Genomic DNA, 115,343 nt, shown 5'->3' with positions numbered 1-115,343 from the left:
CATATGTTAGGAAAGTAGAAGTCGAGGATGATGGACTTAAAGTTGAAAGAGCTCTTGAAGATGGATATGAAGAAATAAAAGTAAATACACCTGTTCTTCTAACTGCTATAAAAGAACTTAATGTACCAAGATATCCATCTATTAAAGGTATATTCAATGCATACGGAAAAAAAGAAGTTAAGACGATAACGGCAGATGACCTCGATGTTGATAAAAATGAGCTTGGTCTAAAGGGCTCACCAACAAAGGTTGTAGCTACATCAACGCCAAACACTGAGAGGACTGGAGAAATATTTACTGGAAATGTTAAAGAAGCAGTTCAAAACCTTGTTGATAGATTAAATAAGAGACATGTAATATAGGAGGCGCGGCAAATGAGTGATTATAAAGATATATGGGTTTTCGCCGAACAAAGAGACGGCATGATTATGAATGTTGCTCTCGAGATTCTCGGTGAAGCGAGAAAGCTCGCAGATAAGAAAGGTGTGAATGTTGGAGCTGTTCTCTTAGGATACAATATAGGAAGCCTTGCAAAAGAGCTTATCAGCTACGGTGCAGACTTAGTATATGTTGTAGACAATCCACTTCTTTTGAATTATACGACAGAAGGATATGCTAAAGTTATCGCTGACCTTGCAAATGAATATAAACCTGAAGTAATACTCTACGGTGCAACATATATAGGTCGTGACCTTGCACCTAGAATTGCGTCAAAACTTATGACAGGACTTACGGCAGATTGTACTGGACTTGACATTGATGAAAATGGATTATTACTACAGACAAGGCCGGCGTTTGGTGGCAACCTAATGGCAACAATTAAATGTCCTGATAGAAGGCCACAGATGTCAACAGTAAGGCCTGGAGTCATGAAGAAATCTGTAAAAGATGAATCAAGAAAAGGTCAAGTCATAAATTATGAGACGGACATTAAAGAAACTGATATAAGGACTAAAATACTAAATATCGTAAAAGAAGCTAAGAGCAAAGTAAATCTTGAGGAAGCGGACATTATAGTTTCTGGAGGACGTGGTGTTGGAAATGCTGAAGGTTTTAAACTTATAAAAGAGCTTGCAGATGTACTTGGAGGTGTTGTTGGGGCATCTCGTGCAACGGTCGATGCCGGATGGATTTCATCAGACCACCAGGTTGGACAGACAGGAAAAACAGTAAGACCAAAATTATACATTGCCTGTGGTATCAGCGGTGCAATACAGCATCTAGCAGGTATGAGCAATTCAGGTACTATTGTTGCAATAAATAAAAATCCCGACGCGCCGATTTTCAAAGTTGCTGATTACGGTATAGTTGGAGATTTATTTAAGGTAATACCAGCTTTGATTGAAGAACTTAAAAAAGTATCTGCGTAGGCACTTGATCATTTGACAGGTGACCATAAAATTTTATTTAAAAAGGAGTGTTATTATGCAAAAAATCTGTGTAATAGGTGCTGGTACAATGGGCTCGGGTATCGCTCAGACTTTTGCACAAAACGGTTTTGAGGTTATATTAAGAGACATCGACATGAAATTTGTTGAAAGAGGCCTTGGAATAATTAACAAAAATCTTCAAAGAAGTGTCGAAAAAGGAAAAATGACTGAAGACACGAAAAATGAAGTTTTGAGCAAAATTCATGGAACTGTCAACTTAGAGGATGCAAAAGATGCAGACTTAGTTGTTGAAGCAGCAATTGAAGATATGGAAATAAAAAAACAGGTATTTAAGGAACTTGATGGACTTTGCAAGGCAGAAACTATTCTCGCTTCTAATACATCATCGCTTTCTATAACGGAAATAGCAAGTGTAACTGGAAGACCTGAAAAAGTTATCGGTATGCATTTCTTTAATCCTGTCCCAGTAATGAAACTTGTTGAAGTTATAAGAGGACTAAAAACATCAGACCAGACTTTTAATATTGTAAGAGAATTAGCATTAAAAGTTGGGAAAACACCCGTACAAGTAAATGAAGCTCCTGGATTTGTTGTAAATAGGATATTAATACCAATGATTAATGAGGCCATAGGTGTACTTGCAGATGGTGTTGCAACTGCTGAAGATATAGATGAAGCCATGAAACTCGGTGCAAATCATCCAATCGGACCACTTGCATTATCAGACCTTATAGGAAATGATGTAGTACTTGCTATAATGAATGTGCTCTATACAGAATATGGTGATTCAAAATACAGACCACATCCACTTCTAAAAAAGATGGTAAGAGGCGGTTTGCTTGGTAGAAAATCTGGGAAAGGATTCTTTGAATATAAATAAACCAATATAAAGGAGGATATATATGAAAGAAGTAGTTATTGCAAGTGCAGTAAGAACAGCTATAGGAAAATTTGGTGGTACTCTTTTAACCGTGCCAGCTGTAGATTTAGGCGCCATTGTTATAAAAGAAGCATTAAAAAGAGCGAACATAAAGCCTGAAGAAGTAAATGAAGTAATAATGGGAAATGTTTTGCAAGCAGGTCTTGGGCAAAATCCTGCAAGACAAGCTGAATTAAAAGCAGGTATTCCAGTAGATGTACCGGCAATGACTATAAATATGGTATGTGGATCAGGACTTAGGGCTGTAACATTAGCAGCGCAATCTATCATGACAGGTGACGCAGATATAGTTGTTGCAGGTGGTATGGAAAGTATGTCAAGAGCACCATATGTATTAAATGATGCACGCTTTGGTTACAGGATGAATAATGGGCAGCTTGTCGATGAAATGGTGTATGATGGATTAACAGATGTATTTAATCAATATCATATGGGTATTACAGCTGAAAATGTCGCTGAGAAGTTTGGCATTACAAGGGAAGAGCAGGATGAATTAGCCTTAAGAAGTCAGAAACTTGCAGCAGAAGCTATATCTTCAGGAAGATTTGAAGATGAAATTGTACCTGTTATGATACCTCAGAAAAAGGGAGATCCAATAGAATTTAAGGTTGATGAGCATGTAAGGCCCAATACAACAATGGAAGCACTTGCAAAATTAAAACCAGCGTTTAAAAAAGATGGCACAGTAACAGCAGGTAATGCGTCTGGTATCAATGATGCTGCGGCAGCAGTTGTTGTGATGTCGAAAGAGAAGGCTTTAGAACTAGGAATAAAACCTCTTGCGACTATTAAATCATATGGTTATGCAGGTGTTGATCCAAGTGTTATGGGGTTAGGTCCTATATACGCCACAAGAAAAGCCTTGGAGAAGGTTGATTTAACGGTTGATGACTTAGATCTAATTGAAGCAAATGAGGCTTTTGCTGCACAAGCTGTAGCGGTTTGCAAAGAGCTAAAATTCAATATGGATAAAGTAAATGTAAATGGCGGAGCTATTGCACTTGGACATCCAATTGGCGCCAGCGGATGCAGGATTTTAGTAACACTCCTTTATGAAATGCAAAAGAGAAACTCCCACATAGGACTTGCAACATTATGCATAGGCGGCGGTATGGGTATAGCTATGGTTGTTGAGAGGTAAATCTTTCTACTCTGTAACAAAAAGACACAAAGCACCTATAAAAAATACCTTCATTATTAAGTTTATAATTGATGTGTGTAACAATATGAACCACATATGTAACATAATGATACATATGTGGCTTTTTTTATGCCACAAAATCCTTCATTGGCACCGGGGATGTTGATAAAATAATAGCACCAATAGTTGATAAAGATCTGGTAGTTCCGATGTCCATGGCAGAAAGTATAAAAAATGGTATAGGTGATAACGGTGGCTCATTTACGTAAAGAGTACAATTTAGAATGAACCTTACATCAAGGAAATATTTTTTTTGATGTTAGGTTTTTATTTTAATTCATTAAAAATATTTAATATTAGTGAATATCTATGTATTGTTAGCGCAACAGTAGGCTAAAATTGGGAAAATTATTAAAAATATTAAAAATTTTTAGAAGAAGACTGTAATGTGGCACCAGTCATAAATTTTATGAAATATGTTGGACCAGGTATTTTAGTTAGTGTTGGATTTATTGTTCCAGGAAATTTGGCAACAAATGTATCAGCGGGTTCACTATACGGATATAAACTTTTATGGGTTATAACGCTGTCTACTATAATGTTAATTATCCTGCAGCAAAATGCGGCACGCCTTGGCATTGCAACAGGATACTGTTTGTCTGAAGCAACAGCGATATATATAAAACCATTTGCTAGCGAAGTCCATATTGATATCTGCAGTCCTTACTGCAATTTCGACTGCTACAGCCGAATTACTTGGTACAGCAATAGCATTAAATATGCTGTTTAGAATTCCTTTAAACTATAATGATTTTATCTAAGTTACAATATTTAAATGATTTATTATAATATATTTTCTGTTGAATTCTTTATTGAAACTTCTCAAAAATACCGTATAATTAATAATATAGGTATTTATTTATTAAATCTCTTGGAGGGTACTAATTGAAGGTATATTCTTTTGTAGGTGAAAGCGGCAGTGGCAAAAGTTATCATGCGTCATATGTGGCGGGTAAATATGGTATAAAGTACATCATCGATGATGGACTTTTAATATGTGAAAACAGGATTGTTTCTGGCTTTTCTGCAAAAAGGGAAAGGACTAAATTATCTGCTATAAGAAGAGCTATTTTTATGGACCCAGAACACGTTAAAGAAGTAAGAAAATCCATTGAAGAGCTTAAGCCTGATAAGATAATGATTATTGGAACATCAGATAAAATGACAGATAAGATAGCTGAGAGGCTCTCTTTACCGCCTGTGTCTGAGAGACTATATATAAGTGATATAGTATCACCTGAAGAAATCGAAACAGCTAGAAAAAAGAGGTATGAGGAAGGAAAACATGTTATACCTGTCCCGACATTTGAAGTAAAAAAACAATTTTCGGGTTATTTTATTGATCCACTAAGATTATTTAGACGTAAAGAAATTGAGTTTGAGAAAACTGTCGTAAGGCCATATTTTAGCTATCTTGGTAAATACACTATATCGGAGAATGTTATAAATTGCATTGTGCTAAATGAAGCTAAAAAATTTGTAAGCATTCACAAAATTAATAAGGTTATAACTGAAAATTATGATGAAGGAATTTTGATTAAAATTGATCTTACAATGAATTATGGTGTTTCGATTAATCATGTACTTGCCGAAGTAATAAAATCAATAAAAGATGTTGTAGAATATATGACATCACTCAATGTCTTAAATATAAAAATATATGTCAGGTCGCTTTATGTAAATATTTATGAAAAGGGTGTTCTAAATGTATAAAATAGTGAATAAAAAAGTTTTAAATCCTGCTGTTAAATTAATGGATATTGAAGCACCAAGGGTTGCAAAAAGTGCTATCCCTGGGCAGTTTGTTATTATTAAAGTAAACGAAAGAGGCGAGAGGGTTCCACTTACTATAGCTGATTTTGACCGAGAGAGAGGGACAGTTACGATTGTCTTTCAGGAAGTAGGCAAATCGACTAAACTTTTAGGTTCTATGAATGTAGGGGACTATATAGAAGATTTTGCTGGACCCCTTGGAAAGGGTATGGATGTTGGTTCGGGTGTTAAAAAAGTACTAGGAGTTGGTGGAGGTGTAGGCATACCTGCGTTATACCCAAAGCTTAAAATGCTCCATAATGAAGGATATAGAGTTGAAGCTATACTCGGTGGGAAAAGTGAAGAATATATAGTTTTCAAGGATAGAATGGAAAAAGTTTGCGATAAAGTTTATTACGCTACAGATGACGGAAGCCTTGGTAAGAAAGGTTTTGTAACAGACGTACTTAAAGAAAGGCTTGAGGTTGATAAGGATATCGATGTTGTTATAACCGTTGGACCTATGATAATGATGAAAAATGTGTCTTTAATGACAAATGAATACAATATACACACTCTTGTCAGCATGAATCCTTTGATGGTAGATGGAACTGGTATGTGCGGAGCATGCAGAATAGTTGTCGGCGGTGAAACAAAATTTGTATGTATTGATGGACCAGTTTTTGATGGGCATAAGGTAGATTTTGATATTGCTATGAAGAGACTTAATATGTACAAATCGAAGGAAAAACAGGCTGAATTTCGTAGAACACACGGAGGTGGGTGCTGTGCCGATTAAGGAAAGAGTACCAATGAGGGAACAAGACCCAAAGGAGAGAATAAAAAATTTCAATGAGGTTGCACTCGGATATAATGATGAAGAAGCCAATGCAGAAGCATCGAGATGTCTACAGTGCAAAAAACCTACTTGTATGGATGGATGTCCTGTTCATGTTAGGATACCTCAATTTATAAAAGAAATAAAAAATAGAAATATCGAAAATGCATATTTTGTTATAAAGGCAACGAATAGCCTACCTGCTGTTTGTGGAAGAGTATGCCCACAGGAAAACCAATGTGAGAAAAATTGCGTTTTGAATAAAACAGGAAAACCTATAGCAATAGGTAGACTAGAAAGGTATGTGGCAGATTATGCTATCAAACATGAGATTAAAGAAAATTACAATATTGTGAATAAGAACAAAAAGGTTGCTGTAATTGGTTCAGGCCCTGCTGGTCTAACATGTGCTGGTGATCTTAAAAGGATGGGATATGATGTTACTATATTTGAAGCACTTCATAAAGCTGGTGGTGTTTTGACTTATGGTATACCAGAATTTAGGCTTCCTAAAAGCATCGTGGAAAGAGAAATAGAGAATATTAAAAAACTTGGTGTAAAGTTTGAAGACAATGTGATTGTTGGCAAAACTACAACAGTTGATGATTTAATGAAGGATGAAGGCTTTGATGCTGTATTCATAGGTACAGGTGCTGGCCTTCCAAAGTTTATGGATATACCTGGCATGAATCTTAATGGTGTTTACTCTGCTAATGAATTTTTAACAAGGATAAACCTTATGAAAGCATATAAATTTCCGGAGTATGATACACCAATAGTATTAAGCGATAGAGTTGCTGTGATAGGTGGCGGAAATGTTGCTATGGATGCAGCGCGTTCAGCTATTAGAATGGGTGCAAAGGAAGTAACAGTGGTGTACAGGCGTTCAAAGGATGAGATGCCGGCAAGGCGTGAAGAAATAGAGCACGCATATGCAGAAGGAATTAAATTCTTATTTTTAGCAAACCCGGTTAAAATTATAGGCACTGATGACGGTTGGGTCAGAGAGATGGAACTTATTAAAATGGAACTTACAGAACCAGATGAATCTGGAAGAAGAAAACCCAAGGAAATACCTGGATCTGAATTTACTATCGATGTAGGGACTGTGATAATGGCCTTAGGTCAGAGTCCAAACAATATCTTGACATCTACTACAGAAGATATAGAAACGAAGAAAAACAATCTTATTGTTGCAGATGAATTAGGAAGAACTTCAAAGAAAGGTGTTTTTGCAGGTGGAGATGTCGTAACAGGTGCTGCAACAGTTATACTTGCAATGGGTGCAGGAAAGCAAGCTGCAAAGGCAATTGATGAATATTTAAGTAGCATTAGTTAAAATTGTAATAATTATATTATTTTTAAAGGCGTAAAGCCTTTTTTTTATCTCTAAAAAATTATATAATAATTATAAAGGAAGATAAATATGATGTATTAAACACAATATAAACCTATTAATGTGGGTGAGGAGAATGAGATATTTAGTTGAGATGTTTGGCACTAAAGTTATAGTACATGGAATTAAGGATTTTAATCTCAAAGAGACACTTGAATGTGGACAATGTTTTAGGTGGAACGAGGAAGATGATGGAAGCTATACAGGTGTTGCATTTGATAGAGTAATAAATGTAAAATTAAATGGTGACATATTGACAATAGATAATACGACATTGTCTGATTTTAATGATATATGGTACGATTATTTTGATTTAGGTAGGGACTATGGAAGAATAAAAGATGTTCTCTCACAAGACGAGGTTTTAAAGGAAGCAATTAAATACGGTGAGGGAATACGCATATTAAGGCAGGATACATGGGAGACACTTATTTCATTTATAATATCTCAAAACAATAGGATACCGCAGATAAAAAAAGTTATAGAAAATTTAAGTAAATCGTTAGGGCATCCGATAAAATATAAAAATAAGACATACTACACATTTCCAAAAATACAAGATATAATTATGGCAGATATGGAAACATTGAATAAGAGCAAATGTGGCTTTAGGGCAAAGTATATCATTGATGCTGCATCAAAGATATTTAATGATGAAATAAATCTTTTTGAGATACAGTTATATGATACAGATGATGTAAGGAATTTATTAATGAATATAAAGGGTGTAGGGCCGAAAGTTGCTGACTGTGTTATACTTTATTCTATGGGAAGGTATGAAGCATTTCCGGCAGATATTTGGATAAAGCGTGTTGTGGAATTTTTGTATCTTAAAAGAAAGATTAATAATTATGATGTACAGCATTTTGCAAAGGAGAAATTTGGTGATTTATCTGGCTTTGCACAGCAATACCTTTTTAATTATGCTAAAGACCACGTATCGAAAGAAATGTTTAGAGAAAGGGAAAATTAAATGCTAGGAACACTTGTAAACTCGGCATCAATCTTTGTAGGCGGTATTACTGGTACATTTTTAAGAATAGGAATTCCTGAAAGATTTAAAGCAACTGTTATGCAGGCTATATCATTAAGTGTACTTATAATCGGATTTGATAGTGCACTTAAATTTAAAAATTTAATGCTTGTAATAATAAGCCTTGTTATTGGCGGTATTATTGGGGAAGCTATAGATATTGAAAATATTCTCAACGATTTTGGGAATATGATAGAAAGAAAATTTGCAAAATCAGGCAATAATAGAATTAGTGAGGGATTTGTGACAACAAGCCTTATATTTTGTGTAGGCGCAATGGCTATCGTAGGTGCATTAAAAGATGGGCTTCAAGGTGACCACAGCATACTTTTTGCGAAGTCAATGCTCGATGGTATCTCATCTATAATATTTGCTTCTACGCTGGGGATTGGTGTATTATTGTCATCGATGAGCGTCTTAGTTTACCAAGGACTAATAACGCTTGGTGCATCATTGCTACAGAATTTATTAACTAATAATGTAATAGCAGATATGTCAGCGATAGGTGGCATATTAATAGTAGGGATATCGATTAATATGCTTAATATCACAAAAATTAAGGTAGGAAATTTACTTCCCGCAATTTTTATCCCTGTAATATATCAACTTATATTAAAGATGATTTAATACTAATCAAAAAGGAGGAATGGCCCGGACAGAATGTCCGGGTTTGTGAAGTTTTATGAAGGAAATAAAAAGCATTGATGTTGCAAGAGTGGCCGTTAGAATGGCTATGTCGAGGAGAGAAGATGAAGTAATATTAAAAGAAAGATTTGCTAAAGAAGGCATAAAGGTTGCTGCCGTCGATTATGGCGGCGAATATATTAATTCTATTTCAAAGATAATAGAAAGAGCGGTTGTCGCTGCTAAAAGAGAAGGAGTAATAGAAGATAACCATGTAGGTGAAGGTGCCGTTGCTGGTGCTACACATGAAGCGATAATGCAGATTAAAGATAAAGCGATGGGATTAAATATAGGTGGTAAGATTGGTATAGCATTTTATGGTGAGCACCTTTGCGTCTGTGTGTTTTTTGCTGTTGGTATGTTAAATTTAAATGAAGTTGCAATGGGATTAGGACACAGATCTCTTAAATATTAAAACATTATTTCTGATTTAACTGTAAGAGCTTAATTTTTTGAAATCAAAGAATATGAAAGGGCTTGATAAGTCAAGCCCTTATAAAAATTAAGCTTATATAGATCAACCGCCAAGATATGATTTTTTAACTCTTTCATCATTTTTTAAAACAGATGCTTTTCCTTCAAGTGATATATTTCCAGTTTCTAACACATAAGCCCTATCGGCAATAGATAATGCCATTTTTGCATTTTGTTCAACTAAGAGAACTGTTGTACCGTCTTCATTAATGTTTTTTATAGTTTTAAATATGTCTTGTACTACGATTGGTGCGAGTCCCATTGACGGTTCATCCAACAGAAGTACTTTTGGTTTTGCCATCAATGCTCTTCCAATGGCCAGCATTTGCTGTTCACCGCCGCTTAGAGTTCCCGCAATCTGTTTACGGCGTTCTTTAAGTCTCGGAAAGAGATGAAATACCTTTTCCATATCGCTTTTAATCATTTTGTCTTTTCTAAGATATGCACCCATTTCGAGGTTTTCTTGTACTGTCATATTTGAAAAAACACGTCTTCCTTCCGGCACCTGACAGATACCCATATCAACTATATTTTGAGCACGTTTCTTAGTGAGATCCACATCGTTAAACATTATGGTACCTTTTTTTGGTTTTAATATTCCTGAAATAGTCATTAAAGTTGTACTTTTACCGGCGCCATTTGCACCTATAATTGTTACAATCTCACCATCATTTACTTTTAAGTCAATGCCTTTTACTGCATTGACCATTCCGTATGACACACTAAGACCCTTTATTTCCAGCATTATACGGCACCTCCTTCAATGGATATAATTTCATTTTCATTTACATTTTCTTCACCGAGATATGCTGAAATTACCTCAGGATCTCTCTTAATTTCATCTGGTGTACCATGGGCGATTATTTTGCCGTAATTCATGACATATATATCTTCACATAAATCCATTACCAATGACATGTCATGCTCAATCAGGAGTATTGTTATATCGAATTTTTTCCTTATAAATCTTATAGTGTCTGTTAGCTCTTTTGTCTCTTGTGGATTCATTCCTGCTGCAGGTTCATCAAGGAGTAAAAGCTTTGGCTCTGTTGCTAAAGCTCTTGCTATCTCAAGCCTTCTTTGTTCGCCATATGGTAAATTCTTAGCAAGATTATTTGCATGTTTATCAAGATTGAATATCTTTAGCAATTCTAATGCCTCGGAATCTTGAGATTTTTCGCCTTTTAGATATTTTTTAAATTGCAAGAAAGAACTCAAAAGGCTATATTGTACGTGAATGTGTTCAGCTATCTTAACATTATCAAGAACAGTTAGATTTTTAAAAAGCCTTATATTTTGAAATGTCCTTGCTATTCCAAGTTTTGTATTATTATACGGCTTTGTGGATATATTAGTTCCATTAAATATAACTGTTCCTGTTGTTGGTGGGTATATACCAGTAATAATATTGAATACTGTTGATTTACCTGCACCATTAGGACCTATGAGACCTGTCAGTGATCGCTTTTCAAGCTCCATATTTACATCTGTAAGTGCTTTAATACCACCAAAATTGATTGAAAGGTTTTTAATCGACAGTAAGCTCACTCTTTGTCGCTCCTTTCTTAAATAATTTCTTAAAAGAGAACTCTTTCGTACCCATTAAGCCCTCTGGCCTAAATAACATTACTATGATCAAAAGCAATGAATAGATGACCATCCTCAATGCTGCGTAGTCTTGCAATGCGGCGTACACAAAAGTTAGGAAAATAGATGATAATATAGAACCTGTTATACTGCCAAGACCGCCAAGAACGACCATAGTAAGAATATCAAAAGATTTCATAAAGCCGAAGGTTTCTGGCTGAATAATGTAAAAGTTATGTGCATATAGCGCACCACCTACTCCTGCAAAGAATGCACCTATGGTAAATGCTAATGTCTTATAAAATGTGGTGTTTATTCCCATTGACTCCGCTGCTGTTTCATCTTCTCTTATAGCTATACAACATCTACCATAACTTGAGTTTATAAAATTTCTTATTAAAATTACGGTAATAACAGCTATCCAAAATGTCCATGTCCAATTCGTGTATTTTGGTATACCAGACATTCCACTGGCACCACCTACATATTCTGTGTTTAAAAATATTACCCTTATTATTTCACCAAAACCAAGTGTTGTTATTGCAAGATAATCACCTTTTAACCTTAATGATGGTATACCGATCAAAATGCCGATAATGCCTGCTGAAATACCGCCGACTAATATAGCAAGTGGAAAGGGAAGCCCTAATTTATAAGTGATGATGGCTGATGTATAAGCGCCAATTGACATAAAACCTGCATGGCCTATCGAAAATTGTCCTGTGAAACCATTTATAAGATTAAGGCTTACAACGAGAATAATATTTATACCCATAAGAATTATATTTATAACATAATAATCATTTAGAAAATTAAATGATATTAATGCTTGTATCAAGGCATAAAATACAAATAATCCAACAAGAATGATGAGTCTATTTTTCAATACTTGTTTCAATTAAATCACCTACACTTTCTCTCTAATATTTTTACCGAAAAGACCTGTTGGCTTTATTAATAGGATTAAAATCAATATTGCAAATGAAACACCATCTCTATATAATGAACTACCATATCCTGATACCATTGCCTCTATTACACCCATCATAAGTCCGCCTACCATAGCACCTGGTATTATTCCAATACCGCCAAGAACAGCAGCAATGAATGCTTTAAGGCCAGGCATAATACCCATTAACGGATCTATTGAATTATAGTAGATGCCGACAAGAACACCTGCAACAGCCGCAAGTGCAGAGCCTACAGCAAAAGTAAATGATACAGTCATATCAACATTTACACCCATAAGTTTTGCTGCATCAGCGTCAGTGGACACAGCTCTCATAGCTTTTCCAATCTTTGTTTTATATATTATAAGTTGTAGGCCTAACATCATGATAATAGAAACTACAAAGATGATAATTTGCTGGTTTGATATTGTGACGATACCATTAAAAAATGAGTACATATGCTGCTGAAATATCTGCGGATATGTCCTAGTCCTCGGTGATAAAAGAATTATTCCTCCATTTTCGAGTAGCAATGAGACACCTATTGCGGTAATTAGAATTGAAATTTTTGATTTATCTCTTAATGGCCTATATGCCACACGTTCAACAGTAACACCAAGAATAATGCTTACCAACATAGCTAATATTAGTGATGGTATAAAATCTAAGTGTAAATATGTTGAAGCAAAAAATCCTGTAAAAGCACCTACCATATAAATATCACCATGAGCGAAATTAATTAGCTTCATAATTCCATATACCATAGTATATCCAAGTGCAATAAGTGCATAAATGCTTCCTAGGGATAATCCGTTTATTAACTGTTCGATAAATGTCTTCATATAACCACCTCTTATAAATTTTTAATATTTCTATATAGAATATAAGCGGCCACTAAAAGGTGACCGCGTTGCCATCATAATTAAGGATTAACTTTTGCTTTAAATACTTGATTACCATCTTTAAATTCAACAATAACAGCACTCTTAATTGGATTGTGGTTATTATCAAATTTTATGGCTCCAGTTACGCCAGTAAAATTCTTTAAATTTTCGAGAGCTTTTACGATATCATCTGACTTTGTTGAATTAGCCTGCTTTATGGCAGCAAACAAAATATTTGTGGCATCATATGCAAGTACCGCTTTAGCATCTGGCAACGAACCATATTTATCTTTATATTTCTTTACAAAGTTTTGTACATTTGGGTCGTTGTCACTTGGTATAAAATGATTTGACATATATGCATTATTCATATTAGATGGGCCCGCAATTTTTACTAGGTCAGGTGAATCCCAACCATCACCACCTAGTATTGGAGTATTGATACCCATTTCTCTTGCTTGCTTTATTATCTTGCCGACTTCAGCATAATGTCCTGGTAGAAATATGACATCTGGATTAAATCCTTTTAATCTTGTGAGTGTTGCTTTAAAATCATTATCACCTTGGACATACGCTTCTTTATCAAGAACTTTTCCACCGAGTTTTACAAAATTCTCTTCAAAAACTTTTGCCAATCCCTTTGAGAAATCACTCTTGTCATCAATATAAATCACAGCGTTCTTCGCTTTTAATGTATTGTAAGCAAAATCAGCATTAGCTTTTCCTTGGAAAGGATCTATAAAACAAGCTCTAAAGACATATTTTCTTACCTTATTTGTCTTTGGGTCCACAGTTACACTAGGATTTGTGGCGGTGGTAGCAATCATCGGTATTTTTGCATCTGTTACGACTGGGACCATGCCTAGGCTCGTTGTACTTGCTGATGTACCTATGATTCCAACAACTTTATTCTGATTAACAAGTTTTGTTGTTGCATTTGTTGCTTCACCTGCATCAGATTTATTGTCGGCTTTTATAATTTGTATTTTCTTGCCGAGGATACCTCCATTGTTATTTGCCTCTTCAACCGCAAGATTTACTCCATTCATTGATGATGTTCCATATGCTGCTTGATTGCCTGTAAGTTCAAAATTTACCCCAATATTTATTGTATTGCTAGATGATTTGTTACAACCAGTGAAAATTAATGAAAGTGAAAGAAGCCCAACTAAAGTTGCAATATAGATTTTTTTCATGAATTTCCCCCTCTATTGATTATATTCATTCAAAAGATTTATTCAAAAATATTTATAAACATTATATTAAAAATTTTCAATAGAGTCAAGAATAAAATTTGAATTAATTATTTCTAAATTGCAACTTTATGACTCCTATTCTGCACTTATCTTCTTTTTGAGCGTTTGTTTTCCGTCTTTAAGCTCTACAATTACAGTTTGCTTTATTGGATTATGCTGATCATCTATTGAGATTGTTCCTGTTACGCCCTTAAAGTTTTTAAGTTTTGATAATGCATCTGTTATTTTTGCAGGATCTTCTGAATTTGCATTTTTTATTGCTTGGATGAGCATTCCCGCAGAATCATATGCAAGTGCAGCAAAAGCATCTGGTTCTGTTCCATAGGCATCTTTATATCTCTTAATAAAATTTTGTACAGTGCTATCTGGATCTGATGATATAAAATGGTTGCTATAATAAACATTGTTTAATGCAGCTGGACCAGCTATTTTTAGAAGATCTGGCGAATCCCAACCATCTCCGCCAAGTAGTGGTGTATTTATATTCATTTCCCTTGCTTGCCTTGCAATTTTGGCTGTATCTTGATAGTATCCAGGAACGAATATTACATCTGCATTCAGACCTTTGATTTTTGTTAGGGTCGATTTGAAGTCTTGGTCATTTGCTACATAAGCTTCTTGGTCAATTACTTTACCACCAAGTTTTTCAAATTGCTCTTTAAAGCTCTTTGCAAGACCTTTGCTATAATCACTTTTATCATCAATATATATTACAGCAGTTTTTGCATTTAAATCTTTTGCTGCGAATTCTCCCATAACTTTTCCTTGATATGGGTCTGTATAGCACGTTCTAAAAATCTCACCTTTTACTTTGTTTGTATTAGAATCGACAGTAACGTCAAAGGATGTCCCAGATGGTGTTATAAGAGGAATTTTTTTATCTAAGGCTATAGATGATGCCGCTTTTGTATTACCCGTTGTGGCAGGTCCTAAAATTGCCACTACTTTGTCCTGCACGGTAAGCTTTGTAGCTTGATTTATTGATTCATCTGATGCAGATTTGTTATCCGCCCTTATTAAATTTATTTGTTTTCCAAGAACACCACCACTTTTATTAACATCATCAATATAAAGTTTTATGGCATTGTACTCAGATGTGCCATATGAGGCGACTTGTCCGGTCAATTCAAATATAGCTCCTATATTTATTTGTTTACTATTACTTGATGATGCCGTAGTATTTTTAGTACAACCTGAAAATAATGAAACGAGCATAATACCACTCAATGCTAAAGAAAATAATTTAAATGATTTTTTCATAAAAATCCTCCAATTGAATAAAATATTTAATATTACTTTTTTTTTCTACCGGTAGGTAAGTCATAAATAATAGTATAAACGCGTTTTCTAAATTTACTATAATTATATTTTAAGACAAACTTTCATTCAAGATTAATTATTTTAAACTATATTCAAATTTTCTAATAAATATTGCAAAAAAATTTTATTGACTTGTTAAAATTTTTGTCATACTATTAATAAATAAAAGAAAAAAATATAGCATGGTAGCACGGTAGATTTTGTTTTGTTGCCATGTAAAACAGGAGGAATTATTTTATGAAAAAAGTTTTATGTGTGATGGCAGCTTTTTTTATTTTTTCAACTACCCTTACTGGTTGTGTAAACAGGGCAGCGTCCAACGGTAGTACGGAAAAAATGATAACTATTGGTATAACACAAATTGTGGAACATCCTGCACTTGATAGTGCGAGAGAAGGGTTTATCAAAGCGCTTAAAGATGGCGGTTATGAAGATGGGAAGAATGTGACATTCCTTAAAGAAAATGCACAAGGTGATATGGCTACCGCACAGACAATAGCAAAGAAATTTGTAGATAAAAATGTAAATTTGATATTTTCTATAGCAACACCTACTACACAAGCGGTTAAAAAAGCAACATCTACTATACCTATCGTTTTTACAGCCGTTACGGATCCTGTTGCAGCTGGACTTGTGAAATCCTTAGATAAGCCAGGTACAAATGTAACAGGAACGTCTGATATGGAACCAATAAAAGATCAACTTAAACTTATAAAAGATCTAGTACCACAAGCTAAAAAGATTGGAATAATATATAATGCTGGTGAAGTTAATTCAACAGTGCAAGTCAAAATTGCAAAAGAGGCTGCTTCATCACTTGGGTTTAGCATTATAGAAGCTACTGTTTCAAACAGCAATGAAGTAAATCAAGCGGCACAATCGCTTGTAGGAAAAGTAGATGCAATGTGGTTACCAACAGATAATACAGTAGCATCATCTGTCGCTGCAATAATTAAAGTGGCAAATAACGAAAAGATTCCGGTAATAGCTGCTGAAAGAGGAATGGTTGAAGGCGGTTCCCTTGCAACAATTGGAATAAGCTATAGTGATCTTGGTTATCAAGCTGGTAAAATGGCTATTAAGATATTAAAAGGTGAGAAGCCTGAAAACATCAAGGTAGAAACGGCTCAAAATTTACAGCTTATAATAAATCAGAAAGAAGCAGATGCTATTGGACTTAAGATTCCTGATTCTGTAATGAAGAAAGCACAGGATGTCATTAAATAGAAATTAAATGGAGGTTATTATATGTCTTTTGCCATTTCAACATTAGAACAAGGGCTTGTCTACGGAATAATGGCACTTGGTGTCTATATATCATTTAAAGTAATTAATTTTGCAGATTTAACAGTTGAAGGTAGTTTTCCATTAGGAGCTGCTGTCACAGCAAAACTCATTACAAGTGGTGTAAATCCGATTATAGCTATTTTTGTTGCTTTAATTGCTGGTGGTATTGCTGGTTTTATTACAGGTTTTTTAAATACTAAGTTAAAAATAACAGAGCTTTTGGCAGGTATTCTAACAATGACTGCCCTTTATTCTATAAATTTAAGAATAATGGGTAAGTCAAATATTTCACTTCTTAGTGATAAAACAGTTTTTGATTATGTAGGATTTGCAAATAATTATAAGTATATAATATTTTTTGGTCTTCTTATAATTTTATTAATAATATTAACAAATTATTTTCTACAAACAGGTGTAGGCTTTGCACTTAGAGCTACTGGAAACAATCAGCAGATGATAAGGAGTATGGGAATAAATACTAATACGACAATTACCTTAGGACTTATAATATCAAATGCATTTGTTGCATTATCGGGCTCACTTGTTTCACAAAGCCAAGGATTTGCAGATGCAGGTATGGGTATCGGAACCATTGTAGCAGGGCTTGCATCAGTTATAATTGGTGATGCGTTATTCAGAGAAAGAAATATATTGTGGGCTATAATCTCTGCAGTAGTAGGTTCAATAATTTATAGAGGTGCTATTGCTGTAGCGCTTTCAATTGGATTTGATCCAACTGACTTAAAATTATTAACTGCTATACTTGTTGTTATAGCTCTATCACTACCAGGGCTTAAAAAAACCGTATTAAGCTCAAATTAATAAGGAGTTGATAACATGTTGAAGCTTAATAATGTATGTAAGGCATTTTATAAAAATACTCCAAATGAAAATCAAATATTCAAAAATCTCAATTTAGAGGTTAATAATGGGGACTTTATAACAATAGTGGGCAGCAATGGAGCAGGAAAGTCTACGCTTCTAAATTTGATTGCCGGAGTATTTCCAGTTGATAGTGGAACTATAACATTAGATAATTTAGATGTGACATCATATCCGGAATTTAAAAGATCAAATTTTATTGGACGTGTCTTTCAAAACCCATTGCTAGGAACTGCACCATCTATGACAATTGAGGAAAATTTATCTATTGCATATTCAAAATGTTACGGCTTGAGTCTAAAAATGGGACTTAATAAGAGAAACAGGGATTTATTTAGAGATAAATTAGCACAACTTGGATTAGGACTTGAAAATAGGCTTAAAACAAAAGTTGGGCTTTTATCAGGTGGTCAAAGACAAGCACTTACACTTTTGATGGCGACATTAGCAAAACCGAAACTTTTACTTCTCGATGAACATACGGCGGCCCTCGACCCAAGAACAGCTAATATAATAAATGACCTTACAAATAAAATTATTGAGGAAAATAAGCTTACAACATTAATGGTTACACATAACTTAGAACATGCTTTAGAATTCGGAAATAGGCTAATAATGATGCATCAAGGGAAAATTGTACTTGATTTAAAGGAAGAAAAGAAAAATATGACTGTGCAAAAACTTCTGAGAATGTTTAATGAAGTGAACGGTAGTGAATTTGTAGATGACAGGGCAATGCTGGCATAAAGTATATTCTCACACACATTTCCTGAATTGAATATAATGATTTAAGGTTACTTTTATCAGGGAATGAGGTGTTTTAATTGGCTGATATAAAAGGTTATAAAGGAGAAATAGATATTGAGAGGCTTATTGAAGCATTTGCAACATTGTTAAGAGAAACTGACGGTGATATACAGCCAATATTTATAGCGAAGTTTATTTTATTTCTGTTTCTTATAATACTTGTGAATGATACTAAAGTATCAGCCGTAGCACTTAATGCACTTGTAGCGGCATCTGATGTTGTTTCATTTTTCCCTGCTATATATGGAATTTATTCTGCTAAATCTATAACACTGTCAGAGCCACAGGAGAATATTCCTCATATGATATTCCCACCACCGCAAGGTATTTCTAAAGAAGCCTTTTTTGGTCTTGCAATATTTGCTATATTGACATTGCTTGGTTTTTCTAATCTACAATATCTATACGCTATATATGCAGCACTCACATATACTTTTATACCTGCTGCAACAGCAAATTTAATAAAGGGGCTTCCGGTACCGAATATTTTGGATGTAGATGTAAAAGAGCCAGAACCTGATAATATTTAATTAAATAATGATGTACATCAAAAAGTAAATGAGGGCTTTTAAGCCCTCAAACTTTTTTTAAGGCTTCTTCTATATTTATCATACCATATCCTTGTGAATAATAACTGTAGTGATCTACATTAATAGATGTTGATTTAAGAATATTTTTTATCTGATAATTTGTGAGGTTTGGATTTTTCTCAAGAAGAAGTGCAGCTGCACCAGCGACAATAGGGGTTGCCATTGATGTACCAGATGCAGTTCTGTATGCGCTGTTCAGCAAGATCTTGTCATCCGCACCAACTGGTACGTTGCCTGATGCTGTTGAAACTATTTTCACACCAGGTGCTACGACATCGGGTTTATATAAAAAAGCTGATCCTCTTCCAGAAAAATTTGCTATCGCATCATCACTGACATCGATGGTTCGCTTATCATCAACGGCACCTACTGTTATAACATTTCTACTTGTACCTGGCGATGTTATTGAATTTATAGCTGGACCTGAATTACCTGCTGCGACAGTAACGACAAGACAATGTTTCCACAGTTTCTCAACACCTTTTACAAGTGGATCTAGAAAAGGAGGAAGTGTTGGAGTTTCACCGATTGATAACGAAACTATTCTTATATTATATTTTTCCTTATTATCCAAAATCCACTGCATTCCTGTTAAAATATCCGAAGATGAACCGCTTCCTTTTGAATCTAATACTTTAACAGAGACTATATTTGCTTCGGGTGCAACGCCTTTATATTTACCACCTGATGTATATCCATTTCCGGCCGCATCACCTGCAACATGTGTGCCATGACCATTATCATCATAAGGATTCTTTTTACCATTTACGATATCATGAAAGGCTATTATTCTGTCATTTGGTTTTCTAAAATCTGGATGGGGATATATTCCCGTATCAAGAAAAGCGATTGTAATACCCTTTCCAGTATAACCTTGGCTGTTCACTTCATGGGATTTTATCTCTTGTGTTGCAATATTTAATTGCATTTTAACTGTTGAGTCTTCTGCAATAAATTTGATACCGCGGTTTAAAGCGATATTATTGAGTTTATTACAAGGTATGTTTACAGCCCAGCCATTTATGATGGGTAACTCATATTTTATAGATCCTCCTATGTTTTCCAAACTTTTCTTAAGTAATTCGTATGGCATTTTTGAGTAAATAATTGCACTTATACATTCACTTCTATAAATAGTTGCTTTTTTTAATAATCGAGTATCTATTTTTCCTTTTGAGTAGAGATTTTTAAGTGCACCTGAAAATAATAACGCAGTAAAAATATCCATGAGTTAAAACCTCCTTTCTTATATCAGAATATGTATAATATAATTTTTTGTTAGTTTTTAAAATAATAAAGTGTCACAAATATTATTGACTTCATATTATGTATTAGGTCAAAAAAGACCTGACATAAAATTATGCGAAAGGGGGATATTAATATGCCCACAGAAAAAGGTGCAGCATGGTGTGGCAGTTGGATTTGGATCATTATAATAATACTAATAATCTTCTTATTTGTACCAGGTTTTATAGTTGAAGAGCCAAAGGCTTGAAATCTTTAAATAATAAAAAGGAGGATCATTATGGCAGGTACAAGTTCAGTATTTGGTGAAAGCAATTTGCTGTTCTTCTTCTTAATACTCGTTGTATTAATGGGCAGCGGTTGTTTTGGCGGCAACTGGTCAATGGAAACATTGCTATTCTTCTTCGTATTACTTGTAATAGTCATGGATGGCGGAATGGGATTATTCCTAAATCAGGTCAAATAAATAAAATGGTCCTATCTTTTGGTAGGACCATTTTATTATTCAATAAAAATAGTCATAACTATATATTAAAAATAATCAAATATCAATACATTAAGCTCATGAATATACTGAATTAAAATAAAATATTGGAGCTGATTTTATGACTATTACAGGTAATTCCCTGATGTTTTTCTTTGTCATCCTTACGGTCATAATGGATGTTAAATTTGAGTTCGAAGATTTGCTGTTTTTCTTCGTACTATTAGTCGCTTTACAACAAGATAAACCACGTAAAAAAGCAAGAAGATTTTTATGGTCTTTAGTAACGATGAATTTTGAGTAACACAATTAATTAAAATACGTATAATGTATTAGGTCGATGAGGCCAAATAATAAAGGAGGGTTTTAATATGCCAGAAGGAAAAGGTGGAGCTTGGTGTGGCGGATCCTGGATATGGATTATAATAATAATAATCATCATTTTCCTGTTTATACCGGGAATATTTGTAGTAGACAAATAATATAACCTTTCTTTAATAAACGCGACCAGAACTGTATAGGGTATTAGCAAAATTTATGGGGGCAGGTGATAATAAACCTGTCCCATACATATATTAAAATGAAGTTAATTTTAAAAGCAGGGGGTTTTATTTTGAATAAGGAAAAGCTTATAAAGATACTGATAATCGAACTTTTCATAATCTTTTTTGTAAGATTCCAGTTATTTGATGAACTAAGCATAGAAAATAAAAAATTACTTGATAAAGGAAAAGAAGATGATGAAAACTATGGCAAGAATCAAAACGAAGAGAAAAAAGGTGAGGGAACTTCAGATAAAGGAGAAAATGACGAAAACGAGAATAAGTTTGACATTTTTCAGATAATCGAAAAAGGAAAAAATTTTATGGGAAGTGTTAAACCATATGTAAACAGAAAGGAACAGTACTACATAGATATATTTACAAAAATAGCAGAGATCGTAGAATGTCATAGGCAATTAGTCGAATTTCAAAACCAAGATGCAGATACCCAAGAGGACGACAATTTTGACCAAATTGGAATCTTAAAAGCCGTAAAACCATATATGAAGGAAGATAAACAGGTAATAATAGATAAATTTATAAAACTCCATGAAGGAATACAAAATCTAAATGAAAAAATGAAAAAATATGATAACGAAAATAATAAGAATAATATGATAGATAAAATTCTGGATATATTTGAAGCAGTGAAACCCATAATACCAGATGATAAACAGGACATGGCAGAGAAGATAATAAAGAACATAAAGCTTGTTGAGGCATTGAACAAAGCAGAAAACATAATGAACTCTAAGAATAATAAAGATAAAAATGAACAACAGAATATAAACAAAGAAACAGATAAAAATAACATGGCAACATTGACATCAAAAAAAGAATTAATTAAAGGAAAAGACAATTTAGAGCGTATAAACACACCGTCAAATACTGCAGATGATGAAAACAAAAAAGGAACTAATAAAGATGATGAAAAAGAAATAGGGATAAATAATAAAGATAATACAATAGATAATAGCCAAAATAATGACGTTGAAGCCAATAACATTCCTTTAGGTTTATCACCACAACAATCTGCTGTTGTGGATAACCTAAAATCAATGCTTACAAAAGAGCAACAGCAGTTTATGTATAATATGATAAATTATTTAAAGCAACAAGGAACAAATAATAATGTAGATAAAGAAAAAAATGACGAGAAGACAATTAAAAATGATGATTTAGATGCAGGAAATTAAAACCTGCATTTTTTTACGTAAATCATAAATTAACGGTATAATTAAAAGATATATGGATAAAATCTTAAATAATTGCTCAAAATAAGTAAAAATGAAGCAAAATAAGATTTGCTATGTTCTTACAATTAAACTAATATAAAAGTGTAATAATTAGCACTCACAATTAACGAGTGCTAACAACAATTGAGGAGGGATATTATGAGATTAAAACCACTTGGTGACAGAGTTGTCGTAAAAGCTACAGAGGCTGAAGAAGTTACAAAAGGCGGAATTGTATTACCAGGTACCGCAAAGGAGAAGCCTCAACAAGGAGAAGTTCTTGCAGTCGGCTCGGGAGAATACATAGATGGTAAAAAGGTCGAGCTGGAAGTAAAAGTTGGAGATAAGGTTATATTCTCTAAGTATGCTGGTACAGAGGTTAAATTAGATGGACAGGAATATTTGCTCTTGAGGCAGAGCGATATATTAGCAATAGTAGAATAAGGAGGTAGAAAAAGATGGCAAAACAGATAAAATACGGTGAAGAAGCAAGAAGGGCCCTTGAAAGAGGTGTCAATGCAGTTGCGAATACAGTCAAAGTGACATTAGGACCAAGAGGTCGTAATGTAGTTCTTGATAAAAAATATGGTTCACCTACGATTACAAATGATGGTGTAACAATTGCAAGAGAAGTGGAATTAGAAGATCCATTTGAAAATCAAGGTGCACAACTTTTAAAAGAAGTTGCTACAAAGACAAATGATGTTGCTGGTGATGGTACTACAACAGCTACAGTATTAGCACAAGCTATGGTTTTAGAAGGATTAAGGAACCTAGCTGCTGGTGCAAATCCAATGCTTCTAAGACGCGGCATGGCAAAGGCTGTTGATGCGGCTGTTGAAGGCCTAAAAAGGATATCTAAACAAGTTGAAGGAAAAGATTCAATAGCACATGTTGCTTCAATTTCTGCTGCTGATGAAGAAATAGGCAATTTGATTGCTGAAGCAATGGAGAAAGTAGGAAAAGACGGAGTTATAACAGTAGAAGAGTCAAAGACAATGGGAACAACCCTTGATGTTGTTGAAGGTATGCAGTTCGACAGAGGTTATGTATCACCATATATGGTAACAGATACAGAAAAAATGGAAGCAGTTCTTGATGATCCAGTAATACTTATTACAGATAAAAAATTATCAAATATCCAAGATTTACTGCCATTGCTTGAACAAGTTGTACAACAAGGTAAAAAACTTCTTATTATAGCAGATGATGTCGAAGGTGAAGCACTTGCAACGCTTGTTGTGAATAAATTAAGAGGTACATTTACATGTGTTGCAGTAAAAGCACCTGGCTTTGGCGACAGACGTAAAGAGATGTTACAAGATATAGCTATTCTTACAGGTGGACAGGTAATCTCAGAAGAACTCGGATTTGACCTTAAAGAAACAAAGATTGAGATGCTTGGACGTGCAAGACAGGTTAAAGTTACAAAAGAAAATACAACTATTGTCGACGGTGCTGGTAATTCCGCTGACATTAAGAATAGAGTAAATCAGATTAAAGTTCAAATAGAAGAGACGACATCTGATTATGATAGAGAAAAATTACAAGAAAGACTTGCAAAGCTTTCAGGTGGCGTTGCGGTAATTCAAGCTGGTGCTGCAACAGAAACGGAGTTAAAAGAAAAGAAACATAGAATAGAAGATGCACTTTCAGCAACAAGAGCAGCTGTTGAAGAAGGTATTGTACCGGGTGGCGGTACTGCATTACTCGACGTCATACCTGATGTTCAAAAAGTTGTTGATTCATTAGAAGGCGATTTTAAGACAGGTGCTCAAATAGTATTAAGAGCTCTTGAAGAACCAGTAAGACAGATTGCTTCAAATGCTGGTGTTGAAGGTTCTGTGATTATTGAAAAAATAAAAGCTTCAAATGATGTAACATTTGGCTATGATGCATACAAAGAAGAATTTGTAGATATGTTTAAAGCAGGAATTGTTGACCCAACAAAGGTTACAAGGTCAGCATTACAAAATGCAGCATCTGTTGCATCAATGATTCTTACAACAGAAGCAGTTGTTGCAGATATACCTGAAAAGAATCCACCTGCACCAGCAGCACCTGGCGCTGGAATGGATATGATGTAAAAAAATAACCGGGATTATCCCGGTTATTTTTTTACATCAGCACTTTTGAACAAATGATAAAAATATTCATCTGTTTTTCAGTGTGAAGCATCTTATGGTTGACATAGACATATAAATCTGTTATATTGATTTATAATTTAATAGATAAATGATACCGCATATAATCCGGTGAATTGGCACTGGAGTATCTACAAAGAGCCATAACTCTTTACTATGGGGAATTATTGTCGTACTCTTTTTTGCCTGAACAATAATTCTTTATGTTCAGGTTTTATTATTTATTATGTATTTAAAGGAAATAATATTATAATAATGAAAGGAGATAAATATGGGAGATAAATTTGCAAAAGAAGGATTAACATTTGATGACGTGCTTTTAATACCAGCAAAGTCTGATGTATTGCCAAAGGAGGTAGACGTAAAAACACGTCTTACAAAAAAAATAAAATTAAATATACCATTAATTAGTGCCGGAATGGACACGGTTACAGAATCAAAGCTTGCAATAGCGATAGCTCGCGAAGGCGGCATAGGCATAATTCATAAAAATATGTCAATTGAAAAACAGGCTTTAGAAGTTGATAGGGTGAAAAGATCTGAACATGGTGTTATAACAAACCCTTTTCATCTAACACCGGAACACAAAATACAAGATGCTGTCGAGCTGATGGAAAGGTACAGAATCTCTGGTGTACCTATAACTAAAAATAATAAACTCGTAGGAATAATTACAAACAGGGATATTAGATTTGAAAATAATTTGGAAAGACCTATAAAAGAGGTAATGACAAAGGACAATCTTGTGACAGCACCTGTAGGTACTACCCTTGATGAAGCATTAGAAATACTCAAAAAGCATAAGATTGAAAAACTTCCGCTTGTTGATAAAGACAATAATTTAATGGGATTAATCACAATAAAAGATATCGAAAAAGCTGTAGAATATCCTAACTCGGCAAAAGACGAAAGAGGAAGACTTTTAGTGGGTGCGGCTGTCGGTGTCTCATCAGATATGATAGAAAGAGTTAAAGCACTTGTCGATGTAAATGTCGATGTTATAGTAGTTGATACAGCACACGGTCATTCTGTTGGTGTTTTAAATGCCGTAGAAAAAATAAAAGAGGCGTATCCAGATGTACAACTAATAGCAGGTAATGTCGCAACGGCTGATGCAACTAGAGATCTGATTGAAAGAGGTGCAGACTGTGTTAAAGTCGGAATAGGTCCTGGTTCTATTTGCACGACTAGAGTTGTAGCCGGAATTGGTGTTCCACAGATTACAGCAATTTATGATTGTGCAGAAGAAGCCGATAAACATGGTATACCGGTAATAGCCGATGGTGGAATAAAATACTCTGGCGATATTGTTAAAGCACTTGCAGCAGGTGCGTCATCTGTAATGATAGGAAGCCTCTTTGCAGGTACTGAAGAAAGTCCTGGTGAAGTAGAGATATACCAGGGAAGAAGCTACAAGGTATATAGAGGCATGGGTTCTATTGGTGCCATGAAAAGCGGAAGCTCTGACCGTTATTTCCAGGAAGGGCTTAAAAAGCTTGTTCCGGAGGGTGTTGAAGGTAGGGTGCCATTTAAAGGCCCACTTAAAGACACAGTATATCAAATGATTGGCGGTTTAAGAGCCGGTATGGGTTATTGTGGTGTCCACAATATAGAAGAACTTAGAACAAAAACAAAATTTATAAAAATAACCAATGCTGGATTAACTGAAAGCCATCCACATGATATAATAATTACAAAGGAAGCTCCCAATTATAGTATAAAATAAAGGAGGATATTGATGGGGATTAGTAGAGAAGTTATATTAATTCTGGATTTTGGTGGGCAATATACTCAGCTAATAGCAAGGCGCATAAGAGAAGCAAATGTTTTTTGTGAAATCGTACCATATAACATAAAACCTGAAGAAATTATTAAAAGAGAACCAAAGGGAATTGTGCTATCAGGCGGTCCTGCTAGCGTTTATGCACCGAATGCTCCAGTATGCGACGAGGGAATTTTTAGATTAGATTATCCTATACTTGGTATATGTTATGGTGCACAGCTTATGACTATGGCACTTGGCGGTAAAGTAATTGCAGCATCTGTAAGAGAGTATGGCAAAACTGAAGTAGTATTAAATAATAACATACCGCTATTCAAAGGGATTGAAAAAGAGACAAGCTGTTGGATGAGTCATACAGATCAGATAGAATTACCACCAAAAAATTTCAAAGTTGTGGCATCAACAGCAAACTGCCCAATTGCGGCAATAGCTAATGTAGAAAAAAAACAATATTCTGTACAATTTCATCCAGAAGTAATACACACACCAAAAGGAACTGAAATCATAAGAAACTTTCTCTTTGAGATTTGTGACTGCTCGGCAGATTGGACGATGGACTCACTCATTGAACAGACAGTAAAGGAGATTCGAAAGAAAGTAGACGGCCATAAAGTTGTATGTGCTTTAAGTGGTGGTGTTGATTCATCTGTTGCAGCTGTACTTGTCAATAGAGCCATACATGATCAGCTTATATGTATTTTTGTTGATAACGGTCTATTGAGAAAAAATGAAGGTGATACAGTTGTTGAAACATTTAAGAGAAATTTTGATATGAAGATAATCAAAGTCGATGCGAAGGAAAGATTTTTAGAGAAATTAAAAGGCGTTACAGATCCCGAGATGAAGAGAAAAATAATAGGTAGCGAATTTATAGAAGTTTTTCAGGAAGAAGCTAAAAAGATTGGTGGTGTGAAATACCTCGTACAAGGTACCCTTTACCCAGATGTAATAGAAAGCGGAAGCCATGTTGCATCAACAATAAAAAGCCATCACAATGTAGGTGGTCTTCCTGAAAATGTTGGATTCGAACTTATCGAACCTTTAAGGATGCTATTCAAAGATGAAGTAAGACAAGTTGGAAGAGAACTAGGAATGCCTGATGAGGTATTAAATAGACAGCCATTTCCAGGTCCTGGCCTTGCTGTAAGGATTCTTGGTGAGATTACAGAAAAGAAATTAGATATCTTAAGGGAAGCAGATAGTATAGTACTAAGAGAGATGAAGAAAAACGGCTGGTATAATAAAGTTTGGCAGTCATTCGCTGTACTACCGGACATTAAAAGCGTAGGAATAATGGGTGATGAAAGGACATATGCATATCCTATCATTTTAAGAATTGTTGAAAGCAATGATGGAATGACTGCAGATTGGGTAAAGATTCCTTATGATATTCTTGAAGATATATCTACAAGCATAATAAATGAAGTATACGGTGTAAACAGAGTCTTATATGATATTACATCAAAACCACCTGCAACAATCGAATGGGAATAATTAAGATAAACCCTATAAGCCTTGATATTAAAAGGTTTATAGGGTTCATGTTTTATAAAACGTACTATTTTATTTTTATGTGTTATTTTGTGGTTCTGAATTAAGATTTTTTTCATTAAGTTTTTCTAATTTTTCAGCAACTTCACTATGCTTGTTAGGATATAGATGGGAATATGTCTGAAGGGTTGTTTCAATATTTTCATGACCAAGTTTTTCAGAAATAAGCAGTGGTGAAAAAACCATTTCAATCAATAATGATGCGTGGGAATGTCGCAAGTCATGAATTCTGATTTTTTTAACACCTGATTTTTTACATCCTCTGTCCATTTCATGGTGAAGGTAATATTTTGTTACCTGGAACAACTTTCATCAGGTTCATAATCATAAAGCTTGGAAGCATAATCTTGAACAAGGTCACATAAAAAAGGTGGTAATGTTATAACCGTTTTGCTTTTGGGTGTCTTGGGTTCAAGTATTAAATCCTGGTCACCCATTCTTGCATAGTTCTTATTGATGCTTACTGTTTGGGCTTCAAAGTCAAAATCATTCAATGTTAAAGCAAGTAATTCCCCTGACCTCATTCCAGTCCAAAACAGCAATTCAAATGCAACCTTTGATGTTGGTTTATCTTCCACAGCAGCAATGAATTTCTTGAATTCTTCAACAGTCCAAAACTGCATTGAATCAGCATTTTTCTTTCCCATGCTTCCACATATCCTTGCAGGATTGGAAGGAAGCTTATAATATTTCATTGCAAAATTGAAGATAGCTGAAAGCTGATTATTTACTGTTTTCAAATACGTTTGACTGTAATTCTTTTCACTGGAAATCAATTCATTTTGCCATTTCCTAACCGTTGTCGGGGTTATAGTATTAATTGGCATATCCTTGAAATATGGCAATATTTTTAAATCAATTACATATTTCTTATTTTCTAATGTATTGGCTTCAATCTGCTTTGGCAATCTTCCATATACAGTTCAACCAGGCTTCCAAAAGTCATATCACAGGAAGCGTGTGCTTTATTAAGAAATTCCCTTTCAAAAGCTTTGGCTTCCTTTTGAGTTTTAAATCCTTCCTTCTTCTTTTTCTTCCTGTTCCCCATCCAATCAGTGTAATAAAAGGATGCATACCAAGTACCACGTTTTTCATCTTTGTAAACAGGCATTATATCATTCCTTTCTTTAAAAAAGGGTATAAAAAATAGACCCTTTATATCTCCAAAGGTCTATGATATAATATAATTGGTTATATTAGGTACTATATCAAACCTTTGGGTTTATAAAGTATCAACTAAAATCGTTTGGTGTTACAGCACCAGGCGATTTTTTTTATTTATTTTGGTTGGCTTTATAAATCTCAAATTCAACTGATTTTTCAATAGTTTTTCTAAATTCTTCAAATTCTGATTCAGTAAATATTGTTGTAGTTTTATCTTTTATTATTTTTACAGTATATATTTCTTTATCTACAACTTGTGTTCTACCAATAACTTTTCCATTCTCAATAACATCTTCATAATGCCATTCAAGAACTTCAGGTTGAATTTCAACAGTATAGCCAATAGATTCGAGATACTTAATAAAGTATTCAAAATTTTTAGTTTTAACTTTTATTGAATCGTTAAGATTATTTTCAGTTCTTTCCATTGGAACATCATAACCCATTAACCAGGCTTCATTTACATCTAATACTTTTGAAAGCTTATGTATTATTTTTTGCTTTGGTTGGCGTTGATTTTTTTCATATCTCATTATAGCTACACCTGAAACACCAACAAGTTTTCCTAATTGGTCTTGCGTAAGTCCTTTTCTCATTCGTGCAATTTTTATTCTATTTTCTTCCACTGTATCACCTACCCTTCTAATAAGATAATAATTTAAAATAACCATAATGTCAATTTATTTTATAAAACTTATTGACAAAAAACCAAAACGGTAGTATTATAAATACAACAACCAAATCGGTTAATTTATAAAAGGGGGATTGACAATATGGTATCTAAATTGAAACTTAAAAGAATCGAATTAGGAATTAAACAAAAAAATTTAGCTCAGCAAGTAGGTATAACACCACAATACCTAATGAAATTGGAACAAGGAAAAGCTAAAAATCCAAGTGTTGATTTAATGAAAAGGCTTGCTGATTCTTTAAATTGCACAGTTCAGGAATTATTTTTTAATGAAGATTAGAAAGGTGGTGTAACAGCATGAAAACAACATATAAGAAAACTACAAACTTCTTGACAGCAGAAGAAGTTGCAGTAATTTTAGGTGTAAGTTTATCAACTGCCTACCGAATTATCAAGAGATTGAATGAAGAACTTAAAGCACAAGGTTTTATTACTGTTGCCGGAAAAATCTCAAAGCGATACTTTGAACAAAAAGTAGCCTTATAACAATGAATCAGCTATGGAAAGTCGGTGATGAAATGAACATATATGAAGAACTATTCCAAGGATTTATTATAACAAAGAATAAAAAGTCCATAGAAAAAATCAAAGGTAGAAGTGACTTTAAAACCTTTGACCAAATTAAAGATGAACCCGAATTTGATGGAATTCTAAAGGAAAGCATCATTATGGTTGACATTGATGATACTGAAATGAGTGATTTACTTTTTAAAATAGTTCAGGACAAAAAAATTAATTGTGTTGTTATAAAAACAGGACGTGGCAAGCATTTCTTGTTTAAAAATAATAGTATTACTGCTAATAAAACCAAGTGTAAGCTGGCTATTGGTCTTGAAGCGGATATAAAACTTGGAAGTAAGAATTCATATGAAGTATTAAAAATGGATGGGACTTCAAGAGAAATATTGCTAAATCTAGATGAACTTGATGAAATCCTAAAATGGCTGACACCTATTTCAGCTAATATTGAATTTATCAATATGGAAGCTGGGGATGGTAGAAATCAAAGCTTATTCAACTATATTCTAACTTTGCAATCTGCGGATTTTACAGTTGAAGAAGCAAGGGAATGTATAAGAATCATCAATCAATATGTGCTGAAGGAATCTTTATCTGAAAAAGAACTTGAAACAATACTTCGGGATGATGCTTTCAAAAAGCCAATATTCTTCAAAGGAACAACCTTTTTATTTGATAAGTTTGCTAATTACTTAAAAAACAATGAGCATATCATTAGGATAAGTAACCAACTTCATATATACAAAGATGGGATATATATTTCAAATGAAAAATTTATCTATAATGCTATGCTGAAACATATACCACAGTTGAGCAGAGCAAAGAGAAATGAAGTCAAGGCATACTTGGAGGATTTAATAATTGAAAACACACCAGCTTCAAGTGCAAATTTAATTGCTTTCAAGAATGGGGTGTATAACCTGGTTGATGATTCCTTCATTGATTTTTCACCAAACCACATAATAACAAGTAAAATTGATTGGTGTTATAATCCTGATGCTTATTCAGAACTGGTTAATAACACTTTGAACAAAATTGCTTGCCATGATAAAGAAATCAGAATGCTTCTTGAAGAAATTGTAGGGGCTTGCATATATAGGTCAAATACCCTTGCAGGTGGAAAAGCTTTCATCTTGATTGGTGAAAAAAATAATGGTAAATCAACTTTTCTGGATATGGTCAAAACCTTGTTGGGTGACAACAATATTTCATCACTGGACTTAAAAGAACTTGGTGACAGATTTAAAACTGCTGAATTGTTTGGGAAGCTTGCAAACATAGGTGATGATATAGGTGATGAATTTATTGCTAATAGTTCATTTTTAAAAAGCTTGTAACTGGAGATAGAGTTAATGTTGAACGGAAAGGGCAAGATCCATTTGAATTTGAAAACTATGCAAAGATGCTGTTTTCAGCCAATAACATTCCCAGGATAGGAAAAGGAAGGGATACTGGTGCAATTATAAGAAAGCTTGTAATTATTCCATTCAATGCAAGATTTAGTGATGCTGACCCTGATTATAAACCTGGCATTAAATATGAATTAAGAGAACAAGAATGTATGGAATATCTTATACAACTTGGAATTCAAGGATTGAAAAGGGTACTTAGAAATAAGGCTTTTACAAAATCTCAAAAAGTTGAAAAGGAACTTGAAGAATATGCTGAAAGAAATAATCCTATTATATCCTTTCTTCAATATTGTGAAGATGAAGATATTCAGATTGAAAATGAACCTGTAAGTGTAATATATGAAGAATATCAAAGATACTGTGATAAAAATGGTTATACTGCACTTGCAAATAATGAGTTTTCAAAGCAGCTTCAAAGACAAACAGAACTTACTACAACAAGAAAAACAATTAATAACAGGAAATATACAATTTTTATTAAACCTGAAAGTGGACATGCTGGACAAGCACGGGACAAGCATAAATAATAACCCTGTCCACTTGAAAAGGCTTGTAATATCAAGGCTTTATAAGAGAGTGGACAGGCTGGACAAGCTTAATATATTTATTTAATAAAATATATACTTACTTAATATATGATAATAAAAATATATATAATATAAATTTATTATATAAGCATGTCCAGTATGTCCATATAAAATCCTTAAAATCCTGTAAAATCAAGGTTTCCAAGACTCTTTGGGGATGGACAGGCATAAAAAATAACCTTGTCCATCTGATAAATAATTATAGAAAGGATGAATGTATCATGAAAAATGGTTTAGAGAAACTGATTGAACAAGCTGATGAAGTATTTATTAACCCTGGTGACATCCTGGTTATAGAAAAAGGATACATTGATAAACGGACAAGATTTGACCAGGAAAGAAACATCCACATTGTAAAACCAATAACTTATCAAAACGGCAACTATTGGTATGTATGTCCTGATTGCGGTGAACTACATTTCAGTAATATTCTTGGTAAAATCCAAACTGGATGCTGCCTGGATATTGATTGTAAAAGACACCAGTATTTTAAAGGGAATCATTACTTAATCAAAAGAAAAGCAATCATTTTAGATGATGGTTTAGAAGATAGGTGGTGATTTGATGTATAAATACAAACCAATGATTATTGGTGTGGTGTATCGGTATTAAAAGCAAAAAAGGAAAGGATGTGATTACCATAGACCATGTACTTGATGCAATCAAACCACATTATGAAGCCTTACTGGATTGCTTCTTGGAAGAACAAAGAACTGGTAAGTATAAGAAGTTTTCGGACAATCCTTATTATGATGAACTAAAAGCCTTAATTGATGCAATGAACATTTTAAGGAAATACCTTGGCTGGGAAACTATAACACTGAAGAAGGACGTTGAATTTTACTTATAAGATGAAGGGGGAATGAAAAATGTTTATTATTTTCAATCATGAAAAACTTGAAGAAAGAATCAATGCCATGTATGGCAACAAGGAAGCCTTTGGGAAGCTTATGGGCATGACCAAGCAAAGAATCAATTCCAGGTTAAAAAGTGCAACAGACTTTACACAATCTGAAATAGAAAAGGCTGCTGAACTTTTGAATATTCAACCTGAAGAAATACCGGCATACTTCTTTGAAGTTGAAGTATGTAGACCATAAAGAAAGCCATTGCATAATACCTGGATAAGCATTACACAATGGCTTCAAGAGATAAATATTAGATTCTCACCCTGATTTTATCACCTTGAAGCCATTATTTTCAAGATATTTCATAGAATTTCATAGTATTTCACACATTATTTGTGCTATTATTAAAATGTCACAAACCATGTCACATTGATACTCTGGTAATGCATTATAATTAGTGATATGCTTGTAGTATGGCTTTTAGTAATTAAAAAGAGAACATTCAAGCTTGCTTCTGGCTTGGGTGTTCTCTTTTATTTTTCTTAAAAGGCAGGTGATGGAATTGGCAAATTTAACAGTAAAACAAAGAAGGTTCTGTGAAGAATACTTGGTTGACTTAAACGCAACACAAGCTGCTATTCGTGCAGGGTATTCTCCTAAAACAGCAAATGAACAAGGTGCAAGGTTGTTAGTAAATGTTAGTATTCAAAAGAGAATTCAAAAACTTATGGATGAAAGAGCAAAGAGAACAAATATCACACAGGATATGGTAATTCAAGAACTTGCAAAGATTGCTTTTTCTAATATTGGTGATTACTTGAAGATTGAAACCTGCAAGGATGGAAACTTTGAATATAAACGGTTAGTTATTTTTGATACTGATTCCATCTCTGCTGATAAAAAATCAGCTATTCAGGAAATAAAACAAAACAATAATGGTGGAATATCATTTAAGCTTCATGATAAGCTTAAAGCACTTGAACTTCTTGGAAGGCATTTAGGAATGTTTAATGACAAAATTGAACTATCAACTGATAATCCATTTGATGAATTATCAGTTGAAGAATTAAAAGCTTTGGCAAGACAATGTGAAGAAGACTTATAAAAAATTTATCAAAAATACAAAAATTGAAAGGATGGTTAAAAATGAAAATTGAACTTAAAAACAGAGTGTAAAAACTTATTGAAAATTATAAAAAGGTTAAAAATGCTTTTCTGGAAGAAATAAGGAAATGGGAAAGCAATTCCTATTACACCAGTGATGCCAAACAGGATGAAATCAGGAAGGTAAAAGCACAAATGTTAAATAATGATGCAGACTTTAACAAACAGCTTTTAAACATCATCACAGAAGAAAAGGAAGCCATTTTGAATTCTACTATAAAAAAACCTGCTGATTATCAGGTTTTAATCTCAAATGCAATTGGATTCATTAACTTACTTGGCAATAAGCTTACAGATGAAGAAGCTTTTGAATTGGTAAAGCCATTCTTTGGCGATTATCAGACTATGAAACGTTTTTATGCAGTTCTTTCTGAAATAAATGGATTGAATGTTACTACTTATAGCCTTGGATTATTTGATAAAGCTATAAATAATCTTGAAATCCTTAAAAACAATTTTGCTAAGTTCTTTGATTCTGGAACATATACAACTAATGGCTTGGCTTATACTTTGAAAGAAACTGCACTTTTAAGTGATATTGAAGATATTGAAAGGATTATTCAAAAGCTTGATAGTATTATTCCTGCTTCATATAAAGAAGTAGAAGCTGAATTAAAAAATGAAATGGTGGTGTAATGTGATATGAAATACCAGGATAATTTATAAAAAGGAATAGTAAATGGTAAAGCTGTTGGAATTAAAACTGGTTCAACAACACAGGATGCAGTTAACCCAACAGATGATGGTTATGACCATTTAAGAGCAATAGAGCATGTTGGAACTGTTCTTCATGACGGCATTGGAGATAATCCTGCACCTAAAGAAGAATAATTTTTCATTAAGCTGCATTGGTGTAAAGTATTTTTTATATCAATGCAGCTTTTTTTATATTTGGGGGGTGGTTAATATACTGGATGAAGCAGTAATCAAAGAAATTCTTAAATCAATGATTATAGAACAATTAAAAAACGGTGGTTTGGCTTTGGAATTGACTAAAAGAGATATTGAGAAGTTTAAGTATTGTTTGGCTGGAATAAAAGATGCTTCTATTCCAGCCAATGAAAAACATGAAGCTGCAATATTTATAAAAGGCATGAATGATGCTTTAAAAAGATTACATGAAATAACTGGCGAAAGGGAATTTGCTATTTTTTACAACTATTGTATTGAAGGTAAGACAAGAAATGAAATAGCAGATGCTTTAAATGTTGATATTTCAACAGTTGGAAGGAATAAAGAAAAAGCCTTAAAGAAATTATCAATTATTTTATATCCAGAAATTAATATTACCGACATGATGTAAAGGTTAGGGAAGGGGTGATTGCTTGTCTAATGAAGAACTTATAAAAGAATATCAAGAAGGCAATCATTCTGCTTTGGATGAATTGATTATACAAAATGAAAAAATTGTTAAATTTTTTGCCAATAAATATTATGGTATTGCAAGCAGGGCATTAGTGGATTTTGACGACCTTGTTCAAGAAGGCTGGATTGCTTTTATAAAAGCGATTGAAAAGTACAGGTTTGATGATGAAGAACCAATTAAGTTTTCTTCATATGCAAGTGAAGTAATCAAATATAGAATGATTACTTTCATAAACAGAAATATTTGCAGGATAAAGAAAAGCGATTCAAACAGTGAACAAATAAAAATATGTAGTATTTCAGAAACCATTTCAGGAACAGATGATGTGACTATTGAAGAATCTATTGCAGATGAACAATCAGAAGAACCATTTATATTAATTGAAGATGAAATTGATAATGAGATTTTAAGAGAAGATTTATTTAACGTAATTTATACTGTCCTTGGAAAAGGTGCTGGACTTGTAAGAAATGTATTGATTATGCATTATGGTTTAAAAGGTCAACCGCAAACATTTGAACAAATAGCTAAAAAATTTAAAGTTACACGTCAATCTGTCCAGGAAGCAGAATTTAAAGCAATTAAAAAAATAAGGAATAGTGAAGCTGGCAAGGCATTAATGAAAAAATATCAGTGGATGGTGTTTAATTCTTTGGAACATGAAAAAGACCAAATAAATCAATTTGCTTCACCTGATATTGTGCTGGAAATGCTGGAAACATTGGATAATTTGTTATATGGAATACTTAACCAGTGTTGTTAAAAAAGGTAGGTGAAAATACTATGAATAAAAATATTGAAATTATTAATGAAAATCTATGGGCGGTAAATTTTCATCATTTACGGTATATTAAAGACCTTCCTTATACCTGTAATGACCCTGATTCATTAGATAAGGTTGCTTCACTTACTGATAATGGAATAATAGTGTTGAATAAAAGTCATGAAATATATCCAACATTGAAACAGCTATTTCCAAGACTAATGCAAAATACTGATAAAGAATTGCTTATGAAAATTGATTATATGCAAGATAAAAACAGGGATGGATATGATAGAGTTTATAAATACTGTTTAAATGCTGTATTAAAAAGAAGGATGGTTAAAAAGCAGTTTAATGAACAATCAAAAGAAAAACCAATATTTAAGCAAATACTTAATTTTATTGGATTTAATTCCAAAGAAAGGGGTGGAAAGTAAATGGTAACAATTAGAAGTGCAATTCAATTATATGATGGAATGACACCAGGATTAAGAAGTATAACCAATGCATTAAATATTACTATTTCAAGCTTTGAAGCTATGCAGAGGGCTTCCAGCAATGCAATTGATACATCGAGTATTCAGGCAGCAAGGGCAGAATTAAACAGGGCTGAAATTGCATTTAATGAGATTGAACAACAAATTAGGGAAGCAGACCAGGCACAGCAAGAATTTAATAATGATATTAGGAATAGTCATGGCTTAATGGACAAATTAAAAAGTATGGCAATATCCTTGGGTGCTGCTTTTAGTGCTAAAAAGATTATTGAACTTGCTGATAATATGACACAAACAAATGCAAGGCTTGATTTAATCAATGATGGCTTTACAAACCACAGCAGAACTTCAGGATAAAATATTTGCTTTAGCACAAAGGGCAAGGACTTCTTATCAGGCAACAGCAGATGTTATTTCAAAATTAGGTTTATTGGCTGGTGATGCCTTCAAAAGTAATGATGAAATGATTGCTTTTTCTGAATTAATGCAGAAAGCCTTTACTGTAAGTGGTGCAAGCATTCAAGAACAAACAGCAGCAATGTATCAGTTAACCCAAGCAATGGCAGCAGGAAGACTTCAAGGTGATGAATTCAGGTCAATTATGGAAAATGCACCAATGTTGGTACAAGCAATTGAAGATTATATGCATAATGTCATGGGTGTTGAAGGAACATTAAAAGACATGAGTGCAGAAGGTTTAATTACTGCTGATGTAATTAAAAATGCTATGTTTAGTGCTGCTGATGATATTGAAAATAAGTTTAAAGAAATGCCAATGACCTTTGGTCAAATTGGAACAATTGTTGGAAATACATTGCTTCAGACCTTTGAACCAGTAATCCAAGGAATTGGTAAAGGGGCACAATGGATATATGACAACTGGTCAACCCTTGAACCTATATTTAAAGAAGCTAATACTGGTTTTTCATTTGATTATGATAATATGATGAATAATATTGCTGATATAGCTGGGAATACTGCAAAAGTGGCTGATTCAATGGAAATAAGTGAAGAAAGCCTGGAATACATGCGTGACCTGGCAGAGCAACAAGCAATAAACAGATTTACCACAGCGGAAATTAATATTGAAATGAACAATGAAAATCATATTAATTCAGAACTTGACCTTGATGGTATAGTTGCTCATTTAGAAGATAAAGTTTATGAAACAATGGTAATAGCTGCGGAAGGGGTGCATGAATAATAATTAACCCAAGGGATAGCCAATAAGGTTATTCCTTGGCTTTTTTTCGTTTATAGGATAAAATCAAATATGCTATAATATTTTTGAAAGTTAATTTTCAAAAAATAGGTGATGAAGCATGTCAAAGATAATTGCAAAAGGTAAATATCTTGGAGTTGAACGACAGGTTGAATGTTTCTTGGAAGATGGTTTTCCAATTATTGAACTTGATGGGGAATATGATGAACAAGTTCAAAACAGATTTAATGAATTACTTAAAGAAGTACCTGCATTAGGTGGAACATATTATCCACCTGAAAATAGTTTATTAGCAGCTTATAGTGTATTTGAAAATACATTCTTTGATGATTCACCAATAGAAATTAAAACTGAAGGTGATATTGGTAAAATTCCAACTTATGATGTTGATGATATTGTTTATTAGATACTAAAACCTTCTAAAATCGTTTTTAAGGCATTTTAATATAAAAGGGCATATAAATGTATTACCTTGATGATTTAAAACGGATGCAAGGCGATCCTGAAGGCAGGATAAGGGAAAATAGAAAGGAATCTGAAGCCAATGAAAATAGAAATTGATGAAAAACAAATTGCTGAATCAATTATTAATGATTTGAAAAGGCATAACCTTTTAGGTAATACTCAAAATGTTACTGTCATTTATAATGCTGAATCACAGGATATTCTTTATACTATTGCTGAAACTGCGGAACTTATAAAAACAAATACGAAATATGTTTATGACCTTATAAAAGCTGGTTTGCTTCCAGCATTAAAACTTGGTTCAATGAAGGTTACACGTTTAGCCTTACTTGAATTCCTGGAAAAATATAAGGGGTATGACCTTACTGACCCATTTAATATAAAGCCATTAGAACAACTTAATGAGGAAAAATGACTTTTACAGCTTTATTGATGTTTTAGCATAATTATGATAAAATTATGCTAAACTAATAAAGGGGTGATAATTGTATGCCACATATTAGACCAGTATCGGATTTGAGAAATAATTTTGCTGATATATCAAGGATTGTTCATGAAACTCAAGAACCTGTATTTTTGACCAAGAATGGTTATGGGGATATGGTTGTAATGAGCATGGAAGCTTACGAACGGAAACTGTTTGAAAGTGAAATTTACTTTAAGCTGAAGGAAGCGGAACTGGAAGCCAAAACAACTGATAAGAGATATTCCCATAAAGAAGTTTTCGATGAATTAAGGGCAAAACTTTCTGACAGGATGGAATCTGATGAAGTATGAAATTAGATACCTGCCTTTGGCAAGTAAAGATTTATCAAATATTGTGTCTTATATTTCAGATGAGTTAAAAGCACCAAAGGCAGCAATGGATTTAATTAATGAATTGGATACTTCTATATCAAGGCTTGCACAGTTTCCGTATTCATGCAGGGTGTATCAACCTGAAAAATCTCTTGAATATGAATACAGGATATTACCTGTAAAAAACTATTTAGTGTTTTATGTAGTTAAAGAACAGGTTGTTGAGATTCACAGGGTTATATATGCTAAAATGGATTTAAGCAAAATTATAAAATGACATAATAGACACTATAAAAAATATAAGCAAAGAGAAAAAATGACCGTACTAAAAACGTACTAAAATTTTTTGAAGCCATAATTTTTTAATGAAAATAAAAATAATAATGGCGTGAAATGCAGTAAAATCAAGGGTAGAAAATACAGAAAAAGACCTAAACACAGAGTGGGAATAAATACGAACATTTTTTTAAAATAATAAAAAAACATTCGCAAAACCGTTGACTTATTACAAAAAAATTGTTAATATAATCATGTAAGACAAGTGAAAATAACTCATATAATTCCGGGAATATGGTCTGGAAGTTTCTACCGGACAACCGTAAATTGTCTGACTATGAGTGAAAGTGTACCTGAGGGTTCCAGCCAAATGTGACGCATATCACGCTTTTATGGCGTTTGGACCGAGCGGTACAGGCATACATAAGCCACACCTGTGGGATAAAAGCCCTGGAGGATAGGTTTCACTCTTTTAATGAAAATCTATCTTCCCGGGCATATTTATTTCAAAGGAAAGCTTTTATTACAATACATAAGGAGGATTATAATGGTAGATGGTAATGGCAAGAAGGGTTTTCTCGATAGTTATTTTAAGCTTAAAGAGAATGGTACAACAGTCAAGACTGAAGTAATAGCAGGTATAACGACATTTATTACAATGGCATATATCATTTTTGTAAACCCGGCAATACTTATGCAGGCAGGAATGAATGCTAAAGGCCTTTTAGGATCTGCAGCAACAAAAGCTGGATTATCTGTTGCAAATGATCCGGTTATCGGTGCCGTATTTGTGGCAACAATATTATCATCTGTTGTAGCAACATTAGTCATGGGTCTATTCGCAAATGTGCCATTTGCATTGTCAGCAGGCATGGGAATGAATGCCTTCTTTACATTTTATGTTGTATTGACATTACATTATTCATGGCAGGCAGCACTTGCACTTGCATTAATAAGCGGAGTTATTAATATCATTATAACAGCAACTAAGATAAGAATATTGATAATAAAAGCAATACCTCAATCACTTAGAAGTGCTATTGGAGCAGGTATTGGACTTTTTATAGCAATTATAGGTATGGAAAACGGCGGAATCATAACGCAAAGTAAAGACACATTGGTTACACTCGGAAATTTTAAAAATCCTGAAGTAATTCTCACTGTTATAGGAATAGCAATAATTGCCATATTAATGACTAAAAAAATAAAGGGTTCAATACTAATAGGTATTATTGCTACAACTATAATAGGCATTCCAATGGGGATTACACACATATCAAATTTAAAAACTATTGCTCAAATTCCACCAAGTTTAGCTCCAACTTTTATGAAATTGGATTTTGCAGGCTTACTTAAACCTGGTACAACAGGAAGTCTAATATCAATATTGACAGGTTTAATAACTGTTATACTGGCTTTCAGTATGGCAGATATGTTTGATGCAATTGGAACATTGATTGGTACTGGAACAAAGACACATATTTTCAACGAAGAAGATTTTGAGAAATCAAAAGGCGGATTTAAGACAAAGTTTGAGAGAGCTTTATTTGCAGACGCTATCGGTACTACTATTGGTTCATTTTTAGGTACGAGCACAATAACAACATACGTTGAAAGTGCCTCAGGTATTAGCGAGGGCGGTAAAACGGGATTGACCTCTGTTGTTGTCGCCATATTATTTCTTGTTTCACTGTTTTTTGCTCCAATCATTGGTATTGTTCCTGCACAGGCAACTGCACCCGCTCTTATAATAGTTGGTGCACTGATGATAAGTTCTGTTACAAAAGTTAACTTTGAAGATTTCAGTGAAGCATTTCCTGCATTTATGACTATTGCATTTATGCCTTTCACATATAGTATTTCAAATGGTATTGCAGTTGGCTTTATTTTCTATCCGATATGTAAGATGGTAGTTGGAAAAGCAAAAGAAGTACATCCGCTCATGTATATCATTGGATTACTTTTCTTACTGAGATTTGCATTTTTTATGGGTTAGGTTGAATATGATACCGATAGAAATATCGGACTCTAATACTAATTATATAATTAAGGAGGTTAAAAATGCCAAAAGTAGCAGTTATAATGGGAAGCGACTCAGATTTTCCTTTGATGAAAAAATGCATAGCAGTTTTAAAAGAATTTGATATCGCATATGATGTTAGAATTATTTCGGCACATAGAACACCTGAAATCGCACATGATTTTTCTAAAAATGCCACTAAAGAGGGATATGAAGCAATAATAGCCGCCGCAGGTAAGGCGGCACATCTGGCTGGTGTTATAGCATCAATGACAGTAATACCTGTTATAGGTGTACCTGTTAAATCATCGACAATGGATGGTTTGGATTCATTACTATCAACAGTTCAAATGCCAAAGGGGATACCTGTTGCGACTGTTGCAATTGACGGCGCTGAAAATGCCGCTTTACTTGCTGTACAAATTCTTGGTATAAAATATCCTGATTTGATGCAGAAGATGTTAGATTATAAAAAGAGATTGGCAGAAGAAGTAATTGAAAAAGATAAAAAAATACAGGAAGAGGTGCTGTAAATGGAAAAACGTGAGATGTTATATGAAGGAAAGGCCAAGAAAGTATTTAAAACAGACAATGAAGATTTATATATTATTGAATATAAGGATGATGCAACAGCATTTAACGGTCTTAAAAAAGGTACTATTGACAATAAAGGCATATTGAATAATGAAATATCTACTATATTATTTGAATTGCTTGAAAAAGAAGGAATTCCGACACATTTTGTCAAGAAATTAAATGACAGAGAAATGGTTGTTAAAAAAGTAAACATAATGCCAATTGAAGTGCTTATAAGAAATTATGCAGCAGGAAGCCTTTCAAAGAGGCTCGGGATTAAAGAAGGTACAAAGCTTAAAAGAACAGTTCTTGAATTTTGCTACAAAAATGACGAACTCGGCGATCCGTTTATAAATGAATACCATATAGAAGCAATGGGACTTGCAACAAAAGAAGAAGTAGAAACAATAAAAGAATACTCATTTAAAATCAATGACGTCCTTTCAAATTATTTCCTATCTAAAAATATCATCCTCGCCGATTTTAAACTTGAATTTGGTGAATCAAAAGACGGAGTAATACTTGCTGATGAGATATCACCAGATACATGCAGATTCTGGGATAGCAGGACAATGGAAAAACTCGACAAAGATAGATTCAGAAGAGACCTCGGCAATGTGGAAGGAGCTTATGTAGAAATCTTAAATAGACTTGAAAACAACTGATGTGAGGTAAAATTATGTACAATAGTGTAAAATTGAAAGAAGAATGTGGCGTATTTGGAGCATTTAGCCTCAATACGCCAATACATGACCATATTTATTACGGACTTCAAGCACTACAACATCGTGGTCAAGAGAGCGCAGGAATTGCCGTTCTTCAAGGGACATATGTAAATTGCATAAAAGATAAGGGACTCGTGACAGATGTATTTTCAAAAGAAAATTTAAATAACCTTATAGGGAATGTCGGCATTGGACATGTGAGATATTCTACAACAGGTAATAATGAAGCATGTAATGCACAGCCATTTGTCGCAAATTTCAGAGATGGATACATGGCACTGGCGCATAACGGAAATCTTATAAATGCTGTTGAATTAAGGCAAGAGCTTGAAAATGAGGGCAGAATATTGCAAACTACATCAGATAGTGAAATAATACTTCATCTAATTGCAAAATATTATAAACTCGGATTAGTTGAATCACTTAAAAAAACTATGAATATGATAAAAGGCTCATATGCACTTGCTATTTTAATGGAAGATAAACTCATCGGTATAAGAGATATAAATGGAATAAGGCCGCTTTGTATAGGCAAAAAAGATGATATTTATTATATATCATCTGAATCCTGTGCACTTGATGTAATAGGGGCGGAACTCATAAGAGATGTAGAGCCAGGTGAGATTGTAATTATCGATAAAGAAGGTTTAAGATCTTTTAAAATAGAAACAAAAGCGGCAAAGATGCCCTGTGTGTTTGAGTACATTTATTTTGCAAGACCAGATAGTGTTTTAGAAGGCATGAGTGTATATAAAGCAAGATATGAAATGGGTAAAAGGCTTGCTTTAGAAAGCCACGTTGATGCAGACCTTGTAGTGCCTGTTCCTGATTCAGGTGTACCTGCATCGAGAGGATATTCATACCAATCATGCATTCCAATTGGGGAAGGATTAATTAAAAACAAGTATATAGGAAGAACATTTATATGTCCTGAACAGAAAGACAGAGAAATAGGCGTTAGAATAAAACTTAATGTATTAAAAGAACTTGTCAAAGATAAAAGGATTGTTCTTATTGACGATTCAATTGTGAGAGGTACTACTATGAAACGGCTTGTGGCACAACTTAAAAAAGGTGGAGCAAAAGAAGTACATGTAAGGATAAGTTCACCACCTGTCAAATATTCATGTTATTTTGGTATTGATACGCCTACAAAAAAGGAACTAGTTGGTGCGACAATGACGGTACAGGAAATATGTGATTATATAGGTGCAGATAGCCTAAATTTTTTAAGTGTAGAAGGCTTAAGGAAAAGTGTTGGTAAAAAAAATATATGTGCTGCGTGCTTTGATGGAGTATATCCTATGGAAGTACCAAAGGAAGGTAATAAATATCTATTTGAGAAAAAGTAAATTTTTAAGGAGGGCATTATGAATTATAAAGATGCCGGTGTAAATATTGATGAAGGCAATAAATTTGTTGATATGATAAAGCCTATAGCAAAAAAAACCATGATCGATGGTGTTTTACATGGAATCGGCGGTTTTGGAGCACTATTTGAGATTAAAAATTACAAAAATCCAGTTCTTGTATCAGGAACGGACGGCGTTGGAACAAAACTTAAGATTGCTTTTATGATGAAAAAGTATGATACAATAGGTATTGACTTAGTTGCAATGTGTGTTAATGACATAATTGTTAGCGGAGCTAAGCCACTTTTTTTTCTTGATTATTTTGCAATAGGGAAATTAGAAAGTGATGTTGGCGTAAAAGTAATCGAAGGTATAGCAGAGGGATGTTGCCAAGCTGGTTGTGCCCTTATAGGCGGTGAAACTGCCGAACTTCCTGGAATGTATAATGACGGAGAATTTGACCTTGCAGGATTTGCAGTTGGTGTTGTTGAAAAAGATGAAATAATAGATGGAAAAGATATTAAGGCTGGTGATGTTATAATAGGGTTAAAATCATCCGGCATACATTCAAATGGTTATTCATTAGTTAGAAAAGTTTTATTTGATGAAAACAACATGAATATAAATGATTATATAAAAGAATATGATTCGACACTCGGAGATGTCATTTTAAGACCTACAAAAATCTATGTAAATGCGATAAATCAATTAAAGGGTATTAATATCAAAGGAATAGCACATATAACTGGTGGTGGATTTATAGACAATATTCCAAGGATATTAAAAGATAAAACATCAGCTAAAATAATAAAAGGTTCATGGGATGTCCCATATATATTTACACTTCTAAAAGAAAAAGGCAATATAGATGAATATGAAATGTACAGAACATTTAATATGGGAATTGGAATGGTTATTATTATTTCACAAGAGGATTGTGATGAAGCTATAAATCGTCTTAAAAAAGCAGGAGAAATACCTTATATTATAGGCGAAATAGTAAAAGGTGAAAAAGAGGTTTTACTATGAGACTTTTAGTTATGGCATCAGGAAATGGAACAGATTTCCAATCAATTATAGATGCAGTAGAAAGCGGATATATAAATGCCGAAATTGTCGCTTTAATAAGCGACAAAGAAGGAGCATATGCTCTTAAACGGGCTGAAGATCACAATATACCCGCATATTGTGTTCCAAAGAAAAAATTAAAGAACAATTTTTATACTGAACTTATGAAATTAGTTGATGAAATCAATCCGGATGGCATAATACTTGCCGGATTTATTACAATACTTAACGAAGAACTCGTAAATAAGTATCACAATCGGATAATAAATATCCATCCATCATTAATACCTTCTTTTTGCGGAAAAGGGTATTACGGCGGAAATGTCCATAAGGCTGTCATAGATTATGGTGTCAAATATACAGGATGTACAGTACATTTTGTTGATACAGGCGCTGATACAGGGCCAATTATTCTTCAGGAAGTTGTAAAAGTTGATGATAATGATACGCCAGAAACTATATCAAACAAGGTTTTAGAAGTAGAGCATAGGCTTTTACCATATGCTGTTAAACTTTTTACTGAAGGTCGTATAAAAATAGAGGGAAGAAAGGTAAAAATACTTTGATAAAATAGTTAAGGAGGTAATAAGATGCCAAAGAGAGCATTAATTAGTGTATCAAAAAAAGACGGAATTTTAGATTTTGCAAAAGAACTCAATGAACTTGGATATGAAATACTTTCAACAGGTGGGACATATAAACTTTTAAAAGACAATGGGATAAATGTAATAAAAGTTTCTGATGTGACCGGGTTTCCTGAAATACTTGATGGAAGAGTAAAAACGCTTCATCCCAAAATACATGGCGGGCTACTTGCAATTAGAGACAATGAAGAACATATAAATGCATTAAAAGAACATGGCATTGAACCTATCGATATAGTCGTTGTAAATCTATATCCATTTAAAGAAACAATTCTTAGAGATAATGTCACACTTGACGAGGCCATTGAAAATATAGATATAGGTGGCCCATCTATGATTAGAGCGGCTGCTAAAAATAATAAATATGTAACTGTTATAGTAGATCCAAAAGATTATGAAATAGTAATAAATGAAATAAAAGAATACGGTGATACAAAAGAAGAGACGAGATTTTACCTTGCAATGAAAGCTTTTGGACACACAGCTTTATATGATTCATTGATATATAATTACCTTTTGGAGAAAAATAATGAGGAATTTCCGGATGTTATAACGTTCTCTTATGAAAAAGCACAGGATATGAGATATGGAGAAAATCCACATCAAAAGGCGACATTCTATAGAAATGCGTTAAAATCATATGGTATATCAGAATGTGAACAGTTACATGGCAAAGAACTTTCTTTCAATAATATTAATGATGCTAATGCTACAATAGAGTTATTAAAAGAATTTAATGAGCCTGCTGCCGTCGCAGTAAAACACACAAATCCATGTGGTGTTGCTGTTGCTGATAGTGTATATGATGCTTTTAAAAAGGCATACGAGTGTGATCCGGTATCCATATTCGGAGGTATAGTTGCGTTTAACAGAAAGCTTGATGCTAAAACTGCTGAAGAACTTTCAAAGATATTTTTAGAGATTATCATTGCACCTGATTTTGAAGAAGATGCACTTAATATCTTAAAGAAAAAGAAAAACGTAAGGATACTTAAATTAAAAGATGGTTATGTAAAAGAATATGACCTTAAAAAAGTTGAAGGCGGACTTCTGGTACAAGAAAAAGATGAAATAGATTTATATGATGACAAATTAAATGTTGTTACAGAAAAGGCACCATCAGAAAAGGAACTTAGAGACTTAAAATTTGCATGGAAGGTTGTTAAACATGTAAAATCAAATGCCATCGTGCTCGCTAAGGATGGTGCAACGGTTGGAATAGGTGCCGGACAAGTTAACCGTATATGGCCGACAGAGCAATCGATAAAACAAGCAGGAGAAAAGGCAAAAGGAAGTGTTCTTGCGTCAGATGCGTTTTTCCCATTTCCTGATGTTGTAGAAGCAGCAGAAAAAGCTGGGGTAACTTCTATAATTCAGCCTGGCGGTTCCATAAATGATAAAGCATCGATCGATGAAGCAAACAAAGCCGGCATTTCGATGATATTTACAGGCATAAGACATTTTAAGCATTAGGAAATTATAATAAAGTATATATGTTATTCTGAACGTAGTGAAGAATCTCAGACCCTTATGGAATACCAAAAAGTATTACAATGGAGGGAGTTTAAATGAAAATATTAGTTATAGGTGGCGGTGGTAGAGAACATGCCATCATTCATAAGATATCCCTAAGCAGTAAAGTAGATAAGATATACTGTGCGCCAGGCAATGCCGGAATATCTGAAATAGCTGAGTGTATTAATATAAACGTTGCGGATATTAATATGCTTAAAAAATTTGCCAAAGAAAAAGAAATAGATTTAACTGTTGTAGGCCCTGAAGTGCCATTAATGCAAGGGGTAGTAGATGAATTTGAAAAAGATGGTTTAAAAATATTTGGCCCAAAAAGAGATGCGGCAGCTATTGAAGGAAGTAAATATTTCACGAAGCTATTGCTTCAGAAATACAATATCCCGACGGCCCGTTTTAAGGCATTTGATAGATATGATAGTGCACTAAACTATTTAAAAGAGATATGGTATCCTGTCGTAATTAAAGCGGATGGACTTGCACAAGGGAAGGGTGTTTTTCTCGTTGAAAGCTATACGGATGCTAAAAATGCCCTTGATATAATAATGAAAGAAAAGAGATTCGGAACATCTGGTGATACGGTTATAATAGAAGAGATGCTCTTCGGAAAAGAGATATCAGTACTTGCTTTTACAGATGGGGATACAATCGTCCCAATGATTTCGGCAATGGATTACAAAAAAATATATGACGATGATAAAGGACCGAATACAGGTGGTATGGGAAACATCGCACCGAATCCATATTATAGTAATGCATTGCAAAAAGAAGTTGTTGAAACCATATTAAAACCGGTTATTAATTCATTAAGAAAAGAAGGTATTGTATATAAGGGAGTTCTTTATGCCGGACTCATTCTAACAAAAGAAGGCCCAAAAGTACTTGAATTCAATGCAAGATTTGGAGATCCGGAAACACAGGTGGTGCTGCCACTTTTGAAGACTGACCTTGTAGATATCATGAAGCTACCATTGATGGTAGACTCGATAGTATAGATATTGAATGGGATGACAAAAAAGCTGTATGTGTAGTTGCATCATCAAAAGGATATCCAGGAAATTATGAAACTGGATTTGAGATAAAAGGACTCGATGATATCAATGGTGTATTTTTATATCATGCAGGCACATCAAAATCAGGCAATAAAATTATAACATCTGGTGGCAGGGTTTTAGCAGTTACTGCAGTTGGAAATTCGTATGATGATGCAAGGGAAAAAGCCTATAATGAACTTAAAAAGATTTACTTCGAAGGCATGTATTACAGAAATGATATAGGAATAGTATAATTATCTCAACTCTAAATGTAATAAATAGGGCTTTAACGTATAAAAATTAGCTTGAATCTTCCTTAATTAATTGAAGAGATGAATATTGCATCATAAAATAGCATTTATTTGAAGTAGGTGATGGTCAGAAATATCTTATGAAATTTCTGACCATCACCATGATTTATTACAAAAATGGATTTATCACTTTTATCTATTAAGATACTGTCCGATCTAAATCAACGTTATTTTCTAATATGTCAATATGGTGTAAATTTGCTTTTTCATATAAGATTTCTTTATTAACCATTTCCTCAACATGTTTGTCTATCATGTACAGATACAACCGAAGAAATTGAGAGAGACAGTATGCAATGACGATCAAATGCTTAAAAATCCATAACCTATTAAATATTATATAGATGATTTAAACAGAAGTAGATTTGCATTTTATGATATTATTATACAGGAAGAGCATAAATATTTAGGACAGATTTTACCTGAAAATGTCATAGTATCAAAAGCTATTTCGTCGTCTTTAATAACATTTCAAGAAAAAGGAAAGGGATTGGATAATTTTAATACAACATTTAAAAATTTTATAAATAATAATCCTGAATAAAAATCACTATTGCGAAGTATATTTACTTTTATTAAAAATATAATAAATAATATCTTAAATATGTTGAAATAAGGATAACATAGAGGCTTGGATCCCCTTATTGTGCCTATTAAAAAGCGTATGGCAAAAATATATAAAATATGATAGAATATTAAAGTAACTTTAGGCAGAGTAGGTGTCCCGCGTAAAGTGACGGAGGATGGGACGTTGCTTCCGTACGAAAAGTCTAGTGTAAAACCTAGGCTTGCGGTGGGCCACCGCGTCCGCTGTCACTCCAGGAGCCTTTTCCCACTGGTGTGGCAGTTCTGCCATATCCAATATAATAATGGAAGGAGGCTCTATTTTAATGAAAAAAATTCATACACGAGAACTGGTTTTTTTAGCTTTACTGGTGAGCCTTAACATAGTTTTAACCAGGATAGCTAGCATTAAAATAGCTATTGGCGGTATTGAAAGTATAAGAATTGGCTTTGGCGGATTTCCGGTGATTCTTGCAGGAATAATGTTTGGGCCTATAGCAGGAGGAATAGTAGGCGCTGTGGGTGACATAATTGGATATTATATTAATCCACTGGGACCATACATGCCGCATTTTACACTGACAGCAGCTCTCACGGGCATTATTCCTGCTTTGATTTTAAAACCAATAAAGGCTTCAAAACCTTCTCTATGGCAATTAATGATAGCAATTGGGGTAGGCCAATTCATTTCATCAGTAATACTCGTGCCATATTTTCTTCAGTTGTTATTTAAAATACCTATGATAGCTACTTTACCGCCAAAAGTCGTAGGAGAAGTTATCCACGTGCCAGTGTATGCTTTATTTACACAAATACTGCTCAAAAGAACAAATACGGCTATACATTTTAAGACACACTAAGAAAATTTATTGGTGATAGCTATGCTATCACCTTTTTCATAGTAGTACTACTTTCGAAAATTGAACCCAAGTATACTTCTTTTAGTACAGTATTTTCTCTTGGAAATACTAACAAGCTTACATTAATGGCACTTCTATAGCATATAAAATGACATAAAGTTTTTTAATTATGTAAACAGATTATTATATTAATAAGTTAAGAGTTATAAACTTTTAAAGAAGATTATAAAAAATTGATTATAACATAAATACCTGGGGGGTAAGAAGTTTTTATAATAATAACCTATAATTGGCGCATATGAATAGATTAGCATGTTGTGCCATTTTTATTTTAATGTTATCATTCAACACTTTTTGTGATAATATATAATAGATATTAAAAATAGGATGTGATGTAATGGACATAAGACCAATTGGCGTATTTGATTCAGGTGTAGGAGGCTTAACTGTATTAAAAAGATTAAAAGAAATTTTACCAAACGAAGATTATATATATTTTGGAGATACAAAGAGGGTTCCATATGGTGATAAATCACAAGATGAAATAAAAAAATACGCAAGGCAGATAATAAATTTTATGAAGGAGAAAAATGTTAAGGTAATAGTAATAGCTTGTAATACTACATGTGCATCAATAGATAAAAATGATTATGATGAAATACTTTTTGATGTTCTTGAAGCGGGCTCAAAGAGTGCATCAGCTGTGACAAGGAATAAAAAAATAGGGGTTATAGCAACTACTAGAACCATTGAAAGTAAAAGCTATGAAAAAAATATTAAATCAATAAATAAAAATATAGTTGTTTATGGCAGAGCCTGTCCCGAATTCGTACCACTTGTAGAATCAGGATTGGCAGAAAGTGCAGATGCTTTTGATAAAGCTAAAGAATATCTGAAAGATTTAAATATGAAGGGAATTGATACACTAATACTTGGATGCACGCATTATCCAATACTATTAAAAGCTATTGAAAGTGCAGTAAATAAAGACACTGAAATAATAGACCCAGCTATAAGATTATCTATTGAGGTTAAAAATTACTTAGAAAATAATGATATGCTAAGTACAAGTACAATTGGACATACAGAATATTTTGTAAGCAGTAATAAAGAGAATTTTATCAAAACTGCGAAAATGCTTTTAAATGAAGATATTAATATTGTTAATAGAATAGATATTGAAAAATATTAGGATACAAACGGGGGAGAAACATGAATGAAATTTTAAAAGAGGCTAAATTAATAGAAGATGAAATTATTCAAATTAGGAGAAAAATTCATAGAGAACCTGAACTTGGGTTTGAAGAAACAAAGACATCTGATTTGATAAGTAAATATTTAAATAGTTTATGTATAGAGACTAAGATTTTGGCGACGACAGGCGTAATGGGATTATTAAAAGGTAATGGGAGCAAAACTATTGCGATAAGAGCTGACATGGATGCATTACCTATACAGGAGGAAAATGATGTACCATATAGTTCGGTTGTTCCTGGAAAAATGCATGCCTGCGGGCATGATGTACATACTGCAATAGCACTTGGAGCAGCCAAATTATTATCAAAAATGAAAGATAAAATAAATGGCAATGTTAAATTTATCTTTCAACCTGCAGAGGAAACTACGGGTGGTGCTAAACCTATGATAGAAGAAGGTGTCCTTGAAAATCCCAACGTTGATGCGATTATAGGATTACATGTTGATCCAGATTTAAATACAGGTGAAATTGGATTTACTAATGGTAAGGCATATGCATCATCAGATATGTTTGATATATCTGTTACGGGCAAAAGCAGTCATGGAGCCGAACCACATAAATCAGTAGATCCTATTGTTATATCGGCAAATATAATTAATGCATTGCAGACTGTAGTAAGTAGGAATGCCGATCCATTAGAACCACTCGTGATTACAATAGGCAGCATAGAAGGCGGTTATGCGAGAAATATTATAGCCAATAAAGTACACATGTCAGGCATAATACGTATGCTTAATGAAGAAAAAAGAGATGAAACTGTTGCAAAAGTCGAAGATATAGCAAGGTGCATAGCAAAATCTATGGGTGGAAAAGCGGAGTTTTCCCGAATCGCCGGATATCCATGCCTTATTAATGATGAAAAGATTCTGAAAATATTAAAATCGAGTGCAGCAAATATTGTCGGTGAGGAAAATATTAAGAATGTACTGCCTACACTTGGTGTGGAAGATTTCGCATATTTTCTTAAAGAAGTCCCAGGGTGTTTTTATAAGCTTGGTTGTGGAAATAAGGCAAAGGGAATTGATAAACCAATTCACAACAACATGTTCAATGTCGATGAAGAATGCATAGCATATGGGATTGCGGTACATGTTAATACAGTTATTAACTTTTTAAATAATGATTTGCGAAAAGATTTAAGGTATAAAAAAATATTAAAGAATATGATTAATTATAGCGATTCATTATAACAAGTAAAATTAAAATAACTTATTAAACCCGAAAAGCTATAATATGAAATCTTGCCCTTACAATTTATATGAATTTTATGGTTGTAGGGGTTTAATTTTTAAATCATGATTATACGTTATAATTCACTTTATGGTTTGGAGTAGGAATATAAAAATAGAATTGAAGTAAACATAACCCTAATATACATATTTATGCATTGAAAACATGGAGTAAACAAGATAATTCGTATATATTATATGGGTGAATTTATAAATTTGCAAAATTACAGGAAATCTTGCATAATTTAATATTATGAAGTAAATCTTGACAAATTTGAATTTATGGTGCATAATATGTATTGAAGGGTGGGTGATGAAAGATGTTATTCATAATAACATTAATGGCATTAATATTGATATTAGTACCCGCAGTTTTGGAAAGGGACAACAGTGGCTATACAGAATTTATGAAAAGTGAATTTGGCTACAAAGATGTAGATGATTCGGCAACTAATAATAATGAGTTTAATGAATTTGCATTTAGCTACAAATTAAGATAAATTAGATTCCTTGCTTTACGATAAATCCGGCTATGGCCGGATATTTTTATTAATCAGATTTTTATATAAGAGATTCGGCGGATAAATATCCGCCGAATCATAACAATATTTATATGCATATATAGTTTTATATGTGATGCCCTCTGTAACAGTATGCGATTATCCTTCTTTAGCAATTTTAGATAAATCTTTTTCAAGAGAATATATACTATTTTTTGGGATAATGCATGTTACATCTCTATTTTTATAATTTATCCTTATGAAATCACTGCCAACTTCTGAAACCAATCCTTCTACTACATTTGAAGGTGTAAATACTTTAGCATATTGATTCAGAAGTTGATAGTACTCATCCTCAAGGCTCCGATGATAACGATATTTACTTCTATGCCAATTATCTTCTATAATGAAAATTGTTATTGCTAAAAGGAATTGAGATATAAAATCTTCTATCTTGTCCACGTATATCAACTCCCGATTTTTTTCTTTTATATATAATATATTAATCTGTATATGATAATGTAACTGGCTATTGATTAAGAAAAGTGATAAAATATATTATGTAAAAATGAAAAATGAGGTGACATTTATGGATATAAAAGTAGAAAGCTTTAAATTAGATCACAGGACTGTTAAAGCACCATATGTTAGAAAAGCAGGCATATTGACAGGGCCTAAAGGTGATATCGTAACAAAATACGACGTAAGATTGACACAACCGAATGTTGACTCTATTCCAACAGGGGGAGTCCATACACTCGAGCATTTATTTGCAACATATTTTAGAGAATATATGGATGATATAATAGACATATCGCCAATGGGATGCAGGACTGGATTTTATCTTACGAAATTTGGTGATACACCGGTCGAAGATATAATAGATGTATTAAAAAAGGTATTAAAAAAAGTTTTAGATACCAAAGAAGAGGACGTACCGGCAACAAATGAAATACAATGTGGAAACTACAGGGACCATTCATTATTTACAGCAAAGGAGTATGCAAAAGGAGTTTTAGAGAAGTTATAATATAGGCTTTTGGAAATTTTTCCATATAATGTTTGGAACAATTTTATAATACAATACAGAATGTCATATATATTATAAACCGCGAATAAACTATTGTGAGGTGTCATATATGCGCAATAGGTCTTTTGTTCGCGGTGCTTTTATATTAACAATTGCAAATGTCGTTGATAGGGGAATAGGGTTTGTATTTAGGATAATCCTATCAAATCTTCTTGGATCAGAAGGCATAGGAATATACCAGATAGCACTTCCCATATATTTTGTATCAATCACATTTATAACATCAGGAATTACTGCCGTTACATCAAGATTTATATCAGAAGAAAGGGCTAAGGGAAATAAGAAGAATATATTTAGCATAATGGAGGTTTCATTTTTTATAGTCATCGTGATGGGTCTTTTAATATCAGGTCTTATATTTTTCAATGCTAAGTATATAGCAAATAATTTGCTACACGAGCCAAGAGCATATATATCAATACTTATTTTTTCACCAGTATTAATTATAGTATCATCATCGTCAATATTTAAAGGCTTTTTCCAAGGACTTATCAATATGGTTCCAGCTTCAATATCTGAGATAGTTGAACAAATTGTAAGAGTATCCTTGACATTATACCTCTTTAGTTTATTTACGGGGATAAGATTAGAGTATGCTGTTGCAATTGCAGTATTTGGTATTGCGATTGGTGAAGTCACAAGTTTTTTAATGTACATATTTTTTTACAGGTATGAAATACATTATTTAGATAGAGAGATTCCTGATAATGGCAATAGGTGGAACAAGCTAAGTATTGCAAATACAATTTTTAGGGCATCTTTTCCTATTACATTTTCCAGGATGATTGTAAATATCTTGGATTTATTTGAATCACTTATAATACCGTCAAGATTAATTATATCAGGATTAACACATAAACAAGCTATATCAGAGTATGGGAAACTATCTGGAATGGCGTATCCGCTCGCATATATGCCAGCTGTAATAACTATGAGCCTTTCTGTTACTGTTTTACCGGCTGTATCAGAAGCAGCTTCATTAAATAAATGGGATGCTGTTAGACTTCGTATTAATCAAGCAATAGGATATACAACGATGGTTGCATTTCCTGCTATCATCTTATTTCTTACAATTCCTGATCAAATTGCCTCACTTTTGTATCCTGGTAGTCCGGGAGTTGGTGCACTTGTAAAAGTGATCGCGGGGGGAAGTATTTTTGCATATTTAGAATCGATTGTAACGAGCATATTAAATGGGCTTGGAAAGCAAAATATAGTATTAAAAAATTCAATTATTTGGACAGTTATTTCAATTATTGCCATGTATGTTTTGATTCCTTTATCTGGGCTAAGGCTTTTTGGATATGTATATGGATTTATATTTGCAGATACTTTTGTATTTATTTTAAACATGAGGGAACTCATAAAGATTACAGGACTTACGATAGACTATATTAATTGGCTTATAAAGCCGTTGATCTCAGCAGTAACCATGGGCATAGTTGTAATGATTATGTACTTTAATCTTTCAGCTGTGGGATTAAATCAATGGATATCAATGCTTTTTACAGTCTTCATAGGATTAGTACTATATTTAGCAATTAATTATATAATAAAATTGCCTTATGTAGAAGAACTGAAAAAAATGATATTGTTGAAGAATTAACAAATATAATGTATAATAAAAATAAATCTAAGTCTGAGGATATTATCTGAGGACAAGGAAAGGAGAAATGTGAATGGAAAGACAAATTGCTGATTTTATTGATGACGTAAAGATACAATCTGCATTAGAATATGGTGAAAATGCAACGAAGGAAGATGCTTTAAGGATTATTGAAAAAGCAAAAAATCTAAAGGGTATTACACCCGAAGAAGCCGCTGTACTTTTAAATCTAGAGGATGAAGCTATACTCGAAGAGATGTATAAGGTGGCAAGATATATTAAAGAAGAGATATATGGGAATAGGATTGTTTTATTCGCACCACTTTACATAAGCAATTACTGTGTAAATAACTGCAGATATTGCGGCTATAAGCATTCAAATGAGCAAGAACGCAAAAAACTTACGATGGATGAAGTAAGGCGTGAAGTTGAAATACTTGAAGAGATGGGGCATAAAAGGCTTGCACTTGAAGCCGGTGAAGATCCTGTAAATTGCCCTATTGATTATGTGCTTGATGTTATAAAGACTATTTATAATACTAAGCTTAAAAATGGAAGTATTAGAAGAGTAAATGTAAATATCGCTGCTACGACTGTAGAAAATTATAGAAAGTTAAAGGAAGTAGGAATCGGAACTTATGTTTTGTTTCAAGAAACTTACCATAGACCAACATATAATAAAATGCATCCACAAGGTCCAAAGCACGATTATGATTATCATACGACAGCTATGGATAGGGCAATGGAGGGCGGTATAGATGATGTCGGAATTGGCGTTTTGTACGGTCTTTACGATTATAAATATGAGACAATTGCGATGCTATACCATGTAAAACATTTGGACGAAAAATTTGGAGTAGGACCACATACAATATCTGTTCCAAGGCTTAGACCTGCACTAAATACACCATTAAGCGAATTTCCTTACATTGTAGATGACAAAGATTTTAAAAAGCTTGTCGCAGTATTGCGTCTGGCAGTGCCATATACTGGTATGATTTTATCGACGAGAGAAGTACCAAAATTTAGAGAAGAAGTTATAGCTGTTGGTATATCACAGATAAGCGCAGGCTCGTGCACTGGTGTTGGTGGATATCATGAGGAAATATCAAATAACGGCGCATCAAAACCACAGTTTGATGTTGGTGACCATAGGACACCAAATGAAATATTAAGGACTCTGTGTAAGCAGCATTATTTACCAAGTTACTGTACAGCATGCTATAGAATGGGACGTACAGGCGACAGGTTTATGAGCTTTGCAAAATCTGGTCAGATACACAATTTCTGTTTACCTAATGCGATTCTTACATTTAAAGAATTTTTAATTGATTATGGTGATGAGACTACAAAAGCAATAGGTGAAGAAACAATTGCAGCTAATATAGAAAAGATACCAAATGAAATGGTCAAGGAAGAAACTAAGAGACGTCTTAAAAGACTTGAAAATGGTGAAAGAGATTTATATTTTTAAATAATCATAAAAAAACCCCGGATATCCGGGGTTTTAATTATCTGCCGGTTAGCAGAGGGAGAAAAACGGTATAACTTTTTTAATTTAAATCAAACATTAGTCATTAAAATGCTGGGATTATAGCACCCTTATACTTATCTTCTATGAATTTTTTAACTTCTGGTGAATTTAGTGCTTTTGCTAATTTCTTTATAGCAGGATCATTTTGATTATCTGGTCTTACCGTTAGCACATTTGCATATGGTGAGTCCTTGTCTTCCATGAATATTGAATCTTTTAGTGGATTAAGTTTTCCTTCTAGTGCAAAATTTGTATTTATTATTGCAAAATCTACATCTTGTAATGTTCTTGGCAATTGAGGCGCTTCAAGCTCGCTAAATTTAAGATGCTTTGGGTTATCGACAATATCCCTTGGCGTTTGTGTAAGTCCCTTAGGATCTTTGAGCTTAATCAATCCTTGTTTTTGTAAAAGCAATAATGCTCTTCCTTCATTTGTAGCATCATTTGGAATTGCAACAGTTGCGCCATCTTTTATTTCATCTTTTGATTTTATTTTCTTTGAATATGCACCCATTGGTTCTACATGTACTTTTACTAATGCTATTAATTTCATATTATTCTTCTTTTCAAAGTCTTCCATGTATGGTACGTGTTGAAAGAAATTTGCATCGATTTGCTTATCATTTAGTGCCGTATTTGGTGTTACATAATCGGTAAATTCCTTTATTTGTAGATCAATGCCTTCCTTTGCTAAAACCGGTTTAACAACATTAAGTATTTCTGCGTGCGGGGTAGGTGATGCGCCGACAACAAGTTTTGTAGTTTTTACTGCATTTGAGTTATTATTTGTGATAGCCTCTTTGCTATTAGTGTTTTTTGAGCACCCTACGAATATTAATGATAACGTTAAAATTAATGAAAACAATAAAATAATTTTTTTCATTAAAAACCATCCCTTCATCTTTTATCAACTTTTTTAGCGAGAAAATTTCCTATTCTTTGTATAATCTCTACCATAATAATAAGTACTATAATAGTTGCTATGAGGACATCTGTCTCAAACCTCTGATATCCATACCTTATCGCAAGATCTCCAAGACCACCTCCTCCAATAGCACCTGCCATAGCAGAATACCCGAGGATATTTATTATTGTCAAAGTTACACCAAGTATCAATGATGATAGTGACTCTGGTATCATAACCCTAAAAATAATCTGTGGAATTGTTGCACCTACCGCAATAGATGCTTCAATGACACCCCAGTCAACTTCTTTTAATGATGATTCTATTACCCTTGCAACAAATGGTGCCGCTGCTACAGATAATGGAACAATGGCTGCTGTTGATCCAATTGTTGTTCCAACTATAAGCCTCGACAGTGGGAATATTGCAATTATCAATATGATAAATGGTACAGATCTCATGATATTTATGATTGTGCCTAATATCCTATTAAGCTTTATATTTTCAGATATATGACCTTTATCTGTAATTACTAATATGATGCCTAGAGGGAGCCCTATCACTATAGAGAAAAGTGTAGAAAAAAACACCATATAGATTGTTTCCCATAAAGGCTGTACCATAAGCTGCCATAAATTTAATAAATACTGCAATATATTAGACAATACCATTTTTAAGCACCTCTATTCTTAAGCCGTTTTCTTCTAAATAGTTTATTGCAGACTTTATCGAATTAGGTTCACCTTTAAGCTTTATCAAAAGATTTCCTATTTGAGAGTCTTGGATTCTCTCGATATTGCCTGATATTATATTTGCGTCAACGTCAAATTTTTTTATCATATGTGATATGACAGGCTCTCTGCTGCTTTTTCCAAAAAATGACAACCTTAGTATTTCTTCATTTGGGTTTTCATCATCAATAAGTATATCAGGTGGAAGTTCGGCAATCATATCCTTTAAAAACCTTTTTGATGTTTCTGTAGATGGATTTGAAAATATGTCTATGACATTGCCTTCTTCAATAATTACTCCATTTTCCAAAACCGCTACTCTATCACATATGTTTCTAATGACAGACATCTCATGTGTAATTACTACTATTGTTATACCATACTGCTTGTTTATGCTTTTTAATAAATTTAATATTGCTTCGGTCGTAGTTGGATCTAATGCTGATGTTGCCTCATCAGAAAGTATTATGTCAGGCCTATTTGCTAGTGCTCTTGCTATTCCGACTCTTTGTTTTTGACCACCTGATAACTGTGACGGATACGCATTTTTTTTATCCTCAAGCTCGACGACTTCAAGGAGCTCATTAACTCGCTTTTCTATATCACTTTCTTTAACCTTTGATATTTTAAGAGGAAAAGCAATATTTTCATATACTGTGGAATTCATCAAAAGATTAAAATGTTGAAATATCATGCCTATTTTTTTTCTCATATTTCTTAAGTCCTTAGGCTTTAATTTTGTCATCTCAACATTATTTATCATGATACTTCCTGATGTAGGCTTTTCTAACATATTTATACATCTTATTAAAGATGATTTACCAGCACCGCTTAAACCCATAATACCATATATTTCACCGTCATTGATGTCTAAATTTATGTCCTTTAATGCAACAACTTTTTTGCCATTGGAATTGTAAACTTTGCTTAGATTTTTAACAGATATCAAAATTTTTCCCCTCTTTTTGAAAAAATAAAATAAAAAAAACCTCTTTATGAAAGAGGTTTAATCCTCTCTCATCTCTCAGCATATGCCGCAGGAATTGGCACCATTGCACTTTTGTGCCGGTTGCCGGGCTTCATCGGGCCAGTCCCTCCACCTCTCTGGATAAGAGAATAAATTTCGTATCAAATTGTTAAAATGATTATATAAGATTCAAAATGAAAAGTCAAGCATTTTGTCATGGGTGTTTGAATTATTAAATGTATGTCATTACTACATTGACATAGTACTTACATCTTAATGTTGAAAATTGCGAGCATTAGTTTATAATATAATTGTAAGGTAAGTTAACTTATTAAATAATTGTCACAAATGAAAGGACAGTATTTTATGAGAGAGTTAAGCGCGCGCCAGTTGGATATTTTGAAAAAAGTTATGTCAAAAGAGCCAATAAGTATTGACGATATCGTTAGCAAATACAAATTAAGCAAAAGAACTGCATATAGGGAACTAAACGCTATAAATGATTATATTAAAGGCTATGGTTTAAGATTAAAAAATATGCCTGAGGCTTTAGTTGTTGAAGGCAGTGATAGCGATATAGAAAGATTTAACTTTGATGTTATCGGTTATAGGCCTAATATAGGAGCAAACCAGAGGAGAAAATTGATTCTTTCAGAACTTCTACAAATGAAAGAACCTGTTAAATTGGAGTATTTTGCAAAAGAATATAATGTGACAACCGCAACAATAAGCTATGACATAAAAGAAATAGAAAAATGGTTATATAAACAAGGCGTGACAATTATTACAAAACCTGGTGTCGGTGTATACTTAATTGGCGAAGAAAGTAACATTAGAAAAGCTATAATTAATTTTCTATATGAAAATGTCGAGACAAAGGACTTAATGGAATTTTTAAATAAAGGGTACAATAATTTAAATAGACTTGATAAAGATATAAATGACAGACTTTTAAGACTTATTGATTATGACACAGTATTAAAAATTGAAAAAGCTATTCAGAGATTAGAAAGGTCTCTTGAATATGAGTTGGCAGAAAGCTCTTATATGGGACTAACGGTACACTTGGCACTTGCTTTAAAAAGAATAAAAGACGGAGAAAAGATAAAAATAGGTGATGAGAGCCTTTTAGAGCTTAAGAAGTCGGATGAATACAAATTTGCTAAAATGCTTGCAAGATACCTTGAAGAAGAGCTCGATATTGCAATTCCAGATGACGAGATAGGCTATATAACAATACATCTCCAAGGTGCAAGATATAGGGCAAATACAGATGAAATAAATGATGACTTTATAAATGAAATTGCATATGAAATGATTAAAATAGCTGAAGATGTGTTTAAAACCGATTTAGAATATGACTCGATTCTAAAAAGCGGGTTAAAAACTCACCTAAGACCGACTATATTTCGATTGAAAATGGGGCTTGCAATTAGAAATCCTCTTATTAATGATATAAAGGAAAGATATGGTCTACTCTTTGATAAATGTAAGGTTATCTCAAATGTATTGAAAAATAAACTAAATGTGGAGATACCTGACGACGAGGTTGGATATATTGCTATGCATTTTGGAGCTGCTCTTGTCAGGAAGCAGGATAAGGCTAAAAAGCATAATATTTTGGTGGTTTGTGCAAGTGGTATTGGGACTTCAAGAATGCTTTTATCAAAATTGCAGATGTTCCCACAACTAAATATTGTTGATACGGTATCAAGTTTAAGACTAAAGGATTTTAAAAATCGAGATGATATAGACCTGATAGTGTCTACAATACCACTTGACAATAATGATAAGGAGACAATTGTAGTAAATCCATTACTTCTTGATGAGGATGTGGAAAAATTAAAAAAAGCATTAAATACCGATTTTATAATGAGCTTTTCAAAGAAGAAAGTAGTTAATGATAAATACAATGAATTAGTCCATATAGCCGAATATGGAAAACACATAATCGAAATATGTAATGACTTTGCGTTAAAGAATGTCGATGGAGTAAATTCAAAAGAAATAATCGACAGCCTTTTAAAAGATTTTTTAGAAATTGGATATATTGATGCAAAAGAAATTGACGCTATAAAGACAAAGCTCATTGGACGAGAAAGCCTGGGCAAGATTATCCTTCCAGGCAAAGGTTTTGTTATTTACCACTGTACATCAGCTAATCTAAAAAAACCGCTTGTAATTTGTGGTAAGTTAACTAATGATGTCAGAATGAAGAATTTAATAAATGAATATGAGAAGATAAATACTGCATTTTTGATGGTTGCACCTGAAAATGACAAAATAGGTATAGAAATACTCGGTGATTTAAGTGTTTCATTTATAGAAAGCAAAGACCTCGTTGAAGTGCTTAATAATACTAATAAAATAGATGAAGCAAAAGAAAAAGTACGAAAAGCATTAATGCAAAAATATTACGATGAGATTAAAAGAAATCTTTTTGTAGGTGATTGATATGTTTAGTATTTCAATAAAACAGCGAAAAATATTTTATTTAATGTTATCAATAGTATGGTTAATCGCTGCTATAAATTCAATGGTAAAACAGAGCTTTATACAAGGTTTAATTGTTTTAGTATTTGGGGTATTATTCATATTATCAATAGCACTTGTGCAGTCATTTTCCATAAGGATGATAAAACTTTATGATAAAAATTTAAAGAAAAGCAAAAGCTCAAATAGGAACAATAAAAAGAGCAACAGTTAAAATTGAAAGGAGGTGTATTGAATGCCAATACATGGTGTTATACTTTGCAGCTGGGGGGCAACATCAAGTTCATTAGCAAAAAAAGTTACAGATGAGGCAAAAAAACAAGGTATTGATGTAACAGTTGATGCTGGTGGTACAGGAGAATTTAAGAAGAAAGCAGAAGAGTATGATGTTGCATTACTTGAACCACAGGTAAGGCATCTGAAAAAGGAAGTTGAGACAATTGCATCAAAATACAATATACCTGTTGATATAGTTGATATGCAGGCATTTGCATTGATGGATGCAAAAAAGATATTAAATCAGATATTAGATCTAGCTAAAAAATCTGGAAAAGAAGTATAGGAGGATAAATAAATGGATGATAGATTAACAAATAACTGGTTTATGAAGTGGATGGAAAATTCACTCATGCCTGTTCTTGCAAGAATAGCACAAAATGTCGTACTCCAGTCAATAAGGGATGCATTCTCAAGCTTTGCATTACCGGTTATTTTAACCGGTTCCCTGTTTTTGATAATCGCAAATCCTCCGGTAACGGAAGGAGCTAATTGGGGCCCTATTGTTGCATGGGCAAATGCAATTAAACCTATAGCAGGTCAGTTAATGATTCCATTTAATCTATCTTTTGGTATTATGGCACTTATGGTAGCTTTTGGTACAGCATATAGTTTAGCAACAAGATGGGACCTTGATGAGGCAATGACAGGTATTATATCTATGTTGGCATTTTTGATTACTTGCTTCCCTGCAGCAGATGTAACAAAAGTTAGTTTTGGAGATGTTTTAAATTATCTCGGTGGACAAGGACTATTTGTTGCAATAATAATAGGTATAATTACTGCTGTGGTTGTGAGGTTCTTTAAAAAAAGAGACTTAGTAATAAAGATGCCTGAGGCTGTACCGCCATATGTTGTAAGGAGCTTTATGGCATTAGTACCAATGTTTGTAATGGTAGTTTCAGCGTGGATTGTTGAATGGATTGTATGGGCTAATTTTAAAGTAACATTACCACAATTAGTACTTGAAGCATTTAAACCACTTGTTGCCGTATCAAACAGTTATTGGGCAGCACTGGCAGAAATAATATTGATGATGCTACTGTGGTCACTTGGAATACATGGTATGAATGTTGTATCCTCAATAGCATATCCTTTCTGGATGAGCCAACTTGCAGCAAATGTGGCGGCATTAAAAGCACATCAAGCAATGCCAGGTATTGTAACAGAACCATTCTTTCACATGTTTACACATATTGGCGGTTCAGGTATAACATGGCCACTTGTTATAATGTTCTTATTTTCAGCATCAACACAGTTAAAAACCATTGGTAAAGCTGAGCTTATACCGGCAATATTCAATATTAATGAACCATTAATATTTGGTGCACCAATAGTCTTGAACCCGATACTGATGATTCCATTTATAATTGCACCGGCAGTTGTTGTTACTATTAATTATATAGCTTTCCACTTCCAAATAGTAACTGGACCTTTATACCAGCTGCCATTTACTGTACCAGTTTTCTTTGGAGGATTTATATCAAGTGGGCTTGACTGGAAAGGACCTATTTTACAACTGATAAATCTAATTGTAGCAGCTATTATTTACTATCCATTCTTTAAGATGTACGAAGCACAACTTGTAAAAAATGAAAAAGAAGCTTCAGAAGAAAATAAATAATGAATTAAGGAGGAACCCTCTTATGGATTTAGAGCAAATTATATACAATTTAGTCTTGCATGGTGGTAACGCCAGAGGTGAAGCATACGAAGCATTGGACGCAGCAGAAAAAGGGGATTTCGAAGCTGCTGAAAAACACCTTGAAAAGGCTGATGAAGAATTTTATGCAGGTCATGATTATCAGAATGCATTAGTGCAAGGTGAGCAAAGCGAAGCGCCAAATTTTCTCGTCGTTCATGCACAGGATCAACTTATGACTGCACTTGCAGAAAAAAACCTTATTAGAAGAATGATAGAATTGTACAAAAGGCTTGACTCAATAGAGAAGAAAATAAAATAAAACAAGAATTATATATTATCTACTTGACGGTTTTTATGCCGTCTTTTTTTACTGGTCAATAGCCTTACCTCCTTTCATACGTTAAATAAACTATTTTATTTTTTTGCTTTAAAGTATTGAATAATTAATGTAAATTCTGTACAATGTAAATGGTTATATAATATATGTAAAGAGAGGGATAAAAATGTACGAATCTAAAATTAAAGATGAACACGTGGACAAGCTCTTTGAAGCAATTTTAATGTTAAAAGATATAGAAGAATGTTATCGTTTTTTTGAAGATATAGCAACAATAAATGAAGTTAAATCATTAGCACAGAGACTTCAAGTCGCGAAAATGCTTAGAGACAAGAAAACGTATATTGAAATTGCTGAAGTAACAGGCGCAAGTACGGCAACAATAAGCAGAGTAAACAGAGCTCTAAATTATGGCGCGAACGGATATAATTTAATTCTTGATAGGTTGAAAGAAAAATCCCGGTAAATATCCGGGATTTTTTTAATATCGGTCTTAATAAATTAATCCCATACATTGGCAAGAATAAAGCATCTTCATGACTTATAAAGGGCTTGATCACCAAGCTTTTTAAAACAGTTGATAAATTCATAAGTTATATATACAATATAATCATAGAGTTCTTGTTATAAAAAATAATTGGAGTGAACTAAATGAATATTCTTGATAAACTTAATGACAGACAAAAAGAAGCCGTACTTATGACAGAGGGACCTCTTTTAATTCTTGCAGGTGCAGGAAGCGGTAAGACGAGGGTTCTTACACATAGAATAGCATATCTAATAAAGGAGAAAAAAGTTTCACCTGCAAATATAATTGCAATAACTTTTACAAATAAAGCCGCAAAGGAAATGAAAGACAGAGTTGAAAGCATACTAGGATATGCAGGTGACCTATGGGTTTCAACATTTCATTCTGCCTGTGTCAGAATTTTAAGAAGAGATATAGAAAAAATCGGTTATGACAAAAATTTCGTTATATACGATTCACAAGACCAAAAGTCATTGATCACGGATTGCATAAAAGAATTAAATCTCAATGAAAAACAGTATACGCCAAAAGGAATGTTAAATGCTATATCAAATGCAAAGGATAAGATGGTAGGACCTGATGAATACTTACTTGAATTTGGCAATGATTTTAGAAGCAAAAAAGTAGCCGATGTCTATAAATTGTATCAAGATAAACTGAAAAAAGATAATGCACTTGATTTTGATGATATTATAATTAAAACAATAGAATTATTTAAGAATGATGAGGATATTCTAAAATACTATCAAAACAAATTTAGATATATCATGGTTGATGAGTATCAGGATACAAATAAGCCACAGTATGAATTTATAAATTTACTTGCATCAAAATATAGGAATTTATGTGTTGTAGGTGATGATGATCAGAGCATATACGGTTGGCGCGGTGCAGATATCAAAAATATACTTGATTTTGAAAAAGATTATCCTGACGCAACTGTTATAAAGCTTGAGCAAAATTATCGTTCAACACAGATAATCCTTGATGCTGCAAATAATGTTATAGATAACAATGTTAAAAGGAAGAAGAAAAAGCTTTGGACAGATAATAAAGATGGAGAAAAGATTGTAGTTAGTGAAGTACAAAATGAAAGAGAAGAAGCTAATTTCATAGTTAATAGGATAAGGGAATTAATAGAAAAGGGAAGAAAGTATTCTGATTTTGCTGTCCTATACAGGACAAATGCACAATCTCGTATATTAGAAGAGGCTTTTATGATGAACGATATTCCATATAAACTTGTTGGCGCATTAAGGTTTTATGATCGTAAAGAAATTAAGGATATTATTGCATATTTGAGAATCCTTGTTAATCCATATGACGATATCTCATTAAAACGCATAATAAACGTTCCCAAAAGAGGAATAGGTGAAAGCACTTTAAATGCCTTAGAGGAATATGCGCGAAATAATAATACGAGCATGTATTTTGCTATTCCAAATGTTGATTTGTCAGGTAGAGCGAAAAAAGCTCTGGAAGGCTTTAAAAATTTTATAGATGACCTAATTAATGAACTTGATTATATGACGATAGTAGAAGTTATAGAATATATACTTGATAAAACAGGATATCTTGATGAATTAAATGCTGATAATACAAAGGAATCAGAGAGCCGCATTGAAAATATCAATGAGTTTATAAGAGCAGCAAATGAATTTATGGAAACATCTGAGGACAAATCCTTAGAAAACTTTTTATCCGGTATTACATTAGTGTCTGACATAGATACTGCAGGTGAAATTGGCGATAGTATAGTATTAATGACATTGCATTCTGCAAAGGGCCTTGAGTTTCCTGTTGTATTTATGACGGGAATGGAGGAAGGGGTTTTTCCAAGCTCACGCTCTTTTATTGATGAACATGAACTCGAAGAAGAAAGAAGATTATGTTATGTTGGTATAACCCGTGCAAAAGAAAAGCTGTTTATGACATATGCCAGGACAAGGAATCTTTATGGAAAACCGCAGTACAATACCGTATCAAGGTTTATCAATGAAATACCTGAGGATTTAGTGACGGAATATGATGATGGAATGATAAAAAAACAAGATTACAAGACGGTATCATCGTACATTAATACATTTGCAAGAAAAGCATATAATAAAGAAAAATATAATCCGGGTGATAGAATTGAACATAAATTGTGGGGCGTTGGAACGGTAGTAAATGTGAATGGCAGTGGTGATAATCAAGAGTTAACAGTAGCATTTCCAAATGTCGGTGTAAAAATACTGTCTGTCAAATATGCCCCAATAAGAGCAATTTCATAAGGCGGTGAAATCTAATGACACCTGAAGAAAGGGTTAAAGAATTAAAAGAAAAGATAAACTACCATAGTTATAGGTATTATGTTCTCGATAATCCAGAAATATCAGATTATGAATATGACATGATGATGAAAGAGTTGATCAAGCTTGAAGAGGAGTACCCTGAACTTAAAACGTCTGATTCACCTACACAAAGGATTGGCGGTGAACCGGTAAAGGAATTTGAACCTTTTACACATGTAGTAGTGATGCAAAGCCTTGCAAATGCATTTTCAGAAGGTGAGCTTAGGGATTTTGATAGAAGGGTAAAATCCGTTGTGGGTGATACAGAGTACGTCGTAGAATTAAAAATTGACGGTTTATCTGTTGAGCTTATATATGAAAATGGATTATTTGTGGTAGGTTCTACAAGAGGCGATGGATTTGTTGGTGAAAATGTAACAGCAAATCTTAAAACGATAAAATCTATACCATTGAGGCTTAAGGATAATCTGAATCTTATTGTAAGAGGCGAAGTATTTATGCCAAGAGCATCTTTCGAAAAGCTAAATGATGAAAGAGAATTAAGTGGTGAGAGCCTATTTGCGAATCCGAGAAACGCTGCTGCAGGTTCCTTAAGGCAATTGAACCCAAAAGTAACTGCCAAAAGAGACCTTGATATATTTGTTTTCAACTTACAGAGGATTGAAGGAGTAGAAATAAAAACACATATTGAATCATTGGAATTTTTAAAAGAACAAGGCTTTAAAGTGAGTCCCCATCTTAAAAAATGTAAAGACATAGATGAAGTTATAGAAGATATAAAGTACATAAATTTAATAAGGGACAAACTTCCATTTGATATAGATGGCGCAGTTATAAAGGTAAATGACATTAAAAAAAGGGAGGTCTTAGGATCTACCGTAAAAGATCCAAGGTGGGCGATAGCATTTAAATATCCTGCTGAAAGACAAAAAACAAAAGTTAAGGGTATAATAGTGCAGGTTGGTAGGACTGGCGCATTGACGCCGACGGCTATTTTAGAACCTGTTAAGATAGCTGGTTCTGTCGTCTCCCGTGCGACACTTCACAATGAAGATTATATAAGGGATAAAGATATAAAAATAGGCGATACAGTGATTATTCAAAAGGCTGGTGAAGTAATACCTGAAGTTGTTGAAGTAGTAAAAGAAGATAGAACAGGTGATGAAAGAAATTTTGTAATGCCGAGCAAATGTCCTGAATGCGGTGCTATAGCGATCAGGCTTCCAGGTGAAGCGGTTACAAGGTGTACTGGTTTAAATTGTCCAGCACAACTAAGGCGTGGGATAATACATTTTGCATCAAAAGATGCTATGGACATAGATGGACTTGGACCAGCTGTGATAAGCCAGCTTCTAGATAATCATCTTATACATAATATAGCGGACCTTTATTATCTTAAATATGAGGACCTTATAAAATTGGAGCGTATGGGTGATAAATCTGTCAAGAATCTACTAAATGCAATTGAGGTAAGCAAGAGCAGGGATCTAGATAGAGTGATATTTGGACTTGGCATTGAATTAATTGGAAGTAAAGCCGCATTTATACTTGCAGATCATTTTAAGACGATGGAATCATTACAGAATGCTACATTTGAAGAACTGACAAGTATACCGGAAGTAGGTCCTAAAATGGCCGATAGTATTTTAGCCTTTTTTAAAGAAATACAAAATAGAGATATTATTAAAAGGCTAAAAGCTGTCGGTGTTAACATGGTAAAAAAAGAGACAGTTAAATTGAGCAATATATTCGAAGGAATGACTTTTGTCTTAACAGGCACACTTGAAAAATATAAAAGAGATGATGCTAAAAAACTCATAGAGGATAGAGGTGGCAAAGTGACAGGCTCTGTCAGTAAGAAAACAAATTATGTTTTGGCAGGACGTGACCCTGGTTCGAAACTTACAAAAGCACAGGAACTTGGTATCAAAATTATTGATGAAAAAGAGTTTGAAAACATGCTAAATCAGTGATAAAATTAATTAAATAGAAATTCATTTTGACAATCTAAAATTAAAATGAAATTATTAAGAATTTTAGAAAGGATGTGTAGATATGGCTATTACAAAAGACGAGGTTAAGCATGTAGCAAATCTCGCAAGACTTAAATTTACTGATGAAGAACTTGAAAAATTTTCTTATCAACTAGACAGTATTATAGAATATGTTAATAAATTAAATGAATTGTCAACAGACGACGTCCAACCGACAGCACACATAGTACCAATAAGCAATGTTTTTAGAGATGATGAAGTAAAGCCGTCGATGGAGAGGGAAAAAGTTCTAATGAATGCACCAGAAAAAGAAAACGGATGCTTTAAAGTACCGAAGGTAATAGAGTGAGGTGTGAGATAAATGGAACTACATAAACTTAAAATACATGAATTACATGACCTTCTTAAAAAGAAAGAGGTAAGCGCGGTAGATGTTACTAAAGCATTTTTAGAAAGAGTAAAAGATGTAGAACCAAAAGTAGATGCACTAATCTGTACTACAGAGGACTATGCACTAAAAAAAGCAGCTGAAGCAGATAAAATGATTTCTGAAGGAAAAATTAATGATTTAACAGGAATACCCGTAATCATAAAAGATAATATGTGTACAGATGGTATAAAAACAACATGTGCTTCAAAGATGCTCGAAAATTTTGTACCACCTTATAATGCAACAGTAGTAGAAAAGCTTAATGATGAAGGGGCTGTAATGATTGGGAAAGCAAATTTAGATGAATTTGCTATGGGTTCATCAACTGAGAATTCAGCATTTAAGATAACGAAAAATCCATGGGATTTAACCCGTGTTCCAGGCGGTTCATCAGGTGGATCTGCAGCATCAATTGCAGCCGACGAAGGCGCATTTTCTCTTGGTTCTGATACAGGTGGATCTATTAGACAGCCTGCATCACTGTGTGGTGTCGTTGGATTAAAGCCTACATATGGTCTTGTATCAAGATACGGACTTGTTGCATTTGCATCATCACTTGATCAAATTGGTCCGTTGACAAAAGACGTAACAGATTGCGCTATAGTATTAAATGCTATTGCTGGATATGATCCAAAGGATTCTACATCCGTAGACAATGTGAGAAAAAATGATTACAAAGAATTCTTAAAAGATGATATTAAAGGCATGAGAATAGGCTATGCAAAGGAATTTTTTGGACAAGGCTTAGATGAAGGTGTAAAGGAAGCGATAGAATCATCATTAAAAGTCTTTGAGAGTCTTGGAGCGGAGGTTAAAGAGATATCACTTCCATATCTTGACTACGCACTTGCTGCATATTATATAGTATCTTCTGCGGAAGCCAGTTCAAACTTAGCAAGATATGATGGTATCAGATATGGACACGAAGCATCACAATATGAGGACTTAATTGATATGTACAAGGTATCAAGAAGTGAAGGCTTTGGGAAAGAAGTAAAAAGAAGGATTATGCTCGGTACATATGCATTAAGTTCAGGATATTATGATGCATATTACAATAAGGCATTAAAAATAAGAACATTGATCAAAAAAGATTATGAGAAGGCTTTTGAAAATGTCGATTTGATTGTGGGTCCTACATCGCCAACTGTTGCATTTAAGATAGGTGAAAAAACTGAAGACCCTTTGACGATGTATCTTGCAGATGTATATACTGTACCTGTTAATATCGCTGGGCTTCCGGGCATGTCGATTCCTTGCGGTTTATCAGATGGAATGCCGGTCGGCTTACAGATTGTAGGCAGGCATTTTGATGAAGGTGTCATGTTGAATGCTGCATATGCTTTTGAAAAAGCACGGAACTTCAACGAAAAACCAAGTTTTAAAGGTGGTGCTATATAATGAATTACGAAGCTGTTATAGGTCTTGAAGTACATGCAGAATTGCTTACAAAAACGAAAATATTCTGTAGTTGTTCAACAGAATTTGGTGGTGAACCAAATACACATGTATGTCCTGTTTGTCTTGGACTTCCAGGAACACTTCCTGTCTTAAATAAGAAAGTAGTAGAATTTGCTGTAAAAGCTGGGCTTGCGTTAAATTGCGAGATACCTAATTTTAGCAAGATGGATAGGAAAAATTATTTCTATCCTGACTTACCGAAGGCATACCAGATATCACAGTATGATCTACCACTTTGTAAAAACGGTTATGTAGAAATTGAAACATCTGATGGTTATAAAAAGAAGATAGGTTTGACGAGGATACACATTGAAGAAGATGCTGGCAAATTAATGCATGAAAATGTCGATGGCTCACTTATTGACTATAACAGAACAGGGGTACCCCTTATTGAAATAGTTTCAGAGCCTGATATAAGGACACCAGAAGAGGCATATCTTTATCTCACAAAGCTTAAAAGTGTGCTTGAATACTCAGAGGTATCTGACTGCAAGATGCAAGAAGGCTCATTAAGAGTTGATACTAATATATCAGTTAGGCCTGAAGGTACAAAAGAATTTGGCACAAAGATTGAGCTTAAAAACCTTAATTCTTTCAAAGCTGTTCAAAAAGCGTTGGAATATGAGATAAAAAGGCAGGTAAAAGTGCTTGAAGACGGCGGAAAAGTTATTCAAGAAACAAGAAGATGGAACGAACAAAAAGGGATTACCGAAACGATGCGGTCAAAAGAAGAAGCACATGATTATAGATATTTTCCTGATCCAGACCTTGTGCCGATTATTATTACAAAAGAATGGAAGGATGAGATTAAAAAATCACTTCCTGAAATGCCAGAACATAAAAAGGAAAGGTTTATATCCCAGTATGGGATACCGGAATATGATGCATCTATTATAACATCATCAAAGGCCATGGCTGATTTCTTTGAAAAATGTGTTACAGAATATTCATCAGCAAAGACCATAAGCAATTGGATAATGGGAGAAATGATGAGACTTCTCAAAGAAACTGGAAAGGATATTGATGAAGTTCCGATAAAACCACATCAGATGGCATCACTTCTTGGACTTATTGATAACGCAACAATAACTGGGTCAATTGCAAAGACAGTATTTGAAGAGATGTTTATGACAGGAAAAGATCCTGAAACAATTGTTGAAGAAAAAGGCTTAAAACAGATGAGCAATGAAGATGAATTAAGGGAGATAGCGGCAAAAGTTATTAAAGATAACCCTAAATCTGTCGAAGACTATAGAAAAGGGAAGGATAAAGCTATAGGTTATTTAGTAGGGCAGATAATGAAAGCAACAAAAGGCAAAGCAAATCCACAATTGGCAAATAAACTATTAAAAGAAGAACTTTCAAAATAATATTACTATATTTAAATATTTGGGCATACAATAGCATAGATGTTGTATGCCTTTTAGATTTAATATATTATCAGAATTTACTGTTAAGTACAAGTTTGTTTTAGTGCATAAACAATTTTTACTGAATATTCATTTTATACTTGTATAGATAAACATATGGTGATATAATTATAAGAAATTGATACAAATGATATGAAATTAAAAGAACATTAATAACATTAATAATAATATATTTCATACTACGTCATTATTGTTAAATTATAATTAAAATCAATGGGGATTTTAAGAATATATAGTGGGACTATTATATATATAGTTATCTAATTTACCAATATCTGCATTTTATAAATTCTATTTATCTAATATTTGCAATATAAATTTTTCTCTAAAGAGTTTAGCTTAAATGTTTTATTATATTAATAGCTGGGGGTGAGAGATGAATACTCATAGGGGGGAACTTAAATTTTATAAAACATATTATAGTAAAGGGAGGATATTTTGATGAAAAGAAGAAATTGGTTAGCATTATTATTAACAGCAGTTTTAGTTCTTTCCGCGCTATTAGCGGGATGCTCAGCAAAAAAACAAGAAGCACAGAATAATAGCAGTGATACAAATAAACCAGCATCAAAGGATGAACAGGTTTTAAATCTGCCATTTGGAGATGAACCACCAAATCTAGATCCGCAGAAGGCAACTGACGTTTTGTCATTTGATATACTTAATGAAGTTCTTGATGGTTTGACAAGATATGACCAAAGTAACCAGATTAAGCCGGGTTCAGGTCTTGCAAAGAGTTGGGATGTATCAAGTGATGGTCTCACGTACACATTCCATTTAAAGGACAATATAAAGTGGAGCGATGGCAATCCAATAACAGCACAGGATTTTGAATACGCATGGAAAAGAGCACTGGATCCTAAAACAGCTTCACAATATGCATATCAGCTATATTATATTAAAGGTGGAGAAGAATACAATTCTGGAAAGGGGACAGCTGATCAAGTTGGTGTAAAAGCGCTTGATGACAAGACATTGCAAGTTACATTAAAAGCACCTACACCACAATTTTTGGGTCTTACATCATTTCCAACATATTGTCCGCTTGAAAAATCAGTTTACGAAAAATATGGTGACAAAGTAGGATCTGATCCAGATAAGATGGTATATAGTGGCCCATTTATATTAAAGACATGGAATCATCAGCAAAATCTTGTACTCGAAAAGAATCCTAATTATTGGGACAAAGATAATGTAAAATTACAGACAATAAATTTAACAATAGTAAAAGATGATAATACACTTGTACAAAGCTATGAAAGCGGTGCAATCGATGAGATGGGTGTTCCTTCATCATATATGGATAAGTATAAGAGCACACCGGAATTCCATACAAAGGCACTTGCAACGAACTGGTATTTACAGTTTAATAATAAGAGCCCAATATTTAAGAATGCTAATATAAGGAAAGCTTTTACATTAGCAATTGATAGAAAATCTTTTGTAGAAAATGTTCTTAAAAATGGTTCAATAGCAGCAGAGTCTGTAGTACCGCCAGGAATTCCTGGATATAATGGTGAGGACTTCAGGAAACAAGCAGGTGAAGGATATTTCAAGGATAATGATGTACAGGCAGCAAAGGATTATTTACAAAAAGGCTTGCAAGAGCTTGGACTATCTAAGCTTCCTACCATTAAATTCCTTGGTGATGATACATCAAGAGCAAAACAGCAAGATCAGGCGATACAGGAGATGTGGAAAAATAATCTCGGAGTTAATGTTGAGCTTGATAATGTCGCATTTAAGGTAAGACTTGACATGATGGATAAAGGTAATTTTGATATAGTATTTGCAGGATGGGGTGCTGACTACAATGATCCTATGACATTCCTTGATATGTGGCAGACAGGTAACGGCAACAACACAGCATTCTACAGCAACCCAGAATATGATAAGTTAATTGACCAAGCAAAAGTAAATGGCGATTTGAAACAAAGAAATGATCAGCTAATTCAAGCTGAAAAGATATTGATGAATGATATGCCAATTGGACCTATATTCTTCCAAGCAAGAGCTTATGTTTTAAGGCCATATGTAAAGAACTATTTGGTACCTACATTTGGACCTGACTTTGAATTGAAATGGACATATATAGAAGGCAAAAACAAATAATAAATTGGTATTAACCCACAGCCGGGATTTTGTCCCGGCTTAAATCATGTTTATAAATATTCAAACAATTACATAATGATTTTAAATTATACAAAAAAATTGCCGAAATACATTGATATGTTGAGAAAAATTCAGCATGGTGGTATACTTATTAAGTATTTAGTTTAAATATAGCAATATTTTAGAAAAAACAAATTAATTATACACCTTGATATGAGGAAATTATATTATATTTTTAACAAATGATAAATAATTCGATAAATTAGTGTATTGAATTAAAATAGTTAATTATTATAATATTACTTAATTTAGTGTATAATTTTGTTATTGATTATTGTCCCTAAATAGTATAAAATTTATATATCTTTAAAATTCAATTATCATATAAATCAAAAAATACTTTTTATAGGAGGTGTATTTGAAGTATAGTTAGCTGAGGGGGGACAAAAGTTTAATAAATTAATATTTTTTAGATTAAATAGGAGGAGAAATTAATGAAGAGACATAAAATGATTGTCATAATAGGATTAGTTATGTTAATGGCACTGAGTGCGGTACTTGCAGGATGTGGGGGGAGTACTTCAAACAGTGCATCAAATGGTAGTAGTGATAAGCAAGTATTAAATCTAAACCTTACGCAGGAACCACCAACACTTGATCCGCAAAAAGCTACAGATGTAGTATCTATAGATATATTAAATGAAGTATTAGACGGCCTAACAAGGTATAATAAAGATGGTAAAATATTGCCTGGTTCAGGCCTTGCAAAGAGCTGGGATATCTCAAAAGATGGATTGACATATACTTTTCATCTAAGAGATGCTAAATGGAGTGATGGTAATCCAATAACAGCCCAAGATTTTGAATATGCATGGAAAAGAGCATTAGATCCAAAAACGGCTTCACAATATGCATACCAATTATTTTATATAAAAGGTGCAGAAGAATATAACTCGGGTAAGGGAACAGCTGAACAAGTTGGTGTTAAGGCACTTGATGATAAGACACTTCAAGTAACATTAAAAGCACCTACACCACAATTTTTAGGTCTTACATCATTTGTGACATATCTTCCAATAGAAAAATCAGCATATGAAAAATTTGGTGACAAAGTCGGTGCTGATCCAGATAAACTTGTATACAGTGGACCATTTGTTATAAGTAAATGGGATCACCAACAAAGCATAACACTCGAGAAGAATAAAGATTATTGGGATAGCAGTAATGTTAAATTGCAGACAGTTAATTTTTCAATGATTAAAGATAACAACACGCTAATACAGAATTATGACAGTAATACGCTTGATTCAATCTTTGTACCTGGTGATTATATTGATAAATACAAGAATTCTCAGGAATACAGCAATAAAGCGTTAGCAATCAACTGGTATGTTCAATTTAACACAAAGAGCCCAATATTTAAGAATGCAAATATAAGGAAGGCATTTACACTTGCAATTGATAGGAAATCATTCGTTGAGCAGGTGACAAAAGATGGTTCAATAGCTGCAGAAGCAGTAGTTCCACCAGGAGTACCTGGATTCAATGATGATTTTAGGAAACAGGCTGGGGAAACTTATTTTAAGGATAATGATGTAAAACAGGCAAAAGACTTGTTAAATAAAGGAATGCAGGAACTTGGATTAAGTAAACTTCCGACTGTAAGATTACTTGGTGATGATACAGATAATGCAAAGAAATATGATCAAGCATTACAACAGATGTGGAAACAAAACCTTGGAGTAGATGTCCAGATTCAAAATGTTGCATTTAAAGTAAGACTTGACATGATGGACAAAGGAAATTTTGATGTCGTATTTGCCGGCTGGGGTGCCGATTACAATGATCCATTGACATTCCTCGATATGTGGGAAACAAATAATGGAAATAATACAGCATTTTACAGCAATCCACAGTATGACAAGCTTATAGAAGAAGCGAAAGTAAATGGAAATTTAAAAGCTAGGAATGAAGAGTTAATTCAAGCTGAAAAAATTCTTATGAATGATATGCCTATAGGGCCTGTATACTTTCAGGCAAGGTCATTTGTTGTAAAACCATATGTAAAAAATCTTTGTTTCCCTACATTCGGATCTGATTGGGAATTCAAATGGGCATATATTCAAAATAAATAGGTTGTAATAATAAAAAAGCAATGAAAATGAATATGGTATATATGGTTATAATCCCATATATACCATAAATTAAATATCAAATAGGGGGTGTTCATATTGCTTAATTATTCATTAAAGAGAATGGTGTATATGATAATTACACTATGGCTAATTGTAACACTGACGTTTTTCTTAATGCATATGATTCCAGGTGACCCTTTTACAAGTGCTAAAAAGGTACCGGAACAAATTAGGCAAAATATGCTTGCTAAATATCATCTCGATAAACCTTTGATAGTTCAATATGGTTATTATCTAAATAATTTAATTCATGGTGACCTCGGTATTTCACTAAAATATTTAAATAGGACAGTTAACGATATTATTAGAAAATCTGCTCCCGCTTCATTCCAACTTGGTATACAATCAATACTTCTAGGTGTTGTTTTTGGCTTGTTATTTGGAATTGTTGCGGCTTTAAAGCGCGGTGGAACATGGGATTATGTATCAATGTTTTTAGCAATCATTGGTATTTCTGTTCCAAACTTCATTATAGCGACATTATTACAGTTATTGTTTGCGTCAAAATTGCGCTGGTTGCCAGTTTCTGGATGGGGCTCATTTAAGTTTACAATACTTCCATCAGTAGCTCTTTCATTTGCGACACTATCAATTATTTCACGTATGATGAGGACAAGTATGTTGGATGTTATAGGACAGGATTATATAAAGACAGCTAAGGCTAAAGGTCTTTCATCAATGCAAATAATATGGAAGCATATGGTAAGGAATGCAATAATGCCTGTTGTGACTGTGCTTGGCCCGTTGATTGCAGGTATAGTTACTGGTACATTTGTTATAGAGCAGATATTTGGCATACCTGGTCTTGGAAAGTTTTTTGTGCAGAGTATTTACGATGAAGATTATTCAATGATTCTTGGTACTACTATATTTTACAGCGTAATATTAGTTGTGATGATGTTCTTAGTAGATATAGCATATGGATTTATCGATCCGAGAGTAAGACTGGCAAAAGGAGGAAAGTAATATGGTAGAGGTAAGTAAAGATAAATTTGAAATAGTTGGTGCTAATGCTGAAGAAAGCCAGTCTATCGTACGACCAAGTATAAATTACTGGCAGGATGCATGGCGCAGATTGAAGATGAATAAAATTGCTATGGCTTCTTTAGTATTTCTAGGATTGCTCGTTTTAATGGCAATATTTGGACCATACATGAGGCCTTTTAATTATTCACATCAGGACTTATTGAATACAAATAAACCATTTTCAAATGTCCACTGGTTTGGGACAGATTATCTTGGTAGGGATTTATTTGTTAGAGTATGGATGGGTGCAAGAGTATCACTTTTTATAGGTGTTATAATAGCTATACTTGATGCTGTAATAGGTGTTGCATATGGTGGTATAGCAGGTTATCTTGGCGGACAGGTTGATAATATTATGATGCGTATTGTTGATATACTATATGGAATACCATATTTAATACTCGTTATACTTTTAATGGTTGTTATGGGACAAGGACTTTGGACAATAATTACCGCTATGGTTATGACAGGATGGGTTGGTATGGCAAGAATAGTTAGAGGTCAGGTACTGCAGATAAAAGAACAGGAGTTTGTTCTTGCGGCAAAGACACTTGGAGCGAGCCCAGGAAGAATAATATTAAGACATCTTATACCAAATACACTTGGACCAATAATAGTTTCAATGACATTTGATGTACCGAATGCGATATTTGCAGAGGCATTTTTAAGTTATATAGGACTTGGCATAAGAGCACCACTTGCAAGTTGGGGAACACTTGCAAATGATGCTACACAAGTTTTATTAATGTACCCAATGCAACTATTTATACCGGGATTTTTTATCAGTATAACAATGCTTGCATTTAATATGCTTGGTGACGGTTTGAGAGATGCTCTCGATCCGAGACTTCGCCGCTAAAGGGGGTAAGAGATTTGGAAGATAGGGAAATTTTATTGGATGTACAAAATCTAGAATATTCATTTGACACATATGCCGGCGAAGTAAAGGCAGTTAGAGATGTTAGCTTTCAAGTTATGAAAGGTGAATCTTTAGCTATTGTTGGCGAATCTGGTTGTGGAAAATCTGTTACAATGCAAGCTGTAATGAGACTTAACCCAGAGCCACCAGGGAGGTTTAAAGCAGGTAAGATAATATTTGACGGTAAAGAGATATCTAAATATAGTGAAAGACAGATGCAAACAGTTAGAGGTTCTGAAATAGGTATGATATTCCAGGATCCTATGACATCATTAAATCCAACTATGACAATTGGAAAGCAGATTGCGGAAGTAATTTTAAAGCATCAGAAGGTATCAAAATCAGAAGCCATGAAAATGGCTAAAGAAATGCTAGATGTTGTTGGAATACCGAATGCAGATAGAAGGATAAATCAGTATCCACATGAATTTTCCGGCGGAATGAGGCAGAGAGCGATGATTGCTATAGCACTCGCATGTAAGCCGAAACTTTTAATCGCTGACGAACCGACAACGGCATTGGATGTTACGATACAAGCACAGATTTTAGATTTAATGAAAGATTTACAAAAGGAATTTAATACTTCGATAATAATGATAACGCATGACTTAGGCGTTGTAGCGGATATTGCTGAGAGAATAATCGTAATGTATGCAGGAAAGATTATTGAAACAGGTACAGCAGAAGAAATATTTAAACATCCTCAACATCCGTATACATGGGGACTATTAAAATCAGTTCCAAGACTTGATGCACAAAACAAGGAAAGGCTTGTACCAATAATAGGAACACCTCCTGACTTGTTTGCACCGCCTGTTGGATGTCCTTTCGCTGCAAGATGTGATTATGCTATGAAAATATGCCATGAAGCACCACCTGAATATTCAGAGGAAAGCGTATCACATAAAGTTGCATGCTGGCTTAAACATCCATATGCGCCAAAGGTAAACAATCCTATAGAGAAGGAGGCGTATGCAAGTGAAGGATAACGTGATATTAGAAGTTAAAAATTTGAAAAAATACTTCCATGTCAGCGGCGGTGTTTTAAAAGCCGTTGATGATGTGAGTTTTAATATAAAAAAGGGCGAAACATTAGGCCTTGTTGGTGAATCAGGCTGTGGCAAATCTACAACCGGAAGAACCATAATTGGGCTTTATGAAGCGACAGGTGGATCGGTAGTATTCGATGATATTCCCATCCATAATATGAATGATGAAACAAGAAGAAAATTTGCAAGAAAAGCCCAGATGATTTTCCAAGATCCATATGCATCATTGAATCCACGTATGACAGTTGGAGATATTATTGGTGAAGGAATAGATATACATGGGCTATATAGTGGTAAAGAAAGAAGAGAAAGAATATACAATCTTCTAGAACTTGTCGGATTAAATCGTGAACATGCTAATAGGTTTCCGCATGAATTTTCTGGTGGACAGAGGCAGAGAATCGGCATTGCAAGGGCCATGGCAATTGAACCGCAATTTATCGTGTGTGATGAACCTATATCAGCACTAGATGTATCGATTCAGGCACAAATTGTAAATTTATTAATGAACCTACAGCAGGAAAAAGGACTTACGTATCTTTTTATTGCCCATGATTTAAGTATGGTAAGGCATATAAGCGATAGAGTAGCTGTTATGTATCTTGGTGTGATAGTTGAATTAACCCAGAGTGGAGAGCTATACAAAAATCCACTTCATCCATATACACAGGCATTACTGTCGGCTGTACCAATTCCAGATCCCGAAGTTGAGAAGAATAGAGAGCGTATTATTCTGGAAGGTGATGTGCCAAGCCCGATAAATCCACCATCTGGTTGCAGATTTAGAACAAGATGTAAATATGCGATGGATATTTGTAGCGAAGTTATACCACCATTAAAAGAAGTTGGCAGTGGACATCATGTAGCATGTCATCTCTTTGATAAATAAGGCACTCGAAGGAGTGCCTTTTTAGTCTATAATTTTCAGACTGTAAAATAATGATACGTTTTGATATTTCATATTTAGGAGAATGGAGTGTGAATAATATCGAAAATGAAGAGATTTATTTCTATAATAATAATAGTTATGATTGCTGTATCATTAATAATTTTTCATTATAATGAATACCTTTTATCAGTGTCACAAACACCATCAATGGACTGGAGTAGGGATTTTAAATATGGATCGAAAAAATATAATAAATCGACATATATATTTACATATAATGGTAAAATATTAACTGTATTGCCGGAAGATAACAGAATAAAATTAATTAATATTAAAGATCCAAGAGAAATAGAAACTAAATACATTAATGTGGATGGCTTAAAGGAAGCAGATATTAACAATATTAAATTTTACAATGGAAGGCTATATTTTCTGAAAAAAAATTCATTATGGTCTGTAAATATAGATGGCGGAAATTTAATAAATTATGAAATAAATTTGAACGGTTATACTATAATAAACAATGAAATAATTGCTTTTAATGACAGTGGAGTTTATTTATACAAATTTGAAAATGATAGACTAACTCAGACAGGAAACCTACAGCAAATTAAGAATATTAGGGAAATAGATGTTAAGGAGATTAATAATAAAATCTATGTTGCTTTATTGACCGGAATTAATTATGATAGATTCATATATTTATTGACATATGACGGAAGTAAATGGGACAATTTGAATCCATTACATAAACTATCAATATCATCATTTACAGATATAGAAAACCTAAGAATAGCATACGATGGTGGAATATACCTATTTTATAATTTAACATCTAAAAGTGATTATAAACTTAATTATTTTTATTTTAAAAATGGAGTTTTAGATAACTCGGGGGACAAAAGTGTTGTATTAAATATTAATAGGATTGGAAATGTACAAAATATAAGTAGCTATGATGTTTTAGATGATAATAGAAATGTTTATCTAGCAGCATCTGGCAATGTCGTATTAAGTAATTTCGGAAATCAACCAAACGAATCTACAGAAATAATATATTCAAAATGGAAAGATGGAAAGCCTATAATGTCTGAACTTGCGACTAGAACCGGTACTTGGGCATCTATGCCGACGTTGCTAAAAATACAAAATGATGAATATCTTACATGGATTGAAGCTGGAGGATTTGAAAGATATGATGTATATGCTGCATCTACAAATAAAGTATATAAAGAAATTTTAAATAATATAAGGTTAGTAGATAAGCAATATGCTGTAAGCACATCAATTCAAAGAAATGCTGCTTCACTGCTTCTTGGACTCATATTCATAATTGCAGGTTCATTACCTGCCTACGGATGGTTTGTTGTAATACTGTTATTCGAGCCTAAAAAATTTAGAAACGAAGCTATTTTGTCATTTTATATAGGCTCAATAATATATAGTATATCAAAATATATTTTTTATCCACCGCAATCTATAAAAATAAACATACATGGTTTTGCATTTCCGTATAATTTTATACTAATGCCACTTGTATTTACAGTAATATCATTTATTTTAACAAAGATTTATTTTGGTGGGAAAAAGTTCAATTCAAATTTTGCAGCGTTTACATTTATGCTGATAATAGACGCCATTTTAACTAATTTATTTTATGCGCCATTTGTTATAAGATAAAATAAGGAAATATCCTTCCTTATTTTATCTCTTTTTTTAATAATAATGATTTAATAATGATTAATTTTTTAATGAGTAAATAATTTTAATGTTTTTATTTATTTTTTTCTGTAATATGAGCAATCTGAAATATTATCTTTTCTATTCTGTGATAAGGCAAATCCGCTATTGTTACCAGAGGATATCATATTATCAGCTATTTTTGAAAGGAAGCATTTGCCATTAGCTTGATAAACACAATTTGTACTGCAATTTATATATGACATATAACTCACCTCATGAATAATATTCCCTCGATTTGCGAAAATATTAATTTACATAGTAAAATATAATTATGCCCTTAATTTTTACAAATAATAAAATTTATTTACCAAAATAGTATAGTTTATCATAAAGTTAATAAATTTGTAATGTGTTTGTAATCTTTCTGTAATATAAATATAATATGATAAAAGTATGTTCCAAAACACATCAAATAACATACGCAAAGGGGGGAAAATGTTGAAAAAAGTCATAACATTTTTTGCGCTTCTAATGTTACTATCTACACTTTACATAACTGCCTATGCATATAAAGGATATATACCTATTGATAATAAGATGATAAATTATAACGCACCGGATGTTACTATTACTGTCGATGGTAAGCCATTTAATACAAGTACAAATCCACCACTCATATTAGATGGAAATACTATTGTCCCAGCAAGGTCAATAGCAGAGGGGTTAGGAGCTAAAGTTGATTGGGATATTGCGACACAAACAGTAACTATTACAAAGGACAAAGTTTTTAAATTTTTTATAGGCAGGGATTATGCAATAGTAGATGGCAATAAAGTTTCTCTACCAGCACCAGCAAGAATTGTTAACTGGGGAGTATCATATGTTCCTATGCGCTTTTTATTTGAAAACCTCGGCTATGATGTAAAATGGATAGGCGATAAATATTTAATACAAGCAACAAAAAAAGCTGTTTCATCACTACCAACCGTTAATAATATTAATATAACTGACTTTACATCTACATTCTCAAATGGTGTATATACTATAACTGTTAAAGCGGATGGACCTATATCATATAAACAAGGCACTGTTAATGATGATACAAGTGTAAGAGTTTATTTTGATTTTAGTAATGCTATTAATGCTTCTGCAAGTAAGCAGATATCTATTAATAAAAATGGACTCAACTTAGCTTACATTGGACAAAATCAATTAGAACCAACGGCAATAACAAGGCTTGTAGTGAATATGGATTATCAAATGCCATTTTCTATTACACAATCACAGGATAAGAAGGAATTCAATATATCTTTTAAAATCGGAAAAAATACGGTAACAAATATAAGCGCAACAAAGGTAGATAATGGTGATCAACTTGTAATAAGAACAGACGCAAATCATTTTAATCCATTGAGAAATGGTGACAATAAGATTATCATTGATATACCAGAGACGTCATTAAATATGCCCGATGGTAAACTTGCAGGATCTATTCCATTCAGCGGTAATATTATAACAGATATACGGTATTCACAACTTGATGAAAATACTGTAAGGGTCGTTGCAGATACAAATATAAAAGCAGATTTTAATGTTCAACTTATGGGGCAAGGAATAGTGATGGTTGTAATTAAACCAGATCCAAACAAAAAACAACTCGTTTATATTGATCCTGGACATGGAGGTTCAGATCCGGGTGCAATAGGTGTTGGTGGAATCCGTGAAGCGGATATTAATTTGGCCATAGGATTAAAACTAAAAACACTCCTTGAAAAAGGTGGTTACCGGACTATGATTTCAAGGGAGTCTGATGTCGATGTTGGACTTTACGATAGACCATATCAGGCGAATAATGCAGGCGCAGATGTCTTTGTAAGCATACATTCTGATTCTTTTGATTCTCCATCCGCAAATGGAACGACTATTTTATATTTTCCAAATGGAGATAGAGGGGATACTAGAGATAATAGGACATTTGCACAAATTATACATGACAATTTAATGAAACAAATTAGTACAACAGATAGAGGACTATCAGAAAGACCGAATTTAGTTGTTCTGAATCAGACAAAAATGCCGGCAGTTTTGGTTGAAACAGGATTTGTTACTAATCCATCTGATGCGAAACTTTTACAAGATGACAATTTTCAATGGAAGGTTGCACAGGGAATATACAATGGAATAGTCGAGTACTTTGATAAGGTTAAAAATGGCAGTGTTCAAACTACTGTATCTGGTTCAGTTTATATGAATAATTAAAACAGGCATTAATTAAGCCTGTTTTTTTCATTTGTTTTCTTGTAAAATATCTTAAAAGGTTTTAAAATAATATTGTATTTAATGTGATGGATAATAAAAATAAAACAAGGCTAAAATGATATTATAAAATATGAAAGGGCTGAAGACATGAAAAGAATAGATGGAAGAGACGCAAAAGATTTAAGACCTATTAAGATAACTAGAAATTTTAATAGATATGCTGAAGGATCTGTATTAATAGAAGTCGGAAATACAAAGGTAATATGTACTGCATCAATAGAAGATAAAGTTCCACCATTTCAAAAGGGTACGGGAAAAGGCTGGATTACCAGTGAATATTCCATGATACCGAGGGCAACTGAAACAAGAACGCAAAGAGAGGCAACTAAAGGGAAACAATCAGGGCGCACAATGGAAATCCAAAGACTTATAGGTAGAGCTCTAAGGGCTGTCGTCGATTTAGATGTACTTGGTGAAAAGACTGTATGGATTGATTGTGATGTTATACAAGCAGATGGTGGTACAAGGACAGCCTCTATAACAGGTTCATTTATAGCCCTTGTTGATGCTATGTATAAACTTTTGCAAAAAGGGACTATTAATGAATTTCCGATAAAAAGTTTTGTTGCTGCTGTCAGCGTAGGAATGGTAGGCAATAATAAGCTTCTCGATTTATGTTATCTAGAAGACTGCAATGCACATGTAGATATGAATATTGTTATGACAGACAAAGGAGAATTTGTAGAAGTACAGGGTACTGGTGAGGGAGGACCATTTTCTAAAAGTGATTTAACAGAATTAATGGAACTTGCGGAAAATGGACTCAAAAAAATAATAGAAATACAAAAAGATGTACTCGGTGAACTATCATTAAAAATTGGAGCTGAACATAATGAAGCTAATAGTAGCAACCCACAATGAACATAAAGTAGAGGAAATAAGAAACTTTTTCAAGAAAGATAATATCGAAGTATTATCAATGGGAGACATCGGGATTTATAATGAGGTTGAAGAAACTGGTAGCACAATCGAAGAAAATGCACTTATTAAGGCAAGGTCACTTAAAAATTATAAAGATGATATAATAATAGCAGATGATACAGGCTTATTTGTTGATTACTTAGATGGTAAACCTGGCGTGTATACTGCGAGATTTGCCGGAGAAAATGCAACATATGATGATAACAATAAAAAACTACTAAAAATGTTAGAAGGTGTCCCGGCAAATAAGAGGAGAGCTACTTTTAAAACTGTAATAGCTTTGATTTATAAAGAAAAAGAGGTTATAATAGAGGGTAAAGTAGAAGGTAGAATATTAGAAAACCCTCGAGGCGAAAATGGTTTTGGTTATGATCCGGTTTTTTATGTCGATAAGCTTGGTAAAACCTTAGCTGAGCTTTCAGTCGAAGAAAAAAATGAAGTAAGCCATAGGGCAATGGCACTTATAAAGTTAAGAAATTATCTTGAAAAAAATTTGGAGGATTTTAAATGAGGTTATTCGTAACAAGCGACACACATGGAATGATACAATCGGTAAGAAATATTCTAAAGAATATCAAAAACATTGATTATATAGTACACCTTGGCGATTATTATAGGGATGCAATAAGTTTAAGTAAAGAATTTGGTGTTCCTACGGAATATGTATATGGAAATTGCGATTTCGGTGATGGGGATAAATATGAAAAGATAATAGAGTTAGACGGAAAAAAGATATTATTGACACATGGTCATAGGTATTATGTAAAATTTGATAATAATATTATATTAGAAAAAGCGAGGGAGCTTGGTGTTGATGCGGTGTTTTTTGGGCATACACATGTGCCTGTAGTCCAAAATCATCACGATGTACTTGTTTTAAATCCTGGAAGCCCATCAATGCCGAGAGAGGGCTCTTTTAGGACCATATCAATAGTAAATATTGAAAATGGCATTATAGTACCGCAGATTTTAAACATAGATGAAATGGGATTTTCTATTGAAAAGAAAAGAAGCGGCGCAAAAAATTAAATATTAGGTGTTGACAAAGATAAATATTCCTGATATAATTTAAAACTGTCAGAGCAATGAGGCAGAAAGCGTGTGACAACTGCATATGCGGGTGTAGCTCAATGGTAGAGTTCTAGCCTTCCAAGCTAGCTACGTGGGTTCGATTCCCATCACCCGCTCCAATATGCGCCTGTAGCTCAGCTGGATAGAGCAACGGACTTCTAATCCGTGTGTCGGGAGTTCGAATCTCTTCAGGCGCACCATTTTTTCTGATTTATTATGGTGGGTATAGTTCAGTTGGCTAGAGCGCCAGATTGTGGCTCTGGAGGTCGTGGGTTCGAATCCCACTACCCACCCCATTGATGGGATGTAGCCAAGTGGTAAGGCACCAGACTTTGACTCTGGCAGTTCGTAGGTTCGAATCCTGCCATCCCAGCCATTATTATGACCCATTAGCTCAGTCGGCAGAGCACCTGCCTTTTAAGCAGGGTGTCCCGCGTTCGAATCGCGGATGGGTCACCATATAAAATAATAATATTGTAATGTTAAGTTTTGATGGTGAAGAATCTGGCGTAAATGCGGGAGTGGCGGAATTGGCAGACGCGCTAGATTCAGGTTCTAGTGCCCAAAAGGCATATGGGTTCAAGTCCCTTCTCCCGCACCATTTACTATGCGGACATAGCTCAGTTGGTAGAGCATCACCTTGCCAAGGTGAGGGTCGCGAGTTCGAGTCTCGTTGTCCGCTCCAAAAAACGTGCGCCATTAGCTCAGTTGGTAGAGCAGCTGACTCTTAATCAGCGGGCCCCGGGTTCGAGTCCCTGATGGCGCACCAGTATTTAAGCCAATTAAAGGGTATCGATATTTTATCGATACCCTTTTTGTATGCGAAATGTATGCGAAATTAAAACAACATTTTTTCAAGCTTATCTGTTGCCTGTTTCTGCATGTCTGGTAGTACATGAGAATAAGTGTCAAGCGTTAATGTAATACTGGCATGTCCTAATCTTTCACTAACTACTTTTGGATTTTAACTACTTTTGGATTTTCACCTGCTGCCAATAAGAGAGTGGCACATGTATGCCTTAAGTCGTACAATCTTATATCAGGCAAATTTTCTTTTTTGAGAAGTTCTTTAAAATATCGTGATACATTTCTTTCTTCTAGTGGACTACCGTTCTGTGAGGCAAATACAAATCCGTAATCTACATATATTTTTGGATCATTTAATTTTTCTTTCAATTCTTCTGACGTAAATTTTTCCTTATCTTTATCGTAATTTAAAGTTTCTTTTGCTTTAAGTTTTTCTTCAGCCTGATTTTTCTTATGTTCTTTGAGACTTTTTATTACTTCTTTTGGAAGAGGTATGGTTCTTCTACTTTTTGATGTTTTTGGTTCTTCAAGATTCCATCCTTCTTTTGTCCTTGTTAAGACTCTTTTAACGTGGATACGATTATTTTTGAAATCTACATCTTCCCATTTAAGACCAAGTGCTTCTTCTGGTCTCATACCTGATGTTAAAAGTAGTTCAAACAATACACCCCATCTGTTATAAGCACAAGCTTCTAAAAACTTTTTGGCTTGCTCTGGCGTTAACACTTTCATTTCTCATCGTGCTTGCTTTGGTAGATCGACATTGTCACATGGATTAGTTTTCATTATCTGCCATTTAATAGCCTGATTTAATGCATTTTTTAAAACTGTATGTGTAGATCTGACAGTTCTTGGTGAAAGACCTTTGGTTATCATAGCTGTGTACATATTTTGTATTAGTAGAGAGTTTATATCTTTAATTTTAAAATTTTCCAAATGAGGCTTAATATAAAGTTCTATAAGCTGTTTATAGCTTTTATATGTTTTTGGCCTTACACGTGCTTTTAAAGTATTTTCTTCCCATTCGTCAAGGTATTCTCTTAATGTCATATTTACAGGTTTGATAAAAGCGCCATTGTCTATCTCGTTCAATTTTTGTGTTAAATATTTTTGCGCCTCTTTCTTGTTGCTGCAATGTATTGTTTCATAATAATATTTGCGTTTTCCATTAGTATCAATACCTAGATATATTGCTATGCGAAATCTTCCTTCACACATTTCTCTAATACTTCCACGTTGCCTCATATACAAAACCTCCTTAGAAATTTATCTGTAATTTTTCTATAGTATTTTTAATCTTTTAAATATCCAAATTATTTTTATGGTTTTATCATAAATTACAAATTTTTTTGTTAATGAATTTATATCATCTATAAATTTTATTTTTCATTTCTATTACCTCCAATACTATAATATTATTTGATATTATATAATGGTATTTAATATTATTTATCATTATTTAATATAATACGATTTATTTATGAAGTCAATATATTTTTTTGAAAATTTTTTAATTTCTATTGATACCTACTATTATTTATGCTAATATACTATTACAGAGGTGATACTATGGATAATTACTATACGCCGCAGGAGATAGCGGAAAAATTTAAAGTAAAAATAAATACCGTTTACAAGTGGATACGTGAAGGTAAACTTAAAGCTATCAAAGTAGGTGATTTATGGCGCATATCTGAAACAGAATTAAAAAGATTTGTTGAAAGTAATAATTAACATCTTTAAATTGCATGGTGCTTTTAATTATGTACGTGAGTGAAATTATAAGTAAAAATGAACCTTTTGTTATCTGAACGGAATGAAAGGGATGAAAATTATTGATGAGAAAAATGATTTTGGTAAAAAATTATTGTACATTTAGTTTTTGAATTCATATTATCAATTATTGTTATTCCTGTAATACTATTCAAAAAAACACAGATTCAAATCCTGTCGGGTGCATCAGTAAGAAAGCATATTTGAAGGTATATGCTCTATGGCATATACCATTTTTGATTACGGTTTTAAATTGGATCATATTATTATCAACTTGTTTGCAATATTTTTTTTTGTAACCTTTTTATTTTGTACTGTCGCCTATTCTTGCTGTTCAAGTAAGTCTGTTTTGGTGTATAGGTATGTTTTTCAATTATTTCTTTAACTTTGCCACCTTTTTTCGGCTATTTGAATTTCTTGAAGAACGGTTCTTGGTATTATGCCTAATTTATTTGCAGTATCTTCCACAAAAGAAGTTTAACATGTGGAAATTATTTTACCATGTCCGACTGTTTTCATACGTTTACTACTTTTATATTTTGTTTTGTACAACTATTTGAATTCTGCATTAGCATATAATTAACAAATCATTAGCAATCTTCATAGCAGTCTTTTACAGTGTTTTATCCCAAAAATCTATCATTAGTTTTATATCAATAATCAAATTTAGTTTAACAAGATGATTTTATTTTGCATAATCTGGCAATTTATCTATATACGATAAAGATTTATTTTTAAAAAAGGAATATGCAACAATAAACAATGTAATTCCAGATAGAATAAATACCAATCGATAATTCAACGCACTTACACCTAATAGATTCTTAATAACAATAATGAATCTGTTGTCTACAGTAAGAAGGTTTTTGAAGCCAACATCTGTAATAGGACCTACAATAAGATATGCCACAGGCATAATACAACGAATAATCATGGATCTTGCTGTATAAACACGTCCTTGCAGTTCCTTAGGCGTTTTTAACTGCCAAAGTGTCCCCGCAGCCACATTTGAAATCGGAATAAATAGCAAAAATAGCATCCTGCAAAGCGATACGGCAATAAACGATGCCCGAATTCCTATTAAAAGTAAGAAAACTGACGCACTAAGAATACAGCTCTTTATCGTTTTTGTGTAGGAAGCATCACTTTTATGTAATGTGGCAATGAAACTACCAATAAACATGCCAATTCCGCCAAATGTCTGAACAATACCTAATTGAGTGCTGTTTCCAATTGAAAGCATTAAAGGAATAATGTGTACAACAGCAAGATTATTCAGGAAATTAGCAATTGCAAAGAGAAATACCAATAATGTAAGTCCTTTTCTTGCAAAAATAAATTTAAAACCATCATTCAAATTATTAATAAATTGATTCCAATTCCATTTGCCTTCCCTCGCCTTTTCACTCTCAAATTCCTTATTAAATATTTTTGCAGGGAAAATGAGCCAGATAGCCATTGAGATGACATATGTCACCAGATCAATTATAATGGTTCCCTGTAATCCTATAAATGTATATAAAATACCTGCAATTACAGGTGTCAATAAATTATTTAAGGAATCACTTACTTGATTCATACCATTAGCTGTTTTCGGATTTTCTTTGTCTACAATGTACACAATTGACGATTGCACGGCAGCACTCTCAAACAGATTAAATGCTGCAATCAACAAAATAATTATGTAAGTAACAAATAAGTTAAAATAGTTATTTCTTAAAAGAAAAATAAAAGCGAAAGACACAATAGCAGCTCCTGTATTAAAGAATATAACTACCCTTTTTGTATTAAACTTATCAGCAACAAAACCTGCAATCTGCGAAAGAAATATTGCAGGCAATACTGAAAAAAGAATAGAAATAGCCAATGGTGTAGCTTTGCCTGTTTTCTCATATATCCATACACTTAGTCCAAAGTCTGTTAAACCACATCCAAGAATAGATGTTAATTCAGCAAACCAAACAAAGACAAATTGCTTATTTATTTTATCATCTTATTTCACATCCTTAAAATATTATTTTTCTCTTCACAATCAATCCCCCAATTCTCTCTGCGCAGCGATGATATCACAAAGTCAACGATGCTTTATAAAAATATCCGATTGATAGAAGATTAATAGAAAAAGATTGCACATTGCAAAAAATATTCATTTCTTTCTCCTTTAATATTTATAAGTATTTTCGGCAACTTCTGTTGCCTGATATAACTGAATTTCAGGAGACATATTTTAAATTTATCCCCTCAAAATATTTGTACATATTACGGTCTCACTGATTCTACAATTTTATCAGCCTTACTCAAATGATTTTTACACTTGTCTACATTATCATCTTCTAAATACAATATGGATAGCTTTATATGAATTTTTAGCAATTCTTTTATGCTGTTTATATTTTTGGCGACTTCCAATATTTTATTGTATGTGTTTATTGCTTTTTCTCTATCGTTTAATTGCTTATAAATATCAGCCAATCTGTAATTTCCTATTATAATGTATTTTATGTCATTGTTTTTATTAGCTGTCGAAATGCCTTCTTCCATGAGTCTTATAGATTCTTTGATATTTCCTATTTTAAACAACACATTGGCTTTTTCAATAAGTGTATGGGACAATGATTTTTCATCTTTGCTGCGCCTTATTTTCTCTGCTTTATGAAGATACTCTAAAGACTTTTCATAATCATTTAGATCTCCATAAATTTCGCCAATATTGCTGTAAATAAATCCTGCTATTGAATCTTCATCATTAACATCGTTTAGTAAATTTTTATATACGTCTAAAGATTTTTCAAGAAACCCCATCGCCCTAAAGCAATTAGCTTTTATAGAACTTGCATAAATATAGTTAATAAGTTCATGGGATTTATTACAATCTTTAAGAAATTTCTCAACATATTCTATTGCAACATCATATTTGCCAATGTGTTTATAACATAATGAAATATTATAAATCGCTTTATTTCTTATACTTTTATCGTTTATTTCATCAGCAAAACTCATGGCTTTATCAAAGTAAAATATTGCTTCTGCATAATCGGTTATATTCATCTTGCAAACGCCTAACATGTTATAAACGTATGGTATTTGTTCCTTGAATCCATACATCATCAATAGTTCAAGAGCTTTGTTGTAGTTTAGTATTGCATCTATATATTTATTTGCATTATACATTATGTCGCCAATTTTAATGCTTATCAGTGCGTTTACTCGCTTTCTTCCGTATTTTTCTGCAATTTCAAGTAATCCATTTACTTTGCTTAAATCCTCTTCATTGTTAATCTCTTTTAATTTTTGGATACAATAGTATTCGGCTTCTTCAGCAGGTGTCATTAAAAGGTATTTACCATCTATATTTAGATTTATGCCAATTTCTTTGGCTCTTTTATTAAGTTTCTTTGCAATGGCAGAAGCTGTTTCTTTGCTCATGGTGCTTCTACCACTTTCAATCATGCTTATAAAACCTCTGGTAATGTTTTTATCCTGTAGTTCTCTTTGTTTCATCTTAAGCATTTTCCTAATTTTCTTTAGCCTTTCACCTTGAGTTGAAAATTCCATATAGATTTCCCACTTTCTTTTTTATATACTATCTTAAGTCTTAAATTAATATCTATTATACAATAAATGACTTCTAAAGACTATTATTATAAAAAATAAAACATTTAATGAACTTATATTTTTTATTTCATTAGATCATATAGATAGTCTTTTGTTTTTTTAAGATGTTAATTCTAAATGTATTTTATTTCGTGCAACAAATCCGCTAATTAATACTATAAAACCGCCTATTAACAGTACTGCCCTCACGCCAAAAAATTCTGCTGAAATACCCCCAAATGCTAATGAAATAATCGATGTTATATTTGTTAACATTGTATTCATGCTAAATGTCCTCCCAAGGTATTGTTTATCACAGTTTTCTTGTATGATCGTAGTCCTTGAAATGGAATATAATGCATTAAACATTCCATTAAAAAATTGTATCAAAATTGCTAAAATGAATAACGTATTTAGTGGAAATACAGTAGTAGAAATTCCTAACCCTATTAATCCTAATTTAAAAATAGCATCCATCGACACATTTTTTAGATATTTATATAAAACAAGTGAAGTCAGAATCATTGCTAACCCTTTGAAAGTAAGAATTGACCCATATCCTTGCGAATCTGTTTTTAAAAATTTATAAACGTACATGATTAGTAATCCATTCAACATGCCAGCGGCTAATCCAACTATCGTATTTATTGCTAATGTATTGAAAATTATACGATTGCCATTTATATACTTTAATCCTTCGATAAATGAAATCTTTTCTGTTCGATACAATTCCACATCTTTTTTGAATTCATATTTATACAACTTTATCAAAAAGATCATTATCATAGATAATAGAAATGTCAAGGAATCAATATAAAAGCAATATTTAATATCAAATTTTGAAATAATAAAGCCACTAATTGAGGGTCCTAATACCATCATTAATGAGCTATATGAACTGCTTAAACTATTGACTTGTCTTAATCTATCTTTTTTAACTAGTTCCGGCAATATGCTACTTTTAGCTGTATCATAGAATATAGAAATAGTAGATACAATAAAAATTATAATAAAAACATATTCTTTAAAAAAAGGTATCAAAAAAACTAAAATAGATCTTAAAAAATCTCCTAAAATTAAAATTTTCTTCTTATTATGAATATCAACTATTTTCCCGGCAAATACCCCAAATATTAATGAGGGCAATAACATCATAATAGACAAAAACGACATATCTACAGATGAGTTATTAATGTTGTACACTAATGTTAAAACAGCAATTCTATCTATCCAATCCCCTATATCAGAAATTACCTGTGATGATATGAAAAGAAAGATATTTCTACTCATATTTTTCCACCTTTATAATTATTTCTTTATCAATAAGTTCATCAATAAAATTTTTAATTGTATCTTTTGCAGAATCTATATCGTCTCCTGTAACTTTACAAACATTATAAATGATTTCGTCTAAATTTTCATATTTTAATGCAAACTCGAAAATAATATATCCAATATCATTCATTAACAACGTCTCATTTTTTTTTGAATTATATAATAAATACTCTTCATCATTTTCTTTTCTAATAAAAACATAATTATTCTTTTTATACCTCAATTAATTCTCCTCCTCAATATTCCAACACCTATTATCAAATCCATTTAAAAAGCCTGTAGTATAATATGCATATGCTCTGCAGCCGCCCATACACGTACTAAAAATTTTACATTTGTTACATTTACCTTGAATGGATTCTAATTTCCTAAATTGGTTCATCGTATTTGAGTTTATCCAAATATCTGTAAAATCTTGGCATAGAATATTTCCGCATATAAAGCTTTTCTCTCTAAAATAAACACAAGGGGTAACATCGCCATTAGATTTTATATGAGCAATCACGTTTCCAGCTTCACATATTACTTTATTTTCATGGTTAATATATTGTAATAAGCTAATTTTATTGTTTTCTTTATCATTTTTTAATAAAACTGAAAGTAGCTTTTGTGGTTTTATAATCATTAAATTACCATTTTTACTTTCGTAATCTAATATAAGTTCGTAAGCTTTTTTTAGCTGTTGTGAAGTAGGGCAAAAAGATCTATTACCTCTACCAACAGGGCATCAACATTTAGTGATTTTGCTAAGTTTAACAAATCTAAAATATAATCAATATTCTCTCTCATTAACACCATAGCAATCGATATTTTAATATTATACTTTTTTAAGTTATTAATCCCATTTAAAGCCTTTGTAAAAGCTTCTCTTGATCTCCTTATTCCTGAATAAACTATTTTATTTGGTCCATCTAAACTAATTTGCACTAATCCAATATTATATTTGGACAACTCTTTGGCAATATTATCAGTAATCAACGTAGCATTTGTTGTTATGCGAGGGATATAACCTTTTTTATTTAAATATGATAAAATTTGAAAAATATCATTTCTGACAAAAGGTTCACCACCTTCGATACTAATTTTAAACACACCAGCTTCAAATAATTTATCAATAATTAATTTGCATTTTTCTAAAGTTAAATCAGAAATGTTATCAGTTCCTAAAGAATTAGAACAATGTTTGCATTTTAAGTTGCATTTACTTGTTATTTCCCAAGTTACCATTTCAGGAGCTTTTAAAATTCTATTCATTAAAACACCTCTATCTAAAATAATTATAATCTGTTAATCTGTTTAAATTTTTTATATATATAACAAGCCTCAATTACAGATATTGTTTGAGGCTTGTTATATAACTCAAAAAATTTTAATGGACATTGTCACAGCCAACAACCATTTGCCTAATAATAGGTGATTTTTTCATAAAATTTCCTCCTTCCATTGGGTTTAATCGCGCGATTTTATATAAATATACCATTAATGGTAAATATTATTTCAAAAATTAATTAAATTTAGAATATAACCCGAAAATCAAATGAACTATTAGTTAGTACTGCAACTATAATAGTATTGCCAAATCGTTACACCATTATCATATTAAACGACATTGCAAACACTCGAACTATTCAAAGTTAAAGCAGGTGGATCTTCAAGTGGAATTATGCTAATTACAAGTGTCAAAACCGCAAACATTAATGTAAATAAAATTAATATTTTTATTTTTTTATTCATTTAAGTTTTTCCCCCTTAAACTTAAACCAAATTTTTCATATTATTAATTTTATTATATCATATCATATCAAAAATTGAATGCAATATATTTTTTTATATTTATTGCATTATTTTAAAAAGTAATTTCCACCACTATCATGTTGAACAGTAGAAATTAGATTTATAAAATACGGTACGGATTTTTCATTTTCGCTCTGCTCAAATCAAAAATCCGAATTTATAACGCACCTCTGCTCATTCTTCGCAGACGTGCTATTTTTTTGGAAGCTTGAAGTAAAGAAAATATATTTGATAAAATAGTAAAAATATTTATAAAATTCTATTGACATTTTATTTGTTATGTGGCATAATATAATCAAAGGTGGAAATAAAAAGTTTTTTAAAGGTGAATTAGTTTTAAATTGCAAAAAGATGGATGTTAGTAACAAAAAAATGTGGGTATATTTCCACTAAAGAAATAAAGGTGGCGTGATCAACCACCTTTATTTCTTTATGACAAATAATGTGATACTGTTACATTTTCACGGTTATGACCTAAATTTCTGCTTACTTCTCTTACTGCTTCTCTATCTCTTTTATCTCTTGTATGTTTTTTATATTGCCTTCCTCTGATTTCTATAAACCTGTCTTGAGCGTATTCACGTCTCATGCTGTGTATATCAAGATGTTCTGGAATTCTTGTAAATAGTCTTTCATTTCCTCTATCCTTAGCTTTTTCTAATATGCTTTCTATTTTAGGCTGATATTTTTTCAGTACAGGAACTTCTCTTGTCTTACCGCCTTTACCGTTTTTGACATGAACATATAGTCTATCATCTTTTTTATAAATATCATTTGCAGTGATAGCTGATACTTCACGCCTTCTTAAGCCAGATGATTTACAGAAATCTATTAAATCTTTGTAGTTGTCCAAGTTAATTTTTTTATCATCAGGTCTTTCAAGTCTTGATCTCGTTATATCTTTTAATTTTCTTTCAGGTATTTTAATGTCATCAGCGAGGCTATTATCTTTGTATGCTTTTCTAAGAGCTGCTCTTGCAACCTTTATAGACCATGCTGATTGACCCAGTGATATTTTTTCACTTAAATAGTCTGATACCATGTCCTTTGTTTTATCAAAATCTTTATTTTTTACACCTTTGGATTTGCACCAATCAGCAAATTTTTTAACTTCATTACGATAAGTTGCATAAGTCTGTACAGAGAAGATACCTGCATTAAAAACTGCATCATTCATAGCATTAAATACATCCTGACCATGAAGTCCGTTCTTTATCGCTTCTTCTCTAGCCTTTTTCTTAACAGCATATTTACTTTTTCCAAATGATTGCTGTTCTTTTAAATTGTTAAGCAGCCTATAAAAAATGCTTCCTTGTCTGCCCATTAAAATCACTCCTCTATTTGGGAAAATTTCGGAAATGGAAAGTTGCAAAAGTTGCAACTTTCCAAATACAGATAATGGAAGATATGAACATTTCCATTCTTCTTTTAAGATTTTCAGCACGTTCTAAAACTGTCAATTCTGCTTTTATTTATAGGTAAAATACGAAATAATCCATAATCTACATATCCATTTTAAATTGCAGAAAATATTTGTATTGATAACAGTGATGAAAGCACATATAACAGTACTTAAATAGAATTATTGTGTAAAAAATGTTAACATATTTCATGTTTAAAGTAGAGGTCAGTTATCATTTTAAGCGAGTATGTTTCCTTTAAAGGCATAATATCAATAAAAGCCGGTGTTATCAATGCAGTATATTTCTAACATAATTGATAAAGTCATTTCAAATGTTTCTGCAAAATTGCCACAGTTTCTTATTGTTCTTGGCGCATATTCTACAGTTTTAGATATTTTTTCTGCTGTTTTTTGATTTCCATTATTTGTATTTGTCAAGGAGCAAAAGTTGCCACTTGAAATTTCCGAAAATTTTCCAGTATGAGCTTTCTATTTTCTGTATTTGGAAAGTGGTCAAAGTGACCACCTTCCATTTCTGAATAATACTAAAAGATGTGCTTAACTGAGGAATATAACCAGCTTCGCCGTTTATATTCCCTTATTATCGCTGCGTGAGTAAGTTTTATATCTATAAAGTAAACTTAGCCTTTGTTAAAACATCATTACCAGTCAAGATTATGTCGTAGATAAAGCCGGTAAGCCGCTTTATCTTCTCTAAATGCATTATCCGCATAGCATGATAGAAATTACTTCTGCAGTGATTTTTGCGATATAGCTTATGAGATTGCTGTGGTGTATTTTATCATGTCGGATAACTGATGCTTTAAAATTCCGTCTGCTCATATCCAAGCCCGTGAGCCATAGGGCTTTGCCGCTGGTGTAAATACATGAGGTCATTTATGCTTATATAAGCAGTTTCAAGAAAATCAAGCAACCTTCCATTACATTCTCTTTTATGAAATATCCGGATAGATGCAAAGGAATCAACTTTAGCGGCAGAAAGTTAATCCTCTGATACTCGCTAAAATGCTTTCTGAAGGTCCGGATATTTCAACCGTAGAGGAAAGAGAATGATGCATAGCGCATTTTATTTTTATGCTTGTTTTCTTTTTATCCAACATTATTATATAACAAATATTCAGAAAATTCAATATAAATATTTAAATACCTTATGCGGTTTAAAGCATAGGGTATGGTTAGCAGTAACTAAAGATTTTATTTATTTTCCTTTTGCGTTATTTCTTCTTCTTTTTGAATTTTTACAAGTAATTCTAAAATGGCGTCGACTAATTTGTTTATATTTTCTTCTTCAATACCAATTATCTCATATATATAAGAGTCGATTATGTCGATGATTTTTTTATAATATTTGGCATCTTGGTTATTATCAATAATTTTCATTAAAGCACGATTTTTTTGTATTAAAAGTCCGGCTAATGAATCAAAATCATCACGAGTCATTTCTTCGTTGTTGCAATTCATATATTAACTTCACCTCCTTCAGCGATACGATTTATCGTATTTAGTTGTGAAAATACTAATATTTTTTAAATTTATATATGGTCTTATTGTAAAAGTGGACTTAGTGGACTTACTGTACTTAAATGCCTGATATTGTTGATTTTTAAGCTGTTTTTTAAGTCCACTTTTGTCTTAATGTGGTCACATAACTGGTCTTAATTGTATAAGTCCAGTTATATGACCGGTTTATATAATTTCTGGACTTGATGGAAGTCGCTATTTAACTGGGTCTAGACCACTAAGTCCAGTTATAAAATATAACTTATCTAGAGGAATTTTTTTGACTCTTTTTTGCTTGCCGTTTATATATTCTCTTACTGTATTTCTGCCTTCTTCGGTTATCAGCATTCCTCGCTGCTGCATTCTCTTCCATAAAGTCCTTTGTGATACAGGCAGTGTAGTATTTTGCTTTTTGGCCATTTCTTCCACAATCATGTATGCAATATCACCTTCTAACAAAAGATAATCTTTTGAGATCCAACCTATTAAAGTGCCTTTTTCCTTCCAAACGCCTTTTTCATCTTTAATCCAGCCCCATTGCTCTGGATTTTCTGGTATTCCATCATCTTCAGCTTTGCTTACATGTGCCTTTCCTGCTGTTATAGCTGCAATTAACAGAGAATAAAAGCTATCGATTAAGTCTTCTGATTTTAGAAACTGCGATTGTTGCTCACCAATTTTCAGTAAAGCATTGAATCCATTTCCGTAAATGTCTTTTGCCTCATCTTCCGATACTACTCCTTTTTCTTTAGCAAATATGAGGAATACCTCTAAACCTATCAAAAGGTGTGAAATATTGTCTGGTGTTCTGTCGTGGCATACAATATCTTTTGCGTATTGAGTCTCTTAATGCGTTTTTCTTTTTTGGCAATGTTTTTTTGTACAAGTCAATTCTTGTGCTTAACCACTTGATATAACCACCCATCGCCTTCGCAAATACGCCATTTCTTGCATATTCCTGTAAGATGCTTAGTTTTTCAAGATCGATATCACCATGGTTAATCTCTATAACAACAAGTCTTGCAACTAGACTCTGTCCAGTTGGTACATCTTCACCGCTGGAAATTAATAATGTCTTTGATTTGTATGAAGGTCTTAAAGATATATCACTGTTCATTCGACCTTTACCTGAGCCATTGCCTTGATTTCGGAAAATAAAATCTGCCTTTTTGTTTAATTTTTGAATGTCTCCAATACTTCCATGCGGTGCAAAATCATCTATAGTAAGCACCGCATCTTTTGCTAGGAATGATAATTTTTCAAGGAAGTTTTCTGTGCTTTCCCAACTGGTAGGTAAATTCTTGCCGTTAAAATTTCGACCATAATGTGACTGCGCTAAGGCAGTTATTTCGCTTTTTTGACTACCAGTTGGACCTGCTATAAATAGACTCATATCGATGTTTAACATTTCTCCTAATGGTGCTAAATATATTCCAGCTAAAAACGGGAAAGTTATTTCCGGCTTAGCTAAATTTAAAAATTCCAATGATTTCGAAATACAATCTTTTAATTCATCGTCATCTTTTGGCAATTCAAGTCTGTAATCTTTAAGGCAGCTTTCCAGTTCTACTTCTATATTGTTTTCTTCTCCATATTGACTTATTGCACCACCATTGTATAGATAGACCCATTTATTATTTATTTTTCTCCAGCCTAAATGCGTATATATCGTTCTTCTTTTCACACTATCGCCACTTAAGATTTGTATTGCAGTTCTTAAATGATCTTTTATGCTGCTTCCTGCGTATATTATGGCTCGATTTCCCCAGTTTGCAGTTACCCAGTTTAAGCCTGCGAATTTATCTGATTGTACAATTATCTCTTTTAAAGGAGTGCCATTTTTTGTTGTACCTTTAATTCTAAAGTATGTCTTTGTTTCTAAGCCGTCGTCTTTAATGATTTCTTCAGCGATATGTGCTTCAAAATTGCACAGTGGCATGTATGCAACTCCATCTTTCGTTATCTTTACGTGGTAAATCATGTTTTTGCTTATTTCATATGGAGAAAAATGTTCTTGTTCGCTTTCTTCATTGAATAAAGGCTCAGCATGTGCCTCTTTTATTGCTTTAATTATTTCATCTTTGCTTTCCAATCTAACACCTCCTTTATTACGTGTATTTTGTCTTCGGTGCTGCCTTCAAGGAGTAAATCTATCCAGTACTGTATTAAGTCCTGCATATGACATGCTTCAATAAATTCAGGTGTATTTATGTCTTCAGGATTTTCAACAACTTGCTTTATTTTTGTGTATAACTGATTAAGCTTACATAAGTAGTCATATACTTCATTGTATTTGCGAATGTATTCTTTATATAGCTTGTCGTCATTTCGCATTTTAAGAGCTTGTCTTTTGAATTTCTTTTTTTGCTTTTCATTGGGTAGATTTATGCCGAAATCCTGTGCAAGCTTTTCTAATGCCTCTGGCTGTGTTAAGTTAAAATATCTTGAAACAAAGTCTATAACATCGCCATGGGCTTGGCACCCAAAGCAATGATAGACATCTTCATAGATTGCTAAGGAAGGATTCTTATCTGCATGAAATGGACAAAGTATAAAATAATGAGAACCTTTTTTTACAGGCATAAAACCGTAAAGTTCTATAGCCTGTAATAGGGAAATATTAGATTTGACATATTTAAACACATTACTTATAGTATATTTAGTACTCAATTTATTTTTTTATTTGCCATAGATTTTTCTATGGTATTTTTGTCCATTGCAGATCCCTTCCTTAATTTAGTATAAAGCCTGTTTTAACTTGATTTTTTCCAGCCGCCATTATATGCTTTTCCACCATTGTTAATCCATTCTTGTAATTTATCGGGATCTACTCGTAGCTGGCGGCCTACATGAACCACAGGCAAAATGCCTTCTCTTGCCAAAGCATATACTCTGTCTTCCTTTAAATCTAATATTTCTGCCACTTCAGGAAGTCTTAATAATTTTTTATCCATAAAATAAACACCTCCTTAGATTTACTAATTAAATAATAAACCTAAAAAGGTGCTGAGTCTGGAATTACAAATTTTTTATCTAATTCTTACATTTTTTAACAATTTGCCTCTTGGATTTAATCCAACTATTTCAGCTGTATTTTTTAAAGCATCTTTTACAGCATCTAGTCCTATAACAATATTACCTTTTGGATCTTCGTTAGTAATCATTTGTGTTATTTGTTCAGGTTCATTGTATTTAACTTGGTACAATACAAGCCATTTAAAATGCTCATCCTTGCGCTTTTCTTTGCCTTTGACAAAATTATTTTGTCTTAAAAATTCTTCTGTTCTTTTCTTATAAAGCTCCTTATAACGGTTAAATAAAGCATCAATTTTTTTATTAAAATCTTCCCATGTTTCTAAGGTAGGATCCCAATATAAATTGCTTGTTTCATGCCAAGGCATTAATTCAAATTTTTCATCCCAGGGTAATGCTTCAACATCTGCTATTGAGAGTTTAGAAAATTTAGATATATTTTTTTTCAATTCTTTATTTTTTATATATTTTTTATCTAAGTTTAATGCACAATAATCTTTGTCTGCATAATTTAAAATGGAAGCTTTGGCATAATCATTAAAGAGCAGCATTTCAAATTCTTCAGCATTTTCGTAATCTAAGTTATCCTCATGATTGCCAAAATGAAGTTTATAGGGATTATACGGACAAAATGGTGTAAATGCGAAAATAAAATATGGCTTTGTTTTATCTTTTTTTACATTTCGAATAAGATCGGAATCAATATCAAGAAAAAGTGATAAACTTATATAATTTTTATCTTTTCTTTTTTCTTTTATCTCGACCGGTGCATCTTCTATTTCAGGGATATCTATACGGCCGGCCATAGGTAACATATAAATTAATTCATCAGTTTTTTTCTCATAAAAGAATCCATTTTCATAATATAAACTATCATTAAGCATATATTTTGCAGTTATTACTATTGCAATTAATGCCAATCCTTCGTAAAAACCATTTTCATTGTTTAAATTATATTTGTCTCTCCATGTTTCTAAAGCATATTCAAATTTTTTAATTTTTTCTATATCTTGTTGCTTTACTTTTTTCGAGTTTATATTACTTATGTTTTTTTTGAAAGTTTTCCAAAAATCTTCAAGTTTTGGGTACTCATATCTGTTAGTTGTTCTAAAATCATGAATTTCAGGAATAACTAAATCAAGTGTTTTACTATCTTTTTTGTAGATATCTAATATTAATTGCAGATCATTTATTACTTCAGGTGCAAAGGTTTCAATAGCATATAAAAATTTTAATATTAAATTGTATTGATAAAAAGAATAATAGCTATTGGCTTTATTTGTTGTATATAGTGATTTTACCATTCTAAATCACCTCATTTTTACTTTATTTTTTATATACAATCATACATATATTATACCATATAATGATATCTAAATTTTCATAAATACAATATATAGATTTTTATAAATGGATGTATATAAGCTAAAAATATTTGTAAAATCAAACATGAGGAAATTCCAATTAGGAAAGAAGGATAAATAAGAATATGCAAGTGAAAATAATCTGTTTTTTTATGTTCATATGATATAATAAAGGTGAGATGAAGAGAAATGGAAGGAAGAAAAATGGCACAAAAATACGATATATCGATGAAAAATATTTTTTCTGATATGGCTGATGACATAATGAGTTATTTTCTTGGATTGCAATATACAAAAATTGATGAACTTAATATAGAATTTGCAAGAGTTGAGAGAAGGGACAGCGATATGATATTCAAATGCACTACAGATAAAGGAAATGTCGCTGTGCACATAGAATTTCAATCAGAAAATGACGGAAAAATGTCTTATAGGATGCTAAGATATTCGCTTGAGATAATGGAAAAGCATAATCTCTTACCATATCAGATAGTTGTTTATATAGGAAAAGACAATGTGAAAATGGCAAATAGCTTAAGCTACGACTTTGGAGAACAAAACACATTAAACTATAGATACAGGATAATAAACGTTGGTGACATAAAATATACTGATGTTGTAGAGACAGATTATTATGATTTATATTTGCTTCTTCCATTGATGGACAAAAATAGAAGGAAAGAAGAGAGAGAAAAATATTTGGAAAGATGTGTTGAAGCTATAAAAAATATTCCTGTAGACATAAACAAAAAGAAAGACATAGCATTTAAGGCTGAAATATTATCAGGTATAGTTTATAAAAGAGAAGTTATCGAAAAAGCTTTTATGGAGGTGGTAAAAATGTTTAGGATTGAAGATTCAGAAACATACAAAATGATAATTGAAAAAGGTATAGAAAAAGGTATCAAAAAAGGTATTGAAGAAGGTGAGAAAGGAAAAAGCATAAAGATTGCAAAAAAACTATTAGAAGAAGGTATGGACATCGATAAAATAGCGAAGATTACAGAATTATCGAAAGAGGAGATAAAAAAATTGATGAATTAGGACAAATTGATTTTTGAAATGAATATCTTTTTTATGTATGCGAAATGTATGCGAACTAAAAAAATTCTAAGTTATTTTAAGCAATTTCAATTTTTTAACAAAGTACTTAAAAGCCTTATATATCAAGTCTCAAAGAAACTTTTGCTATTTTAAAAAATATAGGATAAAATATCGTTGGAGGGATTCTTAATCAGCGGGCCCCGAGTTCGAGTCCCTGATGGCGCACCATTTTTAAAGATTGAATATAAAAAAAGTGCTTGAAAAGTGCTTAAAAAATAAAAAGTGTAATTAGTTAATGTGAAAATGAAGGGGTATCCGTTAAATGGCGAATACCTTTTTTTATTTTTAAAAAGTATTAGATTTAATAATTATGCAAGAAGTAAATTGTATTGGTTAATTGTAACTATGTGTACAAAAATCCACAGAGCATATTGAAGTTAGTAAAACTTAAGGTTTTAAGCTATATATAGTATATTTAATGTCCTAATATGTATTGATATATTTTAAGATAAAAATGTCTAATCTAATAATAAAAAATAGTTGTAGAAACATTTAAAATGATATATAATTATCTCAAAGAATAAAAATTAATATAATGTATTAAGAGCCAGAGCCCCATTATCTTAATAGGGTAATATAGAGAGCCAGAGCCTTAGTGCTAGGGCCAATAAAAAAAATATCTTTTTGTATTACTAATGTAATACAAAAGATATGATTATTGGTCTAGCTTAAGGACTCTGGCTTTTTATATACTCAAAAAAATATCAAGAATACAAAAAGGAGGTAAATTCAAATGGTTAAAAACTATTAAGACTGCCGGAGGTTGCAAGAATACTTGACTTAAAGGAGGATCGGGTTTACGCATTGGCAATGGAAGGCATTATTCCAATAGTCCGTATAGGACGTCAATTGAGAGTAGATCCTGATAAATTGCAAGAATGGATTGATAATGGTGGTAAAGCATTTGATGGCGGTTGGAAAAAGGAGGCTTAAAAATGTTAATTGAAGGAGTGAATGGAAAAATGGAAACAAAAAAAGAAATGACAGAAGATGAGATCCTAACACTATTAAGGGATATTAAGGATTGAAAACCACGCATTAAAAAGACTGCTAATATGTCATCAATAATTTCTTAAATATCGGCATTTCCTTCTATTTTCCCTTTATTTATCAAGTCCCTTCTCTTTTCTTCATATTTTTTAATATATTTTCTAATAACTTTTCTATCAATACCAGTTTCTCTAGATATCTGTCTTTGAGATTTACCATCTCTAATATATGATAATATAATTTCTTGTTTGTTTAACAATTGATTAAACTCCACCACTCCCTCATGTATTTTATTACATGAGAGAAATTCTATCTTAATGTGGGGGATTTTTCAACTGAAATACTGGGGTGATTTTAGTGTAACATAGACATAAAATACACATTTATAGCACAATGGGAAAATATTTAACAGCATTTATAGTTTTATATTGACTTTAGAGTCTTTTGATAATATAATGTGTATAGGACGGATGTCTGAACTAATTTAAAAAAGAATGTTTTTAGTTTTAATAATTTCCATATTAGCTCAGGGCTTCTTTAATATTAACTAATATAGAAAGAGGAATTTGTATGGAGGATAAATTAAATCAACCACAAAAAATATTAAATGCTGCATATAAATGTATTTCAAAAAAAGGATATGCCAATGTTTCATTGAGGGATATTGCAAATGAGGCAGGTGTTGTATTAAGCCAATTAAATTATTATTTTGGAAATAAAGAAGGTCTTTTTGCTGAAGTAATAAAAATGATGATAAATAAGTATTTACATGAAATAAATGAAGCTTTGGATATAGGAGGAACAGCCCGTGACAAAATGTCATCTCTTATTAAATTTTTTAAAGAAATGCTAAATAATAATCCTGAATTATTCAGATTATTATACGACTTAACCGGACTGGCTATATGGTCATCTTCTTTTAATACCTTATTGAGAAATTTGTTTAATGAATTATCAAATATGATAGAAGAAAAAATTTTAAATAAAAGCAATTTGAAAGACAATTTAATAAATTATTCTTCAAAATCGGTGGCGAGGATGATACTTGGAGCAATGTTCGGTACGGCAATACAAGTAATTTTGGACTCCGATGAAGGGGATATATCAGATGCACTTAATGCTGTTCAGATTATTTTTGAGTAGAAAAATATACTGGAGGAAATATGAAGGGCTTTAATTTTTACAATTTAGTAAGAAGCACATTGCGTGTATTATTTAGATATGTATGGAAGATGCAAATAATAGGGATTGAAAATATTCCAGCTAATGGACCGCTTATCATTGTTGCTAATCATTCCAGTCTGTTGGATGGACTGGTTATAGTTGCAGCTTTTAATTTTAGACTGACATTTTTTTCAGCAGCATATTTATTTGACGTTTTAGGTGTAGGATTTGTGTTAAAAAAAATAAAAGCTATCCCCGTAAGTACATATAGAAAGACAGTTAGCTCAAGAAAAACTGTAAAGGACGCATTGGATGTGTTAAAAAATAACGGTATTCTAATGATTTTTCCTGAAGGTGGTTTGTACAAAACAGATGAAATTGTAAATATAAAGTCTGGAGCATCATTTTTCTCTGTAAAAGCAAAAGTACCGGTATTACCTGTTGCTATAATTGGAACTAAAAATATTTTACCTAAAGGAAGTTTTATTCCACGTATAGGGAAAATTATAATAAATGTTGGTTGCATTATATACCCCGTGGATGATATTGAAAGCATGACATGTTCAATTGTAGATAGTTTAAATAAATTGGTAAAAGGTGATGTGAAATGAGACCAAAAGTCGGGTTAATATTAGGTGGAGGGGCTGCAAGAGGATATGCACATCTTGGTGTGTTGAAAAAACTTGAGGAAGAAAATATTTCGATTGATTTTATAATAGGCACAAGTATTGGAGCTCTGATTGGTGCAATATATGCTTCAGGAAATGATTTGGAAAAGATAATTAAAGATGTGAGAGATATTAATTTTTTAAAGCTTATTAAAATGTTAGATTTAAATATTCCGCAAAAAGGATTTATAAAAGGTGACAAAATAGAAAAATTTTTATCTAGTTATATGAAAAATGATTTTGATGAACTCAAAATACCTCTTTATGCGATAGCAACAGACATTAAACAAGGTAGAGAAATAATATTTTCAAAAGGTTCAGTAATAAAGGCAGTAAGAGCAAGCATATCTATTCCTGTTGTATTTGAACCTGTAGAATTTCAAAATACTAAATTAGTTGATGGTTCAATTATTAATTTTGATGCAATAGATTTGGCTCTCAAATTAGGAGCAGATATAATTATAATTTCAGACGTAAGCTCAAATATTGATATTAGAATATTTAACAGGTCATTTTATAATTTCGTTAATAACATTAAAAGAATTCTACAAAGCAATAATAGAACAATATATTTTGAAAGATACTTTAATTCAAAAAAGATACTACCGGAAATTATAACTATTACGGCAACAACTATGAAATTATTAAACGACGATTTATATGAAGATAACAAAGAAAAAAATTTTGAGAAGAAAGTTTATGTAATAAAACCAAAGGTAAATGATATCCGATGGTACAGATTTGATCATGCGGAAAAATGCATAAACTTGGGCTTAAAAGCCGCAGAACCTGTTATCCAGGAAGTATACGAAGATTTACGCAAGTCGGAAATGTTTTATAGAGAGAAGTAATAAAGAACTAAAGCAGATAATAAGACCTGTACATGTGGTGAAAATGGCATTTGTGATGATTAATCATTGACATATAAGAATTTTATATTAATATTGTTTAAGACGAACGTCCGATTTAAATTTAAACCATAAAAATAAGTTTTATAAAAGATCTTATAACTTTTAAAATTATCAAAATACAAAGAAGAAACTTTTATGTTATCTTTTGTAGACAGATATTGTGCTATTGTGTAATCCAATAAAGTAAATAATTGAGAGTTAATTAAAAATATATTAAGTCAGTTATAATCCATTTAAGATCAAAATATGCCATTATGATATTTAAGAAAGGAGAAAATAATGTTAGATTTTATTGCAGTTCCAATAGGTTATCTTTTGAAATTTATATATGAAGTTTTAGCATTTAAAAATTATGGATTAGCTATCATTTTTTTAACTATTATTGTAAGGACATTGTTGTTGCCTTTATACATTAAGCAGTATAAAGCTATGTCAAAAATAAATGAAATTCAACCACAAATACAGAAAATACAGAAAAAATATAAAAATGATAATGAGAAACTAAATCAAGAAATAATGAAGTTGTATTATGAAAATAAAATTAATCCTGCAAGTGGATTTTTACCATTACTAATACAAATGCCCATTTTATTTTCGCTATATTATGTAATATCACAGCCATTAAAATATATGTTTAGAAAAGCACCTGATGTTATTCAAAAGTTGTTTGAAAGCATTCCGCTGGGGCCAGATAAGATAGCAAATATGCCTGATTTAAGTATAATAAATTACTATAGTAAACATCTCGACAAGTTGCCAAATGTGAGCCAGATGCTGAATAGAGATGATCTACTGAATACGAATTTTTTCGGAATAAATTTAGGATTAGTGCCAATTTCAAATCTTCATCAAATGAGTGTCGAAAATACGGCTTTATTATTAATACCGGTATTATCTGCCATTACTACTTATATATCTATAAAATATTCAACGCAGAAATCTCAAGAAACAAGTGAAAATCAAATGCAATATTCTATGCAAATGAGTATGAATTTATTTGCTCCAATTATGACGGGAATTATCTCTTTTACTGTACCTGCTGGTTTAGGATTGTATTGGATAGTAGGTAATATATATCAAACATTACAACAATTGTTCATGGATAAATTTATTATTAAAAATAGTTCAAAGATAGAAAAAGATAAAGAAGAGAAAAGATTACAAAAAATAACAGGATAGGCATAAGAGCGTAAAATTTTAAAAATGCATGATAAAGTAATATCATAATTGAATAGATTTAAGTTTATTTACTTCATAAGCAATTAAATATCAGAAAATACATCATTGTTATTTAGCTGTTTAAATTTGATTTTCATAAGGATGCCTTTACTTATATTAGGATTTAATATTTTTCTATGTTATATAATTTTGAAAAGGTAAAGGAAATCCTTTGAAAATATATCTGAAGCCTCAATATCTTAAAGCTTTTTGGGGTTTCGCAATAATAATAAAAATATGGAGGGTGAATCATTATGAACATTGTTGATCCAATTGTAAGTACTATCATTGATTATGTAGATAAGAACCCAGAAAAAAATTTAGACACATTAGCAAATCTTATGAAAAAAGTCGCAATAATGCCAAGACATAAGCAGCAAATAGAAAGTGTAAGAGAATTTTTAAATAACAAAGATAGCAACTGGTATAAATTTACTTTAAAGGGATTGAAAAATATTGACAAAAATATTTTAAAGACATTTGTAATCGACTTTTTCGTCAATGCTAATTTAAAAGGGATTCCAAAGCAAGAAGAATGGGAAGAAAAGTTGGAAGTGTCCGTACCATGGGCAATTTTGATGGATCCAACTGAAGCTTGTAATCTGAGGTGCGTTGGATGCTGGGCTGGTCAGTACAAACCACATAATCTTTCTTTTGAAGTGATGGACAGAGTGTGTACAGAAGCTGAAGAGTTAGGTATATATTTTATAGTTTTATCTGGCGGAGAGCCTACTGTTAGAATGAAAGATATTGTAAAGCTTGCTGAAAGACATAAAAATCAAGTATTCCTTTTATTTACGAACGGTACTCTCATTGATGAAGAGATGGTAAAAGAAGTTAAAAGAGTTGGTAATATTACTTTTGCAATAAGTATAAATGGATTTAAAGATAATAATGATGCTATTCGTGGAGAAGGAACTTTTGAAAAAATAATGAAAGCTATGGATTTAATGAGAGAAAACGGAGTTTTATTTGGTTATTCGGCTACATATACCAGGACAAATGTAGAAGAAATTTCTAGCGATGAATTTATAGATATGATGATAGATAAGGGTGCATATTTTGCTTGGTACTTTACGTATATTCCTATTGGTAGAGATCCCGACGTAAAATTTATGGTTACACCAGAGCAAAGAAAGTACATGTATGAAAGGATAAATTATATAAGAGCTACAAAAGAGCTTTTTGCCATAGATTTCTGGAATGATGGCGAATACAGTGGAGGATGTATTGCAGGAGGAAGAAGGTATCTACACATAAATGCAGCAGGAGAAGTTGAGCCTTGTGCTTTTATCCATTATTCCAATGTTAATATAAATGAAGTAAGTCTGCTTGAAGCATTGCAGTCTCCTATTATGAAGGCATATAGAAAGAGACAACCTTTTAATCAAAACATGTTAAGGCCCTGTCCTCTAATTGACAATCCAGAAAAGCTTTTAGAGATTGTTGAGGAGTCAGGTGCTAAACATACAGAAGCTAGTGAGGCCTCCCACATTAAGAACCTTTATAATGATTTAAGAGTAGTAGCAGATAATTGGGGTAAAGTAGCGGACGAAATTCGGGAGAAAAAAGTGAATCTGTCCATCCATCATTCTGATGAAGCACAGGGAATGAAATAAGCAAAAGGTTTAAAATTTCTAGTTGAGGTTTACAACCTTAACTAGAAATTTTATATACAATTATATTATACGAGGAGGAATTTATTATAAATCGAAAGAAAAATACTGCTCACGAGATGGGAAAAAAATTAGATATGAACAATATTCCAAAACACGTAGCAATTATCATGGATGGCAATGGCAGATGGGCAAAAAAAAAAGAGGATTTATAAGGACTCTTGGTCATAGAGCTGGAATGGAAGCTGTAAAAAGGGTTGTTAAAGCATCATCTGAAATTGGCATTAAATATTTGACCTTATATGCTTTTTCAACAGAAAATTGGAAGAGACCTGCAGAAGAGGTAAATGGATTAATGAATCTATTAATAGAATATCTGGAGCGTGAAATAGATGAATTAAATGAAAATGATGTAAAATTAAATTTTATTGGTGACCTGTCAAAAATACCTGAGAAATGTAGAATTAAAATAAAAGAATCAGAAAATATAACTAAGAATAATACTGGTCTTGTTTTAAATATAGCTCTAAACTACGGTGGAAGAAATGAAATAGTCAATGCTGTTAAAAAAATAGGCAAATCTTTATTAGACGGCAAAATAAAATTAATTGATTTTATACCTTGTTTTTACAATAATGATGAGCTAAGCCCTTCATCAGATGATTTATCAAGATTTTTAATTAAAATTTTTGATTTATGGTATAGCATTAATTTCTCGTGTATTAACATAATTACACTAAGTGATATAATTGATAAGACAATAAATTGGTATTATAATATTGAACAACCAGATTTGAATATCCCGCCAGAAGTTCAATTGTTCCGCTTTTGGTTGACAAAGACCATCTTTTAGAGGCAAATAGCTTTAGAAGCAGTTTATCAAGTATAAATATGATAGTGGGGTATTCTATAGGTGGTATAATTGTTTCGATATTTGGTAATGATATATCTTTTTTAATAGATAGTCTTACATTTATCATAATTGCGATTTTAATTGCCTTTATTAGAATAAATTACTCTTATTGCATTTTCAAACAGCAAAATATTTTTATTATCATCAATACTTTTTACTTTCTTAGGCGTAATATTTGTAGTATTTGAAACACTTACAGATACAATAAATACAAGAAAATACTAATGACGATAATAGAGGCAAGGTTTATGGATTTTTAGGTTCATTAGTCGATCCTTTATCGATAATATCCTTAGGAATAGGTGGCGCTTTAACAGGTGTATTTAGCGCAAAGGCAATTTTTATACTATGTGGAATTGCAGAGGTTACTGTAGCACTGATATATAAAACATATAATAAGGTTAAATCAATTAATTAATTTTATATAAATTTTATTGGTGTTAGTATATAAGTGTAGAAACGAAAAGTTTAACACGATAGGATAATTTAAGGAAATGTGAGTGTTAAACAGTGTCCAAAAACGGTATTCGATATTCGGAAGAATTTAAGCAGGTAGAAGCAGATAAGTTGAAAGCTGAAATAAAAAGATTTACTGAAAGCAGATGTCGTTATGGTGCTCCTAAAATCCAAAAAGTTTTAAAAGACCGTGGAAAACATATTTCTCTTAAAAGAATACAGCGTTATTAAAAAAGGAAGTGGTTAATCATCACAAATACTATGATTTTAATGATGCTCGAAGAGCAGTCTTTGAACATATAGAATCTTGGTACAACCGAAGAAGGATTCATAGTGCTATTAATTACAGAACCCCACGAGAGGTATATAAAACTGCTCTTCTAATGGCGTAAAAAATTAAACTTTTTGTGGCTACTCTATTGACACAAGTTCATATTTGTTAAATAATGAGTATTATAGATAAGTTTCATGAGCAATTTGTACGTTTAAGACATTTTTCTTAAAAAATATATTTAAAATTGAAAGTTAGGGTATGTATATTTTGAATTTAGGACATATGTCCTTTGTATTTGTATTTAAAATGTTCTATTATATTAATGGAGTTAGATAATGATGACAATACATAATATCATTGATATTATTGAAAATAACGCTGAAATTTTTAAAATTTTAAAAGACTGTCCATATGAAATATTAAAACAGTGGGAAATAAAGGATTATGCAAAGGGAACTGTAATATGCAATCAAGGTGAAGTGTATGATTATTTTTATATAATCGTAAGTGGCTCAGTAGATGTATATATAGTCGCAGAAAATGGTAAAAAGTATTCGCAGGCAGTTTATACCCGAGGGTATTATATAGGAGAGTTAGAGATATTTGATAAAAAACCTTATATCTGTTCTGTTCAAGCTTTAAGCCCAGTAAGAATTCTACGCTTAAAACGAGAATATTTTTTGAAATGGATTGAGATAGATAAAAATATCAATAATTATGTAATGCACACGTTGTGTAAACAATTTTATAATCTATCAAAAAAAGCTGGTGAGGATACATTATATTCATTAAAGAATAGAGTATGTAATTATCTAATAAGCGTTGGATATAAAAATCCAAATTATAAGAAAAATATCATAGTCAATATAGAAAAGAAACAATTAAGCGAGAAATTTGCAGTTACCCAAAGAAGCATAAATCGCATATTGCAGTTTCTCAAAGAAAAGAATATCATAGATGTAAATAATACATGCATAATAATAAAAGATATGGATGAACTAATAAGAGAAGAAAAGAAAAGTAGGTTTGAATGATTAAGATGTAGCAAATTATACTGAGGGAGAGGAAGATAAATTATGGTATATGAAATTCAACCGCATATAAGGTTTGGTATAGATGAAAGCGCAGATTATGCGATACTTCCAGGTGATCCAAAGAGAGTAGAAAGGGTTAAGGAGTTCCTTGAAAATACTAAGGATGTGGCATATAACAGGGAATTTAAAACGGTTTCGGGTTTTTATAAAGGTGTGAAGATTCTTGTAACTTCCACAGGTATAGGAGGGCCATCGCTTGGTATAGCTGTTGAAGAGTTGAAAAATCTAGGAGTAAAAGCTATGATACGTATAGGAAGCTGCGGTGCACTTCAGCCTAATATTAAATTAGGAGATTTAGTTATGGCTTTAGGAGCTGTAAGAGATGAAGGAACCTCTGCCACATATATTGAAAAAAGTTATCCTGCTGTACCTGATAATTATTTGCTGGAGAATATTATAGAAAGCGCAAAAAGCCTTGGAGCTACTTATCACTGTGGGATAATAAGAAGCCATGACAGTTTTTATACTGATAAGGAGGATGAAATAGATAGGTTTTGGTCGACTAAAGGTGTTTTAGCTGCTGATATGGAAAGCGCACCATTGTTTGTAATCGGCAGGCTTAGAGGGATTAAGACTGCATCAATACTTAATGTTGTCGTCGCTTATGAGGGTAATCTTGAAGAAGGCATCAACGAATATGTAGATGGAAAAGATGCGATGGCTTTAGGCGAAGAAAGAGAAATACTTACTGCCCTTGAAGCGATTGTG

General features: G+C 32.6%; 121 protein-coding genes, 8 tRNA genes, 4 pseudogenes and 4 riboswitches (2 of these 137 only partly in view). Of the genes and pseudogenes, 100 read left to right on the top strand and 33 right to left on the bottom strand.

The window, feature by feature from the left end:
- From CPG45_RS02800 to CPG45_RS02750, 11 genes are all read left to right on the top strand, one after another.
- Positions 1-362, top strand: partial view of an electron transfer flavoprotein subunit beta/FixA family protein gene (locus CPG45_RS02800; protein ID WP_096230526.1) — the final stretch only. 421 nt of this gene lie to the left of the window's left edge; 362 of the gene's 783 nt are visible here — the last part of the coding sequence; its start codon lies off the left edge, out of view; the stop codon is at positions 360-362.
- A 12-nt stretch (positions 363-374) separates the two neighbouring features.
- Positions 375-1,370, top strand: a complete 996-nt coding sequence (locus CPG45_RS02795) for an electron transfer flavoprotein subunit alpha/FixB family protein (protein WP_096230525.1) — start codon at positions 375-377, stop codon at positions 1,368-1,370.
- Between the two features lie 55 nt (positions 1,371-1,425).
- Complete coding sequence (locus CPG45_RS02790; RefSeq protein WP_096230524.1) at positions 1,426-2,271, top strand: 3-hydroxybutyryl-CoA dehydrogenase; 846 nt, start codon at positions 1,426-1,428, stop codon at positions 2,269-2,271.
- Positions 2,272-2,293: 22 nt separating this feature from the next.
- Positions 2,294-3,472, top strand: a complete 1,179-nt coding sequence (locus tag CPG45_RS02785) for an acetyl-CoA C-acetyltransferase (RefSeq protein WP_096230523.1) — start codon at positions 2,294-2,296, stop codon at positions 3,470-3,472.
- A gap of 448 nt (positions 3,473-3,920) precedes the next feature.
- On the top strand, positions 3,921-4,262 hold the full coding sequence (locus tag CPG45_RS02780) for an Nramp family divalent metal transporter (protein WP_231968953.1): 342 nt from the start codon (positions 3,921-3,923) through the stop codon (positions 4,260-4,262).
- A gap of 155 nt (positions 4,263-4,417) precedes the next feature.
- On the top strand, positions 4,418-5,245 hold the full coding sequence (locus CPG45_RS02775; RefSeq protein WP_096230522.1) for an Asp23/Gls24 family envelope stress response protein: 828 nt from the start codon (positions 4,418-4,420) through the stop codon (positions 5,243-5,245).
- Entirely contained in the window at positions 5,238-6,083 is an 846-nt protein-coding gene (locus tag CPG45_RS02770) for a sulfide/dihydroorotate dehydrogenase-like FAD/NAD-binding protein (RefSeq protein WP_096230521.1), read from the top strand. Before CPG45_RS02775 ends, CPG45_RS02770 begins: the two co-directional genes overlap by 8 nt.
- Entirely contained in the window at positions 6,073-7,461 is a 1,389-nt protein-coding gene (gene gltA / locus CPG45_RS02765) for an NADPH-dependent glutamate synthase (protein WP_096230520.1), read from the top strand. The genes CPG45_RS02770 and gltA overlap by 11 nt, the downstream gene beginning before the upstream one ends.
- Before the next feature lie 133 nt (positions 7,462-7,594).
- On the top strand, positions 7,595-8,491 hold the full coding sequence (locus tag CPG45_RS02760; RefSeq protein WP_172856463.1) for a DNA-3-methyladenine glycosylase family protein: 897 nt from the start codon (positions 7,595-7,597) through the stop codon (positions 8,489-8,491).
- Positions 8,492-9,178, top strand: a complete 687-nt coding sequence (locus CPG45_RS02755) for a DUF554 domain-containing protein (RefSeq protein WP_096230518.1) — start codon at positions 8,492-8,494, stop codon at positions 9,176-9,178. It abuts the gene before it with no gap.
- 55 nt (positions 9,179-9,233) lie between these two features.
- Positions 9,234-9,650 (top strand): HutP family protein, encoded by a 417-nt coding sequence (locus CPG45_RS02750; protein ID WP_096230517.1) that lies wholly within the window; start codon positions 9,234-9,236, stop codon positions 9,648-9,650.
- A gap of 102 nt (positions 9,651-9,752) precedes the next feature.
- Here CPG45_RS02750 and CPG45_RS02745 read toward each other — a convergent pair whose 3' ends face one another.
- From CPG45_RS02745 to CPG45_RS02720, 6 genes are all read right to left on the bottom strand, one after another.
- Entirely contained in the window at positions 9,753-10,454 is a 702-nt protein-coding gene (locus tag CPG45_RS02745) for an ABC transporter ATP-binding protein (protein WP_096230516.1), read from the bottom strand.
- On the bottom strand, positions 10,454-11,257 hold the full coding sequence (locus tag CPG45_RS02740) for an ABC transporter ATP-binding protein (protein WP_096230515.1): 804 nt from the start codon (positions 11,255-11,257) through the stop codon (positions 10,454-10,456). Before CPG45_RS02740 ends, CPG45_RS02745 begins: the two co-directional genes overlap by 1 nt.
- Positions 11,238-12,194, bottom strand: coding sequence for a branched-chain amino acid ABC transporter permease (locus tag CPG45_RS02735; RefSeq protein ID WP_096230514.1), 957 nt, complete (start codon positions 12,192-12,194; stop codon positions 11,238-11,240). Before CPG45_RS02735 ends, CPG45_RS02740 begins: the two co-directional genes overlap by 20 nt.
- A 9-nt stretch (positions 12,195-12,203) precedes the next feature.
- Complete coding sequence (locus CPG45_RS02730) at positions 12,204-13,088, bottom strand: branched-chain amino acid ABC transporter permease (RefSeq protein WP_096230513.1); 885 nt, start codon at positions 13,086-13,088, stop codon at positions 12,204-12,206.
- An 80-nt stretch (positions 13,089-13,168) separates the two neighbouring features.
- Positions 13,169-14,326 (bottom strand): ABC transporter substrate-binding protein, encoded by a 1,158-nt coding sequence (locus tag CPG45_RS02725; protein WP_096230512.1) that lies wholly within the window; start codon positions 14,324-14,326, stop codon positions 13,169-13,171.
- A gap of 135 nt (positions 14,327-14,461) precedes the next feature.
- Positions 14,462-15,646, bottom strand: a complete 1,185-nt coding sequence (locus CPG45_RS02720; protein ID WP_096230511.1) for an ABC transporter substrate-binding protein — start codon at positions 15,644-15,646, stop codon at positions 14,462-14,464.
- Between the two features lie 297 nt (positions 15,647-15,943).
- Between CPG45_RS02720 and CPG45_RS02715 the strand changes: the two genes are divergently transcribed.
- The 4 genes from CPG45_RS02715 to CPG45_RS02700 all read left to right on the top strand — a co-directional run bounded on the left by CPG45_RS02715 (position 15,944) and on the right by CPG45_RS02700 (position 19,212).
- Positions 15,944-16,933 carry an ABC transporter substrate-binding protein gene (locus CPG45_RS02715; RefSeq protein WP_096230510.1) on the top strand — a complete coding sequence of 330 codons (990 nt, stop codon included), beginning with the start codon at positions 15,944-15,946 and terminating at the stop codon, positions 16,931-16,933.
- Positions 16,934-16,954: 21 nt separating this feature from the next.
- The gene (locus tag CPG45_RS02710) at positions 16,955-17,815 is read left to right on the top strand and encodes an ABC transporter permease (RefSeq protein WP_096230509.1); all 861 of its coding nucleotides are present in this window, start codon (positions 16,955-16,957) and stop codon (positions 17,813-17,815) included.
- A gap of 15 nt (positions 17,816-17,830) precedes the next feature.
- Positions 17,831-18,622 (top strand): ABC transporter ATP-binding protein, encoded by a 792-nt coding sequence (locus tag CPG45_RS02705; RefSeq protein WP_096230508.1) that lies wholly within the window; start codon positions 17,831-17,833, stop codon positions 18,620-18,622.
- A gap of 77 nt (positions 18,623-18,699) precedes the next feature.
- Positions 18,700-19,212 carry a hypothetical protein gene (locus tag CPG45_RS02700; RefSeq protein ID WP_231968951.1) on the top strand — a complete coding sequence of 171 codons (513 nt, stop codon included), beginning with the start codon at positions 18,700-18,702 and terminating at the stop codon, positions 19,210-19,212.
- 46 nt (positions 19,213-19,258) lie between these two features.
- Here the strand turns inward: CPG45_RS02700 and CPG45_RS02695 are convergent, their stop codons facing one another.
- Positions 19,259-20,500: a S8 family peptidase gene (locus CPG45_RS02695; RefSeq protein WP_096230507.1), complete on the bottom strand. Its 1,242-nt coding sequence runs from the start codon at positions 20,498-20,500 to the stop codon at positions 19,259-19,261.
- Between the two features lie 297 nt (positions 20,501-20,797).
- Between CPG45_RS02695 and CPG45_RS02690 the strand changes: the two genes are divergently transcribed.
- From CPG45_RS02690 to guaA, 6 genes are all read left to right on the top strand, one after another.
- Positions 20,798-20,983, top strand: a complete 186-nt coding sequence (locus CPG45_RS02690; protein ID WP_096230506.1) for a hypothetical protein — start codon at positions 20,798-20,800, stop codon at positions 20,981-20,983.
- A 631-nt stretch (positions 20,984-21,614) separates the two neighbouring features.
- Positions 21,615-22,739 carry a hypothetical protein gene (locus tag CPG45_RS02680; protein WP_096230504.1) on the top strand — a complete coding sequence of 375 codons (1,125 nt, stop codon included), beginning with the start codon at positions 21,615-21,617 and terminating at the stop codon, positions 22,737-22,739.
- Positions 22,740-22,937: 198 nt separating this feature from the next.
- Complete coding sequence (gene groES, locus CPG45_RS02675) at positions 22,938-23,222, top strand: co-chaperone GroES (RefSeq protein ID WP_096230503.1); 285 nt, start codon at positions 22,938-22,940, stop codon at positions 23,220-23,222.
- Between the two features lie 14 nt (positions 23,223-23,236).
- The gene (groL, locus tag CPG45_RS02670; protein WP_096230502.1) at positions 23,237-24,865 is read left to right on the top strand and encodes a chaperonin GroEL; all 1,629 of its coding nucleotides are present in this window, start codon (positions 23,237-23,239) and stop codon (positions 24,863-24,865) included.
- A gap of 136 nt (positions 24,866-25,001) precedes the next feature.
- A riboswitch (purine riboswitch) is annotated at positions 25,002-25,099 on the top strand.
- A gap of 94 nt (positions 25,100-25,193) precedes the next feature.
- On the top strand, positions 25,194-26,648 hold the full coding sequence (gene guaB, locus CPG45_RS02665) for an IMP dehydrogenase (protein ID WP_096230501.1): 1,455 nt from the start codon (positions 25,194-25,196) through the stop codon (positions 26,646-26,648).
- A 12-nt stretch (positions 26,649-26,660) separates the two neighbouring features.
- Entirely contained in the window at positions 26,661-28,199 is a 1,539-nt protein-coding gene (gene guaA, locus CPG45_RS02660) for a glutamine-hydrolyzing GMP synthase (RefSeq protein WP_096230500.1), read from the top strand.
- Between the two features lie 75 nt (positions 28,200-28,274).
- On the opposite strand, the gene CPG45_RS18425 is transcribed toward guaA, so the two are convergent.
- From CPG45_RS18425 to CPG45_RS02650, 4 genes are all read right to left on the bottom strand, one after another.
- On the bottom strand, positions 28,275-28,562 hold the full coding sequence (locus CPG45_RS18425) for a tyrosine-type recombinase/integrase (RefSeq protein ID WP_255405125.1): 288 nt from the start codon (positions 28,560-28,562) through the stop codon (positions 28,275-28,277).
- Positions 28,550-29,164 (bottom strand): tyrosine-type recombinase/integrase, encoded by a 615-nt coding sequence (locus tag CPG45_RS18420; protein ID WP_197702836.1) that lies wholly within the window; start codon positions 29,162-29,164, stop codon positions 28,550-28,552. The genes CPG45_RS18425 and CPG45_RS18420 overlap by 13 nt, the downstream gene beginning before the upstream one ends.
- Positions 29,134-29,367 (bottom strand): Arm DNA-binding domain-containing protein, encoded by a 234-nt coding sequence (locus CPG45_RS18415; RefSeq protein ID WP_197702835.1) that lies wholly within the window; start codon positions 29,365-29,367, stop codon positions 29,134-29,136. Before CPG45_RS18415 ends, CPG45_RS18420 begins: the two co-directional genes overlap by 31 nt.
- Before the next feature lie 163 nt (positions 29,368-29,530).
- Positions 29,531-30,046 (bottom strand): helix-turn-helix domain-containing protein, encoded by a 516-nt coding sequence (locus CPG45_RS02650; protein ID WP_157732313.1) that lies wholly within the window; start codon positions 30,044-30,046, stop codon positions 29,531-29,533.
- Between the two features lie 147 nt (positions 30,047-30,193).
- On the opposite strand from CPG45_RS02650, the gene CPG45_RS02645 reads away from it, so the two are divergent.
- From CPG45_RS02645 to CPG45_RS02510, 31 genes and pseudogenes are all read left to right on the top strand, one after another.
- Positions 30,194-30,391: a helix-turn-helix transcriptional regulator gene (locus CPG45_RS02645; RefSeq protein WP_096230499.1), complete on the top strand. Its 198-nt coding sequence runs from the start codon at positions 30,194-30,196 to the stop codon at positions 30,389-30,391.
- A 17-nt stretch (positions 30,392-30,408) separates the two neighbouring features.
- Positions 30,409-30,597 carry a helix-turn-helix domain-containing protein gene (locus tag CPG45_RS02640; RefSeq protein WP_096230498.1) on the top strand — a complete coding sequence of 63 codons (189 nt, stop codon included), beginning with the start codon at positions 30,409-30,411 and terminating at the stop codon, positions 30,595-30,597.
- Positions 30,598-30,599: 2 nt separating this feature from the next.
- Positions 30,600-31,655, top strand: a pseudogene (locus tag CPG45_RS02635) (hypothetical protein); the annotation flags it as partial.
- Positions 31,656-31,691: 36 nt separating this feature from the next.
- Positions 31,692-32,569 (top strand): annotated as a pseudogene (locus CPG45_RS17080) (DNA primase family protein).
- A gap of 281 nt (positions 32,570-32,850) precedes the next feature.
- The gene (locus tag CPG45_RS02630; protein ID WP_096230497.1) at positions 32,851-33,189 is read left to right on the top strand and encodes a hypothetical protein; all 339 of its coding nucleotides are present in this window, start codon (positions 32,851-32,853) and stop codon (positions 33,187-33,189) included.
- A 71-nt stretch (positions 33,190-33,260) separates the two neighbouring features.
- Complete coding sequence (locus CPG45_RS02625; RefSeq protein WP_157732312.1) at positions 33,261-33,479, top strand: hypothetical protein; 219 nt, start codon at positions 33,261-33,263, stop codon at positions 33,477-33,479.
- Positions 33,480-33,498: 19 nt separating this feature from the next.
- Positions 33,499-33,729 carry a DUF739 family protein gene (locus tag CPG45_RS02620; RefSeq protein WP_096230495.1) on the top strand — a complete coding sequence of 77 codons (231 nt, stop codon included), beginning with the start codon at positions 33,499-33,501 and terminating at the stop codon, positions 33,727-33,729.
- A 310-nt stretch (positions 33,730-34,039) separates the two neighbouring features.
- A complete protein-coding gene (locus CPG45_RS02615; RefSeq protein WP_096233430.1) occupies positions 34,040-34,582 on the top strand; it encodes a terminase small subunit in 543 nt (180 codons plus the stop codon).
- 194 nt (positions 34,583-34,776) lie between these two features.
- On the top strand, positions 34,777-35,277 hold the full coding sequence (locus CPG45_RS02610; protein WP_096230494.1) for a hypothetical protein: 501 nt from the start codon (positions 34,777-34,779) through the stop codon (positions 35,275-35,277).
- Positions 35,278-35,539: 262 nt separating this feature from the next.
- Complete coding sequence (locus CPG45_RS02605) at positions 35,540-35,944, top strand: sigma-70 RNA polymerase sigma factor region 4 domain-containing protein (RefSeq protein WP_157732311.1); 405 nt, start codon at positions 35,540-35,542, stop codon at positions 35,942-35,944.
- 22 nt (positions 35,945-35,966) lie between these two features.
- Complete coding sequence (locus CPG45_RS02600) at positions 35,967-36,770, top strand: sigma-70 family RNA polymerase sigma factor (RefSeq protein WP_096230492.1); 804 nt, start codon at positions 35,967-35,969, stop codon at positions 36,768-36,770.
- 20 nt (positions 36,771-36,790) lie between these two features.
- The gene (locus tag CPG45_RS02595; protein WP_096230491.1) at positions 36,791-37,207 is read left to right on the top strand and encodes a hypothetical protein; all 417 of its coding nucleotides are present in this window, start codon (positions 36,791-36,793) and stop codon (positions 37,205-37,207) included.
- Positions 37,208-37,624, top strand: a complete 417-nt coding sequence (locus tag CPG45_RS17075) for a hypothetical protein (RefSeq protein ID WP_197702833.1) — start codon at positions 37,208-37,210, stop codon at positions 37,622-37,624. It begins immediately after the preceding gene.
- The gene (locus tag CPG45_RS02590; protein WP_197702832.1) at positions 37,587-38,471 is read left to right on the top strand and encodes a tape measure protein; all 885 of its coding nucleotides are present in this window, start codon (positions 37,587-37,589) and stop codon (positions 38,469-38,471) included. Before CPG45_RS17075 ends, CPG45_RS02590 begins: the two co-directional genes overlap by 38 nt.
- A 118-nt stretch (positions 38,472-38,589) precedes the next feature.
- Entirely contained in the window at positions 38,590-38,895 is a 306-nt protein-coding gene (locus tag CPG45_RS02585; protein ID WP_096230490.1) for a hypothetical protein, read from the top strand.
- Positions 38,896-39,033: 138 nt separating this feature from the next.
- A complete protein-coding gene (locus CPG45_RS02580) occupies positions 39,034-39,369 on the top strand; it encodes a helix-turn-helix domain-containing protein (protein ID WP_096230489.1) in 336 nt (111 codons plus the stop codon).
- A 74-nt stretch (positions 39,370-39,443) separates the two neighbouring features.
- Entirely contained in the window at positions 39,444-39,731 is a 288-nt protein-coding gene (locus CPG45_RS02575) for a type II toxin-antitoxin system Phd/YefM family antitoxin (RefSeq protein WP_096230488.1), read from the top strand.
- The gene (locus tag CPG45_RS02570; RefSeq protein WP_096230487.1) at positions 39,721-40,029 is read left to right on the top strand and encodes a type II toxin-antitoxin system RelE/ParE family toxin; all 309 of its coding nucleotides are present in this window, start codon (positions 39,721-39,723) and stop codon (positions 40,027-40,029) included. The genes CPG45_RS02575 and CPG45_RS02570 overlap by 11 nt, the downstream gene beginning before the upstream one ends.
- 255 nt (positions 40,030-40,284) lie before the next feature.
- A riboswitch (purine riboswitch) is annotated at positions 40,285-40,386 on the top strand.
- A 189-nt stretch (positions 40,387-40,575) separates the two neighbouring features.
- The gene (locus CPG45_RS02565) at positions 40,576-42,024 is read left to right on the top strand and encodes an NCS2 family permease (protein ID WP_096230486.1); all 1,449 of its coding nucleotides are present in this window, start codon (positions 40,576-40,578) and stop codon (positions 42,022-42,024) included.
- 65 nt (positions 42,025-42,089) lie between these two features.
- The gene (purE, locus tag CPG45_RS02560; protein ID WP_096230485.1) at positions 42,090-42,581 is read left to right on the top strand and encodes a 5-(carboxyamino)imidazole ribonucleotide mutase; all 492 of its coding nucleotides are present in this window, start codon (positions 42,090-42,092) and stop codon (positions 42,579-42,581) included.
- The gene (gene purC / locus CPG45_RS02555) at positions 42,582-43,289 is read left to right on the top strand and encodes a phosphoribosylaminoimidazolesuccinocarboxamide synthase (RefSeq protein WP_096230484.1); all 708 of its coding nucleotides are present in this window, start codon (positions 42,582-42,584) and stop codon (positions 43,287-43,289) included.
- Positions 43,290-43,303: 14 nt separating this feature from the next.
- Complete coding sequence (gene purF / locus CPG45_RS02550) at positions 43,304-44,701, top strand: amidophosphoribosyltransferase (protein WP_096230483.1); 1,398 nt, start codon at positions 43,304-43,306, stop codon at positions 44,699-44,701.
- A gap of 18 nt (positions 44,702-44,719) precedes the next feature.
- Positions 44,720-45,730 carry a phosphoribosylformylglycinamidine cyclo-ligase gene (gene purM, locus CPG45_RS02545; RefSeq protein WP_096230482.1) on the top strand — a complete coding sequence of 337 codons (1,011 nt, stop codon included), beginning with the start codon at positions 44,720-44,722 and terminating at the stop codon, positions 45,728-45,730.
- The gene (purN, locus tag CPG45_RS02540) at positions 45,727-46,335 is read left to right on the top strand and encodes a phosphoribosylglycinamide formyltransferase (protein ID WP_096230481.1); all 609 of its coding nucleotides are present in this window, start codon (positions 45,727-45,729) and stop codon (positions 46,333-46,335) included. Before purM ends, purN begins: the two co-directional genes overlap by 4 nt.
- A gap of 24 nt (positions 46,336-46,359) precedes the next feature.
- The gene (purH, locus tag CPG45_RS02535; RefSeq protein ID WP_096230480.1) at positions 46,360-47,886 is read left to right on the top strand and encodes a bifunctional phosphoribosylaminoimidazolecarboxamide formyltransferase/IMP cyclohydrolase; all 1,527 of its coding nucleotides are present in this window, start codon (positions 46,360-46,362) and stop codon (positions 47,884-47,886) included.
- Between the two features lie 95 nt (positions 47,887-47,981).
- A pseudogene (purD, locus tag CPG45_RS02530) lies at positions 47,982-49,231 on the top strand (phosphoribosylamine--glycine ligase).
- A gap of 385 nt (positions 49,232-49,616) precedes the next feature.
- Positions 49,617-49,832, top strand: coding sequence for a DUF1002 domain-containing protein (locus tag CPG45_RS18090; RefSeq protein WP_157732434.1), 216 nt, complete (start codon positions 49,617-49,619; stop codon positions 49,830-49,832).
- Positions 49,833-49,997: 165 nt separating this feature from the next.
- Positions 49,998-50,103, top strand: a riboswitch (THF riboswitch).
- A gap of 75 nt (positions 50,104-50,178) precedes the next feature.
- Positions 50,179-50,712: a folate family ECF transporter S component gene (locus CPG45_RS02525; protein ID WP_096230479.1), complete on the top strand. Its 534-nt coding sequence runs from the start codon at positions 50,179-50,181 to the stop codon at positions 50,710-50,712.
- 397 nt (positions 50,713-51,109) lie between these two features.
- The gene (gene murI / locus CPG45_RS02520) at positions 51,110-51,904 is read left to right on the top strand and encodes a glutamate racemase (protein ID WP_096230478.1); all 795 of its coding nucleotides are present in this window, start codon (positions 51,110-51,112) and stop codon (positions 51,902-51,904) included.
- 20 nt (positions 51,905-51,924) lie between these two features.
- Positions 51,925-53,160, top strand: a complete 1,236-nt coding sequence (locus CPG45_RS02515; RefSeq protein WP_096230477.1) for a M20 metallopeptidase family protein — start codon at positions 51,925-51,927, stop codon at positions 53,158-53,160.
- Positions 53,161-53,519: 359 nt separating this feature from the next.
- Complete coding sequence (locus CPG45_RS02510) at positions 53,520-53,699, top strand: hypothetical protein (protein ID WP_096230476.1); 180 nt, start codon at positions 53,520-53,522, stop codon at positions 53,697-53,699.
- Between the two features lie 159 nt (positions 53,700-53,858).
- On the opposite strand, the gene CPG45_RS02505 is transcribed toward CPG45_RS02510, so the two are convergent.
- Positions 53,859-54,161, bottom strand: a complete 303-nt coding sequence (locus tag CPG45_RS02505; protein WP_096230475.1) for a hypothetical protein — start codon at positions 54,159-54,161, stop codon at positions 53,859-53,861.
- Positions 54,162-54,288: 127 nt separating this feature from the next.
- Between CPG45_RS02505 and CPG45_RS02500 the strand changes: the two genes are divergently transcribed.
- The 3 genes from CPG45_RS02500 to hydG all read left to right on the top strand — a co-directional run bounded on the left by CPG45_RS02500 (position 54,289) and on the right by hydG (position 57,869).
- The gene (locus CPG45_RS02500; protein ID WP_096230474.1) at positions 54,289-54,729 is read left to right on the top strand and encodes an S-ribosylhomocysteine lyase; all 441 of its coding nucleotides are present in this window, start codon (positions 54,289-54,291) and stop codon (positions 54,727-54,729) included.
- A gap of 109 nt (positions 54,730-54,838) precedes the next feature.
- Positions 54,839-56,395: a stage V sporulation protein B gene (gene spoVB / locus CPG45_RS02495; protein ID WP_096230473.1), complete on the top strand. Its 1,557-nt coding sequence runs from the start codon at positions 54,839-54,841 to the stop codon at positions 56,393-56,395.
- A 73-nt stretch (positions 56,396-56,468) separates the two neighbouring features.
- The gene (hydG, locus tag CPG45_RS02490) at positions 56,469-57,869 is read left to right on the top strand and encodes a [FeFe] hydrogenase H-cluster radical SAM maturase HydG (RefSeq protein ID WP_096230472.1); all 1,401 of its coding nucleotides are present in this window, start codon (positions 56,469-56,471) and stop codon (positions 57,867-57,869) included.
- Between the two features lie 103 nt (positions 57,870-57,972).
- Here hydG and CPG45_RS02485 read toward each other — a convergent pair whose 3' ends face one another.
- From CPG45_RS02485 to CPG45_RS02475, 3 genes are read right to left on the bottom strand one after another with little or no spacing between them, the layout of a single operon-like run.
- Positions 57,973-58,812, bottom strand: coding sequence for a MetQ/NlpA family ABC transporter substrate-binding protein (locus tag CPG45_RS02485; RefSeq protein ID WP_096230471.1), 840 nt, complete (start codon positions 58,810-58,812; stop codon positions 57,973-57,975).
- 14 nt (positions 58,813-58,826) lie between these two features.
- Positions 58,827-59,504 (bottom strand): methionine ABC transporter permease, encoded by a 678-nt coding sequence (locus CPG45_RS02480; protein ID WP_096230470.1) that lies wholly within the window; start codon positions 59,502-59,504, stop codon positions 58,827-58,829.
- The gene (locus CPG45_RS02475) at positions 59,491-60,513 is read right to left on the bottom strand and encodes a methionine ABC transporter ATP-binding protein (protein WP_096230469.1); all 1,023 of its coding nucleotides are present in this window, start codon (positions 60,511-60,513) and stop codon (positions 59,491-59,493) included. Before CPG45_RS02475 ends, CPG45_RS02480 begins: the two co-directional genes overlap by 14 nt.
- 65 nt (positions 60,514-60,578) lie before the next feature.
- Positions 60,579-60,679, bottom strand: a riboswitch (SAM riboswitch).
- A gap of 218 nt (positions 60,680-60,897) precedes the next feature.
- Here CPG45_RS02475 and CPG45_RS02470 point away from each other — a divergent pair.
- The 18 genes from CPG45_RS02470 (at position 60,898) to CPG45_RS02385 (ending at position 83,290) form a co-directional block, all read left to right on the top strand.
- Complete coding sequence (locus CPG45_RS02470) at positions 60,898-62,985, top strand: BglG family transcription antiterminator (RefSeq protein ID WP_096230468.1); 2,088 nt, start codon at positions 60,898-60,900, stop codon at positions 62,983-62,985.
- A gap of 1 nt (position 62,986) precedes the next feature.
- The gene (locus CPG45_RS02465; protein WP_096230467.1) at positions 62,987-63,238 is read left to right on the top strand and encodes a hypothetical protein; all 252 of its coding nucleotides are present in this window, start codon (positions 62,987-62,989) and stop codon (positions 63,236-63,238) included.
- A 21-nt stretch (positions 63,239-63,259) separates the two neighbouring features.
- Positions 63,260-63,586, top strand: coding sequence for a PTS sugar transporter subunit IIB (locus CPG45_RS02460; protein WP_096230466.1), 327 nt, complete (start codon positions 63,260-63,262; stop codon positions 63,584-63,586).
- Positions 63,587-63,598: 12 nt separating this feature from the next.
- Positions 63,599-64,924 (top strand): PTS sugar transporter subunit IIC, encoded by a 1,326-nt coding sequence (locus tag CPG45_RS02455; protein ID WP_096230465.1) that lies wholly within the window; start codon positions 63,599-63,601, stop codon positions 64,922-64,924.
- A gap of 22 nt (positions 64,925-64,946) precedes the next feature.
- Complete coding sequence (locus CPG45_RS02450; protein ID WP_096230464.1) at positions 64,947-65,264, top strand: PTS sugar transporter subunit IIA; 318 nt, start codon at positions 64,947-64,949, stop codon at positions 65,262-65,264.
- A 184-nt stretch (positions 65,265-65,448) separates the two neighbouring features.
- Positions 65,449-65,748, top strand: a complete 300-nt coding sequence (locus CPG45_RS02445) for a YerC/YecD family TrpR-related protein (RefSeq protein WP_096230463.1) — start codon at positions 65,449-65,451, stop codon at positions 65,746-65,748.
- Positions 65,749-65,933: 185 nt separating this feature from the next.
- The gene (gene pcrA / locus CPG45_RS02440; protein WP_096230462.1) at positions 65,934-68,084 is read left to right on the top strand and encodes a DNA helicase PcrA; all 2,151 of its coding nucleotides are present in this window, start codon (positions 65,934-65,936) and stop codon (positions 68,082-68,084) included.
- 14 nt (positions 68,085-68,098) lie between these two features.
- Positions 68,099-70,078, top strand: a complete 1,980-nt coding sequence (gene ligA, locus CPG45_RS02435; protein ID WP_096230461.1) for an NAD-dependent DNA ligase LigA — start codon at positions 68,099-68,101, stop codon at positions 70,076-70,078.
- A gap of 82 nt (positions 70,079-70,160) precedes the next feature.
- Positions 70,161-70,448 (top strand): Asp-tRNA(Asn)/Glu-tRNA(Gln) amidotransferase subunit GatC, encoded by a 288-nt coding sequence (gene gatC / locus CPG45_RS02430; RefSeq protein ID WP_096230460.1) that lies wholly within the window; start codon positions 70,161-70,163, stop codon positions 70,446-70,448.
- A gap of 12 nt (positions 70,449-70,460) precedes the next feature.
- On the top strand, positions 70,461-71,930 hold the full coding sequence (gene gatA / locus CPG45_RS02425; RefSeq protein WP_096230459.1) for an Asp-tRNA(Asn)/Glu-tRNA(Gln) amidotransferase subunit GatA: 1,470 nt from the start codon (positions 70,461-70,463) through the stop codon (positions 71,928-71,930).
- Positions 71,930-73,360, top strand: coding sequence for an Asp-tRNA(Asn)/Glu-tRNA(Gln) amidotransferase subunit GatB (gene gatB / locus CPG45_RS02420; RefSeq protein WP_096230458.1), 1,431 nt, complete (start codon positions 71,930-71,932; stop codon positions 73,358-73,360). Before gatA ends, gatB begins: the two co-directional genes overlap by 1 nt.
- Before the next feature lie 501 nt (positions 73,361-73,861).
- On the top strand, positions 73,862-75,532 hold the full coding sequence (locus CPG45_RS02415) for a peptide ABC transporter substrate-binding protein (RefSeq protein WP_096230457.1): 1,671 nt from the start codon (positions 73,862-73,864) through the stop codon (positions 75,530-75,532).
- A 494-nt stretch (positions 75,533-76,026) separates the two neighbouring features.
- Positions 76,027-77,667, top strand: a complete 1,641-nt coding sequence (locus tag CPG45_RS02410; protein WP_096230456.1) for a peptide ABC transporter substrate-binding protein — start codon at positions 76,027-76,029, stop codon at positions 77,665-77,667.
- A 96-nt stretch (positions 77,668-77,763) separates the two neighbouring features.
- Positions 77,764-78,693 carry an ABC transporter permease gene (locus tag CPG45_RS02405; protein ID WP_096230455.1) on the top strand — a complete coding sequence of 310 codons (930 nt, stop codon included), beginning with the start codon at positions 77,764-77,766 and terminating at the stop codon, positions 78,691-78,693.
- A 1-nt stretch (position 78,694) separates the two neighbouring features.
- Positions 78,695-79,612, top strand: a complete 918-nt coding sequence (locus CPG45_RS02400) for an ABC transporter permease (protein WP_096230454.1) — start codon at positions 78,695-78,697, stop codon at positions 79,610-79,612.
- Positions 79,613-79,626: 14 nt separating this feature from the next.
- On the top strand, positions 79,627-80,661 hold the full coding sequence (locus CPG45_RS02395; RefSeq protein ID WP_096230453.1) for an ABC transporter ATP-binding protein: 1,035 nt from the start codon (positions 79,627-79,629) through the stop codon (positions 80,659-80,661).
- Positions 80,651-81,610 carry an ABC transporter ATP-binding protein gene (locus CPG45_RS02390; protein ID WP_096230452.1) on the top strand — a complete coding sequence of 320 codons (960 nt, stop codon included), beginning with the start codon at positions 80,651-80,653 and terminating at the stop codon, positions 81,608-81,610. The genes CPG45_RS02395 and CPG45_RS02390 overlap by 11 nt, the downstream gene beginning before the upstream one ends.
- A 105-nt stretch (positions 81,611-81,715) precedes the next feature.
- Positions 81,716-83,290 carry a hypothetical protein gene (locus CPG45_RS02385; protein ID WP_096230451.1) on the top strand — a complete coding sequence of 525 codons (1,575 nt, stop codon included), beginning with the start codon at positions 81,716-81,718 and terminating at the stop codon, positions 83,288-83,290.
- A 98-nt stretch (positions 83,291-83,388) separates the two neighbouring features.
- On the opposite strand, the gene CPG45_RS16710 is transcribed toward CPG45_RS02385, so the two are convergent.
- On the bottom strand, positions 83,389-83,556 hold the full coding sequence (locus CPG45_RS16710) for a hypothetical protein (protein WP_157732310.1): 168 nt from the start codon (positions 83,554-83,556) through the stop codon (positions 83,389-83,391).
- A 232-nt stretch (positions 83,557-83,788) separates the two neighbouring features.
- Here CPG45_RS16710 and CPG45_RS02380 point away from each other — a divergent pair, with 232 nt between their 5' ends.
- From CPG45_RS02380 to CPG45_RS02325, 12 genes are all read left to right on the top strand, one after another.
- Entirely contained in the window at positions 83,789-85,552 is a 1,764-nt protein-coding gene (locus tag CPG45_RS02380; protein WP_096230450.1) for an N-acetylmuramoyl-L-alanine amidase, read from the top strand.
- Between the two features lie 147 nt (positions 85,553-85,699).
- Positions 85,700-86,473, top strand: coding sequence for a ribonuclease PH (gene rph, locus CPG45_RS02375; RefSeq protein ID WP_096230449.1), 774 nt, complete (start codon positions 85,700-85,702; stop codon positions 86,471-86,473).
- Positions 86,445-87,044, top strand: a complete 600-nt coding sequence (locus tag CPG45_RS02370; protein ID WP_096230448.1) for an XTP/dITP diphosphatase — start codon at positions 86,445-86,447, stop codon at positions 87,042-87,044. The genes rph and CPG45_RS02370 overlap by 29 nt, the downstream gene beginning before the upstream one ends.
- Entirely contained in the window at positions 87,041-87,562 is a 522-nt protein-coding gene (locus CPG45_RS02365) for a metallophosphoesterase (RefSeq protein WP_096230447.1), read from the top strand. The genes CPG45_RS02370 and CPG45_RS02365 overlap by 4 nt, the downstream gene beginning before the upstream one ends.
- Before the next feature lie 87 nt (positions 87,563-87,649).
- A tRNA-Gly gene (locus tag CPG45_RS02360) sits at positions 87,650-87,723 on the top strand.
- Between the two features lie 4 nt (positions 87,724-87,727).
- Positions 87,728-87,804, top strand: a tRNA-Arg gene (locus tag CPG45_RS02355).
- A 19-nt stretch (positions 87,805-87,823) separates the two neighbouring features.
- Positions 87,824-87,900, top strand: a tRNA-His gene (locus CPG45_RS02350).
- A gap of 4 nt (positions 87,901-87,904) precedes the next feature.
- Positions 87,905-87,980, top strand: a tRNA-Gln gene (locus CPG45_RS02345).
- Positions 87,981-87,987: 7 nt separating this feature from the next.
- A tRNA-Lys gene (locus tag CPG45_RS02340) sits at positions 87,988-88,063 on the top strand.
- A 56-nt stretch (positions 88,064-88,119) separates the two neighbouring features.
- Positions 88,120-88,205 (top strand) — tRNA-Leu (locus CPG45_RS02335).
- 8 nt (positions 88,206-88,213) lie between these two features.
- Positions 88,214-88,289: transfer RNA gene (locus CPG45_RS02330), tRNA-Gly, on the top strand.
- An 8-nt stretch (positions 88,290-88,297) separates the two neighbouring features.
- Positions 88,298-88,373 (top strand) — tRNA-Lys (locus tag CPG45_RS02325).
- Between the two features lie 182 nt (positions 88,374-88,555).
- Here CPG45_RS02325 and CPG45_RS17290 read toward each other — a convergent pair.
- Both CPG45_RS17290 and CPG45_RS17285 read right to left on the bottom strand, forming a co-directional pair.
- On the bottom strand, positions 88,556-89,143 hold the full coding sequence (locus CPG45_RS17290) for a site-specific integrase (RefSeq protein ID WP_231968948.1): 588 nt from the start codon (positions 89,141-89,143) through the stop codon (positions 88,556-88,558).
- A gap of 3 nt (positions 89,144-89,146) precedes the next feature.
- Positions 89,147-89,656, bottom strand: coding sequence for a site-specific integrase (locus tag CPG45_RS17285; protein ID WP_231968946.1), 510 nt, complete (start codon positions 89,654-89,656; stop codon positions 89,147-89,149).
- Positions 89,657-89,980: 324 nt separating this feature from the next.
- Here CPG45_RS17285 and CPG45_RS02315 point away from each other — a divergent pair, with 324 nt between their 5' ends.
- Positions 89,981-90,145, top strand: a complete 165-nt coding sequence (locus tag CPG45_RS02315; protein WP_096230446.1) for a helix-turn-helix domain-containing protein — start codon at positions 89,981-89,983, stop codon at positions 90,143-90,145.
- Positions 90,146-90,869: 724 nt separating this feature from the next.
- On the opposite strand, the gene CPG45_RS02310 is transcribed toward CPG45_RS02315, so the two are convergent.
- The 8 genes from CPG45_RS02310 to CPG45_RS02280 form a co-directional block, all read right to left on the bottom strand.
- On the bottom strand, positions 90,870-92,168 hold the full coding sequence (locus CPG45_RS02310) for an MFS transporter (protein WP_096230445.1): 1,299 nt from the start codon (positions 92,166-92,168) through the stop codon (positions 90,870-90,872).
- 275 nt (positions 92,169-92,443) lie between these two features.
- Positions 92,444-93,739 (bottom strand): helix-turn-helix domain-containing protein, encoded by a 1,296-nt coding sequence (locus CPG45_RS02305; RefSeq protein WP_096230444.1) that lies wholly within the window; start codon positions 93,737-93,739, stop codon positions 92,444-92,446.
- A gap of 159 nt (positions 93,740-93,898) precedes the next feature.
- A complete protein-coding gene (locus CPG45_RS02300; RefSeq protein WP_096230443.1) occupies positions 93,899-95,068 on the bottom strand; it encodes an MFS transporter in 1,170 nt (389 codons plus the stop codon).
- Positions 95,061-95,336: a PqqD family peptide modification chaperone gene (locus CPG45_RS02295; protein ID WP_096230442.1), complete on the bottom strand. Its 276-nt coding sequence runs from the start codon at positions 95,334-95,336 to the stop codon at positions 95,061-95,063. The genes CPG45_RS02300 and CPG45_RS02295 overlap by 8 nt, the downstream gene beginning before the upstream one ends.
- A complete protein-coding gene (locus CPG45_RS02290; protein WP_096230441.1) occupies positions 95,337-95,738 on the bottom strand; it encodes an SPASM domain-containing protein in 402 nt (133 codons plus the stop codon).
- A 50-nt stretch (positions 95,739-95,788) separates the two neighbouring features.
- Entirely contained in the window at positions 95,789-96,367 is a 579-nt protein-coding gene (locus CPG45_RS02285; RefSeq protein WP_096230440.1) for a radical SAM protein, read from the bottom strand.
- Positions 96,368-96,712: 345 nt separating this feature from the next.
- On the bottom strand, positions 96,713-96,847 hold the full coding sequence (locus tag CPG45_RS17850; protein ID WP_255405123.1) for a hypothetical protein: 135 nt from the start codon (positions 96,845-96,847) through the stop codon (positions 96,713-96,715).
- 490 nt (positions 96,848-97,337) lie between these two features.
- A complete protein-coding gene (locus tag CPG45_RS02280) occupies positions 97,338-98,231 on the bottom strand; it encodes a tyrosine-type recombinase/integrase (protein ID WP_096230439.1) in 894 nt (297 codons plus the stop codon).
- A gap of 370 nt (positions 98,232-98,601) precedes the next feature.
- On the opposite strand from CPG45_RS02280, the gene CPG45_RS17845 reads away from it, so the two are divergent.
- The gene (locus CPG45_RS17845; RefSeq protein ID WP_255405122.1) at positions 98,602-98,724 is read left to right on the top strand and encodes a hypothetical protein; all 123 of its coding nucleotides are present in this window, start codon (positions 98,602-98,604) and stop codon (positions 98,722-98,724) included.
- An 800-nt stretch (positions 98,725-99,524) separates the two neighbouring features.
- On the opposite strand, the gene CPG45_RS02275 is transcribed toward CPG45_RS17845, so the two are convergent.
- The 6 genes from CPG45_RS02275 to CPG45_RS02250 all read right to left on the bottom strand — a co-directional run bounded on the left by CPG45_RS02275 (position 99,525) and on the right by CPG45_RS02250 (position 104,167).
- Complete coding sequence (locus CPG45_RS02275; RefSeq protein ID WP_096230438.1) at positions 99,525-99,791, bottom strand: hypothetical protein; 267 nt, start codon at positions 99,789-99,791, stop codon at positions 99,525-99,527.
- 255 nt (positions 99,792-100,046) lie between these two features.
- On the bottom strand, positions 100,047-100,613 hold the full coding sequence (locus tag CPG45_RS02270) for a hypothetical protein (protein ID WP_096230437.1): 567 nt from the start codon (positions 100,611-100,613) through the stop codon (positions 100,047-100,049).
- Positions 100,579-101,922 carry a DUF927 domain-containing protein gene (locus CPG45_RS02265; protein WP_096230436.1) on the bottom strand — a complete coding sequence of 448 codons (1,344 nt, stop codon included), beginning with the start codon at positions 101,920-101,922 and terminating at the stop codon, positions 100,579-100,581. The genes CPG45_RS02270 and CPG45_RS02265 overlap by 35 nt, the downstream gene beginning before the upstream one ends.
- Positions 101,901-102,473 (bottom strand): CHC2 zinc finger domain-containing protein, encoded by a 573-nt coding sequence (locus CPG45_RS02260; protein WP_255405165.1) that lies wholly within the window; start codon positions 102,471-102,473, stop codon positions 101,901-101,903. The genes CPG45_RS02265 and CPG45_RS02260 overlap by 22 nt, the downstream gene beginning before the upstream one ends.
- Positions 102,474-102,583: 110 nt before the next feature.
- A complete protein-coding gene (locus tag CPG45_RS02255; protein WP_096230435.1) occupies positions 102,584-102,784 on the bottom strand; it encodes a helix-turn-helix domain-containing protein in 201 nt (66 codons plus the stop codon).
- A 75-nt stretch (positions 102,785-102,859) separates the two neighbouring features.
- Entirely contained in the window at positions 102,860-104,167 is a 1,308-nt protein-coding gene (locus tag CPG45_RS02250) for a hypothetical protein (protein WP_096230434.1), read from the bottom strand.
- Positions 104,168-104,431: 264 nt separating this feature from the next.
- Between CPG45_RS02250 and CPG45_RS02245 the strand changes: the two genes are divergently transcribed.
- Together CPG45_RS02245 and CPG45_RS02240 are read left to right on the top strand one after the other, a co-directional pair.
- Positions 104,432-105,271: an Rpn family recombination-promoting nuclease/putative transposase gene (locus CPG45_RS02245; protein WP_096233426.1), complete on the top strand. Its 840-nt coding sequence runs from the start codon at positions 104,432-104,434 to the stop codon at positions 105,269-105,271.
- Positions 105,272-106,084: 813 nt separating this feature from the next.
- Positions 106,085-106,264, top strand: a complete 180-nt coding sequence (locus CPG45_RS02240) for a helix-turn-helix domain-containing protein (RefSeq protein ID WP_096230433.1) — start codon at positions 106,085-106,087, stop codon at positions 106,262-106,264.
- 139 nt (positions 106,265-106,403) lie between these two features.
- Here CPG45_RS02240 and CPG45_RS02235 read toward each other — a convergent pair whose 3' ends face one another.
- Positions 106,404-106,580 (bottom strand): helix-turn-helix domain-containing protein, encoded by a 177-nt coding sequence (locus CPG45_RS02235; protein WP_231968941.1) that lies wholly within the window; start codon positions 106,578-106,580, stop codon positions 106,404-106,406.
- Positions 106,581-106,891: 311 nt separating this feature from the next.
- On the opposite strand from CPG45_RS02235, the gene CPG45_RS02230 reads away from it, so the two are divergent.
- The 11 genes and pseudogenes from CPG45_RS02230 to CPG45_RS02180 all read left to right on the top strand — a co-directional run.
- Entirely contained in the window at positions 106,892-107,464 is a 573-nt protein-coding gene (locus CPG45_RS02230; RefSeq protein ID WP_096230431.1) for a TetR/AcrR family transcriptional regulator, read from the top strand.
- 20 nt (positions 107,465-107,484) lie between these two features.
- Entirely contained in the window at positions 107,485-108,096 is a 612-nt protein-coding gene (locus CPG45_RS02225) for a lysophospholipid acyltransferase family protein (RefSeq protein WP_096230430.1), read from the top strand.
- Positions 108,093-109,004 (top strand): patatin-like phospholipase family protein, encoded by a 912-nt coding sequence (locus CPG45_RS02220; protein ID WP_096230429.1) that lies wholly within the window; start codon positions 108,093-108,095, stop codon positions 109,002-109,004. Before CPG45_RS02225 ends, CPG45_RS02220 begins: the two co-directional genes overlap by 4 nt.
- 339 nt (positions 109,005-109,343) lie before the next feature.
- Complete coding sequence (locus CPG45_RS02215) at positions 109,344-110,243, top strand: YidC/Oxa1 family membrane protein insertase (RefSeq protein ID WP_096230428.1); 900 nt, start codon at positions 109,344-109,346, stop codon at positions 110,241-110,243.
- Positions 110,244-110,536: 293 nt separating this feature from the next.
- Positions 110,537-111,901, top strand: coding sequence for a radical SAM/SPASM domain-containing protein (locus CPG45_RS02210; RefSeq protein ID WP_096230427.1), 1,365 nt, complete (start codon positions 110,537-110,539; stop codon positions 111,899-111,901).
- 59 nt (positions 111,902-111,960) lie between these two features.
- Positions 111,961-112,499: pseudogene (gene uppS, locus CPG45_RS02205) on the top strand (polyprenyl diphosphate synthase); the annotation flags it as partial.
- A gap of 227 nt (positions 112,500-112,726) precedes the next feature.
- Positions 112,727-112,999, top strand: coding sequence for an MFS transporter (locus CPG45_RS17280; protein WP_231968938.1), 273 nt, complete (start codon positions 112,727-112,729; stop codon positions 112,997-112,999).
- A 322-nt stretch (positions 113,000-113,321) separates the two neighbouring features.
- Positions 113,322-113,498 (top strand): IS3 family transposase, encoded by a 177-nt coding sequence (locus CPG45_RS02195; RefSeq protein WP_096230426.1) that lies wholly within the window; start codon positions 113,322-113,324, stop codon positions 113,496-113,498.
- An 8-nt stretch (positions 113,499-113,506) separates the two neighbouring features.
- Entirely contained in the window at positions 113,507-113,659 is a 153-nt protein-coding gene (locus tag CPG45_RS18085) for an IS3 family transposase (protein ID WP_096230425.1), read from the top strand.
- A 217-nt stretch (positions 113,660-113,876) separates the two neighbouring features.
- Positions 113,877-114,575, top strand: a complete 699-nt coding sequence (locus CPG45_RS02185; RefSeq protein WP_096230424.1) for a Crp/Fnr family transcriptional regulator — start codon at positions 113,877-113,879, stop codon at positions 114,573-114,575.
- A gap of 42 nt (positions 114,576-114,617) precedes the next feature.
- Positions 114,618-115,343, top strand: partial view of a nucleoside phosphorylase gene (locus CPG45_RS02180; RefSeq protein ID WP_096230423.1) — the 5' portion only. It continues 15 nt past the right edge of the window; only the first 726 of its 741 coding nucleotides appear in the window; its start codon is at positions 114,618-114,620; the stop codon falls past the right edge of the window.

The organism is Thermoanaerobacterium sp. RBIITD (genome assembly GCF_900205865.1).
Lineage (GTDB): Bacteria > Bacillota > Thermoanaerobacteria > Thermoanaerobacterales > Thermoanaerobacteraceae > Thermoanaerobacterium.
Note: the sequence above shows the minus strand (reverse complement) of the source record. Positions and strands in the feature narration are given on the sequence as shown.

What these genes read in the sequence shown, in the direction of transcription:
- CPG45_RS02770 (WP_096230521.1), top strand. Translation starts at nt 5,238, where the DNA reads ATGTATAAAATAGTGAATAAAAAAGTTTTAAATCCTGCTGTTAAATTA.
- CPG45_RS02575 (WP_096230488.1), top strand. Translation starts at nt 39,444, where the DNA reads ATGCCACATATTAGACCAGTATCGGATTTGAGAAATAATTTTGCTGAT.
- CPG45_RS02630 (WP_096230497.1), top strand. Translation starts at nt 32,851, where the DNA reads ATGAAAAATGGTTTAGAGAAACTGATTGAACAAGCTGATGAAGTATTT.
- CPG45_RS02595 (WP_096230491.1), top strand. Translation starts at nt 36,791, where the DNA reads ATGAATAAAAATATTGAAATTATTAATGAAAATCTATGGGCGGTAAAT.
- pcrA (WP_096230462.1), top strand. Translation starts at nt 65,934, where the DNA reads ATGAATATTCTTGATAAACTTAATGACAGACAAAAAGAAGCCGTACTT.
- CPG45_RS02745 (WP_096230516.1), bottom strand. Translation starts at nt 10,454, where the DNA reads ATGCTGGAAATAAAGGGTCTTAGTGTGTCATACGGAATGGTCAATGCA.
- CPG45_RS02500 (WP_096230474.1), top strand. Translation starts at nt 54,289, where the DNA reads ATGGATATAAAAGTAGAAAGCTTTAAATTAGATCACAGGACTGTTAAA.
- CPG45_RS02705 (WP_096230508.1), top strand. Translation starts at nt 17,831, where the DNA reads ATGTTGAAGCTTAATAATGTATGTAAGGCATTTTATAAAAATACTCCA.
- CPG45_RS02380 (WP_096230450.1), top strand. Translation starts at nt 83,789, where the DNA reads ATGTTGAAAAAAGTCATAACATTTTTTGCGCTTCTAATGTTACTATCT.
- CPG45_RS02525 (WP_096230479.1), top strand. Translation starts at nt 50,179, where the DNA reads ATGAAAAAAATTCATACACGAGAACTGGTTTTTTTAGCTTTACTGGTG.
- CPG45_RS02515 (WP_096230477.1), top strand. Translation starts at nt 51,925, where the DNA reads ATGAATGAAATTTTAAAAGAGGCTAAATTAATAGAAGATGAAATTATT.
- CPG45_RS02510 (WP_096230476.1), top strand. Translation starts at nt 53,520, where the DNA reads ATGTTATTCATAATAACATTAATGGCATTAATATTGATATTAGTACCC.
- CPG45_RS02250 (WP_096230434.1), bottom strand. Translation starts at nt 104,167, where the DNA reads ATGGTAAAATCACTATATACAACAAATAAAGCCAATAGCTATTATTCT.
- CPG45_RS02480 (WP_096230470.1), bottom strand. Translation starts at nt 59,504, where the DNA reads ATGGTATTGTCTAATATATTGCAGTATTTATTAAATTTATGGCAGCTT.
- CPG45_RS02300 (WP_096230443.1), bottom strand. Translation starts at nt 95,068, where the DNA reads ATGAGTAGAAATATCTTTCTTTTCATATCATCACAGGTAATTTCTGAT.
- CPG45_RS02225 (WP_096230430.1), top strand. Translation starts at nt 107,485, where the DNA reads ATGAAGGGCTTTAATTTTTACAATTTAGTAAGAAGCACATTGCGTGTA.
- gatC (WP_096230460.1), top strand. Translation starts at nt 70,161, where the DNA reads ATGGCTATTACAAAAGACGAGGTTAAGCATGTAGCAAATCTCGCAAGA.
- purN (WP_096230481.1), top strand. Translation starts at nt 45,727, where the DNA reads ATGAGACTTTTAGTTATGGCATCAGGAAATGGAACAGATTTCCAATCA.
- CPG45_RS02580 (WP_096230489.1), top strand. Translation starts at nt 39,034, where the DNA reads ATGAAAATAGAAATTGATGAAAAACAAATTGCTGAATCAATTATTAAT.
- purH (WP_096230480.1), top strand. Translation starts at nt 46,360, where the DNA reads ATGCCAAAGAGAGCATTAATTAGTGTATCAAAAAAAGACGGAATTTTA.
- CPG45_RS02365 (WP_096230447.1), top strand. Translation starts at nt 87,041, where the DNA reads ATGAGGTTATTCGTAACAAGCGACACACATGGAATGATACAATCGGTA.
- rph (WP_096230449.1), top strand. Translation starts at nt 85,700, where the DNA reads ATGAAAAGAATAGATGGAAGAGACGCAAAAGATTTAAGACCTATTAAG.
- CPG45_RS02245 (WP_096233426.1), top strand. Translation starts at nt 104,432, where the DNA reads ATGGCACAAAAATACGATATATCGATGAAAAATATTTTTTCTGATATG.
- purM (WP_096230482.1), top strand. Translation starts at nt 44,720, where the DNA reads ATGAATTATAAAGATGCCGGTGTAAATATTGATGAAGGCAATAAATTT.
- CPG45_RS02230 (WP_096230431.1), top strand. Translation starts at nt 106,892, where the DNA reads ATGGAGGATAAATTAAATCAACCACAAAAAATATTAAATGCTGCATAT.
- CPG45_RS02690 (WP_096230506.1), top strand. Translation starts at nt 20,798, where the DNA reads ATGGCAGGTACAAGTTCAGTATTTGGTGAAAGCAATTTGCTGTTCTTC.
- CPG45_RS02710 (WP_096230509.1), top strand. Translation starts at nt 16,955, where the DNA reads ATGTCTTTTGCCATTTCAACATTAGAACAAGGGCTTGTCTACGGAATA.
- CPG45_RS02585 (WP_096230490.1), top strand. Translation starts at nt 38,590, where the DNA reads ATGTCAAAGATAATTGCAAAAGGTAAATATCTTGGAGTTGAACGACAG.
- CPG45_RS02565 (WP_096230486.1), top strand. Translation starts at nt 40,576, where the DNA reads ATGGTAGATGGTAATGGCAAGAAGGGTTTTCTCGATAGTTATTTTAAG.
- CPG45_RS02280 (WP_096230439.1), bottom strand. Translation starts at nt 98,231, where the DNA reads ATGGGCAGACAAGGAAGCATTTTTTATAGGCTGCTTAACAATTTAAAA.
- CPG45_RS02255 (WP_096230435.1), bottom strand. Translation starts at nt 102,784, where the DNA reads ATGGATAAAAAATTATTAAGACTTCCTGAAGTGGCAGAAATATTAGAT.
- CPG45_RS02215 (WP_096230428.1), top strand. Translation starts at nt 109,344, where the DNA reads ATGTTAGATTTTATTGCAGTTCCAATAGGTTATCTTTTGAAATTTATA.
- gatB (WP_096230458.1), top strand. Translation starts at nt 71,930, where the DNA reads ATGAATTACGAAGCTGTTATAGGTCTTGAAGTACATGCAGAATTGCTT.
- guaA (WP_096230500.1), top strand. Translation starts at nt 26,661, where the DNA reads ATGGGGATTAGTAGAGAAGTTATATTAATTCTGGATTTTGGTGGGCAA.
- CPG45_RS02750 (WP_096230517.1), top strand. Translation starts at nt 9,234, where the DNA reads ATGAAGGAAATAAAAAGCATTGATGTTGCAAGAGTGGCCGTTAGAATG.
- CPG45_RS02610 (WP_096230494.1), top strand. Translation starts at nt 34,777, where the DNA reads ATGTTAAATAATGATGCAGACTTTAACAAACAGCTTTTAAACATCATC.
- CPG45_RS02640 (WP_096230498.1), top strand. Translation starts at nt 30,409, where the DNA reads ATGAAAACAACATATAAGAAAACTACAAACTTCTTGACAGCAGAAGAA.
- CPG45_RS17290 (WP_231968948.1), bottom strand. Translation starts at nt 89,143, where the DNA reads ATGAAAGTGTTAACGCCAGAGCAAGCCAAAAAGTTTTTAGAAGCTTGT.
- CPG45_RS02570 (WP_096230487.1), top strand. Translation starts at nt 39,721, where the DNA reads ATGAAGTATGAAATTAGATACCTGCCTTTGGCAAGTAAAGATTTATCA.
- CPG45_RS02370 (WP_096230448.1), top strand. Translation starts at nt 86,445, where the DNA reads ATGAAGCTAATAGTAGCAACCCACAATGAACATAAAGTAGAGGAAATA.
- ligA (WP_096230461.1), top strand. Translation starts at nt 68,099, where the DNA reads ATGACACCTGAAGAAAGGGTTAAAGAATTAAAAGAAAAGATAAACTAC.
- CPG45_RS02385 (WP_096230451.1), top strand. Translation starts at nt 81,716, where the DNA reads ATGAAGAGATTTATTTCTATAATAATAATAGTTATGATTGCTGTATCA.
- CPG45_RS02590 (WP_197702832.1), top strand. Translation starts at nt 37,587, where the DNA reads ATGATGGCTTTACAAACCACAGCAGAACTTCAGGATAAAATATTTGCT.
- CPG45_RS02645 (WP_096230499.1), top strand. Translation starts at nt 30,194, where the DNA reads ATGGTATCTAAATTGAAACTTAAAAGAATCGAATTAGGAATTAAACAA.
- CPG45_RS02620 (WP_096230495.1), top strand. Translation starts at nt 33,499, where the DNA reads ATGTTTATTATTTTCAATCATGAAAAACTTGAAGAAAGAATCAATGCC.
- CPG45_RS02455 (WP_096230465.1), top strand. Translation starts at nt 63,599, where the DNA reads ATGGATGATAGATTAACAAATAACTGGTTTATGAAGTGGATGGAAAAT.
- groES (WP_096230503.1), top strand. Translation starts at nt 22,938, where the DNA reads ATGAGATTAAAACCACTTGGTGACAGAGTTGTCGTAAAAGCTACAGAG.
- CPG45_RS17850 (WP_255405123.1), bottom strand. Translation starts at nt 96,847, where the DNA reads ATGAATAAAAAAATAAAAATATTAATTTTATTTACATTAATGTTTGCG.
- CPG45_RS17845 (WP_255405122.1), top strand. Translation starts at nt 98,602, where the DNA reads ATGCAGTATATTTCTAACATAATTGATAAAGTCATTTCAAATGTTTCT.
- CPG45_RS02305 (WP_096230444.1), bottom strand. Translation starts at nt 93,739, where the DNA reads ATGGAATTTTCAACTCAAGGTGAAAGGCTAAAGAAAATTAGGAAAATG.
- spoVB (WP_096230473.1), top strand. Translation starts at nt 54,839, where the DNA reads ATGCGCAATAGGTCTTTTGTTCGCGGTGCTTTTATATTAACAATTGCA.
- CPG45_RS02285 (WP_096230440.1), bottom strand. Translation starts at nt 96,367, where the DNA reads ATGAATAGAATTTTAAAAGCTCCTGAAATGGTAACTTGGGAAATAACA.
- CPG45_RS02730 (WP_096230513.1), bottom strand. Translation starts at nt 13,088, where the DNA reads ATGAAGACATTTATCGAACAGTTAATAAACGGATTATCCCTAGGAAGC.
- purC (WP_096230484.1), top strand. Translation starts at nt 42,582, where the DNA reads ATGGAAAAACGTGAGATGTTATATGAAGGAAAGGCCAAGAAAGTATTT.
- purF (WP_096230483.1), top strand. Translation starts at nt 43,304, where the DNA reads ATGTACAATAGTGTAAAATTGAAAGAAGAATGTGGCGTATTTGGAGCA.
- CPG45_RS02470 (WP_096230468.1), top strand. Translation starts at nt 60,898, where the DNA reads ATGAGAGAGTTAAGCGCGCGCCAGTTGGATATTTTGAAAAAAGTTATG.
- CPG45_RS02485 (WP_096230471.1), bottom strand. Translation starts at nt 58,812, where the DNA reads ATGAAAAAAATTATTTTATTGTTTTCATTAATTTTAACGTTATCATTA.
- CPG45_RS02210 (WP_096230427.1), top strand. Translation starts at nt 110,537, where the DNA reads ATGAACATTGTTGATCCAATTGTAAGTACTATCATTGATTATGTAGAT.
- CPG45_RS02720 (WP_096230511.1), bottom strand. Translation starts at nt 15,646, where the DNA reads ATGAAAAAATCATTTAAATTATTTTCTTTAGCATTGAGTGGTATTATG.
- CPG45_RS02790 (WP_096230524.1), top strand. Translation starts at nt 1,426, where the DNA reads ATGCAAAAAATCTGTGTAATAGGTGCTGGTACAATGGGCTCGGGTATC.
- CPG45_RS02760 (WP_172856463.1), top strand. Translation starts at nt 7,595, where the DNA reads ATGAGATATTTAGTTGAGATGTTTGGCACTAAAGTTATAGTACATGGA.
- CPG45_RS02220 (WP_096230429.1), top strand. Translation starts at nt 108,093, where the DNA reads ATGAGACCAAAAGTCGGGTTAATATTAGGTGGAGGGGCTGCAAGAGGA.
- hydG (WP_096230472.1), top strand. Translation starts at nt 56,469, where the DNA reads ATGGAAAGACAAATTGCTGATTTTATTGATGACGTAAAGATACAATCT.
- CPG45_RS02410 (WP_096230456.1), top strand. Translation starts at nt 76,027, where the DNA reads ATGAAGAGACATAAAATGATTGTCATAATAGGATTAGTTATGTTAATG.
- CPG45_RS02185 (WP_096230424.1), top strand. Translation starts at nt 113,877, where the DNA reads ATGATGACAATACATAATATCATTGATATTATTGAAAATAACGCTGAA.
- CPG45_RS02795 (WP_096230525.1), top strand. Translation starts at nt 375, where the DNA reads ATGAGTGATTATAAAGATATATGGGTTTTCGCCGAACAAAGAGACGGC.
- CPG45_RS02445 (WP_096230463.1), top strand. Translation starts at nt 65,449, where the DNA reads ATGTACGAATCTAAAATTAAAGATGAACACGTGGACAAGCTCTTTGAA.
- CPG45_RS02715 (WP_096230510.1), top strand. Translation starts at nt 15,944, where the DNA reads ATGAAAAAAGTTTTATGTGTGATGGCAGCTTTTTTTATTTTTTCAACT.
- CPG45_RS02755 (WP_096230518.1), top strand. Translation starts at nt 8,492, where the DNA reads ATGCTAGGAACACTTGTAAACTCGGCATCAATCTTTGTAGGCGGTATT.
- CPG45_RS02725 (WP_096230512.1), bottom strand. Translation starts at nt 14,326, where the DNA reads ATGAAAAAAATCTATATTGCAACTTTAGTTGGGCTTCTTTCACTTTCA.
- guaB (WP_096230501.1), top strand. Translation starts at nt 25,194, where the DNA reads ATGGGAGATAAATTTGCAAAAGAAGGATTAACATTTGATGACGTGCTT.
- CPG45_RS02275 (WP_096230438.1), bottom strand. Translation starts at nt 99,791, where the DNA reads ATGAATTGCAACAACGAAGAAATGACTCGTGATGATTTTGATTCATTA.
- CPG45_RS18415 (WP_197702835.1), bottom strand. Translation starts at nt 29,367, where the DNA reads ATGCCTGTTTACAAAGATGAAAAACGTGGTACTTGGTATGCATCCTTT.
- CPG45_RS02415 (WP_096230457.1), top strand. Translation starts at nt 73,862, where the DNA reads ATGAAAAGAAGAAATTGGTTAGCATTATTATTAACAGCAGTTTTAGTT.
- CPG45_RS02460 (WP_096230466.1), top strand. Translation starts at nt 63,260, where the DNA reads ATGCCAATACATGGTGTTATACTTTGCAGCTGGGGGGCAACATCAAGT.
- groL (WP_096230502.1), top strand. Translation starts at nt 23,237, where the DNA reads ATGGCAAAACAGATAAAATACGGTGAAGAAGCAAGAAGGGCCCTTGAA.
- CPG45_RS17075 (WP_197702833.1), top strand. Translation starts at nt 37,208, where the DNA reads ATGGTAACAATTAGAAGTGCAATTCAATTATATGATGGAATGACACCA.
- CPG45_RS02290 (WP_096230441.1), bottom strand. Translation starts at nt 95,738, where the DNA reads ATGATTATAAAACCACAAAAGCTACTTTCAGTTTTATTAAAAAATGAT.
- CPG45_RS02315 (WP_096230446.1), top strand. Translation starts at nt 89,981, where the DNA reads ATGGATAATTACTATACGCCGCAGGAGATAGCGGAAAAATTTAAAGTA.
- gatA (WP_096230459.1), top strand. Translation starts at nt 70,461, where the DNA reads ATGGAACTACATAAACTTAAAATACATGAATTACATGACCTTCTTAAA.
- CPG45_RS02695 (WP_096230507.1), bottom strand. Translation starts at nt 20,500, where the DNA reads ATGGATATTTTTACTGCGTTATTATTTTCAGGTGCACTTAAAAATCTC.
- CPG45_RS16710 (WP_157732310.1), bottom strand. Translation starts at nt 83,556, where the DNA reads ATGTCATATATAAATTGCAGTACAAATTGTGTTTATCAAGCTAATGGC.
- purE (WP_096230485.1), top strand. Translation starts at nt 42,090, where the DNA reads ATGCCAAAAGTAGCAGTTATAATGGGAAGCGACTCAGATTTTCCTTTG.
- CPG45_RS02785 (WP_096230523.1), top strand. Translation starts at nt 2,294, where the DNA reads ATGAAAGAAGTAGTTATTGCAAGTGCAGTAAGAACAGCTATAGGAAAA.
- CPG45_RS17285 (WP_231968946.1), bottom strand. Translation starts at nt 89,656, where the DNA reads ATGAGGCAACGTGGAAGTATTAGAGAAATGTGTGAAGGAAGATTTCGC.
- CPG45_RS02465 (WP_096230467.1), top strand. Translation starts at nt 62,987, where the DNA reads ATGTTTAGTATTTCAATAAAACAGCGAAAAATATTTTATTTAATGTTA.
- CPG45_RS02450 (WP_096230464.1), top strand. Translation starts at nt 64,947, where the DNA reads ATGGATTTAGAGCAAATTATATACAATTTAGTCTTGCATGGTGGTAAC.
- CPG45_RS02400 (WP_096230454.1), top strand. Translation starts at nt 78,695, where the DNA reads ATGGTAGAGGTAAGTAAAGATAAATTTGAAATAGTTGGTGCTAATGCT.
- murI (WP_096230478.1), top strand. Translation starts at nt 51,110, where the DNA reads ATGGACATAAGACCAATTGGCGTATTTGATTCAGGTGTAGGAGGCTTA.